The following is a 115,343-nucleotide window of genomic DNA, read 5'->3' as shown; positions in this document are numbered from 1 at the left end:
CTGGAAGGCGTACAGCAGTCTGTTGTGGTTGCCCGCGAGGATGTGCCCGGCCAAAAGCGTTTGGTGGCTTACCTGGTATCATCGGGCATAAAAAAGGATATCGCCTTTCTGCGCGATAGCATAGAACAACAACTGCCCGATTATATGATGCCCTCGGCATTTGTTTGGGTAGATGGCTTTGCCAAAACAACCAGCGGCAAGATAGACCGCAACGCCCTGCCTGCACCGGACACGCAACGCCCCGAGCTGTCTGTTTTGTATAAAGCCCCTGTTACCACTGCCGAAAAGCATATTGCCACCCTTTGGGCCCAACTATTACAGGTGGACAAAGTGGGCATCTACGATAATTTTTTTGAATTGGGGGGTAACTCCATCCTGGCGCTTAAAACTGTTGCGGCGTTAAAAAAGCAACATACTTATACGCTGCCCATAACCAAGCTTTACCAATATCCCACGGTAAACGGCATTGCGGCCTTTTTAGAAGGAAACAAGGTGGTTGCTAAACTTGCTGCTAAACCCAAAAAAGATAAAAGCAATAAAGATATAGCCGTGATAGGCATGGCGGCCAGGTTACCGGGAGCAAACAACATTTATGAACTGTGGGACGTACTGACCGAAGGGCGCGAAACCATATCATTCTTTACTGACGATGAGCTTGACCCGTATATTCCGTATGAAGTAAAAACTGCACCCAACTATGTAAAGGCACGTGGGATTGTGGAGAACTCCGAGGGGTTTGATGCCGCGTTTTTTGGTATCAGCCCCAAGGTTGCCGAACTGATGGACCCCCAGCACCGCGTGTTTTTAGAACTGGCTTTTGAAGCACTGGAAACCAGCGGTCACCTGCCTGCAAAATATGCCGGTTTGGTTGGGGTTTTCGCGGGTACTGGCAACAATACTTATTATATCAATAACGTAATCCCAAACACGCAAAAAATTGAAGGCGTGGGCAGTTTTCTTACGTCCACTATAAACGAGAAAGATTACATAGCCACGCGCACCGCTTACGAGCTTGACCTGAACGGCCCGGCGGTAAGTGTGCACGCGGCCTGTTCTACATCGCTGCTGGCCATAGCGCAGGCTGCCGACAGCATTCGCAACGGGCAATGCAATGTAGCGCTGGCAGGCGGCGCGTCTATCAGTTCACCGGTTAAAAGCGGGCATTTGTACCAGCAAGGCACCATGCTAAGCGCCGACGGGCATTGCCGATCGTTTGATGCGGATAGCGACGGCACTGTGTTTAGCGATGGCGCGGGTGTTGTGGTTTTGAAAAGTCTGGAAGAAGCCGAGCGCGATGGCGATACCATTTATGCCGTGCTTAAAGGCATAGGGCTCAACAACGATGGAGGCGACAAGGGCAGCTTTACCGCGCCAAGCGCTGCAGGCCAGGCAGGCGCTATTGCTATGGCTATTGCCGATGCGGGTGTAGACCCGGCAACCATCACCTACGTTGAAGCACACGGCACCGCTACCATGTTAGGCGACCCTATAGAGATCGAAGGACTTAACCTGGCCTTCGGCGCGCAGGATAAAAAACAATACTGCGCCATTGGCTCTATCAAAAGTAATATGGGGCATACGGTTGCTGCAGCAGGTGTAGCCGGCTTTATAAAAACCACATTGGCGCTGTTTCATAGGCAAATACCGGCATCATTACACTACACTAAACCCAACCCAAATATCGATTTTGCAGATAGTCCGTTCTTTGTTAATTCCAAGCTTACCAACTGGGAGAGCGAGGGTAAACGCAGGGCGGGCGTAAGTTCATTCGGTGTGGGGGGTACCAATGTACATACCGTGCTGGAGGAGTATATTGAACCGGTGCAGCCATTAAGTAAAAGCCGCCCGGTATCGTTGATCAGTTGGTCGGCTAAAACGGCCACCAGTGCCAGTAAATGGGCCGACAGGCTGTATTATTATCTACAGGATAACGAGGGAATACAAGTAGAGGATATCGCCTGCAGTTTGCATAGCACACGTGTCGATTTTAAAGAACGCAATTTCATTTTAGCGACCGACAGGGCCGACCTGCTTGATAAGCTCACTAAATTTAAACGTGACCCATCCAACTCTAAAACATTAACAGAAAATTCTGCCGGGATAGTTTTCATGTTCCCCGGACAGGGCGCGCAGTATCTGAACATGGGCCGCGGTCTTTATGAGCAGGAACCCGTTTTTGCCGATGCCGTAAATGAATGCGTGGCTATATTGAAAGGTACCGCCCATGAAAATATCCTTGAAGCAATTTATGCCGATGCATCCGCGGAAGCCAATGACAAGCTAAAAAATACGTTTTACACCCAGCCGGCGATATTTATCACCTCATACGCTCTGGCTAAGCTTTGGATGAGTTGGGGGATAATACCGTCGGTGTTTACCGGCCACAGCATAGGGGAATTCGTCGCCGCGCATTTTGCAGGTATCTTTAGCCTGCCTGATGCACTGAAGTTGATAACCGAACGCGCCAGGTTGGTGAGCGAAGTTGCCGAAGGCGATATGTTATCGGTACGCACCGATGCTGCCGAGTTGGAGAAAATATTACCCGGTAACCTGTCCATAGCCGTTATAAACAGCAATAAGCTATCGGTAGTGGCGGGCGAGAAAGATGCCGTTGCGGCTTTTGCCAAAGTACTCGAGGAAAAAGGCATTACCGGCAGGTTATTACAAACCAGCCATGCTTTTCACTCGGCTATGATGGATGATATTGTGGCCCCGTTTGAAGAAGTAGTAAGGTCAGTAAAAATAAATGCACCGGTCAAGCCAGTGGTATCAACAGCAACCGGCAAATGGCTAAGTCCAGCTGAAGCTATTAACCCCTCGTATTGGGCGCAGCACCTACGTAAGACCGTGCGCTTTGCGGATGCCATTGACACCCTGACTGAAGATAAGGGTCGCCTGTACCTGGAAGTTGGCCCCGGCCGCACGCTGGCTACTTTAACCGCGCAGCAAACCGCCGATAACCCGGTTGCAACAGTGCCGGGGATTGCTGGCAGCGACGGAGTTTCCGAATACGGGTCTTTGATCAGGGCATTAGGGCAGTTATGGCTAAACGGTGCGGAGCCAGATTGGAAGGCGTTTTACAAAGGGCCGCTTAACAAGTTAAGGTTGCCGGGTTACGCGTTCGATCATAAAAAGTATTGGGTTGATCCGGTATTGTTTACCCCGCCCGTAACGGTAAATTACCAGCCGGAAGAGATATTACCCGATACCCCTCAAGCCATTCCGAATGAAAATATTATACCAAACAATATAATGAGAAAAGATTTGCTGGCAGGTAAGCTGCAGGAAATTTTTGAAGATGCATCCGGTATCGAGATCGGTAACGCATCCGCAGATCTGAGCTTCCCCGAGATTGGTTTCGATTCGCTGCTATTAACGCAGATCGCTACTAATCTTAAAAAAACGTTCAATGTTTCTATTACCTTCAGGAAGTTGTTTGAGGAATACAATTCTATAAACCTGCTGGCCGACTTCCTGGATAAGAACCTGCCTGCCGGGCAATTTGAGCCGCAGCAGGCACAACGCCCGGCCCCAGCGTCAAACATGCCGTTTGTGCCAAATAGCAGCAGTAATGCAACATTAAACAATATATCGCAGCAGCTGCAATTCCTGGCAAACCAGATAGCACATTTGCAAGGTGGTGAAGTAAAAGTTACGCAGGTAGTGCTACCGCCGCCGCCCATAAATATGAGTAACGGCACGTTATTGCACCAAGAACCGGATATTACGCCGGAAGAAATGGCAGAGATAAAAAAGCCATTTGGCGCTACCGCCCGCATCGAGCGGAAAGTACAGGAACTGGATGATAAGCAAATGGCTTTCCTGGCTGAGCTAACCAAGAAATATAACGAAAAAACCAAGAGGAGCAAGGAACAAACCCAGCAGCATCGTGCCTACATGGCCGATCCGCGGGTGGTGAGCGGTTTCAGGCCGCTTACCAAAGAGGTGGTTTACCCCATCATCGTTAACCGCTCAAAAGGCAGCCGGCTTTGGGATGTTGACGGCAATGAATATATCGATGCGCTAAATGGTTTTGGTTCCAACATGCTGGGCTATCAGCCCGATGTTTTGAAGGAAGCCATACAGACCCAGCTGGAGCTGGGTTACGAGATTGGTCCGCAGCACGAACTGGCAGGCGAGGTTTGCAAATTGATGTGCGGGTTCACCGGCTTCGATCGCGCCGCTTTGTGTAATACGGGGTCCGAAGCGGTACTTGGCGCTATGCGTATAGCACGTACGGTGACCGGCAGATCGCTTATCGTGGCGTTTAGTGGCTCATATCACGGTATTATGGACGAGGTGATCGTGCGCGGCACCAAAAAATTAAAAACTGTTCCGGCTGCATCGGGCATATTGCCCGAGAATGTACAGAATATGCTGATACTGGACTACGGTACGGATGAATCGCTGAAAATTATAAAAGAGCGTGCCGCTGAAATTGCCGCGGTACTGGTAGAACCTGTACAAAGCCGCAGGCCTGAGTTTCAGCCGGTGGAATTTCTTAAAGAATTAAGGACCATCACCGCCGATTCCAAAATAGCGTTGTTATTTGATGAAGTGATCAGCGGATTCCGTTTTCACCCCGGCGGCGCGCAGGCGCTGTTTGGTGTAAAGGCCGATATAGGCACTTATGGCAAAGTAATTGGCGGCGGCATGCCGGTAGGCGCGATCTGCGGGATAAAAGAGTATATGGATGCGCTGGATGGCGGTTACTGGGAATTTGGCGACGACTCGGTGCCCGAAGCAGGGGTAACCTATTTTGCGGGTACGTTTGTAAGGCATCCGCTTGCCCTCGCGGCAGCAAAGGCATCTTTGCAACACATGAAAGACCGCGGCCCCGCCTTGCAGGAGAAGCTTACGGCCCTTGCAACAAGGTTGAAAGATGGTATGGACGCCTTCTGCAAAAAGCATAACATCCCATTAACAGTGGTGGGCTATGGTTCGTTATGGAGGTTGAAATTCATAGAGGATATCCCGTATAGTGAATTGCTGTTTGCCCTGATGCGTTTAAAGGGCATTCATATTTTAGATGGCTTCCCATGTTTTATGACCGATGCGCATACCGAAGAAGATGTTGATACCATGATAGCCAAATTTGGCGAAAGCGTTGAAGAAATGACCCAAGCCGGGTTTTTTGAAGTGCAAAACGCGGCATCGCCGGTGGTGCCTTTAGCAGCACCCGCTACTGCGGCGGTAACTAATGCCAACGAGCCGCCTGTACCGGGCGCAAGGCTCGGCCGCGACAGGAATGGTAATCCTGCCTGGTTTTTAAAGGATGATAATTTAGGCGGATATAAACAGATAAACCTGAAAGACGCGTAATTTGGACCAGACTTCTACATATCCATCACAGTTAAAAGCTGAAGAATTTGACCCTTTTGCAGGGCCGGAAATATTGCGGGTTGCACCCGCTACCGAGCCGCAGACAGAGATATGGACGTCGTGCCTTATTGGCGGCAACGATGCCAACTGTGCCTATAACGATTCTGCATCTATAGTACTAACCGGTACATTTGATAAGGATGCCATGATGCGGGCATTGCAGGCACTTTCAGACCGGCACGAGGCTTTACGCACCGTTTTTAGTGCCGATGGCGCAAACATGGTTGTGTATAACAACCCTGCGATAAATGTTGATTATCATGACCTGTCGCTGCAGGACGATGAGCAGAACAAGCTGTTCATCAAAAACTATAACAGGCAACTGGCTATTACCCCGCTTGATCTGATACACGGGCCGCTTTATAAAGCCGCCATTTTAAAATTAAGCCAACACGAACACCACGTGGTACTGCTGATGCACCACATCGTATGCGACGGATGGTCAGTTGGGATTATTATGCAGGACCTGAGTAAGCTATACTCTGCCTTCGCTCAGGGTTGCCCGCCAAACCTGCCTGCTGCGCCACAATTTAGCAAATACGCGGTAGAAGAGATAGCGGCATCGCGCAGCGCGCAACACCAGGCGACCGAAAAGTACTGGATAGACCAGTTTAAAGGCAGCGATCACCTGCTGGATATACCTGTTGACAATCCGAGGCCATCGCCGCGCAAGTACAAAAGCAACCGCGCCGATTTTAGTTTGGACACCGCGTTGGTTGACCGTCTGAAACTAATGGCCCGGAAAGCGGGCGTAAGCTTTGTAACAACGGTGCTGGCATCGTTCGAGGTGTTTTTGCACCGACTGACCGGGCAGGACGAGATCATTATTGGTTTGCCGGCCGCGGGGCAATCCGCTACGGGAAATTTTGGGCTGGTGGGGCATTGTGTTAACCTGTTGCCCTTGCGCAGCTTCCCAAAAGGCGATCAATCTTTTATAAATTATCTAAAAACGCGTAAAAACGAGGTGCTTGATGCGTACGACCATCAGCAGTACACCTTTGGCAGCCTCCTTAAAAAATTAAATATCCCCCGCGATCCGACACGCGTGCCGTTGGTGCCGGTTGTGTTCAATATTGATATTGGCATGGACGACGGGATAAGTTTCCATAACCTGAAGCACCGCTACATCAATAACCCGCGCGAGTACGAAACCTTCGAGATCTTCCTTAACATAACGGATCACAATGGGACGCTCACGCTGGAGTGGTCATACAATACGCAGCTTTTCGGGCCGGCTACCATCAGCCGGTTCATGGATGAGTTTGATCATTTATTGCGCGAGGTGGTCAACACGCCCGACACGCCTATAGGCAAGATCCCCGCGATAAACGCTGATAAGATACTACAGCAGTTAACCAAGTGGAATGACACAAAGGTTGATTATCCTAAGGAAAAACCGCTGCATCAAATCATCAGTGAAACAGCTTCTAAATATCCCGACAGCATTGCCCTGAAATTTAAAAACGAAGCCCTAACTTACACGCAGCTAAACCAAAAAGCTAACCAGCTTGCGGCCATGCTGATAGGAAACGATGTAAAACCGGGCGATAAAGTGGCTGTATCGCTGGACAGATCTGTGGAACTGGTTGTTTCATTGCTGGCCATTATAAAGGCAGGGGCAACCTACATCCCGCTCGACCCGGACTTCCCCGTAAACCGTATCAGTTATATGCTGGAAGATTCGGCCGCAGTGGTGTTGGTTACTTCTGAAGCATATAAAGGCCAGTATACATCCACCGCAAAAGAAATCATCCTTGACGATATCTGGCAGGGCCTTGAAAATTACACAACTGCCGACCCTGATGTAAGTGTAAATGGCAACGACCTGGTCTATATTTTGTATACATCCGGTTCAACAGGGCAGCCTAAAGGCGTACAAATAAAGCACCACAACGTGGTTAACTTTTTGTGCAGCATGCAGAAACAGCCGGGGCTTACGGCTGCGGATAAACTGCTGGCTGTTACCACTATCAGCTTTGATATTGCCGGGCTGGAGCTTTGGCTGCCGTTGATAACCGGCGCGCAGACAGTACTGGCCGGTGCGGCCGAAGTAAAGGACGGTAGTGCATTGCTGGATATCATCCGTAAAGAAAAAATAACCGTGATGCAGGCCACGCCATATACCTGGCGCATGATGCTGGAGGCAGGCTGGGACACAGAGAAAATAAAAGTAATATGCGGCGGCGAGGCATTGCCCATCGATCTGGCCGCACGCATTTTAGGCCGGGCCTCGTCGCTGTGGAATGTTTACGGCCCTACGGAAACCACCATTTGGTCTACCCTGAAGGAAATTAAGCATACAGACCGGGCGGTAAGTATAGGTAAACCTATTGATAACACATTGGTGTATATTTTAGATAAGTTTCAAAAGCCGCTTATGCCGGGTGCCGCCGGCGGGATTTATATTGGGGGCGAGGGTGTTGCACTGGGCTACCTGAACCAACCGCAACTGACTTCCGAAAAGTTTATTGCAGATCCGTTCTCTGCCGAGGGTAATGCCAAATTGTACCGTACCGGCGACCTGGGCACGTTTACTGCCGATGGCGACCTGATGTACCTGTCGCGTATTGATGCGCAGGTAAAGATAAGGGGTTACCGCATCGAGACCGGCGAGATAGAATTCAATTTATCAAAAGAAAATGCCATAAAACAGGCGGTGGTGATAGCTCGTGCGGATAATAACGGCATAGATAAACTGGTTGCCTACATTACTTTGAAGGATGGTGTGCAAAAAACAGGCGAGGCAGAGCTGATACAACAATGGCGCACCAACCTGCGGGCGTCTGTACCTGATTATATGGTGCCCGACAATTTTGCGATTATTGACGCTTTGCCGATGACACCCAACGGAAAGGTAGATAAAAAGGCCCTTGCCGCACAGGGTATAGCCGTGGCTGAAACCAACCATTATGTTGCGCCCCGTACCAATGTAGAAAAACTGGTTGCCGATATATGGAAGGAGTTTTTAGGCATTGAGCAGGTAGGCATATACGATAACTTTTTCGAGCTTGGCGGCCATTCGCTGATAGCGGTACAGGTGATGGCTAAAATAGAGAAGGAAACAGGCAAGCGTATGCCGCTGGCTATTTTGTTTGAAAACTCGACGGTTGAAAAATTATCCCTGATGCTGGAAATGGACGGAAGGTCCGTCACCTGGGACTCGTTGGTGCCCATCAAGCCTACCGGTAGTAAGGTGCCAATATATATTGTACACGGCGCCGGCTTAAACGTATTGCTGTTTAATGCCCTTGCCAAGCACATGGATGCCGATCAGCCGGTTTACGGCCTGCAGGCCAAAGGTTTGAACGGTGTTGACGAACCTTTGAACAGGATGGAAGACATAGCCGCGCATTATATCTCGGCTATACGGGCGCATAACCCTAACGGGCCGTACGCGCTGGCAGGGTATTCTTTCGGCGGGATCATTGCTTATGAGATGGCCCGGCAACTTGAAGCGCTTAACAAAGAAGTGCGTATGCTGGCGATGTTTGATACCTACGCCTACCGAACGCCGTATTACGACCCGTGGCTGGTGAAATATGTTAAACGCGGCCTTTACTTTGGCCGTAAGGCTTGGCATTCGATAACGTTTAAGGATGGGTTTACCAAAACCTTAAAAAAACGTGCAACCGCCATTGAGCGCGGTGCTACACGGCTTTTATGGAAGCTAAAGTTTGGCAAAAAACAAGAACAAACCGGGTTTTTTGGCTACGCAAATAAAATTGACGAAATGAACAACATTGCGCAGAAGCATTACAAGATACAACCTTATGATATCTCGATAGAGTTGTTCCGCGCGGAGGAAAGGTCGTTCTATTTGGATGATTACGAATATATGGGCTGGAAACCATATGCGTTAAAAGGCGTGAACATCCACAAGGTACCGGGCGAGCACAATACCATTTTTAAAGAGCCAAACGATAAGATATTTGCTAAGATATTGCAGGATTGCTTGAATAAGATCAATTAATAGCTACATCAATCTTAAAAATGGGCACTATCATTAACCGTTATTTACCAGATGTAAACTGGCAGCAAGGTAAGCCGGTGCTTACCGGCGGGGAAGTGCATATCTGGCGTATCAGCATCAGCAAAGCCCAAAAACGGATAGCTGAATTTAAGGCCCTGCTTAACACCGACGAAAGCTTGCGCGCAGGCAAGTATAAACAACAAAAAGATACACATAGGTTTATAATCAGCAGGGGTGTGCAACGGATATTATTAGGCAGCTATTTAAACAGGCCGCCTGCCGGACTGCAATTTGTATTGGGCGAAAACAAGAAGCCCCATTTGGTAAGCCGGGAAGGTAATATTATTCATTACAACCTCTCGCACTCGGGCGACTGGATCTTGATGGCTGTAGCTACATTGCCGGTAGGCGCCGACGTGGAGTATATTGATGACGCATTTCCCTATCACGACATCCTGTCCGACAATTTTAGCCCTGACGAAATTGCTTATATCGGTCAGGGCAATACTGCGCGTTTTTTTACCCTGTGGACACGTAAGGAAGCCATCCTTAAGGCAACCGGTCAGGGCCTTGGCGAACACCTGGCGGTTACGCCTTCATTAAACGGGGAATATCCGCTGCCCAAAGGCCTGAGCGGGGCTGATAAAAATTGGCAGCTAAATACCTTTCCTGTACACGACAACTACACGGGCAGTGTAGCGGTTGCGAATGCGGGACAATCCTATTCGTTTTTTGATATCGGCCCTGAACTGATCTGACTGGTAGTCACCGGCGATTGTAAGAGCTCGCCTGCGGGGCATTATTAAGTGGTTCAGCACGGTTTTATATTAACAATTCGCTGTTTTATTCTGTCAGCCAGAAATGCTATTCACTATATTAGCTAAATAATTTCCGTAAAACAGGCCACCACCTTTGAACGCATACACCCTTCATATCACCCTTTATGACCTGCTTTTCCTCGGGGTAATATTTGTGGGGCTTACTTTAAGCCTGCAGCTGGGTTTAGCCAAAAGGGCTAACCGGGCAGCGAACCGTTTTTTGAGTTTGGCCATCGCTGTCATGGTTTTAGATCTGATTTGGTTGCTGGGACAAGAAGCCGCTATTGAAGCGAGTTTTCCTTACTGGGGATGGATGCCACTGCAAGTATCGCTTGCCTTTGGTCCGCTTTTTTATTTTTATGTGCTTAAAATAACACTTCCCGGATACCATTTCCGGCTTAAGGATACGCTTCACTTTGGCCCCTTACTGCTGCAATTGGGCGTGCACACGGCAGCAATTACAGATAGTATTAAAACAGGGGTGGCTGTAGATCAAACTTCGACTTATGACCTGCTAAACCCCGTATTGCAAATGCTGGCGTTTGTTTCGGTTGCAATTTATCTTTACCTGGCGCTAAGGCAGATAGAACAATTTTACCGGCAAATAAAATTTAACGGGGGCGATCGCTACCGTTACGAGTTACGCTGGCTGCGCCGCCCCGTACGGGTTTTCGGCCTGTTATGGCTTTTATGGATACCCATTACAATCGCCGACCTTTTGTATTACGATTATCACTTAAGTAAACAAGCTTATTATCCTTTTTACCTGCTTTTAGCCGGAGTGGCCCTGTGGATAGCAGCGGTTGCTTTCTTAAGGCCGGAAATGGATCTCCTGAATGAAACACCATCATTTTTGAAGCCACCGCTGCATGCCGAACTGAAGCGAAAAGGTCCCTGGCTGAAAAAGGCAATGCAGGAAGGATGCTATTACCAGGACCCGGAATTAAACTTAAGCTCGCTGGCCGAAAAGCTTGGCGTAGGGCCGCATGAGTTATCACGCATCATCAATACCGTGCTTAGGAAAAGCTTTAACGATTTTATCAATGAGTACCGGGTTGCAAGCGTGGTGCAGAAAATGCAGGACCAAGCTTATGATCATATTACCTTACTCGGTATCGCATTTGAATCGGGCTTCAACTCCAAAACTACTTTTAACCGCACTTTTAAACAGATCACAGGCAAGAGCCCCGTTGAATACAAAAATGATCTTAAAAAAGAGCGCCCATTTTATAATATGGGGCGTCGCCCCCGTTTTGGAGCAATAGTTTCGTCAGCAGAAGCCATTCCTAAATGGTCTGATGACAAATTAAAGCGCAACTATATGTTTAAAAATTATTTCAAGATCGCCTGGCGCAGCCTGGTGCGCAACAAAAGTTATGCGGCTATCAATATTGCCGGTTTGGCTGTAGGCATAACCGTTTGTATCATCATATTTATCATTATACAATACCAAACAAGTTTTGATAACTTTCATACAAAAAAGGATCGTACCTATCGCGTATTGACCGAACACCATCCTGCAGACGCGGGCGGTGTTTCGTACGGAAAAAGCGTTCCCTTCCCAATGCCTGCAGGATTGAAGACGGCATTTCCGCAACTGGAACAGGTAGCACCAGTTTATGCAAGCCACAATGATATACTGCAAGTGCTTGATGCGAACGGAAACCCTGTAAAGAATTTTAAAGAGGCGGCCGGCGTATTTTATACAGCGCCATCTTTTTTTCAGATATTCAATTTTCCATTGCTTACAGGCTCGTATGCTTCGTTAAAAGATCCAAACAACGTGTTGCTTACAAAGGAGATCGCTGACACCTATTTTGGCGACTGGAAAACAGCGATGGGTAAAACCATTAAGCTCACGGGCTCTTACAGTATCGGTGCCGGTTTGTTTCAGTCGCCGCCGGTATCGCTAAAGGTGTCCGGCATTTTGGCCACCATCCCTGCAAATACCGATTTTCAGTTTAAACTGGTGATCGCGTACGGAACAGATTTTACCGGGGATTCGATGTATGGGTTTCAGCAAATGGACTGGAACCAAACATCCGCGGATTTTGGGTGCTACGTTTTACTGCCGCCGAATATTTCTGCCGACAATTTCGATCAGCAACTAAAGGCATATTCACTGAGGGCATTGCCGGCCGATAATAAGGATAGCCATGTTTTACAACCATTAAGCGCGGTGCACTACGATACGCAAACAGGTAATTATAGTAATAAAACCATCAGTAAAGATCTGCTGAACGTACTGTGGCTGATAGCAGCATTTATCCTGCTCATCGCTTGCGTAAACTTTATTAATCTTTCTACCGCACAGGCCGTTAACCGCGCAAAAGAGGTTGGGGTGAGAAAAGTTTTAGGCAGCAGTAAATCCCAGTTGCAGTTCCAGTTCATCATCGAAACGTTTTTGATAGTCGCGGGTGCAGTATTGTTTGCGACGGTAGTCACTATGCTTGCATTACCTTATGTAAGCAGGCTTTTAGAGCTTTCGCTGTCGTTCAATATACTTGGCAATCCAATGATTATTTTATTTCTGTTCGGGGTAGCGGTTGTTGTAACCGCCCTTGCCGGGTTTTATCCTTCTATAGTCCTATCGCGTTTCAACCCTGTTAAAGCGCTAAAAAGTAAGCTAACAGTTGCTACCCCGGCCGGAATATCCCTACGCAGAGGACTGGTGGTGTTTCAGTTTGTAGTTGCACAGGCGCTTATTATCGGCACGCTTATTATTGTTAAGCAAATGGACTATTTTATGCACCAGCCACTGGGCTTTGATAAGGATGCAATCGTAAATGTCCCTTTCCGTCCGGATAGTACGGGCAGCCGGCTCGCCGGTTATTTAACGCAACAGCTGTTGCAGGTAAACGGCGTAAAGGCAGTAAGCTTCAGCTCGAACACGCCGGTTGAAGATGATAACAACAGGTTTACTACCCTTAAATTTGACCATTCGATAAAAAAAGAGGACTTCGAGGCCATTGTGAAATTCGCCGATGAAAATTATGTACCTACTTATAAATTGCAACTGGTAGCCGGCAGAAACTTGCAGCATTCGGATATGACACGGGAATTTCTGGTGAACGAAACGTTTGTAAAAAGTTTGGGGTTAAAAAACCCCGAAAATATATTGAACAAAGAAGTAAGTATTTGGGGCGACGTGATAAAATGCCCGGTTGTTGGCGTGGTAAAGGATTTTAACGACCGGTCGTTACGCAATAACCTGGCACCGTTGCTTATAGCAACAAACATTACCATGTACCGGCAGGCAGCAATAAAGCTCTCAACAGCAAATATATCGTCCACCATGCAGTCGGTAAAGAAAGTATGGGAGCAAACCTTTCCTGATTATGTTTACGATTACCAGTTCCTGGACGATAAAATTGCGAGCTTTTACAAGCAGGAAAACCAGTTGGCAGCTTTGTACAAAATTTTTGCGGCTGTAGCGATATGCCTTAGCTGTTTGGGTTTGTATGGTTTAGCATCATTTATGGCGGTGCAGCGGGTAAAAGAAGTTGGCATCCGCAAGGTACTGGGCGCCTCTGCCGGCAGCATTGTTTATTTGTTTTCGAAAGAGTTTATTATACTCATTTCAATTGCTTTTACCGTGGCAGCGCCCATTGCCTGGTATTACATGCACCAGTGGCTGCAGGATTATGTTTATCGCATTCATATCAGCTGGTGGCTCTTTGCTGTTGGCGGACTCGGTGCAATAATCATAGCGCTTGTAACCATCAGTTTCCAGGCCATAAAGGCAGCAGTAGCAAACCCGGTGAAGAGCTTGAGAAGCGAGTAACCGTTTGCCTGCAGCCTGATCCGGAATATAGTTTACGAAAATCCGCTTACCTCCGCTCGTTATAAACGCCAAACTCCGCGATGGAAACCTGCCCTTCGGCTTTATCGATGGTTACACGTACTTTGGTGCCCCACACGCGGTTAAAACGGTGGACCTTCACACGTGAGGCTGTGCTGCCTTCAAATATGGGTTTCCAAACACCGTTTTGCAGATACTCCAAATGGTAGGCGGTAATGTTTGGTTTTTTCTCCGTCAAAGCAATGGTATTAAACTCCGTATCGTGACCAAAATCTATTTCATACCAGGGCTTTGCTACCGTTTTGCTGGATACCCAGGATGTGGTAAAATCATCATCGTTGGCAAAATCCATAATATCCATGTCATCGCTCCAACTGGCGTTTGATGGCTTATTTTTAGCCAAATTGCTTGATATTATGGGCGCGCCGGTTGCCGCAAGCCTTGGCGCCGGCACATCGTTCTTCCAAAGCTTGCCTATTTCTTTTAGGGCGGCCAAGGCGTTATCGTCAAATAAACCATCGCGGTTTGGGGCAACGTTAAGGATAAAATTGCAGCCCGCCTGGTTAAGGATGTTTAACTGTTCAACCATTTTGGCCGGGTCTTTTACAGGGGTGGTTGGGAAATTTGTTTTCCAGAACCAGCTGCTTTGTATAGGCAGGCAAGCTAACGACGGCATAACGTTATCTTTTGTTGACAAGCGCTGGCCCGCGCCCATTTCGTAGGTTTTAATGTCGCTGTAAAACAGGCCTTCGGCAGGGTATTTTGCACCGTTAAGATCCATCAGCACACAGTCAGGCTGAATGGATTTAATGAGGTGGTAAACGTCCTCAAAATTGATATCATCATAACTGATCCTCGACCATGGGGCATCCCAGCCGTCGATGATAATGGCTTCTATCTTGCCGTATTTTGTTAACAGCTCGGTTAACTGGGCCTTCACCATTTCAAAATGTTTCTGGGTGATCTGATGCGGGCGCAGCTTGTGGTGCGTATCCAGTATGCTGTAATAAAGCATCACTTTAAGGTCGTTCTTCCTGAACGCATCCACATATTCTTTTACCACATCCCGCTTCAGCGGGCTGTTCATTACGTTATAATCGGTGGTTTTTGTATCCCATATACAAAAACCGCTGTGATGCTTGGTGGTTAAGCAGCCGTAGGTCATGTTGGCGCTTTTGGCAGCTTTGGCCCATTGATCAGCGTTTAGTTTGGTTGGGTTAAATGCAGAGGCGGGGGCTTCCGGGTCGGGCCAGTCGGCATCCATGTAGGTAGGCATGTTAAAATGGATGAACATCCCAAACTTCAGGTCGACGAACTTTTGCTGCAGCTGATGATAATTGGCATCCGCGGTGTTTTGCGCCGAGGTTTTAAGTATGATGCCGGTAAGCAGGGCAATAACGGTAAATAGTTTCTTCATGGGATGACACAAATAGTAAACCCAAAGTAAACGATTATTGAGTAAGATTTGATAACTTTTGGAAAACGATCAGGATAAAAGCGTTCACGTTCGGCGCACGTGAACACCGTGAACATCAGTGAACGCTTGATTATCAGCTACTTTTAAAATTGCGTACTGACGTAGTGCTGTCACCATTACCTGTGATTTAATTTATTATGCAGAAGCCGGAAGTGATATCTGCCGAAAGTTAAACTGCCCTTTAAATGGCCGTATATGCTTCCGTAACTATTTTACTGGTGTTTGGATGGGTTCTGGTATCGGTGATATTTTTTGCTTCGAGGCCCATGCCTTTTGCAGTTCTTAAATATTGTTTAGAAAGGTCTGCGTTTGTAGTCTGATAAATTTTGCCAAGCGCAAAATTCAGGCATGCTTCTACACTCTTTGTGCCCTTAAAGTCGGCAAGGCGTTTTTGATAGATCATAGCCAGGTCGGCCAACCTGCCGTTGGCAGCATAAATGTCATAAACATCCAGATAGTAAGAAAGCTTCCCTCTGTCCTGCGAGGTAAGGAAGGCATTAACCGTTTCAGCAGCTTTGTTGTTATTTGTTTTAACGTAAAAATTCAACAACGACTTTAGGACGAAAAAGTCGCCATGCTTTAATGAGTCGGCGGTAATGTAATTTTTTAAGGCGTTCGCCTTGTCGTTCATAGCCTCATATGCTTGTGCAGCAACCAGCAAAGCGCCGCTGCGCTCCTTGTTCGCAACCGCCAGTTCAGCGGCTTTGCGGGAGGTGGCCAACGCGCTTGCCATATTCTTCTGTTTAAGATATGCCCGGCTAAGCTGCAAATGCGCCTTAGCAAACCCGGCGTTCAACGCTATTGATTTTTTTAGGTACTCAATGGCGTTATCTAATTGGCCAAGTTCCAAAGATGTATAACCCAGCACATAATCAGACACATAGCTTGGGCATTTTGGCTGAATATACTGGTCAACCGATTTGTTTAAAGCAGTTAATAAAGCCATAGAACCATATTGGCCTTCGTTGTTTAAAACGAAAGAGTAAAACCGGCATTGCTCTTCATACAAACGACAATCAGCAGGCCACTTGCCTATTGCTCCGAAAAGTAAACCTTCAACATTCAGGTCGAAAAGCTTTATAGACCCACCCGCATCCATCATTTCCCATGATTGATATCTGCTGACAGATAGGGAATGTTCGGTAACAAGCTTAGCTAAAGTTATCGCCAATTCAGGGCTAAGGTCGTTAGAACTGCTTAATGTTTCAAAGGCCGAAGCATATTTCTTTTGGGTTATCAGGGCTTTAGCGTCTTCAATTTTTTGAGCATCGGTTTGTGCAAATGTAAACGTAGTAAACAGGCATGTGATAAAGGTGATCAGGGCTGTTTTCATTATTAAATTCTACTATTAAATTAATCGGATAGGTTTGATTATTAGCCTTCCTAAGGTAGAATTACTTTTTAAATTTTACAATAGTGCCCTCGCTGCAGGGTTGATGCGGCTAAGGTGTAAACAACCCTATAGCAAGCTAAGGCCTTTCGTACGCGGCCGGCATAAAACATACACAGCCCAGATCAAGGTGCTAAATTTTCTCCCGCGCACCCAAAATTTCATCTATCATGCCAAATTCCAGGGCTTCGGCGGCTATCATCCAGTGGTCGCGATCAGACAGGCGGTGAACGGTTTCAAAATCCTGACCGGTATGTTTGGCCGTGATCTCGTAAAGCTCCCGTTTCATTTTAGCGATCTGTACGGCAGCTATCTCGATATCCGAAGCCATACCCTGTGCCCCGCCCGACGGCTGGTGCATCATTATCCTGGAGTGGGGCAGGGCTGCACGTTTGCCCGGCGTGCCGGCGCAAAGCAGTACCTGCGCCATAGAAGCGGCCATGCCGGTACAAATGGTTGCTACATCGGGCGAGATAAACTGCATTGTATCGTAAATACCCAGCCCGGCGTAAACCGAGCCACCCGGCGAATTGATATAGATCTGGATATCGCGCTTTGCATCGGTTGATTGCAGGAACAGCAGCTGCGCCTGTATGATATTGGCTACCTGATCGTCAACCGCGGTGCCTAAAAAGATAATGCGGTCCATCATCAGGCGCGAGAAAACATCCATTTGCGTAATGTTCATCTGCCGCTCTTCCATAATAGCGGGTGTCATGCTGGCTATCGGGCGGTTGTTTACTCCGGCTATAAACCTGTCTACATGTAAACTTTGGACATGGCGATGCCCTACCGCATATTTGCGGAATTCATTAGCGTTCATTCGTATTAAATTTAAAGGTTAGCGTTTAAAAAAGCGCAATATGCTTTGGCGAAAGCCGTGGTGCTCCGGCCGGGTAAAAAGCTGCTTGTGTACAGCTTCTATCTCGGCGCGCAGTTGTTCGCGGCCATATTGCTGCACAAGGGCAAGGGTTTTTTGGTGCCAGTACACATCGGCCCGGAGCTCCGGGTTGAGTATCATCTTCGCCTCGAACAATAAATTGTCCTGCGGTGCAGCCATGCCCAGCAAATGGTCGTCAATCGCTTTGATGTTATTCAATGAAGTCCGCATACGTTAATGATTGTTGTTTTACTGTTTCCCTTACTTTTTCCAGGCATTTGTACTTCTGCACAGTTACCGAGCGTTCGCCGGCGTAACCAAACTTTCCGGCTGCCTCTTTCATGGGTAACTTGTCATAATAAAAAGCGCTCAGCAGCTCCATACAGCGCTTACCGGCCGTTTGCAGGTATTGTAACACCTTGTTGGTCGATACCTGTTCTTTGGCTTCGTCGGCGAGGGTTAATACATCATCCTGTAATGGCACGGTGGTGTTACCTTCCCTGAAGTTTTTGAACCAAAGATGTTTGGCGATGCCAAGCAGGTACGCCTTGTCATCCGCGGCATTCAGGTTCCCGGCAACCGCTTTTTCATAATAAATTACCAGCGCGTCCTGAAAAACATCCCGCGCGTCATCCAAAGTGCCACCCAGCCTGGCCACATACTTAGCCACAGCGGGGAAGGCGCTTTTATAAAGCTCCATCAGTAATTGTTCCCTGCTTGCTGTTGTTACCATAATAAAGTGTTTTTAGTATAAGTGCACGGAAAGGATGATATATCACCGGAAAATTGCGATTATTTTTTACAATTAACAAAAATCGTCTTTGAGTTACGAACCATTTTAGGATATGCAAAGCAGCCATGCAAAGTCCGGAGATTGCTTCGTGCCTCGCAATGATGCGTGAAGGAAGGCAGTGAGTAAAATTTGCCGCTTGGTTAGCTTACTCACCCCGACATCGCTTCGCTTGTCGACCCTCTCTGCTGCGCAAAGAGGGTGGGGAAAGGAAGGGAAATAAAAGTTGCTCACCCTCTTTCCGCCCCTCGGTCAGCTTACTCACCCCGACATCGCTTCGCTTGTCGACCCTCTCTGCTGCGCAAAGAGGGTAAAAAATAAGAACCTCCTCTTTGCGCAGCAGAGAGGGGGCAGGGGGTGAGTCCAATAAACCATAAAGGCTTGCCGAAGCAAGCCTTTATTCTGTGAGTAGTAAAATTCTGTAAATCTGATCCTATTTTAAAAGATCCGCCTTTACCGTATCCAGGATCTTGAATGATTCGGCGGTGGTTGGCGCCTCGGCATACACACGTAGTACAGGCTCGGTGCCCGATGGGCGGATCATTACCCAGGTATCGTCCTCAAAAAAGAATTTAAAGCCGTCCAGGTCTTCAGTACGGGCCACCTTCAGGTTGCCAAAGCTGCTGATACCGCTTTTACAGTTACTGATGATCTGCTGTTTCTTTTCCTCGGTAACGTGCAGGTCGTAACGCTCAACAGCAAATTTGCCTACTACGTCGTAAATTTCCTGTACAAGGTCTTTTAAGCTGCGGCCGCTCTTTGCCATAAATTCCCATATCATCAGGCCTATCCAAACACCATCGCGTTCGGGGATGTGGCCGTTAACCGCTATACCACCCGATTCTTCGCCGCCAACCATAAATGGTTTGCCGCTGTTTACTATCAGGTCGCAAATGTATTTAAAGCCAATTTTGGTAACGGTGTTATTCAAACCGTAGGCATCGCAAAGTTTCTGAATTTTGCTGGTACACGAAAAGGTTGAGTAAACCTCGCCTTTTTCGCCTTTCACCTTATACATATAATGTATCAGCAACAGCAATATATGGTGCGAATCTACAAACGTGCCGTCGCCATCGTACAAACCAATGCGGTCGGCATCACCGTCGGTAACCAGGCCCGATGCAATTTCGCCTTCGGATAGTTTTATCAACTCCTCAAACTCCTGCAGGTTGCGCTGTATTGGCTCGGGTGCCTGCCCGTCAAAGCTTGGGTTGTAATCGGCATGCAGAAAGGTAATATCCGGAAACAGGCGGCGCATTACATTCTGCCCGGCGCCGTACATGGCGTCGTAAGCCCATTGCAGGCCACTATCGCGGATGGCAGGTATATCAAAGCTGTTTTCGGCATGTTCTACATACATATCCTCCAGATTAACATACTCTACCAGGCCATCAGTAACATAATCGGTAACCGATTTTAACTCCAGACTGATGGTGTCGGGTATCTGCGATTCTACCTTTTCTATATCATCGGGTGTGGCAGGGCCGCCGTAAAAAGCTTTTATTTTGTATCCGTTGTAAGCCGGCGGGTTGTGGCTGGCGGTTATAATGATACCGGCAGATGCTTGTTTGCGCACCGTACCCAGCGATATCATGGGCGTTGAAATGAACATGTTTTCGGCACGAAAAACTTTGATCCCCTGCGATGCAAGTACACATGTAGTAATATCGGCAAACATCGGGCCTCCAAAACGCGGGTCGCAGCCAACCACAGCGCTGGGCTTTTCAAAGTTTTGTTTTAGCCATAAAGCCGTAGCATAGGCTACGCGTTTTACATTCTCAACAGTAAAGTCGTCGGCAATGATCGCTCTCCAGCCATCTGTTCCAAATTTTATTTTGCTCATTTTAGATATAAGTATTTTAAAATCCTATTTTTAGCGCCTCAATATTCATACAAGAATATCAATGTTTTATGGTAAACGGAAACAAATAATGAAAGTTTTAAAATTTGGCGGAACATCGGTAGGCAGCGCCGCCCGCATGCATAAGCTGCTGGATATAATAAACCCCGGGGAGCGGCAAATAGTGGTACTTTCGGCTATGTCGGGCACTACCAATAATTTAGTTGAAATAGGCCAGGCATACCTTAATAACGATAAGGCAAAGGCAGCCAATTTAATTGCCATATTAAAGGAAAAGTACGAGGGCGTTATTAAGGAGCTTTTAACAAAGCCCGAAACCTACGAACAGGGTAAGGAGGTTATTGATTACCACTTTAGGCTGTTAAGCAGCTTTGCCAACGATTTGTTTACGCCGATAGAAGATAAAGTTATTTTAGCGCAGGGCGAATTACTGTCAACCACGCTGTATCACATTTACCTTAAAGAGATTGGCGTGCCATCGGTTTTGTTACCCGCGCTTGAGTTTATGAAGACCGACGAGGATAACGAGCCGGTTGTTGACCATATTACTACCGAGCTTATCCCGTTGCTTGATAAGCACCCTGATGTGAACTTGTTTATTACCCAGGGATTTATTTGCCGTAATGCCTTTGGCGAGATTGATAACCTGCGCCGCGGCGGCAGCGATTATACGGCATCGCTAATAGGTGCAGGCATCCGCAGCGAGGAAGTGCAGATATGGACCGATATTGATGGTATGCACAACAACGACCCGCGCATTGTAAGCAATACCAAACCCATTGCCCAGCTATCGTTTGACGAAGCTGCCGAACTTGCCTATTTTGGCGCGAAGATATTGCACCCGCAAAGCGTTTTCCCGGCTCAGAAGTATAAGATCCCTGTTCGCCTGTTAAATACTATGGACCCACAGGCGCCGGGTACGTTAATTACCAATACCAGCGAAAAGGACAGGATAAAATCTATTGCGGCTAAGGATAGCATTACCGCTATAAAGATACAAAGCAGCCGCATGCTGCTGGCGCATGGCTTTTTACGCCGCGTATTTGAGGTTTTCGAGCGTTACCGCACATCGATAGATATGATCACCACATCAGAGGTGGCGGTGTCATTAACCATTGACGATACCACCTACCTGGGAGAGATAACTGCCGAACTGGCCGCGTTTGGGTCGGTTGATATCGACGTAAACCATACCATTATATGTGTAGTGGGCGATTTTGGCGCCGAGAAGCATGGCTATGCGGCGCGTGTGCTGGAAGCCGTAAAGCATATCCCGGTAAGGATGATATCCTATGGCGGCAGTGACCATAATATGAGCTTACTGGTAAAAACAGAAGATAAGGTAGAGGTGCTGAGGAGCCTGCATAGCAGGTTGTTTTAATTTACGATTTTAGAATTACGATTTTACATTTCGCCAACGCGAATAATAAAACGTCATTGCGCGGTTGCCTCACCTAAATCCTCTCCAAAGGAGAGGACTTGAGGAAAAAAATAAGAACCCTCTCCTTTGGAGAGGTCAGGGTGAGGCTAAAATATCCGTAATGAGGTGTTAATAAAGATAATACCCACGCGTCATTGCGAGGTTGCCTCACCTAAATCCTCTCCAAAGGAGAGGACTTGAGGAAAAAAATAAGAACCCTCTCCTTTGGAGAGGGCAGGGTGAGGCTAAAATATTCGCATTGACGTGTTAATAAACATAACACCCACGCGTCATTGCGAGGTTGCCTCACCTAAATCCTCTCCAAAGGAGAGGACTTGAGGAAAAAAATAAGAACCCTCTCCTTTGGAGAGGGTAGGGTGAGACAAAAATATCGGTAATGAGGTGTTAATAAACATAACACCCACGCGTCATTGCGAGGGACGAAGCAATCTTCGATAGAAAAGCAGGCGATAAGCATGTCGGGATTGCCACGCTACGTTCGCAATGACGGAATAAAATAGACTTTTAAACATGTTCAATAACAATACTATACAGCGATTTAACGAACTGGAAACACCATTTTATTATTACAATCTGGATGTTTTGCGCAACACGCTCGACGCCTGCCGGGATGCATCGTCAAAATACGGGTTCCATGTGCATTACGCCATGAAGGCTAACTTTAACCCCAAAGTGGTGGATATGATCCAGTCGTTTGGGTTTGGGGCCGATTGCGTAAGCGGTAACGAAGTAAAGTCGGCAATTGCGCATGGCTTTGATAAAGGCAAGGTGGTTTTTGCCGGTGTGGGTAAATCTGATAAAGAAATTAATGCCGCGCTTGATGCCGATATTTTTTGTTTCAATGTGGAGTCTGTCCAGGAACTGGAGATCATTAATGAGTTGGCGAAAGCTAAGGGCAAGGTTGCCGGTGTAGCTATTCGTATCAACCCAAATGTTGATGCGCACACCCACCACTTTATTACAACAGGGCTTGACGAGAACAAATTCGGCATTAATACCTGGCAGCTTAACGACGTGGCCGAAATGCTGCGCAATTGTGCCAACCTGAAATTTTTAGGTATCCATTTTCATATCGGTTCGCAAATTACCGATATGGAGGTGTACCGCAGTCTTTGCCTCCGTATCAACGAAATGCAGGACTGGTTTGAAGACCACGGCTTTCCCGTTAAGGTGTTAAATACCGGCGGCGGCCTTGGGGTTGACTATTACAACCCCGATACCAATGGCATCGCCGATTTTGAAAGCTATTTTAAAGTGTTCAGCAAATTTCTGCATGTTAAACCCGGGCAGGAGGTGCATTTTGAGCTCGGCCGTGCCATGGTTGCGCAATCAGCTTCGCTAATATCAAGAGTGCTATATGTAAAGAACGGTCAGAAAAAGAACTTCCTGATACTGGATGCCGGCATGACCGAATTAATGCGCCCAATGCTTTACCAGGCTTACCATGCTATTGAGAATTTAAGTCGAAAGTTAAAAGTTGAAAGTCAAAAGTCAGAACAAAATAAATCCGAAATCGAAAATCCGAAATCCGAAATAAAATATGATGTTGTTGGCCCCATCTGCGAAAGCACCGACTGTTTCCGTAAGGATGTAGACCTGCCGCAATCGTACCGCGGCGACCTGATCGCTATCCGCACGGCAGGCGCTTACGGCGAGGTAATGGCATCAAACTATAACCTTCGCGACCAGGTACAATCGGTTTACTCTGAATAAAAATTTTTACGGCAAACCATTGATACGTTTCAATCGTATATTAATTATAGTAAGTTTTTTGGTTGATTGTAAGTTGGTTGGCTTATATAATCGAGTAGCTAAATAATTAATATCACGATAGTGGTTATACGTTGTATTAAGGTGTTTAGCAAAGTCCCGTTGGTTAACGCTGCCGGGGCTTTTTTATGCAAAACGAAACCCCGTCGGAAATAAATGCATCAGGGCAAACTGTGACGGATATATTATCGTAGTTGATTATATTCCTGAAACGAGTGAACAAAGGCTAACCGACTAAACAATTTGACCTTGATTGTTGTTAAATCAAATGTTTTTAGTTAGTTGGCTAACTATTATACTATTACAGTACTATTACAATCTACCTGCAAATGAACCATACCGAGCAACAACGCCTTACGGCCGTAGAAAAGTTTAAGCAACTTGACACCACCATAAGCAATGATCTGAATGATATAGTTTCCCTGGTTGCCGAAATTTGCGGTACACCTGTAGCGCTGGTAACCTTGATCGATAATGATATGCAATGGTTTAAGGCCTCGGTTGGTACGGATGTAGAATGTACACCCAGAAGTGTATCCTTTTGTGATACTACTATTATGAAACAGGGGCTGAATATATTTGAAGACCTGCGGGCCCACCCGCAGCATTGCAACAACCCCCTGGTTACCGGCGAACCTTACGTGCGCTTTTATGCCGGCGCGCCTTTAATAACCAAGGACGGCTGTGCCATAGGTAGTTTGTGTGTGATAGATATGCAGCCCCGCCAATTAAACGCGCAGCAGCAAAAGGCGCTGCAGGTTATGGCAAAACAGGTAGTGAATTTAATGGAGCTTAACTGGAGCCTGAGCAACCTTGCTCACCAACGCCAAAAAGAGTTGCAGCATGCGGCGGCCATAGCCGAATCGGAGTTGAAGCTGAAGGCGATATTCGATAGTTCAAATGATACGCACCTGCTGGTTGACCGCAATTACGATATACTGGCCTTTAATAAATCGGCCGCCACTTTTATTAAAACCGTGTACCGCCGCAAGGTAGCGCTTGGCGATTCTCTTCTTGATTATACTGAACCATCCAAACTAAACCAGTTTAAAAAATACTTTAACATAGCCTTGTCAGGACGGTCGATAAAGCGTGAGTGGATGCTGATGCCGGGCACAGAACACGCCTGCTGGAAGATCACCAATTTTATCCCGGTTAAAAACAGCGCCGGCGAGGTAATAGGTGTAGCGCTTAACTCTACAGATATTACACACCATAAAAAGCAGGAAGACTATATCAATATACAAAACGAGGCGCTTAACCGCATTGCCATTATTCAGTCGCACGAGCTGCGCCGCCCGGTAGCATCGCTGTTGGGTATAATGGACCTGATCAAAATGGAGAAAGTATATTTCAACTATTTTGATATGATGGAACTTACCATTAACGAACTGGACGAAAAGATACGCGGGATTGTTAAAGACTCTGAAAACACCCTGCACGGGCGCCACCTGGCGGTGGTAGCCTGATGGTGCCTTTATTGCAATAACATTACACCCTTTTGAGCGCTTTTGCACTAATGTGGATTATTATACCTACCTTGCGCGCTTTAATAAATAAAATAATGCAAAAAGAAGGAACAGTAAAATTTTTCAATGAAACAAAAGGTTTTGGTTTTATTACCCCTGATGGTGGTGGTGCCGACGTATTTGTTCATTCAACAGGTCTGATTGACGAAATTCGTGAAAACGATAAAGTTGAGTTCGAAGTAGAAAACGGAAGAAAAGGCTTAAACGCAGTAAACGTAAAAGTTGTTTAATTATATATTAATCCACTAAATGTTACAGAAAGCATCCGCCCAACAGGCGGATGTTTTTTTTTGCGACGGAAATTGTTGTTGCAGTAAGCCTGTGGAAACCACATGCACACCTTATTCGTTCCCGGTTAGCCAAAACATTACCGATGCCAGGGCGATAGTAATAAAGATCAGTGCGATCAAAGTGTCTAATACGTGCCGGAGTATTTTGTCGGCCCTCTTCTCCTTCCTGTTTATAAAGGGTAATAGTTGGTGTTTAACTACAAGCAGTATAGCGGCCAGTACAATGGCTACCAGGTAAAATGTTTTCCTGAAATGCACCGATCGGGTTGCATCTATAAGGGATTTGATATCCATGCGGCATTAACGGCTAACGTTGCTGTGTGTTCGGCTATAACGCTGCCTGTCTCAAAGATACGCGAAAAACTTATTGTAAATAATCTAAACAGTGCGGTATGGTATTTGTTAATTAATTACAAATCATCTACTAAAAAGTAAAACAACATGAAAGATCAAGCAAAAATTATAGCAGCACTTTTAGTGGGTGCTGCCGCGGGCGCCGCTTTAGGATTATTACTGGCCCCCGAAAAAGGTGAAGAGCTAAGAGGCGATATTGCTGATTACGTTAACGACCTTGTTGACAAAGCAAAAAACAAAGCGCAAACAACCGCCGATAGCGTAAAAGAGTACGCCAGCAATACAGTTGATTCTGTAAAATCGAAATTTTCGGGTGCTGTAAGTGATGCCGAAGATGCTTATGGCGATGCGAAATCGAAAGCAAGCAGCTACGCTGAAAACGGTGCTGATGCCGCAAAATCAAAAGTAAAAAGTACCGCAAACGATTGGAACAACTCTATCCAGAACGCGTAAGGGTATAAACATACATTCAAAAAAGCGCCCGGCATAGCCGGGCGCTTTTTTGTTATACACCATTTGTGTTATCCTGAGCGAAGCGAAGGATGTATTGGCGAACTGCGCATCGCCGCTTGTATGGCGGCGATAGATGATGAGCGATCGCTCAGCATGACAAAAGTTAACTACAGCAAAAACGCCCAACCGAAAGGTTGGGCGTTTTTTGTATAAGCAAATAAATAAACTTATTTTTTTGCGGCCGGCGCCCATGTATTGTTGCTCATGTCGGCATCCATATAAATACCGTTGTCGAGCGTGATAGATTTTAAACTTTTGCCCCGTACAGATTTGAAGGTAACCAGCGTTTGCTTCTGATTTTTCTCCCAAACGGCAGGGGTTTGGTGTATGGTTTTGGTGGTGCCGTCGGTATAGGTTAAAACCACATCAAACGGGATTGCAAAGCCGCCAATGTTGGCTACTGTAAAGGTATAACCATCTTTACCGGTAACTACGTTTTTAACGGCAAGGTCGTTGTAGTTGTTGGTGAAAAACCAGTTGTTGAAGAACCAGTTCAGGTTGCGACCCGATACATTGCTCATCGAGTTAAAATAATCCCATGGGATAGGGTGCTTGCCATGCCAGCGGTCCATATAGCCGTGCAGCGCTTTCTTGAACAGGTCATCGCCAAGCATATCTTTTAAGGCCAAATAGCTTAATGACGGCTTGCCGTAAGCGTTATTACCATAACCTGTTGTCAGTTCGCTGGTTTGGGTAATAACCGGGATATCCTGGTTGCTCGAGCGGTTATTTATCCAGCCGTTTATACGGAATTGCTTGTAAAACGCATCGGCTTTTGCCTTTCCTTTTTCGGCTGTACCTATCAAATACTCCAAAGTAGTGGCCCAGCCCTCATCCATAAAGGCGTAACGGGTCTCGTTAATGCCCATGTAAAACGGAAACCAGGTGTGCGCTATTTCGTGGTCCTGTACCAGCTGCGCAAAACCCGGGTCGCCCATTTGGCTATCGTTAACCATCATGGGGTATTCCATATCCGCAAAGCCCTGAAAAGCCGTCATCTTAGGGAAGGGGTAAGGTACGCCCGGCCAGTTATGGCTAAACCAGCCTAAGGCGTTGCGGCCAAATTGTACAGATTGTTTAAAATCGGTACCCTTAACAGAATAGGCGGCCTGCATGCTTGCACGCCTGCCGGTGCTTTGGTCAACAATAACGCTGCCCGCATCCCATATATAATGGTTGCTCAGGCCCACAGCAACGTCACTGATGTTGGTTGATGTCCAGGTCCAGGTGTTCATGGCGTTTTGCGCGGTAACCTTGTTGCCGGTAACTTCGTCAATGGTAGCCACGTGTATAGTGCTGTCGCTCGTCATTGATCTTTGCAGGCGGTCGGCATATTCTTTTTGCAGCACCTGTGTTGGGTTTTGCAGCGTTCCGGTAGCCCAAACAATAAAGTTTTTTGGTACGGTTACGTTTAGGGTATAATCGTTAAAGTCGTTATAAAATTCCTGGGCGTCGGTAAAGGTAAGGCGGTCCCACCCGTTGTAATCGTCGTAAACCGATACGCGGGGATAAAAATAAGCCAGGTAATAGCTGGTAGAATCTATCTGCCCTTCGCGGCCGCTTTGTTTTGATGCGTCAAAGTGCCAAACAATTTTCATCTGAACCGAGTCGTGCGGCATCAGCGGCTTTTTAAGGCCGACACCCTGGTTTGTTGCCGATGCCTGGTCGTTGTTCCAGTTCTTTTTTTGCCCGTCAATCAAAAAAGTATCTATCTGTATACCCGATGTTAAATAATCAGGCCCTGTATTGCCCATACGGGCGGCGCCTGGGCGGTGAATGTTTAAGATCAGCTTCATGTTAAGCTGCTTTAACGTATCAGGGCTGTTGTTAATATAAGTAATGGTTTCGGTGCCCTTTACTGTGCTAAGCGGGGGAGCGGCGGTGATAGAGATATTGTATCGGGCATGGTTTTGCCAGTAGTTTGGCCCGGGCTTACCATCGTGGCTGCGGGTACCTTTATCATACGCTTTTTGGATGTCGCGGGGTAAGTAAAGGCTTTGTGCCTGCAATTGTAGCAGCCCTATGCTGCAAGCGGCAGTTAACAGTAATTTTTTTAACATAGTGTATTGGGTTTGTAGTTTGATACGCAAACAAATGTAGGATATATTATAACAAACAATTAGATGTTCAGGTAAACGAATTGTTACACGCGGTGCTTGTTTACCGGGGTTTAATTATTTTTCTTTGTTGTAAGTTATTTTAGTAGGGGTATTAAATAACTATACAAAGCCGGGCCTTATGGTCCGGTTTTGTTTTTTATGCCGTTTATGCTATTTAGCCGGTAATATATTCTTTGGCTATCAGCGTAAATAGCTTGTCATTATCTGCCGATTCATCAAAATTCTCCGTCAGCAGCTGCTTCACCTCGTCATACTTCAACATCTTGGCAATCATAATAAGCATGCGGTATGATGTAATGTTGATGTGCTCCAGTACCTGTATATAAAGCATTATGTCAAGGTCATTAAGCAGCGGTATGTTTTGCGTTTCATCAAGGCAAAATTCATCTTTTACAATTGATTTTATCGGGTTGCAAACCTCCGGCGACGGCGTCTCGCCCAACAACTTGTATATCTCTTCCATCCGGCTTATCTGCCTTTTAACATCCTCGCTGAACTCGTCTATGGCAAGTTCCAGGCCTTTAAATGATGCCATGGCCGTAAGGTGCCCTGTACGCTGGTGTAAAAAACGTTTGCCATTGTAAATACGTGTTAAATGATGTAGAAATATCAGCTTTAAAAAAGCTGCGTCGGGGGCTGGGGAATTAATGGGTTCCATGCGCTTAATTAATTGTGATGGGCAACGTAAAAGTCCGTTTTCTTTTTTAAGAACGAAACAATTACCCGGTAAAGTTATATTTAATTATTGATGTATGGATTATTAATCAATTGCTACTTATTATTGCACCATGAGATATAAATTAGGCGATTTTGTACGCTTTGTTGACGAAAAGCTGGAAGGGTATGTAACCAATATTATTGACGAACAGATGATTGGTGTTACTGTTGAGGACGATTTTGAGATACCGGTACTTGCAAGTAAGGTAACGTATGTGCACGGCCATGGTGCCGCAAGCCACGATGAAGAGTACGTTCCCGAGGTAAAGCCAACCGGCGAGTTTAAAAGTAAAGGTATACATGTTGCCGTGGTTGCCGACGCAAAGGCAAACGCGCTTGTGCATTTATATATGGTAAACGAAACATCGTACCAGTTGCTGGCATCGCTTACCACGCAGCGGCAAAAGGATTATAAGGGCGAGTTTGCCGGTATTATTGAACCTAATGGTGTTGCTAAAGTTTATTCGGCCAAATTATCTGAACTGCAGCTGTGGCCAAAGTTTATATTCCAGGTGATATTTTTTACAAAGCAGAACCAGCCGGCGGTTGAGCCGCTTAATGTAAGCGAGCAATTTAAAGCCAAGGATTTTTCGGGCGCTAAAAAGTTGGTGCCTTTTATAAAACAGCAGGGCTGGATGATACAGCTTGACGAACCCGAACTGATCATTGATGCTGAAAAGCTAAAGGAAAGCTTTTTTAAACCTGCCGAAGAAAAGCAGCAAACCGTTGCCAAACCAGTTGCCGAACTTGACCTGCATATTGAGAAACTGCGCGACGATTACCAGTTTTTAAGCAGCAGCGAGATATTGAACATACAAACCGATCATTTTAAAAAGGCGCTTGATGCCGCAATTGTGCATCAAATGCCCGATATCACCTTCATCCATGGCACCGGCAACGGTATATTAAAGCACGAACTGCATAAGCTGTTAAGCAAGCACCCTAAAGTTCAAACCTTTATGGACGCCCGTAAAGAGAAGTTTGGGTATGGGGCTACTAAGGTGATCTTAAAATAGCCGGCTCACTTTGATTCGACAGGATAATTTTTGTCTATCCAGTTTGTTTTTAAATTTACCGGCAGGTTTAATAATTTAATATTGGTAAATCCCAGTTTGGTTAACTCGGCAAAGGCCGGCCTTATGTTAGGGCATTTTGCAAACGGGCAGCATCCGCAGTAAAAAACCACCATTTGGTTTTTTGGCGTGGCCGAAAGCTTTTCTTTCAATGTTGCTAAGTTTTTGTTATTGCTAACCGGCCCTATATGCGTGGCTCCTTTGATATCGTCAACAACCCCAATGTTCAATATAACAGGCTGATGGGCACCATTAGCCATCATTATATTTGCCAATGCAGCAGGTTCAATCAACTGGCTGTTAAGCCATGGGTTATCTGCGCCTGGCAGCGTCAATGGTTTGGCCGAGGTTTGGGCATACAGGCTGCAAACCGGTATGGTAAATAAACCCAAAAGTATTATCAGAAGGCGTTTTTTCATTAATTATCATCAAAATTTGGTGTAGCGCAATATACCAAGATTGCAGCAAAAACAGATAAGTACCGTTGAACCGGGCACACAACTTGCCGCGGGCAATCAATCAGTTTTATCTAAATGCCGTTTGATACGATTTGGTTTTTGTGTATTGCCGTTTGGTAAAGCGTAAAAAAATAGAAAATTTCATTTTATCGTATATTAATCGTAATATTGCGATTAATATATGGGCATTACCAAAACCGATATTTTTAACGAACAGCAAAATAAGCTGGCTATGCAGCTAAAGGCAATTGCGCATCCGGCGCGTATTGCCATATTGCAGCACCTTATTAAAGCCAATGCCTGTATCTGCGGCGACCTGGTGGGCGAGTTAGGTTTAGCCCAGGCAACCATATCGCAGCATTTAAAGGAACTGAAAAGTGCCGGCCTGATACAAGGAACTATAGAGGGGGTGAGCGTTTGCTATTGTATTGAGCCCATCGCCTGGAAAAATTTACAAAACGAGATTGATAGCATGTTTGCATCTTACAAAGGCGCGGACCATTGCTGTTAAAAAAATTTAATGATATTAATCGTAATATTGCGATTGATTTAACTGATAAACAATGGAAAATTTAAAATGGGCTGCTTTTAAACAACAGTTACAGGCAAACCCCAATCTGGCGCTGCAATTTCAATACGCTCAAGACCAGTGGGTAGATGCCTCTTATCACATCACCGAAATTAAACAGGCGCCAATAACCTCGGTTGATTGCGGCGGGGTAATGAATAAGTGGACAGAAGTTATCGTACAGTTATATGAGCCGCAAGCGCAGCAGGATAGGGCAATGCCGGTGAGCAAAGCGCTGTCTATCATCCAGGTTGTTGAAAAAGTGCTGCCTTTAGAGGCTGAGGGTATTGTAAAGATCGAGTTCGGAAACTCACAATACGATACCCGCCAGATGCTTCCCCGGAGCATAACGACCGATGGCGATAACCTGGTGGTTGACCTGCGGCCCGATACCGTACAATGTAAGGCAATAGAGCGGGGCGGGAACTGCGGTACTGATGATAAGGGCGAAGAATGCTGCACGCCTGCCGTTCAAATTAAACCTGTGGTACAATTAAAAAACCTTACCGATAACACAACAAGCTGCACACCGGGCGGCGGGTGCTGCTAAATCATATGAAAAATATATTGGTATTGTGCACCGGCAACAGTTGCCGCAGCCAGATAGCAGAAGGTTACCTGCGCCATTTTGCAGGTGAAAAGGCGAGTGTATATAGCGCCGGGATCGAAACACATGGTGTTAACCCGATGGCGGTAATGGTAATGGCCGACGATGGCATAGATATATCTGCACACACATCAAACCATGTTGACGAGTATTTAAACATCCCGTTTGACTATGTTATTACCGTGTGTGATAACGCTCAGGAAGCCTGCCCTTATTTCCCCGGGGAGGTTCATCGTTTTCATCATAACTTCCCTGATCCGGCAAAAGCGAATGGCAACCATGAAGAAGTGGTAAATGAATTTAAACGCGTACGCGATATGATCAAGATATTTGCCGCCAACTTTGTAAAAGAAAACATCCGCTAAACATGACCGCTAACAATTGCGCGCTGGCAGCTAACCGTAAAAAGCTGGGCTTTTTAGACCGCTACCTAACTTTATGGATATTCCTTGCAATGGGTGCCGGCATCGGTATAGGGTATTATGTGCCTTCGGCCCCTGCCTATATCAACTCGTACACGGCAGGTACTACCAATGTACCATTAGCTATTGGCTTGATATTAATGATGTATCCGCCCCTGGCCAAGGTGAAATATGAAAGCCTGGGGCGGGTGTTCAGTAATATTAAAGTACTTAGCCTCTCCCTCCTTTTAAATTGGATAATAGGGCCGGTGCTGATGTTTATTTTAGCCGTAGTGTTTCTGCACGATAAACCGGAATATATGACGGGGTTGATACTGATAGGGCTGGCCCGGTGCATAGCTATGGTTATTGTTTGGAACGAATTAGCCGATGGCAACCGCGAGTACGCCGCCGGCTTGGTAGCGCTCAACAGTGTGTTTCAGGTGTTATTATACAGCGTTTATGCCTATGTGTTTATTACGTTGCTGCTGCCAATGGTCGGTATGAAGAGCGAGGTAGTAAGTATTACAATGACTCAGATAGCAAAGTCGGTAGGGATATATCTGGGCATACCTTTCGCCGCGGGTATTATAAGCCGTTACGGGTTAGTAAGGTTTAAAGGCGAAGAATGGTTCAGAACGAAGTTTTTGCCTGCAGTATCACCCATAACACTCATTGCGCTGCTGTTTACCATAGTGATAATGTTCAGCTTAAAAGGACAGTTGATAATTCAGATCCCATTTGACGTGGTACGTATTGCCATCCCATTGGCTATATATTTTGCTATCATGTTTTTAGTAAGTTTTTTTGCCGGCAAATCTATAGGTGCCGATTATTCTAAAAATGCATCTATTGCCTTTACCGCAGCGGGCAACAACTTTGAGCTGGCTATAGCGGTGGCTATTGGCGTTTTCGGTATAAATTCCGGTGAAGCATTTGCCGGGGTTATTGGCCCGCTTGTTGAAGTACCCGCTTTAATATTATTAGTAAAGGTATCGTTGTGGCTGCGGGATAAGTATTATACAAGAACAATGTAAGCAGATAGGGGCTCCTATTATTGTTGATAAATTATTCATGCTCTTTTTTATTGGTTTAGGCTATTTGGCATAAAAAATGTTATTCAATAGTTAATAAATATAAACCATTAAATAATATACAGTATGAAAAAGTTAAGTTTAATAATGGCTGCGGCTGTTACTGCCTGCGCCATTAACTATGCCGCAGCTAAAGATCATAAAACATTTGCTACAGACAGGGCGGTATTATCTACCGGAAACTTAACCGTTAACCAGGACACGGTACCCAAAAAGCGGAAGGCGCCAAAAACAACAAACCCTGCTACACCGCAAAGCCCTATCGTACCGAGCCCTACCAACCCGCAGAGCCCGACAAGCCCGACAACGCCTACTATACCAAATAATCCAACAAACCCAACAAATCCAAGTTACCCAACCACACCAACAAATCCTACGGCGCCAACCAGCCCTACTAACCCAACGGTGCCTGCAAGCCCTACTGTACCGCCTGCTACACCAATGACACCCACCAGCCCTGCTGTGCCGCCCGCTACGCCAATGACGCCTACAAGCCCTACAGTGCCGCCTGCTACGCCAATGGGTACACCAACTACAACACCAACAACCCGGCCCGCCGGAACACCCGCTACAAGCCCGGGCACAACACCAACAACAAGCCCGTCGCCGGCCCCAGCAACCCGGCCTGCAGGTAAATAAAATAATAGCTTACATGTGTAAATGCGAGACCGGTGCAAAGCTTAAGCTTTCGCCGGTCTCTTTTTTGTATCAGTCAGTTTCTGTTTCCACAAACTCTTTAAGGCTAATGCCCAGTATGTGGTTCCAGCCTTTGGTAAAGCTTTCTATAGCAAAGTCCGGCCCGTTCTGCGGGAAAGTTTCCAAACCGGTGTGGGTAATGCGCACCAGTGTTTTATCACCCTCAGCAAAAAGTTCAAAGCTAACCTCCGAACTGCCGCTAAAGCCTTCGTATGCCCAGGTGTAACTTAATTTTCGTTCAGGCTCAACAGCGGTAACACGGCAATTGTGTACATATTTTTCGCCTTTGCTGCCCTGGCCTGTAAAGCTGAACTCAAACCCCACGCGGGGCTCAAAATTTTCCAGCTGAAAATACCATTTCTTCATTTTATCGTTATCGGTTAAAGCCTGCCATATGCGGCCTGCAGGGGCATTAAGCGTACGCTCAACTATCAGTGGTTTCGTTTCCATAATTATTTAAGTTTTGTTTTTTGTTCTATTTTTTCCTGCTCCAGAAAATCCTCTAAAGCATTCAGTTTGCTTGTCCAAAAGGCACGGTACTGGTCGGTCCATTTGGCTACCTGTTCAAGGTTTTTTAGCTCCGCGCGGCAATAGCGTTCGCGGCCCTGCTGTTTTATGGTGATAAGCCCGCATTGGGTAAGTATCTTGATATGCTTTGATACTGCAGGGCGGCTGATAGCAAAGCTATCGGCTATAGCGTTCAGGTTCATTTGCTGGCCGGCCAGCAGGTTTATGATCTGGCGCCGGGTAGGGTCGGCAATAGCCTGGAAAACATCTCGTCTCATTATAAAATATGTTACCGTTTGGTTACAAATATATATGTTACCATTCGGTTACGCAAAATAAAAAAAATAAATTTTATGTACTTTTACGAATTATTCGTACAATTACGAATTATTCGTAATTAACTTTAATTTAAAATCACATGAAATCTTTAATCGCAATTATTGGCGTTAATTTAATGCTGTTTGGAATGGCAAAAGCGCAAAGTTCCGGGAGCTACCCCGACTCGATAAAAAAAGCATTTTCGTTATATGAGTCAAAAAACTACCCGGCATCTGCCAGGGCATACAGCAATGCATTTAAGGTTAATAGCTGGAAGGGCTTTAGCGACGACCGCTACAATGCAGCTTGTTCATGGGCCATGGCAGGCAATGCCGATAGCGCGTTTTACCAGTTAAATCGTTTGGCAAATTTGCTATCGTATAGCGATTATGCCCACATAACGACTGATACCGACCTTAACAGCCTGCATAACGATAAGCGCTGGCCCGCATTACTTGCAGTGATCGGTAAAAACAAAGAGAAGGCCGAAGCGAATTAAGTAAACCGCTTGTTTCGCGAAGTGTAGAACCGCTTATGGAGCAATAACAGCACCGGATGCTGCCCTGGCGCTGTTATAATTATTGTTGCTTAAGTGGTATCTCGAAGCCAAATGTAGAACCTTTACCGGGCTCGCTTTCTACGTACAGCCTGCCACCGTGGCGGGTAATGATATCCTTGCTGATATACAGCCCTATTCCGAGTCCTGAAATATGCGAGGCAAGGTCGTCCACACGGTAAAAGCGCGAAAAAATGCGCTCCTGCTGTTCTTTGCTTATACCCATGCCAAAGTCCTGCACCGTTACAACGGCCTTATCGTGAGATGCGGATACCGAAATATTGATCATATCGGCCTGTGGCGAGTATTTGATGGCGTTTGAAATGAGGTTGATCATCACCTGTTCGATACGTTGTTTATCGGCATGGACTACCAGGTCATGAATATCAGAGCAGATAATGATACGGTGTGTTTTGGTTGAGTATTGCATCAGGTCGGCCACCTCATCAACCAGTTCGGGCAGGTTGAACGTACTCAACGAGAAAGGGAGCTTTCCGGCTTCAATCTTTGATACATCGAGCAGGTCTGATATAAGGTCCGAAAGTTTATTTATCTGTAATAAGGCTTTTTGTATAAACACTTTGTTCCTGTCGTTTTCGCCCAGACTGCGGTCGATGATTTGCAGGTAGCCGTTAAGGCTGGTCATGGGTGTTTTTAACTCGTGACTGGCCAACCCTATAAATTCGTCTTTTTTTGAGTTGAGCTTTTGGATCTCCTCATACATTTGAGCGTTATCAAGCGCTACGCTGGCTTGTGATGATACACCCGACACCAGCATCTCGTGTTCGCGGGTAAACCTGCCGGCTTCCGGATGGCCCAAAAACAGGCCGCCGATAACCTCGCCGCTTTTTGACACAACCGGTACCGCAAGATAACTTACTACAGGAAAATGACCCGTTGGCATACCATAATGCGGATGGTTGTGGCCGTAGCGGGGGTCTTTGGTAATGTCATCAACCCTAACAATGCCCAGGCCGTTAAAAGTATGCGCAAAAACATCGGTATTGCGCGGCATGCCAAGCTTTTCAAAGGCTTCCCTTGGCGCGCCCGATAGGGTATATAACATGTATGATTCGCCTTGCTCGTCAAGCTTGTTGTAAAAGAACGCGCCAAAAGCAGCACCGGTAAGGGTGGTAGTGGCATCGGTAACTTTTTGCAATATCTCCTGTACATCCAGATTCTCGGATATAGTTTTACCTATGGTGTTAAGCAGTTCCAGGTTTTCAGCGTATTGCTGTAGGGTGTTCTCGGCGAGTTGCTGTTTATAAACATTCCGCGCAATTTTTGAAGCGCCTATAACATTGCCTTTACGATCCTTGATGGGCGATATGGCCAGCGAAACCGGTATTTCTGTTCCGTCTTTATGCCGGCGGTAGGTTTTATAGTGTTCAACCCTTTCGCCCTTTCTTATCTTAGTTAATATTTCAGTTTCTTCCTGCAGCCGTTCCTGGGGTATCAATAAGGTAATATGGCGGCCTATGGCCTCTTCTTCGGTATATCCGAACAATTGCTGCGCGCCTCCGTTCCAGCTGGTAATAATGCCTTCAAGGGTTTTGCTTACTATCGCATCGTCAGATGTGGTGACTATCGCGGCCAGCATGGCTTGTTTTCGCTCGCTGTTTCTTTGTTCGGTAACATCTAAAAGGGTATTAACGGCGCCGGTAAGTACGCCGTCGTCGTTAAACAAAGGCACCGGGTGCGTCAACACGATAACTTGCTTACCATCGGGCTGCTCTATAATTATTTCCTGACCATCAATAGCAACACCCTCTTTTATGGCGCGCGCCATCGGGCAATTGTGTAAGGGCAGGGGCTGCCCGTCGGGTTTTAATATTTTCAAAGCTCCGGTCCACAACTCCTTGTTTTTTTCGGGAGCACGCCCCCACAGTTCTACCGCGGCATCGTTGAACCAGGTAATGCGCCCATCTTTATCGCAGGTGTAAACGGCCACAGGCAGGGCATTTAAAAGTGTATAAGATAGTGGTGTGTTCGCTATCGTGTTTATCATTTCTGAGCTGTGTATGGGCTTGGCATTGTCAACTAAACAGAATATTAAAATATTCTTATTTTGTGTAAATACAAATTTCTAAATCGTCAAATGTCAGGCAATACAGATATATGGCCTGTGACGGTGGGTGTATCGGCAAATAAAAATCAAAGTTGTATAGGCTATAAACTATTACAAAGCAAAAATGTTACGCCTATATAATAATAAAGTTTATGGCAGATATTGCACAGCGTTTCCCCCAAAACCCGTTACTGGCCCCAAAGGATCTTAAAGCCACATCCGAAGGCCTGCATATAGCATGTTTGCTAAACCCTGGCGTATTCAGGTTTGATGGCAAAATATGGCTGCTGGTTAGGGTGGCTGAGCGGCCGCAGCAAAACGAAGTGCACGTGTCTTTTCCGATATTGACCGTAACCGGCGAAACCCAGATCATGGAAATAGCGCTGAACGATGCCGACCTTATTGCTACGGATGCCCGGGTGGTGAGGTACAAAGGGGTTGATTATCTGACTACCTTATCGCACCTGCGCCTGCTTTGCAGCGATGATGGCGTGCATTTCAGCGAACCCGATGGTTATAACAGGTTGTTTGGCAGCGGCCCGCTGCAAACCTTCGGGATAGAAGATTGCCGGGTTAGCTTTTTAGAGGGCAGGTATTATTTAACCTTTACAGCGGTATCTGATAGCGGGGTAGGTGTTGGCCTGCGTACCACCACCGATTGGAAAAATTTTGAAACGCATGGTATGATCCTGCCGCCGCATAATAAGGATGTGGCCATTTTTGAAGAAAAAATAAACGGCTTGTATTATGCCCTGCACCGCCCCAGCAGCGTGGATATAGGGGGTAATTTTATCTGGATAGCCCAATCGCCGGATGGGGTGCACTGGGGCAATCATAAATGTATACTTAAAACCCGTGAAGGCATGTGGGACAGCGCACGCGTTGGGGGCGGGGCCTCGCCCATTAAAACCGAAAAGGGCTGGCTCGAGATTTATCACGGGGCTACCAAGGAGCATCGATACTGTTTGGGCGCGGTGTTGCTTGACCTTAACGATCCGTCGATAGTACTGGCGCGCACTATCGAGCCTATAATGGAACCTACCGCGCCGTATGAGATAACAGGTTTTTTTGGCCATGTGGTTTTCACCAACGGGCATGTGGTTGATGGCGATACCATTACCATTTACTACGGGGCAGCCGATGAATTTGTGTGTGGCGCAAAGTTTTCTATAAAGGATATCTTTGCCGCTTTGGGAGTGTAAATTATCAGCTGTTTCACTAAAACGTTTGCGCAATTTGGTTTAAAAGGTATCAAAAAACTTTAATACATTGGCCTTTATAATAACCGGTTATGAAGAGCTTTTTAGATGAGGATTTTTTGCTGCGATCAGATACGGCCCGGGAGTTGTATCACGACCATGCAAAACACCTGCCCATAATAGATTACCACTGCCATTTGCCGCCCGATCAAATTACGGGCAATATTAATTTCAATAACATAACCCACGCCTGGCTTAACGGCGACCACTACAAATGGCGCGCAATGCGTGCAAACGGTGTTAATGAGGCTTATATCACCGGTAACAAACCCGATAACGAAAAATTTGAGCAATGGGCCGCAACTGTACCTTACACCCTGCGCAACCCGCTGTACCATTGGACGCATCTTGAATTGCAGCGATATTTTGGCATCACATCGCGGTTAATGCCCGGTACCGCCGATTTTATCTACGAAGATTGCACCGAGAAATTGCAAAGCCCGGGATACTCGGTACAAAACCTCATCAAGAAAATGAATGTAGAGGTAATTTGCACTACCGACGACCCGCTGGACGACCTGAGCCATCATGAGCAGCTAAAAAGGGAAGGGGCAGAGGTAAAGGTGTATCCCGCTTTCAGGCCGGATAAGGCTATGTATATCGAGGATGTGGCCGCCCTAAACGCCTATGTCAACAAACTGGAAGCGGTATCAAACAGTACCATCAATACCTTCGACGATTACTTGTACGCGCTTAAGAACCGCCACCACTACTTCGCGGCGAATGGCTGCACCGTAGCAGACCATGGTTTAGAGCATGTATATGCCGAGGAATATACCGAAGAAGAATTACGCGGGATATTTGAAAAGGTGCGCGCCGAAAAACCGGTTACCAATACCGAAAAAATAAAGTTTAAATCGGCCATGCTGTACAATTTCGCCATTTGGAACCAGGAGAAGGATTGGGTGCAGCAATTTCATTTAGGAGCTTTACGCAATAACAACAGCCGCCTGCTTGGTCAGTTGGGGCCCGATACGGGTTTCGATTCCATCGGCGATTTTAGTCAGGCCAGGCCGCTATCAAAATTTTTGAACAGGCTGGATAAGGACGACCGCCTCGCAAAAACCATTATATATAACCTAAACCCCGCTGATAACGAAATGGTGGCCGCCATGACGGGTAATTTTAACGACGGATCGGTAGCCGGTAAAGTGCAGTATGGCTCGGCCTGGTGGTTCCTTGATCAAAAAGACGGCATGACCAAACAGCTGAACGCCCTGTCGAACATGGGGCTGCTAAGTCGTTTTGTAGGCATGCTTACCGATTCGCGCAGCTTTCTATCCTTCCCCCGGCATGAGTATTTCAGGCGCATACTTTGTAACCTGTTTGCTGAAGATATTGAGAACGGTGAATTGCCGAACGACATAGAATGGACAGGCAAGATCATTGGCGATATATGTTATTATAACGCCCAAAGCTACTTTAAATTTAAACCGTAAATGAGATAACAGCTGCAGTTGCACCTTGCTTATGCTGCGGACGAGCTATGAACGTACTTTTAAGATAGGTTAGCGGTGTAGAATGATTTTTACGAGGTGTACTCAAATCTCATTTTGCCGGTACTGACATCCTGCCATTCATCTCGATAAGAATCGGGCGATAACCTGCGCGACACTGTGAAATATGGATCGCGACGGTGCAACTCACATCAATGTATACGATCATGACTTTAATCCTAAGCCCTGACCGGCTATACAGCCCTATGAAAATCGGGATCAGGTAACATACTTAATACAATAGCACATTGTGGAATAAAACTTTTTCAAATTATTTAAAAAGTATTTTATCTTTAGAAGTGCATTCCTAAAACCACATACCGGTGGCCAGTGCCGGTTTTTAAACCTTTTATTAATCAGATCATGACCGCAAAAAGAGAATCCGGTACTACCGGTGTAACTGATGTTAATACATCGCCGTTTACCTACGAGCGCCTTTACTCGTTAGATGCCCTTAGGGGGTTTGATATGTTTTGGATACTTGGGGGCGAAGAGATATTTCATTCGCTCGCTAAGGCTACGGGGTCGCCATTCTGGGGCACCATAGCCAACCAGTTTACACATCCGGACTGGAACGGCTTTCATTTGTATGACCTGATATTCCCCTTGTTCCTGTTCCTGGCGGGCGTAGCCACGCCGTACTCTATTGGGCGCGAACTGGAAAAGGGCGCCACGCGCCCGCAGCTGGTGTTAAGGGTAATAAAACGCGCGGCGATATTGATATTGCTGGGCTTGCTGGTTAATAACGGCCTCAAAACCTTAAAATCATTTGACGAGATACGGTTTGCATCGGTATTGGGGCGTATTGGTATTGCCTACATGTTCGCTAATATTATATACCTGTACGCCAGTCGTAAATGGCAGATGGCCTGGTTTTGGATATTTATCATCGGTTACTGGCTGTTGCTTAAATTTACATCGGCCCCCGGTTTTCATCCCGGCGACCTGACCATGGAGGGCAATTTCGCCTCGTATATGGACAGGCTCATACTGCCCGGTAAGCTTTACCTAGGCATACACGATCCGGAGGGCCTGTTCTCTACCATCCCGGCTATAAGCACCGGGCTGTTAGGCATACTGGCGGGTATACTGCTAAAAACCGGGCATCAGCATAAAGGCCGTAAGGCATTTATTATAGCCGCTGCGGGCGCCATATTTTTGGTGCTTGCGCAAGTGTGGAACCTTGATTTCCCGATCAACAAAAACCTGTGGACAAGCTCCTTCGTGTTGCAGGCAGGAGGGATGAGTTTATTATTGTTAGCATTGTTTTACTATGTGATAGATGTGCTTGGCTACAAATCATGGGCTTTCTTTTTCAAGGTGATAGGCATGAACTCCATCCTCATATACATCTCCAGTAAATTTATTAACTGGCATTATGCCACCACCGGCTTTTTCGGATGGCTTGGCGAGTGGGTTGGCGACCCCTACAATATTGTAGTAATGGCTATTTGCTTTATTATGGTTAAATGGATGTTCCTTTATTTTATGTACCGCAAAAAAGCCTTCTTAAAGGTTTAACAAAATATGAAAAATATAAAAACACTCTGCTTTTTAGCATTAAGCCTGGTTTTATTACAACCTGCATCCGCGCAGCAAAACCCCAGGCTGCCCGCGTTGATGTTACGGCTTGATGATATTGGCATGAACCATTCTGTAAACATGGCCATGCAAAAAATGGCTGATACCGGGATGCCTTTTTCGGCGTCGGTGCAGTTTGCCTGCCCCTGGTACCAGGAAGCTGTAGAGATATTAAAGAAAAACCCGCAGATAGCGGTAGGCGTGCACCTAACGCTAACATCCGAGTGGAAAAACTACCGCTGGGGGCCGGTAACCGGCCGCGGGGCGGTGCCAAGTCTGGTTGATGCTAATGGATATTTTCCTCAGTCTACAGGCGCTTTTGCCAAAAGCGGATATCAGATAGCTGAAGTAGAGAGGGAACTAACTGCGCAGATAGAGAGGGCTTTGGCGTCGGGTTTAAAGATCACTTATATCGACCCGCATATGGGCGTTGCGTTGTCAACCCCCGCCTTACGTGCGCTTACCGAGAGACTGGCGCATAAATACAAGCTGGCCATATCTACCTTAAGCGAAGTGGTTTACTTTGGTGAAACCTATAAAGAGATGTGGGGCGAGCCGGTGGCTACAAAAAAATCGGCTTTTTTGTCGTACGTAACCACTAAACTAAATCCCGCACGGCCAAACCTGGTTGTGATACACGTTGCGTTAATGAACCCCGAAATGAACGCCCTTTTTGATATGAACAGCAGCATGATGAACACCAGGGAAGGCAAGCCGTTAACCAGCCTGCACCGCCAAACCGAGCTGAACATGCTGCTATCGCCCGAGTTTAAGGCTTTGGTAAATAAAAAGTTCAGGCTGATAAATTACAGCGACCTGGTGAAACAAAAAGGGCTGGCCGCCATGAAACTGGAAACCGTAAAAAACTGATATGGAACGCAGGTTATTCGTAAAGCTGTCGGCATTTACCGCAATGGCGCTTACCTTGCCCTTTGCCGAAAGCTGCAGCACAGGTTCAAAGGAGCAGGCAGTTGCGCAGCCCCTGGTGTTCTCGCATCTGGCGGATGCAAAGGCCATACGCGAGGCCGGAACGGATTATCGCAAAAACCACCAGACTGAAGACGACCGGCAAAAGCTATCGCAGCTGCTTTTGAGCGATAAGGATAAGGCATCGCTTAGTAAAGATGAGATCCGGGCGAAATTGGATAAGCAGGTAACCGAAGATTTTAAAGCCGGTAATATATTGGTGGTAAAAGGCTGGGTAATGTCTATAACCGAAGCCAGGCAATGCGCACTTTTTTCAATCATTAAACCTTGATCAGCCATGCATATCGATGCCAGAAATATTGATGACAACAGCCTGATAGAAGGCGATATATGTATTGTAGGCTCGGGTGCCGCGGGTATAAGCATGGCGCTGGAGTGGCTGAACACGCCCTATAAAGTTATTTTGCTTGAGGGCGGCGGCTTTGAGTACGAAGCGCAGATGCAGGACCTGTACAAAGGCAAAACCACCGGCCAGCGGTACTATCCCCTTGAATCGGCAAGGCTGCATTATTTTGGGGGTACAACGGGGCACTGGTCAGGCTTTTGCTCTACGTTCGACCCGATAGATTTTAAGGAACGCGACTGGGTACCGCATAGCGGCTGGCCCATAAAGCGCGAAGACCTTGACGAATATTACGCCCGCGCCCACAAAAACCTCGACCTTGGCCCGTACGAATACAGCGTCAAATACTGGCAGGATAAAGACCCGGAGCTAAAAGGCTTAACACTCGACGAAAAAGCGGTTTATAATAAAATGTGGCAGTTTAGTCCGCCAACACGCTTTGGTACCAAATACCGCGATACCATTGTAAAAGCGCCAAATATACACCTGTACACCTACGCCAATGTAACCGATATCACCGCCAACGAAAATGCATCGGCTATAAAACAGGTAACCGTGAAAAACCTGGCGGGTAAACAGCATACAGTTAAGGCAAAGCAATTTATCATGGCCTGCTGCTCTATCCAGAACGCGCGTTTGCTGCTGGCATCAAACAAACAGGCACCCAAAGGCCTGGGCAACCAAAATGATAATGTGGGCCGGTATTTTATGGAGCACCTGGAAATAAAATCGGCAGAGATATGGCTCACCAAACCCGATGCTTTAAAATTGTACCATTGGGAGTGGGGACTTACCAAAGCCCGCGCCGAACTGGCCATTAGCGAAGAAATGCAGCGCGAGCATCGCATATTAAATGGTACCGCATCGTTTACGCCATTGGATATCGCCCGCAAGCAGCCCGCCTTTATCGACATCTGGACGGCCGATACCGCTGAAACCAAAAAGAACATGCATAAGTTTGACAAAGCGGAAAAAGATGGCACAAAAAAGGGTGGCTACAGTTCGTTTCAGTTGTTTACCCGCGTAGAGCAGGCGCCAAACCCCAACAGCCGGGTTACTTTAGATACCGAAAAAGATGCCCTCGGGGTTCCGCGCGCTATGCTGCACTGGGAACTTACACCGCTTGAGAAGCATAGCCTGCGTGGGATATACCAAATTATTGGCCGGCAAGTAGGCATAAGTGCCGAAGGGCGCGTACGGCTGATGGATTACCTGCAGAACGAGGAAGACAACAGCTGGCCATCGTTCACCGGTGGCGGGTGGCATCATATGGGCACAACCCGAATGGCCGCCGACCCTAAAAAGGGCGTAGTGGATGCCAATTGCAAAGTACATGGTATCAGTAATTTATACATGGCGGGTGCATCGTGCTATGCTACGGCCGCCGCACCCAACCCTACGTTAACGCTGGTTGCGCTTACCATCAGGCTGGCAGATCATTTAAAACAAAAGGTGAAAGGCCACGCTTAATAAAAATTCATATGCAGTTTGACCCCGAGAACCCCGTTAATAAATTAATGTGCCTGGGGTATGATGCTGGAAGGTGAAGGAAAGGCGGAAGAGGCCCTGCAATTATTTGAGCAAGCCTGGGCGTTGGCCGCAAACACCACCGAAAAATTTACCGCCGCGCATTATGTTGCCCGCCGGCAGGAAACTATTGCCGGTAAGCTAACCTGGGATGAGACCGCCCTGAACTTAGCGCTTGAGATCGATACTGAAGAAATAAAGGCTGTTTACCCATCGCTTTACCTTAATGTGGCCAAATGCTACGAAGATTTAGAGGATTATCCCAAAGCGCATGATAATTACCTGATGGCGCTTAATTTCGCGCCGTTTTTACCTGCTGATGGTTACGGCGACATGATAAAGGCCGGTATCAATAACGGGATAAACCGGGTTAAGGGAAATGATCTAACTAAAGTATTCTTAAACTTCCCCTTCAGGGTGCTGGGGGGCTCCCGGCTTACTCACCATCACAATAACTATGGCTATAATGCCCCAAAGCAGCATTTGCCAGGTGCTTAGGTTCCATTCGCCAATCCTCCAGCATAGCAAACCAAAATATGTACCTGCCGAGCCGCCGATGAAATACGTGGTCATGTAAATGGTGTTGAGCCTGCTGTGCGCGTGCTCATCAAGGGCATATATGCGTGCAAAATTTGTTATTTGCGTGGCCTGCACGCCTATATCCAAAAAAAAGATAGCCACAACCAGCGCTGCAACGGAATATGGAAAAAGTTTAAGCAAAACAACACTGCCAATGATCATTGCTACAGAAATGAGCAGGGACCGGTGCGTGTTCCCCTTATCGGCCAGTTTCCCAAACCACGGGGCTACCAGCGCACCGCCAATGGCAATAAGGCCGAACAAACCAATTGTGCTGGCCGAAAAATGGAGGGGTGCATTACTCAAATGGAAGGTTAACGTGGTCCAAAACGAGCAAAAGATGCCAAATGTGAAAAAGCCAAGCAAAGCCGCCTGCCTTAATATCTTAAACTCGCCTACCAGGGATAATGCCGACCTGAGGAGCCCCAGATAATTGCCTTTAAACTTCGGCGGTACATTGGGTAAGTAAAGCTTAAGTAATACGGCTGTGATCAATACCATACCGGCCGATATGCCGTAAACAAAGCGCCAGCCCAGCCAGCCGGCTATTAAACCAGAAATTACCCTTGCTCCTAAAATTCCGACCAGTATGCCGCTAAAAACCTTGCCAACTGTTTTGCCGCGGTTAACATTGTCGAGCGTGGCAGCCATTGGCATTAATATTTGAGCAGATGTGGCAAAAAGGCCAACAAACAAACTCAATGCGTAAACCTGGTAAAGCCGCGTGGCAAAGCTAAAGCCGGTAAGGGTTAACATCAGTAAAGTGCTTAATAACAGGATAAGCCGTTTACGGTTTACCTTATCGCCCAGGGGGATCAAAAAGAACATACCCAAACCATAGCCCAGCTGTGCAAACATGGCCACTTTACCAATTTCGGAGCCGGACGCATGTACCGATACGCCTATATCTTTCAGGATTGGCTGGTTATAATAAATATTTGCTACCGTAACACCCGCGGCAACTGCCATTAAAGGGATAATAGCCGGATGTAACCTGTTAGTTTGTGTAGCCTCCATAGTTTTTACAGCCCGCAAACGTAAGCAAATGTGCTTTGGTATCAAACGTAAAAGCACCTTGTTGATACGGCAAGGTGCTTTTGTGAAAGTATGTTGACAAAGGCGCCGGTTAATCGCCCGATTTAAATATCATCCGGAACGACTGGTCGCGGCTGATGTAAGCAACCGCCCAATTGTAAAGCGTACGCAGTTTATTACGATAGTTAACTAATGATATCAGGTGAATGAACAGCCACATAAACAGCGCTATGATACCATTGAAGTGCACCTTGTGTTTAAACAGGTCTACCACCGCCTTGTTACGGCCAATAATAGCCATATCCCCTTTGTCGAAATATTTAAAGGCTTTTAAGGGTTTGCCCTTGGCTATGGCAATAAAGTTGGCTGCAAGGGTACGGCCCTGTTGTATAGCAACCTGTGCAATCTGCGGGTGGCCTTTTGGATAGGCCTCGTCGGTTGTTTGGATGGATGCATCGCCTATGGCGTAAACATCCCGCAGCCCTGTAACCTGGTTGTATTCATCGGTTATCATCCGTTTGCCCACACCCAGGCTGCTTGCGGGGATGCCATCAAACGTATTGGCTGTAATACCTGCCGCCCAAATAAGCGTGCCGGCTTCAATAACCTCGCCGTTTGATAAAGTAATTTTGCCGTCAAGGTAGTCGTTAACGTGCAAATTCAATTTTACCCGTACCCCAAGCCTGGTTAGCACCTTGTAGGCCTCCTGATGGGTTTTCTCGCTCATGGCGCCAAGCAGGGCAGGGCCGCCGTCTACTATGTAAATGCCTCCGGGCTGGTTAATAAGTTCGGGGTAGTCCTTCGCGAAAATATATTTGCGCATCTCGGCAAGCATACCCGATACTTCAACACCTGTTGGGCCGCCGCCGGCAACTACTATGGTAAGCAGGCGTTTGCGTTCGGCCGCGTCTTTAGTAATGGTTGCGCGTTCCAGCGTTTGCAATAAAGCGTTGCGCATACGCAAGCCATCGTCAATGGTTTTCATCGGGATGGCGTTCTGCGCAATGTTTTGGTTGCCAAAAAAGTTTGTTTTGGCGCCCGAGGCAAACACCAGGTAATCGTAGGTTAGTTCACCATCTTTTAAATATACGGTTTTGGTATCGGTGTCAACCTTTACGGGTTCGCCCATACGAAAACGAATGTTATCCCTGCGGAATAATTTGCGGAAAGGATAACTGATGCTTGAAGGTTCCAGGAAACTTGTTGATACCTGGTAAAGCAGTGGGGGGAAATAATTGTAGTTGTTTTTATCTACCAGGGTAACCTGGTAGCTTTTATTTTTTGCCACATCTTGTGCAAAGTTTACACCGGCAAAACCTCCCCCAATAACCACAATTTTTTTAGCAGGCACAGGCATATGGCCTGTGGCATCTGCGGGGTTAGAAAGATCGCTCATTTCTGGTATGTGTATGTTTGTCACCGTTATAAATGACAATGTAAATATACGTTAAGTGTACATAATACACTATTAAAATGATCTAATTTTACACAGGGTTGATAAGCCATCCAAACTATCCGACAGCTTAAATTCACTCCCTGCACCCTCCCGGTAAACGGGGGATTTCACCGGCCAATTCTTTGGTAATAGTACTCAATAAAAAAACCGCTTTAAATATTTTAAAGCGGTTTTTTTATTTATGTTGCAGATATATTACAAATACGATTGCAGCGTACCGCTGCGCGATGATTGTTTTATACGCTGAAGCGCCTTGTCTTTTATCTGGCGTACCCGTTCGCGGGTTAGCACAAACTTTTCGCCTATTTCTTCTAAGGTGTGGGTGTGGTTATTGCCCAGGCCGTAAAACAGTATCAGCACCTCGCGGTCGCGTTCGCCTAATTTTGACAGGGAACGCCCCAGTTCGGTAGCCAGCGAATCTTGGATCAGGCTGCTGTCAGTAGATGGATCGTCGTTTTGCATTACATCCAGCAACGTGCCTTCTTCGCCCTGCTGAAAAGGGGCGTCGATAGACACCTGCCTGCCTGAATTTCGTAACGAATCGGCAATTTTTTCAACCGTTGTTTCCAGGCACTCGGCCAGTTCTTCAGGGGTGGCTTCGCGTTCAAGTTCCTGCTCAAGCGAAGATTGCGTTTTGCGGATCTTGCTCAGCGTGCCTATCTGGTTCAGGGGCAAACGCACCGAGCGCGATTGGTCTGATATGGCAGATATTATGGATTGGCGTATCCACCAAACGGCGTATGATATGAATTTAAAACCTTTGGTCTCGTCAAACCGGCGGGCGGCTTTTATCAGGCCTAAATTACCTTCGTTGATTAAGTCGCCAAGGGTTATGCCCTGGTTTTGATATTGTTTGGCTACCGATACCACAAACCTTAAGTTGGCTTTGGTAAGGCGCTCTAATGCTGCCTGGTCGCCTTCGCGTATTTTTTGTGCCAGTATAACTTCTTCCTGGGCTGTTATAAGGTCTACTTTACCGATCTCTGTTAAGTATTTATCAAGCGATTGGGTCTCGCGGTTGGTGATGGATTGACTTATTTTAAGTTGTCTCATTTAATGGGGATAAAGCGGCCTGAAGCCGGCGATTAAACAATTTACTAAACTTTAAAAGAGCGGGGCCGGGTGTTTTTAATGACCCGTAGAAAAAATAAAAGCATTCCCATTTTCAGGGAATGCTTCACGATATTATTATAGTTATTAAGCTACTTTAACTCTTACCGCGTTAGGGCCTTTCTTGCCTTCTTCCACTTCATACTGTACGGTATCGTTCTCGCGGATGCGATCAACTAAACCTGATGAGTGAACAAACACTTCTTTGCCACCGTTACTTGGGGTGATGAATCCAAAACCCTTTTCTTCATTAAAAAATTTTACTGTTCCTTGTTGCATTATATTTATTTAAATAGTTACAAATGTACCTTTAATTATTGATTAACTGGCATAAATATGTAATTGATATACTTTTAGTTATGGTTAAACCTATATTTCCCTATAAAATGACAATATTGTGTTGGGCGTGAATTTTGGTTTTTGTCAGCCAAACATCACAATTGTATGCCGCAGGTAAGTTAGCGCTAAGTTTTACGACAAACCCGCAATACATACCATCATTTTTTACGTTAGTTATAAGTACGTTAAACACGTTATAAAATTTATGAAAAAGATAAGCATTCAAATTATTCTGTTATTAATTACCGGCTATACTGCTATGGCGGCTACGCCCAATACAAGTACCGATGGCAAGGCCAGGTTAGATACCGCTACTTTTGCCACAGGCTGTTTCTGGTGTACCGAAGCAAAGTTTCAGCAATTAAAAGGCGTTAAAAAGGTAATATCCGGCTTTAGCGGGGGTACGGTTGCCAACCCTACCTATAACCAGGTTTGTACAGGCACCACAGGGCACGCCGAGGCCTGTAACATTATTTACGATCCTGCGCAAATTACATACGATGAACTGCTGGCTGCCTTTTTTGTAGCACACGATCCTACACAACTAAACCGCCAGGGTAATGATGTGGGTACACAGTACCGCTCGGCCATATTTTATCATAATGCTGCACAAAAGCAAAAGGCCAACTATTACATTGGTAAATTGAATGCTGAGCATGCCTACAAAAATAAAATTGTTACTCAGGTAGCGCCGTACAAAGCTTTTTACAAAGCCGAAGACTACCATCAGAATTATTATAACCTGAATAAAGGCAGCAACCCGTATTGTAAATATGTGATACAGCCCGAACTTGAAAAGTTTAGGAAGGTATTTAAAAATAAACTGAAGAACTAAGATGAGAGCGTTTTACATTACCGCGATATTACTCCTGTGCTTTACCTGCACGTTTGCACAGCATTTAAAAACCGATAAGGGGCACCAAAATAACCCGTACTATTCTAATACCGATACCCGCCCGATAACGGTGTCAAATGCGGAATGGAAGAAGATATTGCCGCCGGCATTATATGCCACGGCCCGCGAGCAGGCTACCGAACGCCCGTTTACCGGCCAGTTCTGGAATAAAAGCGCCAGGGGAACCTATTACTGCGCTGTTTGTGGCAATAAGCTGTTCCGTTCGGATGCCAAATTTGCCAGCGACTGCGGCTGGCCAAGCTTTTACCAGCCTGTAAGGAAGAACAGCGTTATTTATAAAGAAGATAACTCTTTAGGAATGGAGCGAACCGAAGTGCTGTGCGCACGCTGCCAAAGCCACCTGGGGCATATATTTGACGATGGCCCGGCGCCAACGTACAAAAGGTTTTGTATGAACTCTGTTTCATTGGATTTTCAGCCGGATAAGCTGTAAAAAGCGGCGCCTCCTGTTAGGGGTTTAAAGCGTACCATTCACTTTACCGCATTGCTATTACGCCATCTTGCCGGCAAGTGCAAAGCCCGATTTACTGGCCTTTAGCCAATAAATCGGGCTTTATGTCGTTATTTAAAGGACGCTGCTTTAATCAGTAAGCCCTGCCCCGCGTGTTATACTGCGTTATGATAACAACCATTGTGGCTGCGGTTCGGCCTTTGATAGCTGCCTTTTAGGAGCTGCACAGCTATTTTAATACGCTTAGTTTATGTACGTGTGCAAAGCGTCAGCATCGCCGCATCAAACGGGCCTTTCCAACTGAAAATGAGCAAATAAAAGCGGATTTTGAGGGTTTCCGCGACTTAATTGTAATAAGGAAATTACAGTTGCTATGAACAATTTGTAAAATTTGAGAGTTATAATTGGGCACTTTCATCTAAAAAAATCATTTTATTGAGGAAAAATCTACGTATTAACCAAATTAATAAATTGTATTACAAACATGATTAACATGAAAAGATCCATTTTAGCGGTTGGCGTATTAGCCTTTTTAACTGTTACAGCTACACGTGTATCCGCACAAACTCAAGACACCACCCAAAAAACCACCACCACTACCACAACTACCACCACCACTACCGAAGGGGCAAGTGATGTAGTAGGGGCTTTAGCCAGCAACGCCGATTACACAACAGCGTTGAGCGCGGTTAAAGCTGCAGGGTTAGATTCTGTTTTGAAAACAGGTGGTCCGTATACGATTTTCGCGCCTAACAATATTACGCTAAGCAACCTGCCCGCCGGCAAACTGGATAGCCTGATGAAAGATCCGGCTAAACTGGCAACCATATTAAAAGGCCATGTGGTTAACGGTAAATACGGCAAAACCGAAATTATTAAAGCTTTAAACGCAGGTAAAGGCAAAGCTACATTGACCACTATTGACGGGCAAACGCTTACCCTGTCGGTAACTTCTGATAAAAAGCTACAGCTGGCAAATGCTGCCGGTAACACGGCCCAGGTGATCCTTTTTGACCTGATAGGAGCCAACGGTATTGTAAATGGTGTTAACGGCGTACTTATGCCAACGAAATAACACCATACGTTCAGATAACGAAAAAGCCCGGTTTACCGGGCTTTTTTATTTTATCGCCTTTCATGATGATTTTCAAAATTTAATGATGGCTTACGGAACTAACCTCAAAATTTCTAAACCTAATTTTAGTTTTTAAAAAAATTAAAAAGTTTTGTTGATTATTGAAATATTATTTTAAGTTTGACAAACTATTGATAATATGACCGTAATTAAGAAGCATCACTTATTAAGGAAGGATCTGATTAAGCACTTTTACTATAATAAAAGTCTTTCTTTGACCGAACTGAGCAAGCTTACACACAAAAGCCTGCCCTTAGTGACCAATACGGTTAGTAACCTGATAGACGAAGGGTACGTGCTGGAGCATGGCCTTGCACCCTCAACCGGCGGCCGGCGCGGTTTGGCTTTTTTGCTAAACGGCCAAAAGCAGCGTTACATAGTTGCTGTAGCGGTAGACCAAATGGTAACCCAGGTAGTTATCTACGATCTGCTAAACAATATTAAGATGGAGCCCGAGAAAAAAGAGCTCGTGCTTAGCGATACGCCTTCATTAATTGACACCTTCACCGAATTTTTAAAAGATTATATCTCCCGCTCGGGCATCTCTATCCACCAGATACTGGGCATGGGTATTGGCATGCCCGGGTTTGTAAACGCCGAACAAGGGGTTAACCATACATTTTTTAAAACCAAAGGCGGCGAGAACCTGGCGAAGCACCTGTCGGAACAGCTTGGTCTGCCGGTGTTTATAGATAACGACTCGAGCTTGATAGCGCTGGCCGAACTAAAGTTTGGCGCCGGAAAAAATCTAAAGGATGTGCTGGTAGTAAACGTAGGGTGGGGAACCGGCCTGGGCATGATCGTAAATGGCAGCCTTTTCAGGGGCCACAGCGGGTACGCGGGCGAGTTTAGCCATATCCCTTTGTCGCAAAGCAATAAGATCTGTTCTTGCGGTAAGCGGGGCTGCCTGGAGGTAGATACGTCGTTGTTGGTTTTGCTCGAGCGCGCAAAATCTGAAATGGATTCTGGCGCCAGTTCAAGCATGGAGCAGGTTTACAAAAAAACGGGCACCCTGTCAGGCGACCATTTCCTGAACGCAGCCAGATCAGGCGACCCGCTCGCGGTATCCATATTGTCTGACGCGGCATTTTTAATAGGTAAGGGGATGTCAACCCTTATCCACATCATGAACCCCAAGCTGATCGTTTTAAGCGGCAGGGGCGCTATAGCAGGCAAAATATTAATGGCCCCCATACAGCAGGCCATCAACGAGTTTTGTATCCCCTGGCTTGCAGAGCAAACCGAGATACAGGTTTCAACCCTGGCGTCAGACTCAGAGCTTCTGGGCGCGGCAACCCTGGTTATGGAAAATTGCAATTTTAATTAACACGCATATTAATCAACCCTATAATATAAAACAACCAACCTTAGTATTTACCATTAAAACCTAAAAAATGAAACAAATGTACTTGAGGTGTATCGCGCTGTTGCTGTTTAGCATAGTATCAATGGCGGCATATGCACAAAAAACAGTTACCGGTAGGGTAACTGAAAAATCCGGGGAGCCGCTACCGGGTGTTACAGTGGCCGAAAAAGGCACAGCCAACGGCATGTCGACAACAGTAGACGGAAAGTTCAGCATATCTGTTAAGCAGGGTGCGGTGTTAAGCTTTTCTTTTATAGGTTACAAAACAAAAGAAGTTACCGTTGGGGCCGAAAACACCATCAATGTGGTGTTAGAGAGCGGTGATAACGCCCTTAACGAGGTGGTTGTAACGGCCCTTGGCATTAAAAGGGAGAAAAAATCATTAGGTTACGCGGTCCAGGAGGTTAAAGGACAAACTTTATCTGACACCAAAGAACCTAACGTTGTAAACGCTTTATCGGGTAAGGTTGCCGGTTTGCAAATTACCCGGTCGGGTAACGGCCCGGGTGGTTCATCAAGGATCACTTTAAGGGGTAATAACTCGCTAACCGGATCAAACCAGCCTTTAATTGTTGTTGATGGTATACCATTGGATAACTTTATCGGCGCTGCCAACAACGATTATTACAACCCGTCGTTAGATATGGGTAACGGTCTGTCGGATATCAATGCCGAGGATATTGAAAGCATGAGCGTTTTGAAAGGCGCGGCAGCGGCAGCGTTATATGGTTCAAGGGCCGGTAACGGTGCTATCCTGATCACCACAAAAACCGGTAAAACACAAAATGGTTTAGGTATCACCCTGACATCTTCGGTTGGTATCGAAAGCATTTTTGCACGGGCTAAAACGCAGAACGTATTTGGCCAGGGTACAAATGGCATATACGATGCTACATCATCCAGCAGTTGGGGGCCAAAAGCAACGGGCCAAAACGTAACCAAATGGGATGGCACAGAAGCGCCTTTGGCTACTTACGATAATATCGGTTCATACTTTGGTAACGGTTTAACCTCAAACCAGGGCATATCTTTCCAGCAGCAGTATAAATCAACATCGGTTTATACCTCTTACAACCGCCTTGATGATAAAAGCATCATCCCCGGTGCTAAGCTTACCCGTAACAACCTGATGGCCAGAACGGTAAGCAAGTTTGGCGCTGAGGACAAATGGACGGTAGATACCAAGGTTCAGTATATTAACTCGGCTGCGTTTAACCGCCCGCAGGGTGGCTCGAACGTGAGCAACAACTTTTATGCTTTATCGTTACTGCCAACCTCTATTAATATCCGCGATTTTAGCGCGCGTACCAATGAGGCAGGTAAAATGCTTTGGTGGCGCCAGGAAAACGAACTTAACCCTTACTGGGCTTCAAAATACAATTTGAACGAAGACATCAGGAACAGGTTTTTACTGAACGGATCTGTTAGGTACCAATTTAACAGCTGGTTGAGCGCCGAGGCAAAAGGTGGGGCAGATACCTACACCACCAATACTACCAACATGACCTATTCGGGCGCTACGCCAACCTCTACCGGATCATACGGTACCGGTAAAAGCACCTTTACCGAAACCAACTACAGCACCTTGTTGACTGCTAAAAAGGATAATATTTTTGGCAAATTAGGTGGTGTTATAACCGCGGGTGGTAACTTAATGAACCGCAAATCATCGTACCTGAGCGCTAACGTAGGAACGCTGCAAGTGCCTGACCTGTTCTCGTTGAACAACGGTACTTCCAGCGCAAGCATCAATGAAGGCATCAACCGCCATAACATTTATTCGGTTTACGGCTCGGTTGGCTTAAACTACGACGGCTACCTGTTCTTAGACGGTACCTTCCGTAACGACTGGTCGTCGGCGTTGATCGCTGCTAACCGTTCTTATTTTTACCCATCGTTAAGCGGTGCATTTGTATTTACCGAACTGATGAGCAAAAGCGCTAACGGCCTGCCATCATGGTTAACTTATGGTAAGTTAAGAGGGTCGTTCGCGTCGGTTGGTAACGATATGGAGCCATACCAGTTATATAACACTTACACTATTGGTAAAGACCCGCTGGGTAACACCACAGCAAGCCGCGGCGATATACTTTTTGACCCATACGTGAAAAGCGAGCTGATCAAATCGTACGAGGCCGGTTTAGAAATGCGTTTCTTTAACAGCCGCCTTGGATTCGATTTCGCGGTATACAAATCAAACGCCACCAGGCAGTTGCTAAACTTACCAATGGATAACTTAAGCGGTTATTCGTTCAAAAAGATCAACGCGGGCGATATCGAAAATAAAGGTTTAGAGCTGATGGTTGATGGCAAAATATTGCAAAGCAACACCGGCTTTAACTGGAATGCCATGGTTAACTTTTCTATCAACAGGAACAGGATCAAATACCTTACCGCTGATGTTAACCAGTATGTGTTAGGCGGATTTGACGATGTATCGATAGTTGCCGAAACAGGCCAGCTTTTCGGTGAGATCTATGGATCACGTTTCCTGCGGGTAAAAGATGCAAGCAGCGAGTATAACGGAAAGTTAATTTTAGATGCTACCGGTTTGCCGCAGGTAGATCCTGAAAAAGCCCGCCTGGGTAACCAGCAGGCTACCAGCTTACTGGGTGTTACCAACTCGTTCTCGTACAAAAACTTCGACTTCTCGTTCCTGATCGATGCACGTTTTGGCGGGCAGGTGTTTTCGGGTACCATAGCTAATATGGAGCAATACGGAACATCAAATAAAACCGTTGTAAATGGGTCGAGGGATAATATGTTGGTTGACGGTGTAGTTTTAAATACAACAACCAACAAATACGAACCAAACAAAGTAGAAACCAGCGCGCAAAATTACTGGGGCGTAGTAGCCGGCCATGGTAACATAGGTATAACAGAGGCAAACCTTTACGATGCTTCTAACGTACGTGTAAGAAACGTACAGTTAGGTTATAACCTGCCAAAAAGCCTGCTAGCTGGCTCAGGTATCCAAAGGGCAAAAATAGGGGTGTCGGCAAATAACTTATGGTTAATATCAAGCCACATGAACGGTATGGACCCTGAATCTGTTTACGCAACCGGTACTAACGCAACCGGTTTTGAAAGCGGAAGCTCGCCTACCACACGTACATTTTTACTGAACTTAACTATAGGCTTCTAATTATAAAAAGACTAATTCATAAGAATATGAAAACGATATTTAAAAAATCATGCCTGCTGCTTACCGGTGTTTTGCTGGTGGCATCGTGCAAAAAATTCGACGAGATCAATAACGATCCGCTTAAAGCAAACGGAGACCAGGTACAAACGGAGTACTTTATCAATAACGCGATAGTTGGCGCGCAGCAGGACCCGGGATTATCTGAAAGGGTATTTATCCTTTACTGGGTTGTTGGCGGGCACACCCTGCAGGATGAGGATGGCGAAACCTTTTCTCGCGGCAGCTACGACGACGGCTGGACCTCGGAATACTACAGGCAGTCATCACAATGGCTGAATGCCGCCAACAGTGCTATTGAAGTAGGTACAGACCAAATTAAAAAAGGCACCTCAAAAGCATACACCAATAACCTTATACAGGTGGCCAGGATATGGAGGGCGTATTTAATGAGCGAGTTTTCGGATAGCTTCGGGCCTATGCCTATTGATGGTTTCCAGGGTAAAAACCCCGATTTTAAGGACGTAAAAACAGTTTACTATTACTTATTGGATGAGTTGAAAGATGCGTCTTCAAAATTAGACCTGAGCGTTGTAAACCCATCTGACCTTGCTAAAGAAGACCCGGCCTACGGATACAACTACGCCAAGTGGCGCAAATACGCAAACTCGATGCGTATGCGTTTGGCCATGAGGCTATCAGAGGTTGACCCTGAAAAAGCAAAAAGCGAGTTTGAGGCTGCAGCAGCAGGAAGCGATTTTATTACAGACGTTGCTACCGAAACCTTTAGCGTACAGGAAACCCCTAACAGCTACAACCCGCTTAGCAGCGTGTTCCGTAAAGAATCGTCGTGGATGGGGTTGCCGATATCTGCAACTTATAACAACCTGTCGGTGGGCCTGGGCAGCGTAAAATCTGCCGATCAGTTAGGTGCTGATTTTCAGTCGGCCATTAAACCAGCTGATTGGCTGGGCCAGAAATTCCCTGAGCAGTTTGCCACCAAAACAAACGATCCGGCTGCGGGATATTGGTTTAACGGTTTGCCTTATACCATAGATCCGCGCGCATATAAAATATTCAGCATCCCCGGCGATCTTACTAACCCCGTTTATCCGGGAATAGGGGATACGTTTAAAGCTTCCGAGCGCGACCTGAAAAAACCAGGCGGTGGTGTAGCGAAAACATTGACCTCAAAATATACCTGGAACGCTAAAGCAGATGGCAACTGGGGGGCAAAATCAGCCTTGAACCAGGCTATTACAACTAACGGGTTTAAGCCGTTGTTAAACCTTAATTACCGTAACGGAAACAACAGAAGGGTATTTTTTGGCCCGTGGGAAACCTATTTCCTTTTAGCCGAAGCTTCGGTACGCGGCTGGGCTACCCCGGTTAGCGGCAAAACTGCTTACGAAACAGGTATCGCCAAAAGCTTTGAATACTTTGGCACCACAGCATCTTTGAGCACTTACCTGGCATCTACCGAGTATAACCGCGTAGGTACATCTGTAAACTGGGACCACACAACCGAGCCCGGTGCAACACATACCATGAAGTATGAAGACGGTATTACCGGCACAGCAGGCACCGAGGAAGTGGCTTACCCTAAAAACGACCTGTATAAAGCGGGTACCGTAAGAAACGACCTGTTAACAAAGATCATTACCCAAAAATTTATAGCGCAAACCCCGTGGTTGCCTTTAGAAACATGGAACGATCACCGCAGGTTAGGTTTGCCATTTTATGAAACGCCCGCCGTTGAGGATGTAATGCCTGACCTACCCGCGTTGAATAATAGTAATTATAACACAAGCAACATAAAATTCTTTGCGCAGCGTATGAAGTATCCTTCAAACCTAAGCAACAGTAATGTTAACGGTTACAACCAGGCTGTAGCAGCTTTGGGCGGGCCCGATGCCGTGTTAACACCACTTTGGTGGGCAAAGCACTAACAAGTTTTGTTCTGATAAAAAAGAGAGGCGCCTTGGCGCCTCTCTTTTTTTGTAAGTATTTTTATGATTTTATGCTTTGCGGCGCATCAGCGCCTTATCCTGGTAGCGGGTGTAAAAATAAAGGCTTAAAGCAATCAGTATATAAATTACAATATTGAAGATGGTGTGATGGTCTGATATATACACGGTTGTATACCGCCAGTAAAGCGATAGCAATATAAACCGCGCCAGGTTAATCAACTGGATGCCTATCAAACCTGCTATAAGAAAGTAAAACTTGACCCTTAACTGCCCTGGGTAAGCAATTACAAACGCGGTGAAAAAACACATCACCCCAAAACCTAAACAATCATATCCCACATGTATAAGGTTATGGCCAATTACCAGCATTTGGTCGGCATTGGTTTTGGTTTGATAGCCAAGCAAATTCAAAATAGCCGAGCTGCTTTGTATCAGTACGTACCGCAGCCAGTCGATGAAATTCAGGTGCTCATCTAAAAACGGGGAATACAGTTTTCCGGTATGCGATGTAATGCCGAGGTATGCAAAGTAAAAGCCATAAAGTAAACCAAACGCAACCGGCAGCGTAACAGCAAACTTTAACGCGGGGTTTATTCCGGGCTTATTCGGCTTCATTTTTTCGTTGTTTTAAAAGTTCGTCTATTTTGATATCCACTACCAGCCTAAACCAAAAGCCTTGCATAAAATGGAAAATAATACCCGTACGGCCATCAAGGATGCCCAGCTTAAAAATAAGGCGATAGCCGAAGTATAGCGCCGGCCGTAAGTAGCGGGGTAGTTTCCACCAGCGTTGCTTAAGCCAGGCGGTACGTTCATTTGGCGGACCCCAAAAATGTGCCTTAACCGTTTGTTGCCTTAAACTAAGCAGGCGTTCCATTTCTTCAAAAGCCAGCAGGTCGCTGTATTTATTATGCTTCTCTATCCAAAAACTTATCTTGTTTTCCTTTAGGTTTTCTTCGAGTATATGGCCGTTCTTCCAGGTAATGGTGTTGCCCGGAACAACTAAACGGTGGTCCATATTCTCGTTAGTGTCCGAAAATCCGATGCCGTACCGTATCATTTTTAACAGGTAGAACGGGTAGTAACCGCCATGTTTTATCCACCGGCCCTTAAAAAAATTTTTCCGGTTAAAATATATCCCGTTAATATCCTTGTGTTCATCCTCGCTAAAGTTTTTTAATAACGTAAACAGTTCAGGTGTTACTATCTGGTCGGCATCCAGGCAAATCACCCATGGGGTTTTTACCTCGAAGGCCGTCAGGGCGAAATCCCACTGTTTGGGATGGTTTTCAAACGCGTGGTACAATACGGTTGCCCCCGCTGTTTCGGCGATACAAAGGGTTGCATCGGTGCTGCCCGAATCAAGTATAAACGTTTCGGCATTTAACCCCGCTATCGAGGCCAGCAGCCTGGGCAGGTGCATCTCTTCGTTATAGGTAAGTATGATGAATGAATACCGCGGATCCAATTTAAAATCGCTTTAGGTAAAATATAATTGAAAGTATAAGTTATTAGCCTGTTAAAAAAGTTTTATGATTGCGGCCTATGGGTTTTGATATTTTGGTACAGCCGGATGTATTGCAGCAGCAGCTCGTCCCCGGTAAAGTCAGTCCGAACGCGCTGCGGCGCCGTTTCCCGTATCCTGGCTAAATCGGCGCCGTAATTGGTGGCTATTATATTTATCATCGCGCTTACCGAGTCCGCGCTTGTTTTACATATCCAGCCCAGCTTATTGTTGGCAACATAATCTGCAAGGCCCACTTGCCCGCTTATCAGCACTGCTGTGCCAACACTCAGGCTCTCAATCACCACATTTCCAAAGTTCTCGTCGTGCGAGGGCAGAACCAGCAGGTCGTGCCCCTGCAGCAGGTTAAATTTGTTGTCGCCGTAGAAACCAGCCCATGTTATTTTGCCGGCTATCTCGGAGTTGGTTACCGATGCCTTTAACCGCGCTATATAAGCTTCTTCGCCAGTCCCCGCAATGGTGAGGCTAAAGGGCGCTTTAACATTGTTAAGTGCTTCAAGTAAAATATCGAGCCCCTTTTTTTCCTCGATGCGCGAAAAAAACAGCAGCTTCAAAACCTCGGGGCTATCGCGGTGATCCCCGGCAATAGCGGCATTCAGCTTTACATAATTGGGTATGGTGGTGATGGTTAAAGGCTTCGCGAGTTTAAGTATGGCCGTACTTTCGTTTGCCGAGGTAACGTGGAAATGGCATTTAGATAAGAGCCGTTTGCCTAACAGATCATGGATAAGCTTTTTTTTGCCGGAGTTTTTATTGGTGAAAGCATAATTGCTTAAGGTACCCCTGGGCGACAATACAACCTTTATGCTTTTTTTTATAGCGATAAGACACGAAAATATCGATACCAGGTTCCACCAGGCATGTATATGTATCACATCAAACTCGTTGGCACGTTTCCACAACGCTTTTAATAATGCCGGCGAAAAATGCGTATGGTCTTTGGTGAGGCGTGTAAAATAGGTTACGGGTACTCCGTCAACAACGGCTGGCTTGTTAGCTTCCACGGGCAATTCGGCAGGCCCGTTTGCAGTAGTAGCAAATACCTCGGCATTTACACCCGATTTAACCAGGGCCTCGCACAGCATAGCCACCGACATAGTGGGGCCCCCGTAAATATAGGCTGGTTTATACGCGGCAATAATGTGCAGTACTTTCAAAACCGTTTTAAAATATTGATGCGCAATAAAACTTTTTGAATGAGGAACATGGTTACATAGCTCCAGAATACCGAGTTTATTAAAAACTCAAAGCTTAACCCACGCCATAGTATTTGAAACAGCCCGCTGAATATTAATGCCGTACCTAAAATATACCCGCCAAAAAGCCGCTCGGCTTTTATAGAAATTAGCTGCGATATTGCCCCGTAGGCAAATAAAAACAAAAATATACCAGTTGCCCCGCCTGATAAATACGCATCGACAATAAAAGCGGGCTTGGCAGATACCGTGGAAAGGGGGTTAACCACGCCGGCAGCATATACCCGTTCCATCACAAGTTCTTCGGTAATTGGTTTGCCCGGCCAAAACACACGCGGAACGATCACAATAGCGGATTGCTTTAACAGTTTGGTGCCGTAAAAGTCGATATTTTTCGGAGTGGACTGTACAAAGGTGGTGAACATGTCAATTTCGCTTAAGCGGAATGCAAAGAACGACCAATTGGAGTTGTCGGTATTATTCAAGGCCGCATCAATTGCTATTTGCGACGACTCTTCGGCATTAGCCTCGCCCGACCAGGCATTTTCGCGAAAGTTATTTACATAGGCCGGCAAAAAAATGAAAGAAATAAATAACGCCGGGACAAACACCGCGATGACGATTTTTTTATAGTTGGGGTATAAAAAGATAGCCAGCACCAGGATGCTGATAATAATAGGTTCCTTGAAACCCGAAAGAAACGCCTGATAAAGGTTAAAGAGGTATAGCACCGAGCAAATGATGGTGTTCAGCGATTTTTTTAAGGGGATGGCAAAGGCCAATGCCAGTGTGCCTGCAATAAAACTTAACGAGCTGAACTGAAAATAAAATTGAGATAAGCCCGGTACCTTAGTAAAGATGATGGAAACCGGAAAACTTACCAAAGCGATTTTAAGCAGTAAGTTAGCCAGCGTGTTTTTTTCGATGTAATATCTGTTTTCATCGGGATATTTCATGAAACTTAGGACGCCTGTAACGAAAGCGGCATGGCCCAGGCTGTAGTACCGCTGGCATTGCGCGGTGAGCATTAGCCTGTCCTGATCGATGAGCAAATGGGTATTTGTTTTTTGGAAATCTGTATAACCCAGCACGTCCATAAAGTAAAATATGGAGGTACAGCACATAAACCCGGCAAATATAATTTGCTGAATAAACAGCGGGCGCATAAGCTGCTCGCCAAAGCGCCTGTCGTCCGGGATTGGCTTTACCCAGCCGGTTAAGGTGATGAAAAATATCAAAAACGAACCTGACCAGGCTATCAGGTATGATAACACCGGGTCCGACTGGAATAACAAAGCCAGTAACCAGGGTAAATACAACACCAGATACCTTTCAAGCCCTTTTTTATTCATCAGATAAACCGGGTATGCAAAATAAATTGCCGCTTACTATGGCGGCTGAATTGATCACCGGCTCGCAGCCTACAGGTGTTATTTGATACAATTTATAATTAAGCGACTGTAAAAAGTTGCAGCAATCATGAATGCTTTGCCCGGTGCCGGGCCAGTAGTTGCTGTCGTATTCAAAAATAATGCGGGGCCTGTGCTTTTTCAGGGTATTGATTAATCCACGCAAAACGTGATATTCAAAGCCTTCTACATCAATTTTTATTAAGCTAACATTTTGCAGGCCCATAACCTCGGGGATGTTATCGCCAACTTTTACGGTTACAGCTTGTTTGGTATTGCCAAAGGTGTTATTCAAACTAAAGGTGCCCTGGTTCCAGGCGCGGTCGTCTACGCTCAATTCGGTCTCGCTTGCGGCATCAGATAATGCATAAGGGAAAACCGTTACATTACCGGCTTTATTGAGGGCCAGGTTTCTCTTTAATTTTTGCTGCAGGTATTCCAGCGGTTCAAACGCATACACCGTGCCTTCAGCGCCCACACATTGCGACATGCGGATGCTTTGCAACCCAATGTTGGCGCCTATATCAATCGCGGTATCGCCGGGCTTTAACGATATCCGAATCAGTTTGCCTGTTTCGGCTTCGTAAGTGCCTGTGCTTAAAATGGTCCACTCAATATAATTATCGGCTGTGGTATAAATGGCTATGTCTTCGGTGTTCAACCAAATAATACCATCCTTTATGTTTTGTTTGAGATCGTTTGAAGGATTCAATAAATGCGACAGGCGTTCTTTACCGGGCAGGTTCCAGTTGCGTATAAAACTCAGTTTAATGCGGTCGCTTCTTTTCATTCGGTTAATTTATTTTCGATGGCTTCGGCAATCTTTTTAAAGTTCCAATCTGCTATAATTTTACCGGAATTTTCTCCAAATTTTTCAAGAATTTTCTTTGATCTTGTAAGTTCGGTTAAACAACTCAGCAAACTGTTTTCATCTCCGCTTTTAAATATATATCCGTTGTAGCCCGGCTTTACCAAATCAATGGCGCAGCCAACTTTATCAGCTACTAAAATTGCCTTTCCGCCGGCCATCGCCTCGTTCACCGCAAGTCCCCAGGTTTCGCCCGGCCCTTTTGATGGCAGGCAAAATAAGTTGCACGCCTGGTAAATAACGGGCATTTGCTGCTGGTTTTGAAAATCAATAAAGTGAACATGCTTATTTCCAAAGGCTTTATCTTCCAGGTATTGCTTCAGGTTTCCGCTGCCGGCAAATAACAAATGTACATTACCGGCAGGTAAGTTTAAAAAAGCGTTTAACAATAACCCCGGCGACTTCTTTTCCTCCAGCTTACCGGCAAAAAGCACCAGTATATCATCGGCATCAATCCCAAGGTCATGCCTTAACTTTAGGGCCTCGGCCGTTCGGTTACCGGCAAATCGTTCGTTATCAACGGCATGCGGCGCAAAAGTAAGCCTGCTTAATTCAAAGCCGTAAGCCTCAAAATATCGCCTGTTGTTAGTACCAACGTAGAAGGCATGGTCGGCATGTTTGTAAACCCATTTCAAAAAAAGCGACCTGATAACGGATTTTAAACCGCTACGCTCATCAAGCAGGGTAGAGTCACCCCTGAAATAAACCGGTAGTTTATTTTTGAAATGCCGCATAACCCCGAGGTGGCTGCTATAAGCCCATCCGAAAACTAATAGGGCATCGGGTTGCCATGCAGCTACCTGGCTGTTAAGCGCGGGGTTTATAATACCCTTAAAATGGTGCGAACCGGGATCGGTTGATGTATTGATGACCCACTCATAAGGGTAACCATCCAACAACGGGATATCCCACTCAATTACCCGGTTAAAACCGGGGTCGTGCTTTTGCATGGCTCCTTCTCCCCAGGTATAAAACACCTTGACGCTTATATTGCCACGCTGATGCAACAGCCTGAAAACCGGCGCATAGTATTGAATAGGGTGAGTGGTAATAATGGCTAAGCGTTTCATGTTAAGTGCTTGTTTATCACGCTGTCAAACACACGGCATTGGTTTAAGGTCATTTGCTCCGCCGAATATTTTTTGATGGCATTTGTATTGTAGTGCTGCAACAAAGGCTGATGACCGATCAGGTTTAAAAAGAAGCCGTCGATGTCTTCATCGCGGATGTTTTGGTAATCATAAACATTGCGCACCCCGTACTCCTGCAATACTGTAATGGCCGGGCTAAACGGGTTAAAAACGGCCAGCAGAGGCTTTTGAGTTAACAGGTACGGGTATATTTTTGATGCCGTGTAATGCGGATCGTCAGAGCCCGGGATAAACAAGCCATCGGCACTTTGCAGGGTAGCCAACGTGTAATAATAGCTTATCCTGTCGGTTATTTCTACTACCTGGCTTTGTACATCATACTGTTCTGCAAGGGGCATTATAGTTGCCTTGCCTTTACCTGCCGAAGCGTAACTTGTACCTATGAAATATAGCCTCAGCTTGCCGTAAAGCTCAGGATTTTTACTGACGCCTTGCCGCAAAACCTTAAAAACCGGCGCAATAGCCTCGTGCATATCTGCACCGCCCCGGCCTGCGTAAACTATATTGATGCAGCCATCCTGTAAAAGGTTGCTGAATTTATGTTGATGATCCCGGGCGATTCCCAGATCTTTATCGAACGCGCCAAATGTAATGGTTTCGGCAGGCAGGCTCCTGATTGTTGGGTAACGTCCTTTAACGGTGGATATATAGGCATCCGAAACACTTATCAATCCATCCGCGTATTTTATCGCCATCGGCTCAAGGTATTTGTTCAGGCGATACGAAAACCAGTATTTCGGCGGCCTTTGCGCCGCAGGCTTATCCCGGTAATAATCAGAATGCCACGGGTCCTGCATATCAATAACATAGGGGATGCCGAACCGCTTTTTCCAGTGCGGCCCTAAAATACAAACAGGGAACTGTGTGGTTGAGAAATAAATAAGGTCAAACCGCGATGTTTTAAGCAGCTGGTCAACTTTTTTGCGGTAAAACCAAAGCGAACGCAAAGCTATACTCCCTAAGCCTAATTTCGACGTCCATTTTTTTTTCAGCGCCTTTACTTTGTGGATCTTTATCTCCTGGGGGACACTTTGCAGCAACAGATCATCTTTTGCCATATCCACATATCGCTCATCAACCGTTACCACCTCAGCGTCCCAGCCAAACGCAGCAAAATAAGGCAGGCTCATGCGTACGCGCTGCATATCCGCGGCGTTTACCGGGGGGAAATAAGGCGAAATAATAAGCACCCGTTTCAAGCGGTAATGGTTTTTTTTATGATCGTTAAAAATTTTTTGCTTTCCGTTTCCCAGTTAAGGTTTTCATGGGCGGCCTGTATCGAAGCTTCTTTCGCCTCTTTAAGCGCTTGCCGGTTTTGTTGATAAAATAAAAGCGCATCGGCCAAAGACCGGGCGGCGGTATTTTGATACAGTTTACCAACAGCAGGATAGGTGCTCAATAACGCGGTTTGGGCAGTAGTGTTACTGGCAACCACTGCAAGCCCCGCCTGCATATAGGTAAATATTTTGTTAGTTAAACAAATATCGCGGTTGTATGGCGTGCTGGTTTCGGTTGCCAGCCCTATATCAAATTGCGATGCAAAAAAAGGCAGCTCATCCGGGTGTACGGGCGCATGAAAATGCAAATAGCCTGGATCGCGCAATTGCTGTTTAAACCGGTTATCGCAATAACCTAACAGATGCAGCTCGAAACCGCCATCAAGCATAGTTAACGATTCTATAACATTTTCTAAGCCACGGCCGGGGCCAACCGTTTGCGAAAACCAAAACAGTTTGATCGGGGTGGCATCATTTTTATCATTGCCGGCTGTTAAAGTCATTTTATTGAACACATTTAACAACGTTTGAGGGTTGGATAAAGGATAAAGCTGCCGGTAAGCAGCGGCGATCTGCGGGCTGCCCGCGGTTAAATAATTTACCTGGGGGATGTACTTATCTTCTACCCAGGTTTTTAAAATCACATCAGCATCGGTCTCGTCATCGGTAACTTCTTTACGGTGAAAATCTTCCGCATCAAAACCGCAGGGCTTTTGATGTTTTTTTGCTGCCTTTACTGTAGCGGGCAAAGCGCCCAGGTTATGCCCGATATATAGATCGGCGTGGTGCTTTTTGGCTTCGACCTGCAAAAAATAACTTGCGCGCGCAACGGCGGCATCGGCAAAGTACCTTAACCTGAATTTTTTTGCCAGCGCGGCAGCCACCCTGAATATAACGCGACTTATAAAATAAGTGACAGCATTTTGATCGGGATGCCCGGCGGCCCTTACGGCTTTCCATTTTTTGGAAGCAAGTAACTGCTCGTCGGTTTTGGTGGCCCAATGGTTCCAGTAAGCATAAATTACCAGCACATCATACCCGTGTTGGGCGAGTGTATCAGCTTCTTTAACCATCCGGGGGTTTAACGAGGGCTGTCCGGATGTTATGATAACTATCTTAGCGGCCAATATTATTTGCGGTTAATTCAAGATAAGCTCGGGCTATCCTACCGATATTAAACCTGTCCCGTGCGTGTTCCCGGCATGCCCTGCGATTTATCGTGCCGAGTTTACCAACAGCTTCGATCATTTGATTTTTGGTAGATACCACATTACCGGTAACCTCCTCATCTACAACCTCGGGCACGGCGCCGCGATCGAACCCGATAACGGGCGTACCGCAGGCCATTGCTTCTATCATTACGATACCAAATGGCTCGTCCCACTCAATGGGGAATAAAAGCGCCTTCGCTTTTCCCAGGTAATTGTTTTTTTGCCGGTCGTTTAGTTCGCCAAGGTATATTACCTGCTTATTATCTATCTGCGGTTCAATTATTTCTTTGTAATAGGCATAATTATCAGCGGTAGATGGGATGTTGCCACCTATCCATAGTTTTGACGACGTGGCCTTAGCAACCTCGATAGCGGTATGCAGGCCTTTAATTTTGTCCAGCCGCCCCAAAAACATAAGGGGGGCGTGTTCGTCAAATTCTTCGGTTAATTTGTATTCCGAAAAATTGACGGCGTTATAAACGGTAGCCCATTTACCGCTTACGTTACCTGTTGATACACAATAGTTGCTGCACCCGGTGAACACTAAATTTTTGACTGGGAGCGAAGTTATCAGTTTTATCCCCTTCACTGATACTTCGCGCTGATACGACATGATCTTATGTACCGGTTTGTTAATTACCGGCAAAAGATATATCAGCCTGCCGAAATTGTGGATAAGATCGAATTTTTGGTGGTTGCCCCACAAAAACTTCCATACAAATAAAATTTCTTGATAGCCGGCAACTTTAGATCGTTTTGCATTATCGGCCCCAAAAGTAATTGTAGTGCCGCTGCAATGCGAGCCTGTTCCGGCAAGCAGGGTAACCTGGTGCCCCTGTTTATGATACTCTTCGGCCAACAGGTAAACAATACGCTCGATGCCCCCATATAAAAGCGGGGGCACAGGTATCCCGGGATTCATGATCAGCAGTATCCTCATTTCAGTTCGGCGGTCACTGTGTTATAAATGTCCATATACTTCCGTGCACATTGCTCAAGCGTTAAATTTTCCAGAATATAATCCCGTGGTTTAAAGCTTGATAGGCTGCCGAGAAAAATGCCCAGCTTTTCCTCAATATCGGCTGCGGAGGTGAATTTTACACCGCACCGTTCGTCCCAATAAGGCACGGAACTTACGGGCGCAAATTTCACTTTATCAGGATAGTAATAGGGGTCAAGCCAGTAACCGCCCCGGTCCCAGGCTAATATCGGGGTGTTGGTGGCCAGTATTTGCTGGTAGGCAAGTCCTTGAGTTTCGCTCTCAGATATATATATAGCTGCTTTGCAATTGTTCAGGCTCTGGAGCAGCTGTTGCTGGGTATAACCGCCGTATCGGATAATGGTAAAGCTTAAATTATTTTTACGGAGCAGGGCTAAAGTTGGGTCAATAATGGCGGTATTATGCCGGCCATGGGTTTTATCGTAAATTAAAAAGTCGGTTCGTTTTTCGCCGGAAGATGGCTTCCATAATTCGGTGTCTATTCCTGCCGGCCAGGCCAATACCTTTTGTTGATAGTACGGCTCAAACATTTTCCGCATCCACTCACCCGGTACCAGCACGTATCTAACGTTTGGATATCGCTCAAACAGATCGGGGCACTCTATCGGGTGCGAGTAAATACCGGCGCCGAATATCACGGGGTTAAGCCACTTTTTTTCGAATAAAATATGCGGCTTCCCAATAATACAAGCAATCTCTTCGGGATGTTTTTTTATGTACGCATAATCGTTAAAACGGTAGGGGATACCCAGGCGTTTAAGCCCTTCCATCAGATTTATGGCAACCATAGCTACCCCGCCGGGACGTTGCTTACCGCGTATAAGCCTGCGAATGGCCCTGCGTGGGTAACGGTCAAACGGTACCCAGCGGTCCGGGTCTGGTTCTTCGTAAAAAATATTCAGGGGCTTTGTTTCCATCCGTATTTTATGATGCGCCTCACGCGCAAAAGCCTTTCAGTGATGTTGAACCCAAGTTTGCTGTACATCATTCCGAGAAGGCCGCGCTCGGGAATGTTAAATTCGGGATCAAGCTCATACAACCATTTTACCACACGGTTGGCTGCAGCTATATCGTATTTAGCTATCCAGTGTGCCAAAGGCCATAGCACTGTGCACGCTGCTTTCTTATACTCCGGTTTTAATTGGCCTCTGCTATCCAGTTCCGCTAATATTTTTTGATAGATACCTAAATGCTGCGCGTTTACCGCCTTCATGCGCGCGTGGTTATAATTACCCTGCATTTGTTGTTGATGTTGTACCCAATAGCCCGCGCATCCTTCCAAAACAGCCATTTCAGGCTTCAGTAAAGCAACTTCCAATAAAAACATCCGGTCTTCGCGATAGGCAAAATCGGGCCTGCGCGGCACTTTTTCGACCAGGCTGCGATGAAATAACATCCCTAAGAAATGGCTGCCGTAGCCGTTCCCTAATTGTATCTCTAAGAAATCTTCCCAATCAGTAATTTCGGGTGCCTGGGTAATCGCTTTTAACGATTCATCGTAGTAATCAACCCGCGAACAAATTAACCGGGCCTTTGTGGTTACCGCTTTATTAAACTGCCTATCAATCGTATCCGCGCAAAGAAAGTCATCGCTGTCTAAAAAGCGTATATACTCGCCTTTCGCAACGCGGAAACCATTATTTATTGCCTTGGTTTGGCCCTGGTTTTCCTGCCTTATGGCCACTATATCTGTTTGATCTTTTAACCATTCCCAGGTACCATCGGTGCTGCCGTCGTCTACTACAATGATTTCTGTTCGGCATTTTGTATGCCGGCAACTGTTAATAGCGCGCGGCAGGCACCATAGCCGGTTATACGCGGGTATAATTACGCTTACGTCCATTAAACTATCCTATCCGAGGGTTTAACCCCGCGGGTGCCAAACAGCGCCCGGTAAACCGGTCTGAATAAATCTTTAATACTATTTTTTAATTGAGCAGGATATTGGATGCCCACTAATGCAACCATCTCCGATACAACGTTTAGCCTATTTAACGACGCTTTTGCCAGACGGTAAGCTTCCCGTTTATAAGGATAATGCTGGGTATAATATCCCAGAAAATGCACAATTGCCGGCGAAACTTTTTCAAACGGATACCAGCTTTGGTGTAACGGGTTTGGCAGTGGGGGATTTATAAGCTCACGTCTTCCGCTAATCACATCTATCCGGTAGCCGCCGGGGCAAGCCTGCGGGTCGCTCATCATCGTTCCATCGTCGGTTAGGGGCATTTGTCCGTGCAGTTGCATGGCAAGGGCCATAATAACCTCGTCATTAGGGCGGTTACGTAATCTTACAAAGCCAATCTCGTCATACGCCTTCTCTAATTTGCGGGCCGTGGTGTAAACTGTAGTTGCTTTGTCGCCTTTTTCGATATAGTATAAACCGCCGTTGAATTTAGGTATATGGGGTACGTTAAACTGCCTGCAAATGTCCTCTACATCGCCAAACCACTCCCCATGTGATATGTATGAACCTGCTACAGATACCGCACGCCCTTTAAAGCGACTGAACAATGGCGTCAACTCCTCAAATATAAGGCAATCGCTGTCTATAAATAGGGTTTGGCCTTCGGGTGCTAACTTGTCCAGATGCAGCTTTGCCGAAAAGGCCGGCCCCAATTCGCCGGGAGTTACCTGTATCCGGTTGATCTTGTTTTTTACGTCTGCCGGAATTAAATCGGGCAGGTCTGTAACCAGGTGAAATTTTATGTCAGACACCGGGTGCCAGTGTAAAAACGAGCGCGCGAGATTTACAGCCATATCTACAAAAAGGGGCTTACCGGTGGCTATGGTTAAAACGTTTTTATTCACTTACAGGCTTGCATCTATCTTATATAACGCTTTTACCTGGTCCCGATAGGCTTGTTTTGCCGGATGGTCAAAACTGATCTCACCGACGTAAAAGCCCGAGCTGTTGTGCGGTATGATCACCGGTTCTTCCTGATTGAACCTTTTATATACATCGTGCACTAAAACATCAGGGAAGTGCTTGTGATATATTTTTTTCAAAAACTCCTGATCTATGGCATACCTGTTGCTTTTTGTAAAGCGTAGCATTTTGCTTTTGAAGTTTTGACCGATGTTTTTTGTTTCCAACGCCCACATACCGGCCATTATCAATTCCGTGTGAAAAGGATGGTCCCTGATGATGTGCATTTTTTTTCCGGACGCGATCCAGTCGCCGGTCATTTGCTTTTCCCGGTCCGATGCTACTGAATCTATATCCCTGATCAGCGCGCGTGATACATTCGGATCATCTAATACCAAAAAGCGCCAAAAGGTGTACCGGAAATCAAAACCACCGCTTTGCATCACAAACAGCTCGCAGTTGTACCGCTTTATTTTTTCGAGGATATCGGCAGGAATGTCATACGCCGCATAAACCCGCAGCACCCAATCTTCGAAGTGCTGCTTATAACTTGCTAAACACGCATCTACATTATTCAGGTAGTTGGCATTGCTGCCAAATAAACAGAAGGAGATAACGTTTTTCGGATGATCCTGATACCCGTAAACGCTATCTATTTTAAACAAAGTAAAGTTGGACACCAGGCTCGAAAAGAAGTTATTAACCCTTCGTGTGATTGCCTTAGCATATCGTTTAATGGTGAACATTGCTTAGCCGCCGTGCCTGATGTAACTTATAAGCTTGGCAAAGCGCCAGCCTAACACTTTGCTCAATAACATGCTGAATTTTCCTGAAACATATTTTGGGCCCGTGTAGCCAAACTTCTTTGCCCGTTTGATAGCTTTATTTGAGATGGCCATGTGCGCAGGATAACTGGCCACGCCCAATTCCCAATAATGCCTTGCAAAAATCCTGTCGAGCAGTTTGTTATCGAAGCGTGCTTTTAAATAGCTATACTTCAGCTCGATAGCTAAAAATGTATTTTCAAAAGCCTCCGCAGTTTTTTGCGCAGATAATGATGTGCCTTTGATATACTTACGATAGTAGTTTATACCGGCAGGGCTGTACTTTACGCCCTGCGAAGCTAAAATAACCCTGCAAAAAAATTCACCGTCATCGTCGGGGCATTTAAATTCGTTCCAGTAACCGGCTTTTTTGATAAGGGCGGCCGGCGTTAACCAGGCATTTGGCTGAATCATCCCGCCGTAGCCGGGCATTACTTCGGGGCCCGTATAAAGCTTCAATAAAAAGTCGACAGGGTCATCCCAATTGGCATTATACCACTCCCTTGTTGGAGGTGAACGGTAAGGGTCTGTACCGTCCATGAAATGAACGGTGTTGCAAACCGCTATAAATTCATCGCTATTGTTCATTAAAGCTACCTGCGCAGCAATCTTATCGCTGCTTAAAAGGTCGTCGGCATCCAGAAACTGTATGTATTTTCCGCCCGCCTGTTTAAGGCCAAAGTTCCGCGCCGCACTTGCCCCCTTGTTGGCTTGCTGATAAATTTTTATACGGGTATCCGTAAATGTTTTTGCAATACCCACACTGCTATCCGTAGAACCGTCATCTACAATAATTACCTCGATATTTTGCCATGATTGGTTTAATGCCGATTGAATGGTTTCGGCAATGTGCCTCTCGGCATTATATACGGGGATAATTATCGATACCAATGGTGCTGCGGCCTTATTTAACTGGTCTTTTAAGTTCACCTTACAGTCGCCGGTTTCGAAAGACTTTTATAAAGCATCTGTATGTAGCGGTTAAAATAGTATATGACCGAGCGGGCTGCCGGCGGCTTACCATGTAGCTTCTCTATGTTCATATCGTCTTCACGCCATTTGTCTTTCCACCTTGCATCGCCCGACTTTGAGTCGCTATAAAGCCGCACAGTACCAATAGGATAGCGTACATGCTTTTTGCTCTGCCCTTTTACCAGCCTTATCCATAACTCTCCATCAACATTGCAGTTCATAGCCTCCCAAATGGGTTTGTTTGCAGATGCCTTCCAAAACGCGGAATGGGAGGCAATAAGGCCGCCAAATCTTAAAAATGCATCCTTAACCACATAAGCCTTCCAGTAACGCTGAACCACGCTGTTTTTATTCACCTGCAGCGCATCGCCATAATAGAACGACCTGCCCGAACGTATGATAGCTGTCGCTAATACAAACAATCCTTTAAAGTTGTAAAAATCATCGCTGTTTAACCACCCGTAATAATCGCCGCCGGCAATGCTAAAACCCATGTTTATGGCTTGCCCCTGGCCGCCATCGGGATGGCTTTGCCAATAACTTATCCACGGCGAATAAGTTTCTAATATGGTTTTGGTATTATCGTTACTGCCGCCATCCATTACTATAAGTTCAAGGCTGGGATAGTTTTGCAGCAGCACAGAACGTATCGCTTCCTCGATATACATTCCTTGATTATACGATGGGATAACGATGGTGAGCTTTGGCCAGCGTACCTGCGTATTATATATTCCGCTATCTACCTCGGTTTGCCACGGCCAGCCGGTTTTGTCATATATCCGCGGTAATACAGCCAGCAATCCTTCGTGCGGGTTGGGTACCGTGGGCAAGGGCAGTTTTACACCTTTGGCCACCAACCTTTCGCGGTGGGCCGGTAGTACCGCTGCCAACTCTTTTTCTATTTTCAACTTGTAATGGCTATCCGGCATGTGCTATTTCTAATTTTGCAAACAGGTTTTTTAACTTGGTTACGTTTACCCTGATATCGGCCCTTTTACCTTTACCGTCTCCCTTTATGCGCTCGCCTTCAAGGTAGCCGTATCTTAGATCAAGATGCTCTGCAATTATCCAGTAGCAGGGGTTTACCCACTCGGCCGAGAAAAGGTCAATGATGGTTGTGCCCGGCTTGCAAAATACAATGTTTGTTAAACCGGCGCCATGCGCGCCTATCACCATATTTGCGCGGGCAAAAAGCGCCGCCTGTTGTGCCACTGAAAGTTTTTCGGGGTGTATAATCTCCACTTTAAACGGGGTCAAAAAGGCGAGGACTTCGTCCTCGTTCACTATCTTTCTGCCGTGCGGTCTTTGTATGTAAATGGTTACCGGTGCCCCGCCATTATTCATCTCTTTTGCATACAATTCTCTCAGGTATAAGCATGCCCGCAACGACGGCCGGTTATTGGCCGATGCCAGCGACGGCACCAGCAGCTTTTTTGCCCGCACATGAAAACCCCAGTGATCGTTTGACGCGATGACCTTTGTATCGTCAATACCCGCGCGGACCAAAGTTTCGTTTTGGTAAGGGTTTGGAAAGTAATTGATAATAAATTTATCGATGGCGCTTAGATTGACAGCTTTTTTTAAAATAGCTATCCTTGGCAAAATATCAAACATCCAATGGTAGTAAACAAAGCTGCCCGAGGCTGCTAATACTGCGCAATACTCATCAACCTTGCTCGGGGGCGTCAGTTTAAACTGGTTAAAAATGGAATGAATATGGTTATCGAACTCACGCGATACATCTTCAAATAAATAATGATCGTCGGTGATCACCGCGCCCTGGTTACCCCACACATACCATCCGATGCCTTGCATAACAAAAGTTTGCCGGGGCGGCTCATGCAGGTTTCTTTTGAAGGCTTTATGAAGCCCGCCAATGGTTACCGGCGGTTTGCGTGTATAACCTTCTACTGTATCCTGATATAAAACCCCGTGATCCCGTTTTAACCGGTCGAAACTTATCCTGCCTGCTGGTAAATACAAGGAACCGCTGTTGCTGTTAAGCAACTTTGAAATCCCTATCAGCAGTCTTTTAATAAATAGTTTCAGCGCCGTCACGTTATGGGAGGATAGCGAATAACACCTTTTTGAATTTTTGCATCAGCCTGCTGCCAACATACTTTTCTTTAAAATACATAAGCAGATCGCCAAACCTGTCGTACTGATGAATTACATGGTAGGGCTCGCCCCGGCCGTTTACTATGTCGCCGTTGGCAAGCTGTTTAAATGTGCTGCAAGCCCCAAGTGTTAAAACCAACGCCTGTGTATTGGGTATTACCATTGCTTTTGGATTGGCCTGTGTGTATATGTACGCGTTGTGTAAGCCCTGGTCAATCCCCCAATGCAGGTCGGCCCGGAACTTTAACCGGGTTTGTATATATTTTAAGTAACTTATGATGTGTATGCCACTGCCTGCAACAATACCGGCGCAACTTACATTCTCGTTGATCATTTTATTGGTAACTTCCGGCCCGTTGGCAAGCAAGCTCCAGTTGTAATTTAGCTTTGATGTACGGAATATCTCTGAGGCGTCTTCAAGAAAGAAGTATATCTTATCAGGAGCTATGCCGTCGAAAATGTTTTTTTGAAACACCACGTCCCGGATGTCAGTCAGCATTACATTTCCATATTTACCGGGGTTATCCTGCAGGTATTTTAAGTAAAAAAGGAAACGGTAGTTGTTAAGTGTTATTTCGGGCGAAATATCCTCAAAAACTGCAGTGTAACTGTCATTGAAAGGATAGGTGGTACTAAATTCAATTAATATTGCCCCTTGTTTTGCCAACAACCTTTTTGTGGCTTTTGAAGTACTTGCAGATACAAATATCACCAGGTCGCCATCGTACCGGGTTGCTTTTAACGACCTGATGAACGGCTCGACCACCGGGTAACTGTAGTGATGAAGAACGGTAAGGATAAGGTTTTTCATCGTAAAGTGTTAAAAAGCCCGGTTGTTTTATGGGCAATAAGTTGCCAGCTAAAGTTATCCACTGCTTTTTCACGCGCTTTTAAGGCCATGCGTTGTAATAGGGCAGGGTTACTGTACAAGGTGTTTATGGCGTCGCACATGTCGTCGGCGTTTTGGCTGCGGCATAGTATTGATACAGCGCTGTCGAGATACGTGTGTATGGCCGGCAGATCTGTAGCTATAACCGGTAACCCGCAGGCAAGTGCCTCCAGAACAGCGTTATTTGCCGTACAATCAAGCAGGGGGATAAGGCAGCAATCGGCCTGCTGGTACAAACTTAAAAGCTGATGTTCTGAGATCCCGGCATACCAGTCCACATTAGGCAGGGCCATCATTTCGGTAAGATGTTGCTCTGTTACGCTTGCCTTATCCAGGTACACAATATCAAACCGGATGTTTAATGATGATGCCGAAAGCTTTTTAACCACAGTAGCCAGGGTAACCGTATCGCGCAAGTAACGGCCGGCAAATATTACCCTGAATGGCCTGTCTTTATCAATCGTTTCTAATGGTTTGTAAAAGACCGTATCAACACCATGCGGAATGCAAACAGCCTTGCCGGTATTAACGCTGTTAAAGTGGTCCCGGTCATATTCAGATAGGGTAATAACCTTATCGGCACACGCATGCCTGTTATAGAGTACTTTGTTGGTTTCCCACCAGGATACAGGCTGGTGATCGGTGATTACAACAGGAGAACTGATCAATTTTTTGACCGACGCACCCAAGCCAAAGTAAGGCTCGCCATACGTATAATGAATAACATCATAGTTTTTGCTGACAGACTTTAGCAGCAGTTTAGACTCGGCTTCTATCGATTGAGCGTTGTAAAAACCCGACTTGCCGATGAGCTTTGCGGTAGCGGCCAGCAGCCGGCCCACACCGCGCGGATACATCTTTTTAAAATTGCAGTATACAGAATCGACAGTGGCCATAGGTGACATATGATGATAAAGGGCATCATAGCCGCTATATACACTCATGTGCTCAAATTTTTCGCGCAGGGCTAAAATTTTAACCATCTGTAGAGTATGCCACCTAAACGGGTGCGGCGCAAATGAAACAATGTTATCTCTTTGAACGAACCGCTTTTGGTTTCAAAGGTGTCGTTAAACTGTTTTGATATGCGCCTGATCTCGGCGAAGCTTAATTTGCCATTTATATAACCCAGGTTTTCAAAAAACCAGGGCCGGGCTAATTGTAAAAGCGCCATTTTTTGCGAGGGGTACCTTTTAACAATATATTTCACGAACAGCAGCAAAGCCAATGCTTTTGAGCAGGCAAATTCTTTTGCCGAACTGATGTTAACGCCGCTTGCCCGCCAAGATACTGTTTCGTGGCGGATGGTATAAATCGGTATTTCGCCGGTAAATGTTATCCACGAAGCATCGTCTGAGCAATAGGCTTTGGGGAAATTCACAAAACCGTTGTTCAATTTGAATACATCTTTCCTGAAGATATATTCAACCGCAGCGCTTAACGACCTGGATTGAAGCCTCCTTTGTAAAAAGTCGAAACCGCTTTCCAATTCGGGGTGAGGGTCTTTAACGCAAATGACCCGGCCATCAGCATCGATCATTTCTATATTAAAACGGTATATGTTATGGCGTTCATTAGTGGCCTTTAAAGCATCAAAAAACGCCTGAACACATCCGGGCGACATGATATCGTCATCCGAAAAGAGCCATATCCATTCTTCGGTTGCCAGTTCAACGCTGCGGTTCCAGTGTTTTACCAGGTCGTAACTGCCAGCATTGTCCTCAAAGCGAAGGTATTCAATATCCAGCCGCCCGGCGTACTTTTCGGCCACCGCTTTAATGTCTTCCTTGCTGCCATCGTCGCTGATATAAACTTTAAAATTTTTATTGCTTTGATTGGCTACAGACGCCAGCGCCGCGTCAAAAAATTTGATCTTATATGCAGGTATGACTATGGCTAGCCGGGTATTCATTTGTTGTCTGCTATAACATCGTTTATCAAAGTAAATATTTGCGGCGCAATAATATTCACATCGTATTTTTTCACCATTTCGGCCGCGTTTTTGCCCGCCTGCGCAGCTTTTTCAGGTTGCCGGTATGCTTCAATAATAGCATTTGCCATGGCATCAATATCACCGTAATCAAAGGTTTGCCCCGTATCGGGCGTAATAATTTCGGGTATTCCGCCGGTGCCTTTAAAACAAAAAATGGGTTTTTGTAATGCCGCCGCTTCCAGGCAAACCAGCGGGAAAGGGTCCTCGCGCGAGGTAAGCACAAACAGGTTAAACAGTTGGTAATAGTTTTGCGGGACTGCCTTACGGCCTGTAAAGATGATCTTGTTTTTTAGGCCAAACTTATCCGTTTCGTAGACAGCCTGCGCCCTCGATTCGTTTGACTGATGGCCAACCCAAACAAATTTTATATTGCCATCCGGCAGCTTTTTGTTTACCAACCGCACAAGCTGCAAAAAAATATCAGTGCCTTTGCGCCAGCCCGCAATGCCCGATGCGCCTACAACAAACTCATCGTTTAAAGAAAGTTCGGCTTTTGCCTGGGCAGGGGTAAGAGTAGGCCGCGATATCTCGTCGATAGCGATAAATTCGTTTAACACCGATACCTTTTGCGCCGGCACCGGAAGGTTATTAACCATATTATCGTAAACGCTTTTGCTGGCTGCTATATAATGATCTGTTACGGCTGTATTGACCTTATTGAAGGAATCCGGAAAATAAGCGTTTATAGAATACGAAAGCTCATGAATATGCGCAATCACCGGGCAATTGTATATGTTTTTCAACATAGGCGCCATGTGCATGGTATCGGCAGTGTTGAGATAAACAAGATCGAACTTTTGTTGCTTTAAGCTTTTTGGGAACGGGATGAACAAGCCGCGCTTACCGCTTAGTTTTAATAACATGGAAACAAAACGCCTGCCAACAGATGACGACAGCCGGCCCGGTTGCCATACGTTGGTAGGGCCCAGGTTTTCAAAGCCAGGCTGTAAAGGGCCGCCATCCTTAAGCAATACGTGGACGTTTACGTCGGTATTATTTTTAAGCCATTTTATAAGATGCAGCAGCACCATTGGCGCTCCCATTAGGGCGGCATCGTTAGAAACAAAAAGGATGTTTTTTTTCAAATGATCGGTTGTAAATTTTTCTGCCCAGGTATTTTAACACCTCTGGCTGATAAAAATACCTGTATAAAAAGCCCCGCTGAACCTTTTTTAGCCATTTCTTAGCATTACCTGCATCTGCCGATTTATTACGGCCATCAAAATAAAAGATTCCCGACACAAAATTTATCTTTAAAACTTTAGCCTTCAAAAACGCGCGCAGTAAAAACCAATAATCCATACTGTAATGGTTTTTTAACGGAAACAGGCCTGCCTTGAGCTGCAAACTTTTTTTATACGCGTACGAAACGGGGTTAAGCGGAAAAACGGGCGGCCAGTAATTTAACACCTGCTTAAGGGTTGTTGCCGGGCTGTTAACCGTTTTAACACCCGAGTGGTCAATTTCAAGGTCGCAGATAACCATATCTGCATCGGGATTGCCTGCAAAAGCTTCCGCGATGGTTTGTAAAGCATGGGGTTTTAATTCATCATCGGCATTCAGGTACATGATAATGTCGCCGCACGATAACTTAAAAGCTTCATTCATGGCATCAGATTGCCCTTTGTCCGGGGCGGATACCCATTTTAAATGAGGGTATTGTTTCAGTATTTCAATCGTACCATCCTGCGAAGCGCCGTCTACTATAATGTGTTCCCAGTTTTTGTAGTCTTGTGCCAGCACGCTGTTGATGGCACGGCCGATATATTTACCGCTGTTGTATGATGGCGTGAGTATCGAAAACTTCAAATTATGCAAAGCTGTTTATGCAGTCGGCTACGTAACTTATCTGCTGCGGCGTATGGCAGTAAGATATGGGCAGGCTTAAGGTTGTGGCGTGGATCTGTTCGGATAAGGGGAAATCCTGACCCTTAAAAAGATGCTGGTACGCCTGCTGCTTATGAGGCGGTATGGGGTAATGTATCTCCGTAAGTATCCCTTTATCCTTCAAATAAGCGCTGAGCCGGTCGCGCATATCGCAGCGAATGTTGTATATATGGAACACATCTTTGTTCGCGGTTTCAATAATTGGTTTTATAAACCTGTCCTTTAACTTATCGAAATAGATGCTTGCAAGCTCGTTCTTGTGCCTGTTAATATCGTTTAGTTTAGTTAGCTTTTTGCGTAAAAATGCCGCCTGTAATTCGTCCAGCCGCGAGTTATAGCCAATATGGTCGTTATAGTATTTTACTTTTGAGCCGTAATTCCTCAGGCTCCTTAGTTTTTCGGCCAGTTCATCATCACTGGTAGTTATGGCGCCGCCATCGCCCAGTGCGCCCAGATTTTTTGTGGGGTAAAAGCTAAACGCACCCGTAATCCCCCAGTTGCCGGCTTTTTTGCCAGCGTGTTCGGCGCCATGGGCCTGGGCGCAATCTTCAATTACGTGCAGCCCATAGTTTTGCGCAATACGGGTTATGGCGGTCATGTTACACATTTTGCCGTATAAGTGTACCGCCAGTATGGCCTTTGTTTTGCCGGTAATTGCGGCTTCTATTTTAAGCGGATCGATGTTATAGCTGCTAATATCCGGTTCAACTAAAACCGGTTTACAGCCTGCATTTATAACACCCAATATGCAGGCGATATAAGCATTTGACGGTACAATAACCTCGGCGCCGGCAGGGAGGTCTAAAACTTTAAGAGATAGGGTGATGGCATCAAGTCCCGAGGCAAGGCCAATGCAATGCTTTGTTCCGCAGTAGTCTGCAAATTCCTTTTCGAAACTGGATACCTGTTCGCCCAAAATATACCAGCCAGCTTTTAATACATCGTTATACGCATCCCGGTAATCATCTTCAAAAAAAGAATTTACCTTGCTTAAAGATTCGTACTCGACGATGTTATTCATAGGGTTGATAAATGTAGTCCTGCGGATCAAAAAACGTTGATGCAAATACCATTAATATGGCATCTGCCGAAAAATTATACATTTTATGCCAGTCTTCGGGATGTAGTATCAGGCATTTGGAAGGCGAATTCAGCACGAACTCTTCCTCTTTGACACTATCATTATTATAAATGGTGCAGGTGCCCTGCAGGCATACTGCCGCTTGCACAGTGGTATGGTGCCTGTGCCCGCCCCTTACAGATTCGTCTACCCCGTATATATAAAAAACACGTTTAATATCAAAAGGGATAACCCGTTCCAGAACAGTAAGGTTGCCCCTTGTATCGGTATAGGTTACCAGGTCAATTAGTTGGGCCATATAGTGATCTTAGCGCACGTTTTATTTTTGTAAATCTACGATGCGGGTTTACATGCACAATAACATAGTTGTTATAAAACCAATAACCTTGCGGGCTCTTTAGCTTTTGTGAAAAACTGCTGTTTAAATGATTGTTATACCTAAGCGTATTAATATCGGTATTTGCCTTGTCGGTAAATGACTTTAGCGCTTTAAGGTAGATATGGTAGATGCGTTTTAAGCCCCTGGTGTTTTTTTTTACCCCATAATGCTCTAACCCGTTAAAGGCGAAATTTTTATTGAATACCCTTAAATGGTGAAAGTGATAATAAATAAGCGGCTGATGATCAACCGTTATTTTACCGTCAACTATTTTAAAATCGTGATTGTCGATATTCCAAAGCGCCAGGCCCGCACCCGGGGTTTTAATTTCGGCAACCTTGTCAAATTCCGCCGGCCAGGTGTCCAGGTATTTCTGGTCTGCAAAGCGGTTGTTCGCTTCATCGTAAGTATCATAACACCAGTTAAAGCATTGTTGCCGCCAATGGTTTAGGCAGCTTAGACCGGCTTCGTCTTTTTTAAAGGATTGAAAGCTTACATTATATTTCCCGTGTATGGCCACGTGCTGCAGGTTTTTGCTGAAATTATGCGGTGTTATCAGTATCGAGGCATCTTTGTACTGCTCAAAAATAATGGCCGGGTCGTTAAAAAAATAGATATCGGCGTCTAACGTGGTTACCTGGCTAACGTTTGCCACTTTGTTAAGTATATACAGGGGCAAATAGGGGCTAAGGGTAAAGTAATATTCAATTATTGACCGGTTACTTTTGGCCTGCTGCAACTCGGGGAAGTAAGCTTCGATCGCGGCAAGCGGGATAACCGAAATACCATCGGTTTTATTTTCATTAAAGTAACCCGAAACGATTTCATCAAGCGCCAAAATGTGCAGGATAAATGGCCGCGACGAATGCCTTTTCAGTGAATCAAATAAGGCTGAGCCTCTTGATAAATAATTAATGTCGAAATAAGTAGCGAAATGAAGCAATTAGTTGCGGTGTTTCAATATATACCCTTTCCAGTACATCTTCAGCCCATCGTGGCTCGTTTGGGCGGGGTCGGCAAAGCTGTCAAAATCATCCCCGATACTGTATGTTGCCGAAAAAGCCTTTAGAAATTCCTGTTCGTTAAAAAACCAGCAGGGATAACTGGCCTCATAAATTTCAGGGGGAACGTTTTGTACTGTTATACGGCTTACAGCGGGTGATTGTATGAAGCTTGTCCTGTCAATTATAATATCGGGGATATTTAAAGCGATCAGCTTTTTTATCCATAGGTAGGGTTCTGGTAAATATTGCAGCACGCTGCTCAATAATAATGCATCCGGCTTTTGCTCTTGCATACATTCTTCAACAGAGGCATAGAACTTTAACTGTCCGCTTTCAAAATATTCTTTTCCGCATTCCACAAAATGGCCTTGCTCTACAATACACCATTGCAGGTTTTTAACATGTTTAAGATGCCCGGCATTTTGAAAGTAAGTGCTGCCTAAGCTGCCGCCGAAGTCCAGTACGCATAGCTTGCCATTTGCTGAGGCAAGGTTTTGTAAAGCTGCAATCAGCGGCTCACTGTACTGCACCTCATCAAAAACAACGCTGTCGCGCTCGTAAGCCGCTTCGCCATTTTTTACCTGCAGCAATGCATTTTTACACTTCTCTAAAATTAATTTATCGTCGTAACCATCACATAAAGCCGCCGCCTGCTGCCACGACGGGTAATTGCCATGCCACATGCCCGTATGCGGGCTGTTTTTGCGGCCGCGATATATTTTTAAGATAGCGGGTGGGGTTACACTTCTGATCAGGTCTTTTAATGATGGCATACTATTTCTTCGTGCCAATGTATAATACCCTGTTTGCTTCGATATGGCTGATGTCGACAATTGAAAAATGTTTTTCAAAAGCCGCTGTAAACCAATCCTGCGTATAAAAATCGGGTATGGGCGGCGCGGCATATCCATCCCATAAACCCAGGGGCATGAATTCTATGAACACATACTCGGATGAATATTCGGCTATCTTTTTAAAAATAACATTAACATCGTACTTATAGGTTAATATCAGGTGATGGGTAACGGCGAGCGCTAAAACCGCCTGTGAGTGGAACCTGGCGGATGGCCGCCCCGAGTTGTACAGCTCTATGGGTTTTATAAAATCAAGCAGCGCCGGCGAAAGCCGTTCAGCATGTTCGGATCCCTTAAAATAGTTGTACATTTTATTTACCGCGTTTTCGTCATAGTCGGTGCAGTTAACGTGCTTTACACCCGTGTTTTCCAGGATCAAAAACGACAGCAGGCCCCAGTTACCAGCCAGTTCTGTTATCGTATCTATTTTTAGTTCGTTTATCTTATCGATGACGAATTTGAACCTGTTGGTACAGGCAATGTCATTATCTGTTATATAGTCATCATGGTAATTGCCCCACTGCGTGGCAACTTTATTTCGCGTTAGTTCGGCCAGTTCTTTTTTATACAGGTCTAATTTTTCGGTCAGGGTTTTGGCTTTGGCTTCGCGCAGCCTTAGTTTGTTTTTTATCCTTTCTATCAGGGAACGGGCCTTTACCTCGTATTTAGACTTTGAAAGCTGCAGTAGTTTGTGGTACTCGGCCGGTGTAATGCTGCTCAGGTCTTCGCTGTAAATGCGCCGTGCCATTTTGTGGCTCACGTTATTCCAAAGCTCGAGCGGGTATTTAAAATAACCCCAAAACTCTTCAACAGGATGCCATTCGTTGGGGTTATCCATTGGCTTAAGGCTGCCCAGGTCAATAAACACCGGGTTGCAACCTTTAAACAACACATTGTAGGGATGCGCGTCAATCGTATGGTACCCATATTCCGCGGCTATAATATTTACGTCTAAAATGCAATTGCCTGCGGCCTTTATCATATCAAACGGCCACTCATACACAAAACTGGCGGGACTTATCTTTTCATGCTCGATAATGACATCAAAATACTGCGAGCTTAAAGGGGTTAATGTTGTTTTTGGGAAAAGCGACCTTTCTTCAAGCTCAGTAAGTAATCCTGTTTCTCTCAGTTTGTGCAGCTCGGCATGTGCCGTTTGTGAAAGGCCGCGGTAAACCCTGTCCTGCCAAAAAAACACCCGGCCGTAGGGGTCTAAGATCGAATAATCCGAGTATTTTATTTCGCTTTCGGGGATGAAGCTCATATGCTTTCAGTGATCTGCCAAAATTGTTTAGGAATAAACATGTACTGACCGGCCGGTAGCTTGCCGTTTCCTAAAAAATCATCCTCTACTATGGTAAAAGTATATGCATTCTGTACATAATCACTTATTGCACTGTTGATGAACACAGCTATATTGATGATATACGTACCTGCGGTTAAGGCCTGATAATTTGGTATATCTATCGTTACCTTCCCCTTTCCGGGTAACTTTGATGGAAAATCGGGAATGGTATCGCTGTCTAAAAACATAACGGCGGCGCCCAGCTCGTTATATATGCCGATGTATATTTTGCCATAATAGACGGGTAATAATGATGTATAGGTTAAGGTAATGCATAAACCCTCGGTATTACCAATATTGCAACCCGACAAGTTATCATTGATATCGATATCGGTAACCCTTATTTCGCCGCTGCCAGATCTGTCCGTCCGTTCGTTGATATGGCTTACGCTGCTGTTTACAATACTTTGATGGTATTGTCTTATCACAGCATTTGTATTCCCTTTTACCATCAATTCGCCATTGCTCAGAAAGATGCTTTTCTCGCAAAGCGAGCTGATGGTGGTCATGTTATGACTAACAAACAATACCGTACGGCCTTCACCTTTGCTTACCTCGTCCATTTTACCGAGGCATTTTTTCTGGAACTCGGCATCGCCTACGGCCAATACTTCATCAACTATCAGTATTTCACTTTCCAGGTGTGCGGCAACTGCAAATGCCAGGCGCACATACATGCCCGATGAGTAGCGCTTCACAGGAGTATCGATATATCGCTCGACGCCCGAAAAATCTACTATTTCGTCAAACTTGCGCTTGATCTCGGCCTTGCGCATACCCAATATGGCGCCATTAAGAAAAATGTTTTCTTTACCCGTAAGTTCGGGATGAAAACCGGTGCCTACTTCAAGCAAACTGGCAATACGGCCTTTTATTTTTATTGAGCCCGTGGTGGGTGAGGTTACCCGGCTTAATAATTTTAGCAACGTGCTTTTCCCCGCACCGTTGCGCCCAATAATGCCTACCGCCTCGCCCTGCTCTATGTCAAAGTTTATATCCTTAAGGCTCCAAACCACATCGCTGTTACTTTTTACCGTACGGTCGTTTGCTTCACCAATTTTCAGGAACGGATCTTCCTTACCGCGAAACCTGGCCCAAAAACGTTCAAAGTCGCGCGTTATGGTGCCGGTGCCAAAGTCACCCAACTGGTAGGCTTTCGACAGGTTCTCTACTTTGATCACTTTAGCCATTACACCGTGTCGACAAACGTTTTTTCAACCTTATTAAAAGTCACTATTCCCACAATAAGCAAAATAAAAGTAACTGCTGTACAATAACCCAGTAACTCGAAGCTAAAGCTGCCTTTGCCAAAAAAACCATATCTGAAAGTTTCTATGATGCCTGTAATAGGGTTTAACCGGATGATCCAGCTGTACTGGTGGAATTTTGCCTCGGCCTGCGAAAGCGGATAGATAACCGTTGTGGCATACATGAGCAGCGGAACGCCAAAACCCACTACGAATGCAAAGTCGCGGTATTTGGTGGTAACTGCAGATATAAGCATACCCAAACCCAGGCCTTGCGCCGCTATCAGCGCAATAAGTACCGGCAGCAGCAGCGCATAAGCATTTAAACCTACAGGTGTGCCTTTGAGGTAATAAAATAACAGCAATGCAAAAAACAGGGTTATTTGTACCCCAAACCGGATAAGGTTTGAGGCGATGATACTCAAAGGCATAATCAGGCGCGGAAAGTAAACCTTGCTCATGATGCCGCCATGGTCCCTGAACACGGTTGATGTTTTAACAAGGCAGTCTGAGAAGTAATTCCATAATATGGTACCCGCCAGGTAAAATAACGGTTTGGGGACGCCGTCAGTAGGTATCCCGGCCAGGTTGCCAAAAACAAATGAATAAAAAATGATGGTAATAACGGGCTGCACAAAAAACCACAGGGGGCCAAGTATGGTTTGCTTGTAAAACGATACAAAATCGCGCCGTACAAATAGCAGCAGCAGATCGCGATACTGCCATACATCCCGCAGCTTTAAATCAAACAAACTGCTGGTGGGGGTAATTTCCAGGTCCCACTGTTCTTCCGGTTCAGTCATTAATTAACATTTTTTGCAGCGCGCTGATATAAGTTTGTTCGGTAAAATAGTGTAAGCATACGCTTTTTAAGTGCTTTCGCCTGGCTAACGTTAAAGGTTGCGCTAAATGTTCGGCAATGTTTTTTTCAAGTTCGGCATCGTTATCGGGGTTTATTGCAGTACCCAGTTCGCCATTGCGTATGGCATCAATGCTTCCGTCGGCATTGCCGCAAATAACCGGAAGGCCGCAGGCCAGGGCCTCTATAAATACAATTCCGAAGCCTTCTTTTTTACTTGGCAGTACAAATAAGTCGGCCATTAAAAAATGAGCGGCCAGTTCATCTTCTTTTATAAATCCGGGTAATATTACGTTTTCTGCTATATCTAAACGGTTAATAAGTTGTTTAACACGCACGCCCTCTTCGTTGTCGTATTTTCCGGCCAGTACATACCTGATTTCAGGAAACGTATTTTTAAGCCCTGCAATAGCCCTGATAACCCGGTCGTGCCCTTTGTAGTGCTCTGTTGATGCAAGCCTTGTTAACGTAAAAACTACCGGCCCTTTATTTACAAGGCCATACCTTTTAAGCAGTATTTCGGGTTTGTCAAAATTAAGGCGCAGCTCCATAAACGGATCCAGTACATTGTTTATCACAACACATTTGGCGGCGCTTTTTTTATGCCAATACTGCATCTGACTTTTGGTGAAAGCACTTACGCAGATAATATTGTCGCACTTGTTAAGCAGCAGGGCTTTGTGAAACGGTAATGGCCTCCAAACTTCAATGCCATGTGCTATAATCCACATTTTTGTTTTGGGACGGACGGCTTTTATAAGCAAACCAATAACCGCCAGGTTAATGTGGCTTAATATAATGGTGTCGTTTTTTTTTGCGTTGAACAGGGCCGCGAATATAAATTGCAAACGCCTGTTGCTAAACCCGCTAAAATTTTGTTTCGGCAGATACTGCGGCATCAGGTCGGCATCTGCATCATATAACGACGATAGCTTAAACTGCCAGCCGTTACTTAAGCAAATATTATAAAGCGAATGCGCCAGGGTGCGGGTCATTTTTTGAATGCCCCCCGTGGTACTGAAAGTTTGCAATGAAAATAGCGTAATGTTTTTAAACATGCCCTTGTACCTGGTATAGCGCATAAGCCCTTGACCAATGCATTTGGCCCTTGCCAAACTTATGTATCACAGATTTTGCTGCTTCGCCTTTGTATATGCTAATATCATTAATTTGCGCGGTATCTTTCATCCATTGCTGCAGGGGGAAAGTGAACCCCATTTTTGGCCTGTTCCATATCATTTTCGGTATAAGCCCCCCCAAGCTATCTATTAATATTTTTTTTGCGGGATGTTTTTGAAACCGTACAGATGGTTTTATTTGCGATACATGCTGCTGAAGATCTTCATCTAAATAAGGTACCCTTACCTCCAGGCCGTGGCACATGCTCATTACATCAGTGTCGTGCAGTAACTGGTTTTGCATGTACAGGTTGGTCTCAAACCAGGCGGCTTGCAGTTTGTCGTAAGTTTCAAATTCAGGCAGTTTCAGGGTGTCAAATAATATACTGTTAACACCGGCCTCGTGCATGCCGGTTAGTTTGGCAATATCCAAAGGCGCAAACAACCCGCGTAAAAATAAGTAATCGGCTACCGGATCATTAATGGCCAGGTAAGCCAGTTTCCGGTAGTTGTCTTTATTGAGTTTCGCCGCTGCGCGGAAAACTGACGCCGGCAACATTTTCAGGTAGCGCAGGTACGCCATTCTGTTGAAGGAAGGGTACCCCCCAAATAGCTCATCGGCGCCTATGCCCGACAAAACTGTTTTCAAGCCATCCTCATGAGCGTATTTGCTGATGAACCAACTGTTAATGCCGTCGGTTGTAGGCATATCCATAGCGTTAAGTATGCAAGGTAAATTCGCTCCAAAATCGGCTTGTTTTACAAGGTGTGTGAAGTTATCGCCGCTTATCTTATCTAAAACCGCATTTTGATACTTTCGCTCATCGTACTCGGCCTCGTTAAAGTATATCGATACGGTTTTTAGCTGCCCGCGCTCGTGGTTGGCTAACAGCGTCAGCAAACTCGAATCGATACCCCCGCTTAAAAAAACACCTATGGGTGCATCGGCTATCAGTTGCCTTTTTACGGCTTTTTTTAGATGCCGGCTTATACCTTCACGCGCCGTTCGCGCATCGGTTATATAGTTTTCAGGTGTGGTTTGCCGGTAGCTTGTAAGCGTATGCACGCCCCGTTTATCGCAGCATAAAAAATGCCCCGGGGGCAGGCTCAACACATTTTTTAATGTGGTGTAAGGTTCTGGTATATGGCCAAATGCCAACAGCCAAACCGGCCATCGGTTATCAGGTGCCGTTGCTATACCGGCTGCTTTTAATGCCCTTATTTCTGATGCGAAAGCTATCCGGCCATCTTCGGCATAATAATATAATGGCTTAATGCCGGTTGTATCCCGCACCAAATAAACATCGCCGCCCGCAACATCATACAGCGCGAAAGCGAACATCCCCCTTAACTTACTAAACGAACCTGTTCCCCAGTAAAGGTAGGCCTGGATAATTACTTCGGTATCGGTGCCGGTGGTAAATACAGCCCCCAGCTTTTGCAGGTCAGCCTTTAACTCCCGGTAATTGTATATTTCGCCGTTAAAGGTTATCCAGGCTTTGCGGCTGTTATCGGCCATTGGCTGATGGCCGGCCCCGCTAAGGTCAATGATGGCTAACCGCCTGTTACCAAAGGTTACCCTTGCATCGTCGCTGCAATATATGCCCGCGTCATCCGGCCCGCCGTGCTGTAAGGCATCGCACATTGTGCCCACTGTAGCTTTTGCCTGTTCGGCTTGTAATCGGTTTGTAACTAGTCCGGCAATCCTGCACATTCTATCCCAATCTATATAGCTTCGCCCGGTAAGTTACAGTATTAATTTGTAACTTATTAATTATCAGCATTTTATAAAATGCCGTTTATTGGGGTTGTTTAGCTTATTCGTATAAAGCTAAAGCCTGTTAATTAATGATGCTGCAACGTTTACGATTATTGAGCACCCCAGGTTCTCTAACCGTAATAATAACTGTTTTTGAGAGCGATACGCTATCATTTCGCCGGTAATGCCCTTTAAAGGGCCCGCCTTTATTTTAATCTTTTCTCCGGGAAGCAAATTTTCTTCGGTTATTTCAAGTTCAAGGGCGCTGGCCATCAGTAATCTAAGCTCGTCTATCTGCCTGTCGGGCATGGAGGTTACCCTGCCCGAAAAATATATGAAACGGGCTATCCCCTTGGTCATCAATACCTCGGCCTGGGCGCTATCGGCTATCCGCACAAATAAATATGATTTTATCAGTGGTTCTTCTACCCATTTTTTTCTGTCGCTCCACTGCTTTAAACGACGGTGCAGGGGCAGGTAGGCTTCAACACCTTTACTTACTAAAGCGCTGTAGGCTTTTTTTTCGGCGCGTGGGTGGGTATAAACAGGGTACCATTTAAGGCTGCTATTAGTTAACGGTAAAGCCATATCGTAAACAACACTTAATTATTTAAACCAACGGCTAAAATTCCACCACTTCTTTTTATCATTTTCGACATAATAGCCGGAGCTTTCATATCCGCTATAATCAGAGTAATAATAGTACTTACCATAGTTATCGCCAGTGAACCTGGTTGTGTAATATCTTGAATGTAAAAGGTCCTCAGCAAATGCGTTCAGCACTATTACGGTATTATCTAAATGGTATTCCTGCGCGATGCGTTGCGGAATTGTGGCCGCGTAATATTTAGATTTGCCTGACCGTATAACAAAAATGTTGATATCGCTGACACGTATAAGCGGGATAGCATCCGACACCAAACCTATAGGGGCGGTGTCTATCATGATCACATCGTATTTGTTTTTCAGATCGGTTATCAGTTCGCTCATCCGCTGGCTATGCAAAAGCTCCGACGGATTTGGCGGCACAGGTCCTGATATGATAATATCCAGGTTTTTTTGGCCGGTTTGCAGTATGATATCGCTTAACTGCGACTGGCGGGAAAGATAGGTGCTTAACCCGGTATCGTTTGGTACATTAAATGTTTTATGAAGCTTGGAGCGCCGCAGGTCAGCGCCAACAAGTACCACTTTTTTATCGATGAGGGACAGCGTGCTCGACAGGTTTACCGCTACGAATGATTTTCCTTCGCCGGCTACCTCAGAAGTTATGCATATTACCTTGCTCTCTTTTTCTGATGCCAGAAAATTCAGGTTGGTTCGTACTGACCTGACGGATTCGGCAAACATGGTTTTAGGTTTGCTTAATGCCAGTATCTGCGCATTGTCTTCGTCTATCTTCTCCGGAAATTTCCTGATCACACCCAAAATAGGAACCGATGTAAGGCTCTCTACGGTTTCTTTATCATAGATATAAGGGTTTAACAGCCTGATGAGTATTATTAAACCCAGCCCGGTAATTATACCCAAAATTATAGCCGAGCGGTGGATGCCGCGTTCGTCAGGCGACACGGGCGAAAAGTTTGTTTGGGCTTGTTCTATAATGGTTGCGCCCGGTAAAATACCCGCGCGGCTTATTTGTGCCGAAAGTTTCCGCTCAGATAAAAAAGATAAAACTTTTTCGTTAACCTCATAAGGGCGGTTCAGGGCTATCAGGTCGCGTTCGGCAACCGGGAATACCGATATCTGCTTATTTACCGTTGCCAGCTGCGAATTTAAATAGTCTAAATTTGTTTTTACGCTTTTATAGGTAGCATTGATGCTGTTTAACGCGTTGTTTTTTATTTGCAGGATAGACCGGTTGATATCCTGTATGGGCTGCGAGTTGTAGTTATACGTTTTTAATAACTCGTAGCGCTGGTTAAGCAAGTTGTCCAGTTTATCTATTAAACCGTTTAATGCCGGGTCTACGCCGTTGCCTGCGTTAAAATTCAGGTTAACGTTATTCTTTTCTTTGTCAATTTGTTCCTTTAGCTGGTCAATAGCTATCAGTTGTAATTTTAACACCGCTTGTTGCGATTCTATCTCCTTGGCTTTACCTAAGGCGGCCTCGGCTGATGAGCTGACTTCCATCAGCTTGTTTTTTTGCTTAAACTCTAAAATAGACTTTTCGGAACCCTTCACTTTATCAGACAGGTATTGAAGCTGGTCGTCAATAAAGTTTATCATTTGTGTAGCCGATTGTGTTTTGCGGTCGCGGTCGTATATCAAATACTCCTTCATTATCGCGTTCAGCACATCAGCGGCAAATTGCGGGTTGGCATCTGTTTGCTGTAACAGCAACACGTTAGAATATTTGGCAAGTTCGCTGGTACGCAACCCGCCCCGTACCCGGCCAATAAAATCTTCGGGGATGTTAAATTTAAACAGGTACACCGTGTTTTTACCAATGCCTGCAGCAGGTGGCCGTATGATAAAAGTAGTGGGCCCGACAGTTATAGGGCTGTTATACGAATAGTTTTTCGAGATCTCCTTTTCGCCTGCCTGGTACGATAAGTTAAAGCTGGTTTTATCGATAGCCCTGAAATTGACGAGCCCCCGGTAAAAGTTTAGGCTATCAAACTGCAGGGTTTGTATCTCAAGCGGCTTTTGCGGATAAATTTCGCTTGTACGAACACGGCCCTGTATATAAAAGCTTATAGGGTAGTTAAGGTCTTTAATAGCCGCTAAAATAACCGTAGGGCTTTGTATAACAGATGTTTCGCTTTGTATTTTTGACGGCCCCCTGTCTGAGCTGCCTATCACGTTCACCAGATCGGATATTTCTGATTTCTTTTCCTCGAGCTTCATGGTGCCCGATGTGGCATACGTTTTTGGCGTGTACCACAAATAAACATACGAACCAAGAATAAACAGAATAAGGGAACCTGCTATCCAGTACCAACGGCTTAGCAGTATCTTGCCTATCTTAAAATAGTCAATTTCCTGGTTTGGCAGTTTTTTTATGATCTTATTGCTTTCTTCCATTAATAATATCGCGGCTTACTAATATACATTTATTGTGCCTTATTGCAATACAGGCCTGCCGCGTTAGCTATTGGTTTAAATTAGGCGCCAAATCATCAACCCGTAAATTTCCTGTTGCTTCGGCAATTCAAAATTACATATTTAGGCTTAAACAAAGGTGCAGCCAAATGGCCCTTAGCGTCAATAAGTTATGGTGCAACCCGCGCCGCCAAAACGATAATGTTGGTTTTCTGCACCACACCGAACATCCCGCTCAAAAATTGCCGGCCATTTACTAACGCCAAACTGATATGCCCGGGCTGGCTGCTTTTTTATTTATAGGCGATGCAATATTTCCCTGAAAAGGGGTGATAGTTGTACAGCGTTTGGGGTGATGCGATAACCAAATGACAAAGCATGGAATTTTATAAATATACCAAAGTACTTTGAAATTAAAAGTAAATTGATAGTTTTGCATCTTACAAAACCTTGATGGTTCTATACCAACCTGGTTACTGAACGGCATATCAAATTACGATTGATGGATACACGATCTGCTTTTTTTTACAATAAGTTTTCGGTTTTATACCCCTTGGTTGATATGGTACTAAAACCGCAAAAGCGGGTTTTATTTAACCTTATCAATACGTTGCCCGAAGGCGATCTGCTTGAGATAGGGGTGGGCAACGGTTCGCATTTTGAGCTTTACACAAAACACCGGGTAACAGGTGTCGACACATCAGCGGCGATGCTGAAGGCGGCCTTAAAAAATAGTCGCCCCAATATTAAGGTAATGGAAATGGACGGCGAAGTGCTGCTTTTTGCCGACAGAACCTTCGATTATGCGGTGCTTTCGCATGTGATAGCTGTTACAGCTAATGCCGACCGGTTGCTGGAAGAAGTATGGAGGGTGTTAAAGCCGGGCGGACAAGTGTTTATTCTTAATCATTTTACGCCGGATAACTGGCTGCGGCATGCAGATCATTTGTTTAAAAAGTTATCCCATAAGCTTCATTTTAAATCGGTTTTTTTTATTGATGAGGTAATCGCCATCAAAAAATTTAAGCTTTTAAAAGAAATTGGTTTTGGCCCGGGGCCTTATTTTAAACTATTAGTATACCAGAAAAAGTGAGAAAAAAATATCTTTTTATTTGCCTGGCGCTGCTGATCAGCTTGTTTATTTATTTGTTTTACAGAGCAGACAAAACAGCCGTAAACGAGATAGTTATCCGGCTTATCTCGTTTGAAACATACATCAATTTAAAAGCATATATAACCGCGGCGTTGCCGCTGAATGATACGGTGGTTTATTCGTTACCCGAGGGGCTGTGGGTATTTTGCATTACGCTTACTTCCAAACCTTATTATATAACGTTAATTAACCGCCGTGTAAACCTGGTGTTTATGCCGCTTTTAATTTGTATTGTGCTGGAGGTTTTTCAGCTTTTTCATATCACCAACGGCAGGTTCGACTTCATGGATATCGGGGTTTCCGTTATTTTTTGGATATTAGGGAATTACGTATTGAAAGACGGTGATGAAAAACAGGATATCATGACCCGGCCCAACTTAAAAATGGTAATTTGTTTGGCCAGTTACGGCATTGTTTATCTGGCGCATGTTTTTAAATAAAAGAGAACACCTATAGCACATGAACAGGATAAGGCGACATATAAAAAGCTACAGTTACTCGGTAAACGGGATATGGCTGGCATTCAGGTACGAACATAACATGCTTTTTCACCTTATTGGTGCCATAGCTGTTATAATAACAAATACTTTGCTGAACATTACTAAAACCGACTGGCTGATTACCCTGATACTCATCGGCGTAGTGTGGATGGCAGAGCTTTTTAACACCGCTATTGAAAAGCTGGCCGACCGTGTTACCAAAGAACACGACCCCTTAATTGGCCAGGTAAAAGACATCGCATCGGGCGCGGTACTAATAGTTTGCTGCTTTGCTGCGGTGTGCGCGGCGATTATTTATCTGCCTTATTTGGTGGGGTGATGCCCTAATTTTTGAGCCCTAGCTAACCACTAAACCCGTCAAACATAGCATTTGAAGGGTTTAGTGTTTTTAAACGTTTTCGGGGGGTGATGAATTATATACTTAACGGTTAACTTTATTGTCATGAAAAATCTTATCCTATAATGTTCTTGATAGTTTCTTTAAAGTCGACTTCACAGACAAAAAAATTAAGATGGTACTAGGCCTCATGTATTGCGCCTAAATAAAATAGTAACAGTTTGTCTCCTAATTGTAAGCAAATAGAAATCTCTAATAAAAATAACGCATTTTTAGGGGCTTTTATGTTATATTTGTAAAACACTTTCAAAAAATAAAACGAAATCATGATTGTTAGCTTTTCGATACAAAACTTTAGGAGTATCAAAGACAAAGTTACATTATCTTTTGAACCCGATAAATCGGATAATCTTGCCGAATACTATCTTATAGATAGTGGCGCAGGTGAAAAGCTTTTAAAACTTGGATTGATCTACGGTGCTAACGGATCCGGCAAAACTACCGTTTTAAAGGCATTGGATTTTTTGCGTTCATTGGTACTCCTTCCGGTGACTCAGAAGCAGGAAAAATTGAATTTTAAGCCTTTTTTGTTTGATGTCGAAACAGTCCTTCAAGAATCAGTATTTGAACTGACTTTTATTTATAATGGTGTTAAATATTATTACGAGATTGGCTTCACTACAGATGCGGTGCTCCATGAGAAAATGAATTTCTATTCACCTAATAAATCGTTAGTTTTTGAACGAACTACAGATACAGACAAGCAATTAGCATTTATAAAATTTGGTGATAAGATAAACATAAAGAAAGCGCAAGAGGATGCGCTAACAGCAAATACTTTATGGAACGCCACGGTATTTTCTGGGTTCTTAAAATCGAACGTCGACTCAAAAGAATTAAGAGATGCAACTGACTGGTTCGGTAAGGTTCTTAGAAATTTAATCGAACCAAGTACCAATTTGACGTCATCAATCAGTAAGCAATTGGAATCGAAGTCAATTAGCAGCAAACGTATTATTCAATTTCTTGATAAGGCGGATTTCAGAATATCCAATATTCACGTTGAAAAAGAAACGGTACCCACAACGGAAGAATTTCGCGAATTGATGCAGTTAATCGTAAAACAAGTAAAAGCTAGCGCGCCCACTATAAAAATGGATGATTTTACGACCAGGGATGAAATTCATATCGCTTTTGAACATGAGGTTTACCATGATGGCAAGAAAATGTTTTTTAGTCTTCCTTATAAAGATGAGTCCGAGGGAACACAACGTTATTTTCAATTTAGTGGTCTACTAGACCAGATGCTTTCACATCCCTGTGTGAGGCCCATTGATGAACTAGAAGCCTCATTGCATCCGGACCTTTTAAAACACTTTTTGTTGTTATTTTTAGTTAATGTCAAGAACTCACAATTGATTGCCACTACACATTACAGGGAACTATTGTTAGAAAAAGATATTTTGCGTGAAGATATCATTTGGTTCACTGAAAAAAAACCGGATGGCAGCATGGAACTGTTCTCATTAAACGAATTCGACTCCAGCGTTGTTCGCGACACCACATCTATCTTTAATGCTTATAGATCAGGTAAACTAGGTGCAGTGCCAAATCTGAATAATTATTATTTAGAATCAGAAGATGGCCAGGAATAGCGGACACAGAAGAGGAACTGGCCGTACGACCTTTTCTATTGTGGTTGATGGCGAAACCGAACTTTGGTATTTTCAAATGTTACGCAAAAATGAATCTCTGCCGACTATTTCTGTGCAACCAGAACTGCCCCGTAAAAAAAAGCTTGCGGAGCAATTTGACCTTGTTTACGCTAATGCCAACTCTTACGATCACTCTATATGGATAGTAGACCTTGATGTGGTGCTAATGGAAAACGCAACCGATGAACTACATGGATATATGGATAAGGTCCGGGGGAATGAGAAAATCCATATACTCATTAATACTCCTTGTCTTGAGTTTTGGTTCCTTCAGCATTTTAGTCGCACCGGGCGCTTTTACGCACAATGCCAACACGTGGGAAATGCGCTTAAAAGACACGCAGTAATCAATGCTTATGAAAAGTCGGAACGTTATTTCGTGAGAACTAACCCAGACATTTATAGGCGCCTGCGCCCCTATTTACAAACTGGAATTGCGAATAGCGAAGCGCTCGGTCAATATGATCGCCAAAATCCGCAAATTGCTAAATCTGAACTTTACCAAGTTTTTCAATTACTCGGTGTGACGGTGTAAAATCAAGCAATTACGATTTTTGATGATCTTACGTTCTTAGAAGATACGTTTGAAACCGCTTGGTCGCATCCTTTGTTTGACGATAAGTCGTTGGTTTTGGGACAAAACAGGCTGCTCTTTGGAGCAGGATAATGAGTATTTTAATGATTTCTCATCGGGTGGAGTCGGATGGATTTGAACCCTTCATCCAACATGGTTCATATCCTTTACCTGTTATCGTTAATAATACTTTCTATCTGGTTCAGTTGGGCCGGGGTTAAGTGTTTTAAGTTTTCCTGGCTTAATATGGTGTTGTTTATTTGCAGGTAGTTATTTTGCTCGTTTATCACAGTGCCGCTGCGTTGCTTATTTGCCGCGCCTACCATTTCCAGGTAAAGCCTGGCGGCTTTCATATCGCCGTTCAGGGCGCTGTTAAAAACACTGGTTAACACGTTGGGGGCCATAAATTTAAACTGCTGCATCTCCGCGGTAAAATCGGGCTGGCGCTGGTACTCTTTTAAATGTTTGGCAACGGTTTGCCGGCTCAGTCCGGTTTTCTCGGCTATCGCTTTTTTACCGGGCATGGTACCATACTGGCGCATCAGCGTAATTACAGCGTTGTTAATGATGGTATGGTTATAGTCCCAGATGTCGCTCTTTGTTTCGGGCGTGATAACGGGGCTTATCTTCTCTAAAAAATTATCGCGTTCGGCATCCTTCAGTTTTGCTAAAATATCTGTGCAGGCTTGTGAAAGGTATTGGCGCTCCGGCGCGCTTAAACATTCAAAATCATGGTTAGTGATGGTGTCTTGCTTTAACAGGTCGTCAATTTTTTGTGCGGCACCGGTAAAGTTTGCCGCAACGGGCGTTTTGGATTTAGGGGTAGTTTCCATAAGGGGTATGGGAGGGATTTAGGAGTACTTACAAATATACTAATATTTTTAGTAATATGCAAGGGCTGATCATGGTTAACACGGTTTTTATTTAAATGTCTTATAATCAATTAATTAAGTAAAAATATATCTTAATTATGTTAACCATGTTAACCATGATCTGGGTTGCGGGGAGCAGTTGGAGCCCCCATTACCGGAACCCGACCGTAGAAGGGTAAAACAAAAAACCCTGTCCGCTATTGGCGGGCAGGGTTTAATTTAGTGGAGCCGGAGGGATTCGAACCCTCGTCCAAACATGGTATAAGTAAAGCTTTCTACATGTTTAGCTGTTATTTAATTGTCGGGGTTATGGAAGGTTAACCGCTTACCTGTACCGTAACCCTTAGGTGCTTTGTTTCGCTTGCTTACCACACCTTAAGCAGGCTATTCTCATTTTTCGATGCCCCGTTTGCCGATCCAATGAGAAGGAAAACCGGCGGGACAAAAGCTATGCTAATTCTAAATTAGGCAGCTAAGGCGTAGTTATTTTCGCCATTTGTAAGTTTGAGCGTTCAGATTTAAGCGCTAATTCACACAACGCGCTACATGCTTACTTCATTATCTCCATCCTGTCAATTCCGGTCGACCCCATTTGTTTGTCCCGATAGCTATCGGGATGGCTGTTAGCTGTTGCCAGTTTGCAGATGAATCAAGTACAAATATACTTAAAATATGTTTACGATGGACGATCTACAGTTGTCAAAATGTCAAATCTTATTGCCAACTGCCCGCTGCCAACTGCTAATTGCCCATTGTTCTTCCCGGATAAGCTTTTAAACCTTCTTCCAAACAAACCATGGCTTTATTAAGATCGGCGTTATTAAGTACATAAGCCATCCTTACCTCGTTGGTACCGGCACCTTTGGTGCTGTAAAAACCCGTTGCCGGGGCCATCATTACGGTTGCATTTTGGTAACTGAAGCTTTCCAGCATCCACTGGCAAAACTTATCAGCATTATCGATAGGGAATTTTGCTACCACGTAAAACGCACCGCCCGGGTTAGGGCAGTAAACACCTTCAATTTTATTAAGGGCGCTTACCAATGTATCGCGGCGTTGGGTGTATTCCTTATTTACAGCGGCAAAGTATTCATCCGGAGTATCAACAGCGGCCTCGCCCGCAATTTGTTCAACCATACCCGCCGACAGCCTTGCCTGGGCAAATTTTAATCCGGCTGCCAGCACCGCTTTGTTTTTGGTGATCAGGCACCCTAAACGTGCGCCGCAGGCGCTGTAACGCTTGCTCACGGTATCCATCACAATTACATTGTCGTCTAAACCGCTCAGGTGCATAGGCGATATAAACCGGCGTCCATCATAACAAAACTCGCGGTATGCCTCGTCGCTAAATAGGTAAAGGTCATATTTTAAGGCAAGTTCTTTTAAAGCGTCAAGTTCCTGCTGCGAGTATAAATAGCCGGTAGGGTTATTGGGATTGCAGATGATGATCGCTTTTGTTTTATCGGTTATCAGTTTTTCAAACTCGCTGATAGCGGGCAGTGCAAACCCATTATCAATATACGATAGTATGGGTTTTACCACTATATCGCTCTGGTTGGCAAAGCCATTGTAATTGGCGTAAAACGGCTCGGGAATAATCACTTCGTCGCCGGGATCAAGGCAGGCCATCATCCCAATAGTAATGGCCTCAGAGCCGCCTGTGGTAACAATTATATTTTCGGGCGTTATGTTATAGCCCAGCTTGTTATAATATTCAGTAAGCTTTTTACGATAGCTTAAGGTACCCTCAGATGGGGTATAAGCCCATACTTTAAAGTCGATGTTTTTGATAGCGTTAAGCATACCTTCCGGGGTTTCAATATCCGGCTGACCGATGTTAAGGTGGTATACTTTTTTACCCTCAAGTTTAGCTTTATCGGCGAATGGCGTTAGTTTACGTATTGGGGATGCGGGCATGCGCTGCCCTTTTTGCGAAATTTTTGGCATACGCAAAATTAGTAAAAAGATAGAATACCCTATTTGTAAAATCTATGCATACATAACAAAACTTAAGGGCATAAAAAAAGGCATCAATTGTAGATGCCTTATATTTTATCCTCATCTTTTTTTGAGAGGCCCTTACCTGCTGCTTACCGCCGGCTTGGCAACAACCTCGCCTACAATACTTAAGTATTTGGTAGGCGTTTTAGCGTTTGATGTTACTACAATAGTTTTGTTGAAGCCCGAAAGCGCTGCCGCATTATAGGTAATAGTAATAGTGCCTTTAGCGCCCGACATAACAGGCGTTTTTGTATAGTCGGCAATAGTACAGCCACAGGTTGGTTTAACTTCGGTTAAGATCAATGGCGCTTTGCCAACGTTGGTAAATTCAAATACGGTTGTAACGGGCGTGCCCTGTGGTATTTTACCAAAATCGTGCTTTTCCTCGTTAAATTTAAACTCGGGTTGCGATGCGGTTTGGGCAGAGGCGTTAAAGGCAAAGCCTAAAACAACTGCGCATATTAATAATAGTTTTTTCATGATTATCTGTTTGATAATTACAAATATAAAAGGTTTAACCTTAATACAAAACTATTGTAAAAACTATATGTTTTACATAAACCAATATAAATAACAGAATAGAATTTCCTAATTTTACCGCCTAAACAAAATTTTATATGCCCGAAACTGGAATACACACAGGCAATAGTACTAACGCTGCCGAACTCAGTTTTGACGATTTTAGAAAAATTGTTATTGATGATTACCGCATTGGTTTTGAGAGCCGCCAGGCCAGTATTATTGGCCGGCGCGAGGTTTTAACCGGCAAGGCTAAGTTTGGTATTTTTGGCGACGGTAAAGAAGTTGCCCAATTGGCTATGGCCAAGGTTTTCCGCAAGGGCGACTGGCGCGCAGGCTATTACCGCGACCAGACATTTATGTTCGCCACCGGCATGAGCAATCTTAAGGAGTTTTTTGCCCAGTTATACGCCAATCCTGATATCGAAAAGGACCCTGCATCGGCAGGCCGCCAGATGAACTGTCATTATGCAACCCGCTATGTAAACGCTGATGGCAGCTGGACCAACCAGGCCGAAACCATGAATTGCGCCGCCGACATTTCAACCACCGGTGGCCACATGCCACGCTTATTAGGTTTAGCATACGCTTCAAAATTATACCGCCAGAATAAAGAGTTGGAATACCTTAAACAGTTTTCTGTAAATGGTAACGAGGTGGCATTTGGCACTATAGGTAACGGCTCTACATCCGAAGGCTTGTTTTTTGAAGCTTTTAACGCGGCAGGCGTATTGCAGGTGCCAATGGCTATTTCTGTTTGGGATGATGCCTACGCTATATCTGTGCCGGCAAGGTTGCAAACTACAAAAGAAGATATATCTGAGATATTAAAAGGTTTCCAGCGGGATAACAACACCAACGGGTACGAGATATTTAAAGTGCGCGGATGGGATTATGTTGCCCTTTGCGAAACTTACGAACGCGCTGTTAAAGTGTGCCGGGAAGAGCACGTGCCTGTTTTAATACATGTTGTGGAGATGACTCAGCCGCAGGGGCATTCTACATCCGGCAGCCACGAACGTTATAAATCAAAGGACAGGCTTAACTGGGAGGAAGAGCACGACTGTCTTTTGCAAATGCGTAAATGGATGATCCAATCGGCTATTATTAGTGCCGAAGAAATTGATGAACTGGAAGCAGAAGCCAAAAAGCATGTACGTAACTGCCAGCGCGAAGCTTGGGGCGAGCTGGAAAGCGAGATAAAGGCAGAAATGGCCGAGGCCGTTGAACTGATAGACCGTATTGCCCAACAATCCCCTCAGCGCGACGAATTACTCAATTTAATGTCATCGCTGCAAACCTGTATCGATCCCGGGCGCCGGGACACCATTGCCTGCGTGCGTAAAGTGCTGCGGTTAACGGTTAAAGAAAACAGCGATGCAAGACAAAACCTGGTAAACTGGCTTAATGCCGAAAACGTGAAGAATGTCGAGCGTTTCAATTCAAAGTTGTTTACAGATACGCCAAGATCGCCTTTATACGTGCCTGTTGTTGCGCCGCAGTATGCTGACGATGCAAAAGCCATTGACGGCCGCGAGGTATTAAATGCTTGTTTCGACGCAAATTTTGAACGGGATAAAGCTATTGTTGCCTTTGGCGAAGATGTTGGTTCTATAGGCGACGTTAACCAGGGTTTTGCCGGGCTGCAAACTAAATATACCGATTTGCGCATTACAGATACCGGTATCCGCGAAGCAACAATTATAGGGCAGGGCATGGGCCTGGCCATGCGTGGTTTCAGGCCTATCGCCGAGATACAATATCTTGATTACCTGCTTTATTCTATCACCGTATTGAGCGACGATCTGGCAAGCTTAAGCTACCGCACCCGCGGCGGGCAGCGCGCACCGCTGATAGTGCGCACACGCGGCCATCGTTTAGAGGGTATCTGGCACTCCGGCTCGCCGCTTGGGTTAATTTTAAACGCTATGCGCGGCATGCACATCTGCGTACCCCGCGATATGACGCAGGCCGCAGGGATGTATAATACCTTGCTGCGTGGCGACGAGCCTGCCTTGGTTATCGAGTGCCTTAACGGTTATCGTTTAAAAGAAAAGCTGCCTGCCAACGTAGGCGAGTTTACCGTTCCCCTGGGTAAGGCCGAGGTGATTAAACAAGGCACTGATGTTACGGTTATCACTTATGGTTCCACCCTGCGTATTGTGATGGAAGCGGCCGAGGAACTGGAGAAAATGGGTATCAATATCGAAGTGATAGATCCTCAAACCTTATATCCTTTTGATACCGATAATGCTTGCGGCAAATCTCTCCAAAAAACCAATAAGCTGTTGGTGATTGATGAGGATCTGCCGGGCGGTGGGTCGGCATACATCCTGCAAAAGGTTATTGAGGCGCAAAACGGGTATTACCTGTTGGATGCACAACCAAAAACCCTATGCGGCGCCGAGCACAGGCCACCGTACGGTTCAGACGGCGACTACTTCAGCAAACCATCCCACGATGATGTTATTGAAGCCGTTTACAAAATCATGAACGAAGCTAATCCGGGTAAATATCCCGCGATATTTTAAACGATTAGCAGCAAATAACACAAAGGCCCGATAATTTAAAGGGTCTTTGTATTATAATATATAAGGCCTCGTTTTCTTTATCTTCGTAGAATGAAAAAGCTATTTCTGAGTATCTGGATCATAACTTTGTCAGCGTGCGCCTGTGCGCAAAATAAGAACCAAATGGTAAGGCTTGCAAAAATTATAGTTGACCCGGCACAGTTAGTGCAGTACAATGCTGCCCTCAAACTGCAAATGGAAACTGCTGTAAAGCTTGAGCCTGGGGTGCTAACCTACTACGCTGTAGCTGATAAAAGCGATGCTTCGCATATAACCATCCTGGAAATTTACGCCGATGAGGCAGCATACAAAAAACATATCGAAACGCCGCACTTTAAAAAGTATAAAGCCACAGTTCAAAACATGGTTAAGTCGCTGCAATTGGTGGATGTTGATCTTATTGGTAAGGCAGTGAAAGGTAATTAGGCAGGCTGTACCTGCTTTTTTTCCGCAAACCTGTTAATAACCATCGCGGCAGCGGTATCGCCGGTGGCGTTTAAAAGCGTTGCCACAGGGTCTATTAATGTGCCGATGATAATGGCAGGTGGCAGGGCCTCGGGTGGGAAACCGTAAGCAGATATAAACAGCAACTCGCCGATGTAGCCGCCATTGGGGATCCCGCCTTCAACAATACTTACTAAAACCGTCATGCCAAGCGCAAGTATAATTACTTCGGCGCTGTCAAACCCCCGGCCAAACATGGCAAAAACCGCCGACATTTTAAGGATGGAAGATATGCTTGAACCATCCTTATGTAACGTGCCCAACAGCGGTATAGTTATGCCTGCAACTGCATCGGTTATACCCATTTTTTTGGCGGCATATAAATTGGAAGGTATGGTGGCAATGCTGCTGCAGGTCCCTACCGCCGTAGCCGATGGGATGATGTTGTTTTCCCAGTACCGCTTAATGCCTTTTACACCACCTGCTATAAAAGCATACAGGCTGTAAAACACCGCGTAATAAAACAAGCTTACGCCATAACCTATGCCCAGCACATGGGCATAGGTGCCAAACAACGACGGGCCGAAAACAGCCACCTGGTAAGCAAAATAAGCGCCCAACCCGAGCGGGCTGGCTTTCATGATAATGCCGAAAACGTGTTGAAACACCTCGTTCCCTGCATTTAAAACCTGAACAAAGGCCTTACCTTTTTCGCCGGCGCTACGCGCGCCAAAACCAACCAGTATGGCAAAAATTATCATGGCCAGCATGTTCTTGCGCGACAGGAGGTTGAAAAATTCGCTGGTGGTAAATAATTGGGTTACCTGGTCGCCAGATAGGTTTTTGCTGGTTTCTACGGGCGCGGCACCGGCCGCCGCAAATGAAGTTTGCCCTATGGGGAACAGCCAAAGTGCAACAATAGTAAGCAGGGCTGCCATAATAAGCGTACCTAAGAACACCGCCGACATTACACCCATTATTCGCCCTATTTTTTGCGAACCTTCTAAATTGGCAATGGCCGACGAAATGGCGAAAAATACAAGTGGTATTACGGCAACAAACAGCAGGTTCAGAAATATATCGCCTATAGGTTTCAACACTTCGGCCCTGGTGCCCAGTACACTGCCTGCAACGCTGCCTGCAATAATACCGGCTATAAGCCAAATCATCCCGCTATAATTTTTTATCCAGTTACCCATTGTTCCTGTTGTTTTGATAAGTTAATCGCTTCGAAAGGTAAATAATATCCCTCTTAAAATGTTTACTCATGTAACTTATTTCTCTATTTTTGCTGACGCCTGCTTCAGGTTTATATGTAAAAATTATGGATACTACTTTTTCTGCAATAGCAAATAACATTAAAGCCCGCCGTACTATTAAACCGTCAACCATGAACGGTAATAAGATCCCTAACGGGCATATCGCTTCTATACTGGAACTGGCCGACTGGGCACCTACGCACGGCAACACCGAGCCATGGCGCTTTATTGTTTTTGAAGAACCTGCGGTTTACTGCGCCCAACACGCCGAATTGTATAAAGCAGCTAATCCGGGCGAAAGCTTTAACCCAACCGCTTATGCAAATTTTCAAAATCAGGCCAACAATGCGTCGCACGTTATTATTGCCTATCAAAAACGTGGCGATCTGCCCAAGATCCCGCAATTCGAGGAGATAATTGCTACATCATGCGCGGTACAAAACTTGTTATTGGGTGCTACAGCCTTAAACATCGGTGCTTTCTGGAGTACCGGCGGAATGGTATTGAAACCTGCTTACGCCGAGCACTTTGGGTTAGGTGCAGAAGACAGCGTTTTGGGCGTATTGTTTCTAGGTTATACCGATAACCATCCCGAAGGCAAGCGCAAAACCCCGATCGAAGAAAAGATCACCTGGAACAAATAAGGTATTTAAATATTTGCTTTATAAAAAGGTTGCTACTATATAGCAGCCTTTTTTGTTTAGCTTGTTTTGGCTTTGCTATACAAATTCCGAAAAGCTGTTACAAAACGGGTGCTACTTAGTCTAATGGATAATACTATAACTTATGGTGCACTATTTTATAAGGGTTTGGTTCCTAACGGCATTAATTTGCAGTACTCAAATTTTACAAGCTCAGCAACTTTCTCCGGATACGTTGCTACAGCATAAACAATTTTTCCTCCTGAAGGATGTTATCGATAAACCAGGCAATGCCTTACCTGATTTAGAGCGAACGTACTTTACCGCTTTTACCGACAACTTTTTTAACAAACCGGTACAATCAAATAGGGACATTGCGCTTTTACAAACAAAATATGCCCGCAAACTTTCTGTAAAAAAGCAAATAGAGCTGTTGAAATTGCAGCAGGACAATGATGTTAAACTTTTTGATTATGCCGCTGCCTACAAACATACCCGGCAGTTATTAGATCTTTACGGTACACAATTAACAAAATACGATAAAGAAGATGCCGAAAATTCCATGATTATATGGAAGAACCTGGTGGCTGTGCAAAAGCAGCAAGTGCTCATCCGGCACGATACCCGTGTTGCCACTACCCGTGATATAGCAGGACTGATGACCCTGCCCGTTACCTTTGGCAGCTACAAGGACGCTTACCTATTTGATACCGGGGCAAACATTTCGGTAATCACCGAAAGCAATGCCGAAAAAGCCGCTATACAAATTGTAGGAGATACCTTTCAGGTAGATGCCATTACGGGGATAAAAATTAAAGCGCGCACCGGCATATGCCCCGAATTTAAAATAGGCGACCTGACGGTACGTAACGCGGTGTTCCTGGTATTCCCCGACAGCGCCTTAAGCTTTGCCGGTGGCAAATATACTATTCAGGGCATTATAGGCTTCCCGGTTATCGCCGGGATGAAAGAGGTGCGTATTAACAAAGCGGGCTATATGGATATCCCGGCCAACAGCACCGCCATGCCTGTACACAACTTTGGCCTGGATGGCCTTACACCCGTAGTGAACGTTGAATATAATGGTACCATGCTGCCGTTTACTTTTGATACCGGCGCTCAGGTTACCCATCTGAACAAAAGCTTCTACCACCTATATCAGCAGGATATACAGAGCCGGGGCATAGCCGCCGATTTTAAGGTGGGTGGTGCCGGGGGCGCAAATGCTTTAAAAGGATACAAAATGCCGGCAATATCGCTCAGGTTATATGATAAAGCTATAGATCTTGTCAATATCAATGTTAAAACGGTGGCTGCATTGCCAAAAGACAATTATTATTTTGGCAACCTTGGTCAGGACGCGTTTCGTAAATTTGATGAATTACTGATCAACTTTGAGCATATGTATGTAATGCTTATAAATACTAACAAGTAAATTTTTAAGATTTGACATTCGACTTTTAACTTTGTCGATAGTAACTTTCATTTAAAGATATCATTAGACTGGTGTGACAATATCTTTACGATTTTGACGTATATTTGTAATAACAATTTCAACTAATAATAAATCATTAGGGAAATTATACCAATTAATTTAACAGATTAAAACCCAATTTTATGAGAAAACACTTGTGGTGGATCATTGGCGCTTTATTGTTATTTTCTATTACGGTTATCAGTTGGACACCGTCAAGCGCGATCAAGACAAATAAATTTAGTGAGGCTAAAACATTAGGTGCTAAAGAACTTTTTGCACAATACGTTGCTGATATATACAACACAGCCAACTTGCAGCAAACAGGCATGAATATGGCTGTGCTGCAAAAAGCAGTTACAGGTTATCTTAACCTTAAGCTTGCTAACAAGCTGCATGATAACAGCAATATCATTACTGTAATTGACTTTACAAGATCAAGCCGCGAAAAGCGTATGTGGATCATTGATATCCTGAATAAATCGTTGATATTAAACACATGGGTTGCACATGGTCAGGGCAGCGGCGATGACATGGCCAGCCGTTTTTCTAACAGTAACGAGTCGCATCAAAGCAGCCTGGGCTTTTACCTGGCAAGCGAAGTTTATTTTGGTAAGCACGGCCGTTCGTTAAAGCTTGATGGCCTTGATGCAGGTATAAACAGCGCGGCGCGTACACGCGGTATTGTTGTACATGCTGCCGATTACGTATCGCAGGGCACTATTAACCAGTTAGGGCGTTTAGGCCGCAGCTTTGGTTGTCCTGCCGTATCAACAGCGGTATCTGATAAGGTTATTAACACCATTAAAGGGGGCAGCGTTTTATATATCAACGGTAACGATACTAAATATACATCTAAGCTATTAGACGAAACCGCGGCGGCCAATTTTTTTGCGCCGGATAATAGCTCAGCTATAGCTAAACTATAAACAAAACTAAATACAACGAAGCCCGCCCGCAGAAATGCGCGCGGGCTTCGTGTTTTATATCCGGGCAACCCGCCAAGTACCGTTATTATAGCGCGGCTATCTGCTCTGGTTTAGCTAAAAACTTTTGAAGATGCCCGTACAACACGATATCCAGTCCGTACACATCCGGGCGGTACTGCAATGTGCCTGTTTCATCAACCCAGCAGGTAACATAAGTTATATACACCGGCATTTTCTTCGGTAGCGCGATAGTGGTAGGGTCCGGCTTGTCTTCGCTCATGTCTTTAACAATTTTCTGATAAGTAGGGCCATCTCCAAACACTGCTTTTGCCAACGCTTGCGGGTCGCCAAGCCTAACACAGCCATGGCTCAACGCACGCACGTTTTGGCTGAAGGCAGTTTTCGCGGGTGTATCGTGCAGGTAAACGCTGCTATTATTTTTAAACAGGAACTTAATTTTGCCCAAGGAGTTGTCATCACCCGGGCGTTGTTTAAATTCATATTTATCTTTGGGGGCGTTTGCCCAGTCAATAGTTTCCGGGTTTTCTATCTTTTTGCCGCCTTCAAACACATCTATACCTTTATTATCAAGGTAGTAAGGGTCTTTTGCGGCTTCTACCATTATCTCTTTGCTGGCTATGCTTTGGGGGATGTTCCATACCGGGTTAACCTGCACGCTGTGTATCATGCTATTCAACTGCGGTGTTTCGCGACTGAACGGACGGTCTATTTTATCACTTTCATCATACTCAACCAAGCTGTTGGTGTTATCCACGTTGCGGCCCTCGCCAACAACAACCTTCATATTTAGGATAGAATGACCGTTTTCCATCACGTCTAAACGGTAATCCGGAATATTTACAATAACGTATTTGGATTGTGTGGGTTTGTTCTTCCACCTTAGGCGTTCCATATTTACTACCAGGTATCGGTTGGTTTCTTCCTGCGTCATTCCCTTTGCCGCACCACCGGCTATCAGCGCTTTTTGCATCATTAAATACTGCGGATCCTTAGGCTGTATGCTATCCAGGTACGCTTTAAGGTTATTTGCATGAAGCGTTTTAAGCATCGATGCACTGTCCGGGCGTTTGGTTTCAGTAAAGTACCGGGCATATATCTTACGCGGGCTAACCATACCATATTCCAAAGCATTTGAGTAATTGATAAGTGAATTTGCTGTCAGTATCTCTAACTCGGCGATATCATGGTACGCTTCATCCAAATTTTTGATAGCCTTTTTATCTTTGAATTTTGCTACCAGCTCTTTTATCTGGTTAGCCTTAAACATACTGGGGTCAAGGCCGTGCTGGCCTGCTTTTTCAAAATAGGTTGCAGTAATATCTACGTCGCCGTTAAATATGTGGTCCATTACAAAAACCGGGTCGTAGCCGTTTTCCTCGTAAAAGGCTGTTATCAGGTTAGGGTTGGCAACTTTAGACCTTTCGTCAGCAAGCATTTTTTTAAAAACCTGGGCAAGTCCCTCCGGTGTGGCATCTTTAAAAACTTTGTTATGGGTTTTTTTATAAAGCTCCTTACCGAGGTCCGACCGGCTTTTTTTACAGCTTTGCAGGGTCAAAGTTGATAGAACAAACAGTGCGAGTACCAGCGGCGCCGCCGATTTTTTGATAGTATTTATAAGGATCATCTTAAATTTATTTACAGTTATATGCACTGTTACGCAATTGCCATACCATAAAGCTGTGTAAACATTTATTTGCCGTAATAGGCCATGATGTTAAGCCGCGTGTTTGTTTATATTTGATGTATGGCAAATGATGATCTCCCCGAAGTTTGGCTGCGCGGGCCATTGCCCGGAATACCCGCTTTACTACAGCCTGTTGCACATGCGCTGCTACAGGCGCGAGATGAATTACGCCTGATAATGAGCAATTTCCCAGAGGAATTATTATGGGAAAAAGTTGCAGGCATGGCGTCGCCGGGTTTTCATTTGCAGCATTTAGCCGGCGTGCTTGACAGGCTATTTACTTACGCACGGGCCGACAATTTAACCCGGCAACAACTCGATTACTTATCCGCGGAAGGCCAACCGACCACTTTTACATACACTATTGCACAATTAGTTGAAAATTTTAACTATCAAGTTAATCAGGCTATCGATCAATTGAGCGGTGCAGATGAAGCCAGTCTGTGTGATTTTAGGGGAGTAGGGCGCGCTCAATTGCCTTCAACAGTAATAGGGCTTTATACGCATAGCGCCGAGCACACCATGCGGCATTTAGGGCAATTGCTTGTAACGGTTGCCGTGTTGAAAGCGCTTTAAAAATATCATTAGCTGGGCTATAGTACTAATGAATTGGCGTTTTATTTCAACACTATCTCCGCAACATCCGCATAGTCTTTGGCGCGGTGGGTCACACCTTCGTTTGTGTGCTTGTCCTCCGGGTCGAACAGGAAGGTATCAATCCCCAGTTCAATCGCGGCTTTTATTTCTGAATTGGGGTCGTCGCCAATAACCAGTATCTCCTGCTCGGCGTAGCCATACTCTTCCATTATTTTTCGGAAAACATCTTTTTTAGTTTGGTTGGATAACTCCGGATCTACCACGTAAATATTTTTAAAATCAGCGGCAATATTTAGCCGGTGTACCTTGCTCATTTGCAATTTGGTAAAACCGGTAGTCACCAAAAACTTATCAATTGGTATTGTCCTCAGATCATTATAGTGCTCAAACGGATACATCGGCTCTTCGAATGTACAATTGCGCAATATTTCCATCCCTTGCTCTTTCAATGCAGCGCTGAAGCCAAATTCATCTGCTACGTGTTGATAGGGACGGCGCGTAAGCTCGTCTTTAGCTTTGTCGGCAGCGGCTTTATTGTCCCTGCCCAGATCTTCATCTATCAGTTTAAATAGTTTGTCGAAAAGCTGATGAGCTATCGAACGTACAGGATATATGGTGTTATCAAGGTCTAAAAATAAAGCGCGTTTCATTCTGTGAGTATTATGGTTGTCGCGGGCAGGCCGATGTCGTCGATTTTAACAGCTTAAAAAGTTTTTTGTTATATTATATAAAGCAAATAACTGTGCTTTTTTGGGTTGCAAATCAAATCAGTATCAGCATATCTACAGCTTCGAGTTCCTGTTTCGCAGCCAGTGGTCGGCCAGCACCAAAGCAGCCATAGCCTCTACAATAGGTACAGCACGCGGCACCACACAAGGGTCGTGGCGGCCTTTGCCCGATATTTCGGCGGCATTACCCTGCCCGTCGATGGTTTGCTGGCTTTGCATGATGGTTGCAACCGGTTTAAAGGCAACCTTAAATTCGATAGGCATACCATTGCTTATACCGCCCTGTATGCCACCCGAAAAGTTAGTACGGGTACCTATGCTGCCATCGGTGTTTTTTATAAAAATATCGTTATGCTCTGACCCGCGCATTTCGCTGCCGCTAAAACCTGAGCCAAACTCGAAACCGTGTACCGCATTGATACTGAGCATAGCTTTGCCCAAATCGGCGTGCAGTTTGTCAAATACCGGGTCGCCGAGGCCAACAGGGGCGCCGATGATGTGGCAGCTAACCTTGCCGCCAACCGTATCGCCCTGCTTGCGGATACCATCGATATATTCTATCATTTCGGCAGCGGTGGCAGGGTCGGCACAACGCACGATGTTTGCCTCCCTGACTTCTAAAAATTCGGCTGCGGTATCTATAAAAATATTCGGTGCGTTAATGGTACCTACGCTGCTTACGTGTGCCAGTACCTCTATCCCCTGTGTCTTTAATAAAAGTTTGGCTAAGGCCCCCGCAGCCACCCGTGCCGCTGTTTCGCGTGCCGATGACCGGCCGCCGCCACGATGATCACGGATGCCATATTTAGTGGCATAGGTATAATCGGCATGGCTGGGGCGGAACACATCCATATTATGGCCGTAATCTTTTGAGCGCTGATCCTCATTCGGGATGATCATGGCGATAGGGGTACCAGTGGTTTTACCTTCAAACATACCGGATAGTATCTTTACAGTATCGCTCTCTTTACGTTGTGTTGTAATTTTGGATTGGCCCGGTTTACGTTTATCCAGTTCGGCCTGTATATAATCCAAATCAACATCAAGCCCGGCAGGGCAACCATCGATTATTACGCCGATGGCTTCACCATGCGATTCGCCGAAAGTTGTTATCCTGAATACTTGACCAAATGAATTGCCTGCCATGTTATTTTTGATGTGAGATATTAGATTTAAGATATGAGATTATTTCTCCACCTGTCGTCATTGCGAGGTGCGAAAGCCTCACCCTGCCCTCTCCAAAGGAGAGTGTTATTTTTTTATTTCTCAAGTCCTCTCCAAAGGAGAGGACTTAGGTGTGGCTTATTCAACCCAAACCCCACCTTTTCCAGATCCGCCCAAAACGCCGGGTACGATTTTTCGACCACGTCGGCGTCTTCCACTTCCAGTTCGGGTATCAGCGTAGCCAGCGGCGCAAAGGCCATTGCCATGCGGTGATCGTCGTAGGTGTTTACAAACATACGTTGCGGAATTTGTTTTTCGCTGCAATCCAGTTTGTAAACTTGCCCTTTTTCGATCAGTTTTACGCCGATTTTAGCCAGTTCGGTTTGCAGCGCTAATATACGGTCGGTTTCTTTAATTTTTAAAGTTTCGAGCCCTGTAAATGTAGCATCGTGACCAAGCGCCGCGCACACTACTATAATGGTTTGCGCCAGGTCAGGGCATTCCTTCAAATCAAATATCTTACGGAAAATAGGCTTCGGCTCTTTTGTTAAATACACGCCGCCATCTTTAAATACCGAAGTGATACCAAAGTTGGCCATCAGCTCGGTAATAACGCTATCGCCCTGCAGACTGTAAGATGTTAACCCAGGTAAAAACAGTTCGGCCTCGTCGCTTAAAGCGGCTATGGCGTACCAATAGGAAGCCGCGCTCCAATCGGGTTCAACTAAAAGCGCTGTTTCTGCAAACGGCTGATTTTCTATAGTGATTGTATTATCTTGCCAGGTGTGCTGAATACCCGCCTGCCTAAGCATAGCCAGGGTCATTTCCACATACGGGCGCGAGGTTAACTCTCCATCGATCTCAAGCGTTAATCCTTTGGGCAGGCTCGAAGCAATAAGCAACAGCGCGGTAATATACTGGCTGCTGATATCGCCTTTAATAGTAATACGGTCTGCCTGCTGCTGAAATCCACCGTAAATTTTGATGGGCGGATAACCTTCATTATTTACATAATCTATGCTGGCGCCTAATTTACGCATGGCATCTACCAATATCCCGATAGGGCGCTGCTGCATCCGGTCTGAGCCGGTAAGAATTACTTCGTTGCCTTGCAAGGGCAGATATGCCGTTAAAAAACGCATAGCCGTACCTGCGGGACCTATATTGATTTCGGATTTCGGATTTTCGATTTCGGATTTATCCCTTACGCCTGCCGTTACTAATTGCTTACTTCCAACTTCCAAGCCGCTTAGTATCCCGGCAAGTGTAACCGCGTCCGCGGCATCCGACATGTTTTCGACCTTTACCTTGCCACCACTTAACGCCTGGATAATGAGGGCGCGGTTACATTCACTTTTTGACCCTGTGAGGTGTATAGTGCCGTTCGACGAGTTACTTTTTTTTGTGAGAATGATATTATGTTTTGCCATGATTACACCGGTTAGTTTTCAGTTACATTAATGAATAGCTGCTATGAACTAATCACTAATCAACCAATCACTAATCACTATTTACGCGTGTGTCAATTTTTCTGCCGGGGCCGATTCCTGTCCCTGGTTCATGATCTCGGTTTGCTTACGGATAGATTCGCTGTGCATCAGTTCCAGCAATTTTTCGGTAAATTCGGTACTCAATTTTAATGCTTTGGCATAACCGGTACGTTTCTGTAATATTTCGTCCCAACGGTTTACCTGCAAAATAGTAATGTTGTTGTCCTTTTTGTAGTTACCTATCTTCTCTACAATTTTCATACGCTCGGCCATTTTCTGGATAACCAGGTCGTCAATTTTATCAATCTGGTTACGCAGTTCGGCAAGCTTGTCGTTTAATTCAGCGCCTTTAACTTCGGGTTTACGTAAAGCCAGGTGATCAATGATCTCAGATAGCGCGGCAGGGGTAACCTGTTGTGCGGCATCTGTCCAGGCAACGGTAGGGTCAATGTGCGACTCGATCATCAGGCCCTGCATATCAAGGTCTAAAGCTTTTTGCGAAACGTAACCTATCAGGTCGCGGTTGCCGGTAATGTGGCTTGGGTCGTTGATGATAGGGAGGTTTGGCACCAGTGTTTTTAAAGCGATGGCTAGGTCCCACATCGGTTCGTTACGGAAAGCCGATTTTTCGTACGACGAGAACCCGCGGTGAATAGCCGCCAGTTTAGTGATGCCGGCGTTGTTAATACGCTCTAACGCGCCTACCCATAACGAAAGATCGGGGTTAACAGGGTTTTTAACCATAACCGGTACATCAACACCGCGTAAAGCGTCGGCAATCTCCTGTACGGTAAAAGGATTAACAGTACTGCGCGCACCAACCCAAAGGATATCTACACCGGCGTTTAAGGCTTCTTCAACGTGTTTAGCGGTAGCTACCTCTACAGCGGTTGGCAGGCCGGTCTCTTCTTTAGCGCGTTTTAACCACTCTAAACCAATGCTGCCAATACCTTCAAACTCCCCGGGGCGGGTACGGGGCTTCCAGATACCTGCACGCAGGGCGCTGATCTTACCGGTTTTTGCTAATAAATGAGCGGTTGCAACCAACTGGTCTTCAGTTTCGGCGCTGCACGGGCCTGCAATTACAAGGGGCTCTTTGCCCGACTTATTGATCCACGAATTAAGGGGCTGTATGTTTAAGTTATGTTTCATGTTCGTTTTTTTTGTAGTCCGGAAGTCGGGTAGTCCGAAAGTCCGGAAGTGATCTTTTGTTGTTATTATCTAATTGTTATAATTTGATTTCTCTTTCTTTTCGGACTCTCCGACTGCGGACTTCCGACTTTTTTATTCTTTCGGACTTTCCGACTGCGGACTTCCAACTTTTTTTACACTGATGTATTTTTTTGTTTTTTCGGCTTTCAAGGGTTTTGGGGTGGTATCGTCCTCAAACCGCTGATACTCGCCCAGTATGTTAAAATTGTGCGTATATTTCAATATCTGCCTAATAGCGGCATCGTATTGTTTAGCTTCTTCCCACTCTATATCCACATAAAAATTATAGTCGTTTGGCTTGCCTAAAACAGGCATGCTCTGAATTTTGCTCATGTTCACGTTTTCCTGAGCAAAGATATTAAGCACTTTTGCCAGCGAGCCAACCTCGTTACTTACCTGGAAACATAGCGAAGCCTTGTTTCCCCCGGTTTTCTTTTTAGCATTTTCATGCGTGGTAAGTATCAAAAAGCGCGTAAAATTCTTTTTATTCGATTCTATCCGGCGCTCCAGAACATCTAAACCATATAATTGAGCCGCAAGCGTGTTGGCTATGGCTACGGTGTCGGTCAAATTTTCCTCGCGGATGCGTTTTGCACAAGCGGCTGTATCGCTGCTTTCAACTATTTTAAGGTGCGGGTATTCGTCAAAAAAATCGATGCACTGGCGAATAGCGATAGGGTGGGAGGTTACGTATTTGATTTGCTCGAACCTTACACCCGGCAAAGCCATCAGGTGCAGTTGTATGGGGATGTAAACCTCGCCAACCACCGGGAAGCTGTAACTCATCATCAGCGAATAGTTTGGCAATATGCTGCCGGCAATGCTGTTTTCAATAGCCATTACCACATAATCAGCTTCTTTTTTCTGCAAAGCTTCAAACGTTTGCTTAAAAGAGTTGCATTCAATGGTTTCAATGTCCTGGCCAAAGTATTTGAAAGCCGCTTCTTCGTGGAACGAAGCACGGGTACCTTGTATAGCAACTCTTGGTTTTTCTGTTTTCATTATGCGTATAAAGCAAAAAATCCCGGCTTTCTGGGCCGGGACTTTTCAGTGTTTTTGTATGTTTTGTTAGTACATATCAGTCCCGGCTCTTACTGGTAAAGTAAAAGTAGTAACCATAAAAATATGCACGTTGTGTTGTCATGTGTTTGTTATGGCGTAAATGTACAAGTAAAAATTGTTTTGTCAATAGATAATTTTATTTTTTGTAAAATAATTAGCCCTAACAGAATTTTATTTGCCAAAATGCTGCTCAAACTTATGTTGCAGGCTTTGCCGGTACCGGAACAAGCTTGGGTTGGGTAATGCCTTGTTTTTGATACACGTCCTTATTCATTTCAAAATGCATCTCCGACATTTGATTCTGATACTCCTCAATCGCACCTAACCCCACCTGGTAGCGGCGCTGGTTTACATTGGCGCTATCGGCAAGCGGGC

At 45.4% G+C, this 115,343-nt stretch carries 100 protein-coding genes and 1 other RNA gene (2 of these 101 only partly in view); 40 read left to right on the top strand and 61 right to left on the bottom strand.

Annotated elements, in window-relative coordinates; all coding sequences use genetic code 11:
* From HDC91_RS07100 to HDC91_RS07085, 4 genes are all read left to right on the top strand, one after another.
* Window positions 1-5,322 carry the 3' portion of a polyketide synthase gene (locus HDC91_RS07100; protein WP_183549858.1) on the top strand. The gene continues 1,311 nt to the left of window position 1, outside the view, so the window shows 5,322 of its 6,633 coding nt (coding positions 1,312-6,633); its start codon lies beyond the left edge, outside the window; the stop codon is at window positions 5,320-5,322.
* 1 nt (window position 5,323) lies between these two features.
* A complete protein-coding gene (locus tag HDC91_RS07095; RefSeq protein WP_183549855.1) occupies window positions 5,324-9,352 on the top strand; it encodes an amino acid adenylation domain-containing protein in 4,029 nt (1,342 codons plus the stop codon).
* A 20-nt stretch (window positions 9,353-9,372) separates the two neighbouring features.
* Entirely contained in the window at window positions 9,373-10,110 is a 738-nt protein-coding gene (locus HDC91_RS07090) for a 4'-phosphopantetheinyl transferase superfamily protein (protein ID WP_183549852.1), read from the top strand.
* Between the two features lie 154 nt (window positions 10,111-10,264).
* On the top strand, window positions 10,265-13,954 hold the full coding sequence (locus HDC91_RS07085) for an ABC transporter permease (protein WP_183549849.1): 3,690 nt from the start codon (window positions 10,265-10,267) through the stop codon (window positions 13,952-13,954).
* A gap of 46 nt (window positions 13,955-14,000) precedes the next feature.
* Here the strand turns inward: HDC91_RS07085 and HDC91_RS07080 are convergent, their stop codons facing one another.
* From HDC91_RS07080 to HDC91_RS07055, 6 genes are all read right to left on the bottom strand, one after another.
* The gene (locus HDC91_RS07080) at window positions 14,001-15,389 is read right to left on the bottom strand and encodes an alpha-L-fucosidase (protein ID WP_183549847.1); all 1,389 of its coding nucleotides are present in this window, start codon (window positions 15,387-15,389) and stop codon (window positions 14,001-14,003) included.
* A 241-nt stretch (window positions 15,390-15,630) separates the two neighbouring features.
* Window positions 15,631-16,782 carry a lipopolysaccharide assembly protein LapB gene (locus tag HDC91_RS07075; RefSeq protein ID WP_183549844.1) on the bottom strand — a complete coding sequence of 384 codons (1,152 nt, stop codon included), beginning with the start codon at window positions 16,780-16,782 and terminating at the stop codon, window positions 15,631-15,633.
* A 190-nt stretch (window positions 16,783-16,972) separates the two neighbouring features.
* Complete coding sequence (locus HDC91_RS07070; RefSeq protein WP_183549841.1) at window positions 16,973-17,662, bottom strand: ClpP family protease; 690 nt, start codon at window positions 17,660-17,662, stop codon at window positions 16,973-16,975.
* A gap of 18 nt (window positions 17,663-17,680) precedes the next feature.
* On the bottom strand, window positions 17,681-17,950 hold the full coding sequence (locus HDC91_RS07065; RefSeq protein WP_183549830.1) for a hypothetical protein: 270 nt from the start codon (window positions 17,948-17,950) through the stop codon (window positions 17,681-17,683).
* Window positions 17,931-18,452: an RNA polymerase sigma factor gene (locus tag HDC91_RS07060; protein WP_183549828.1), complete on the bottom strand. Its 522-nt coding sequence runs from the start codon at window positions 18,450-18,452 to the stop codon at window positions 17,931-17,933. Before HDC91_RS07060 ends, HDC91_RS07065 begins: the two co-directional genes overlap by 20 nt.
* 490 nt (window positions 18,453-18,942) lie before the next feature.
* The gene (locus HDC91_RS07055; RefSeq protein WP_183549826.1) at window positions 18,943-20,352 is read right to left on the bottom strand and encodes a phosphoglucomutase/phosphomannomutase family protein; all 1,410 of its coding nucleotides are present in this window, start codon (window positions 20,350-20,352) and stop codon (window positions 18,943-18,945) included.
* 88 nt (window positions 20,353-20,440) lie between these two features.
* Between HDC91_RS07055 and HDC91_RS07050 the strand changes: the two genes are divergently transcribed.
* The 4 genes from HDC91_RS07050 (at window position 20,441) to HDC91_RS07035 (ending at window position 25,340) form a co-directional block, all read left to right on the top strand.
* A complete protein-coding gene (locus HDC91_RS07050) occupies window positions 20,441-21,751 on the top strand; it encodes an aspartate kinase (RefSeq protein WP_183549824.1) in 1,311 nt (436 codons plus the stop codon).
* A gap of 570 nt (window positions 21,752-22,321) precedes the next feature.
* Entirely contained in the window at window positions 22,322-23,524 is a 1,203-nt protein-coding gene (gene lysA / locus HDC91_RS07045; RefSeq protein WP_183549821.1) for a diaminopimelate decarboxylase, read from the top strand.
* Window positions 23,525-23,910: 386 nt separating this feature from the next.
* Window positions 23,911-25,050: a GAF domain-containing protein gene (locus HDC91_RS07040; RefSeq protein WP_183549819.1), complete on the top strand. Its 1,140-nt coding sequence runs from the start codon at window positions 23,911-23,913 to the stop codon at window positions 25,048-25,050.
* Between the two features lie 95 nt (window positions 25,051-25,145).
* Window positions 25,146-25,340 carry a cold-shock protein gene (locus tag HDC91_RS07035; RefSeq protein ID WP_067057762.1) on the top strand — a complete coding sequence of 65 codons (195 nt, stop codon included), beginning with the start codon at window positions 25,146-25,148 and terminating at the stop codon, window positions 25,338-25,340.
* A 111-nt stretch (window positions 25,341-25,451) separates the two neighbouring features.
* On the opposite strand, the gene HDC91_RS07030 is transcribed toward HDC91_RS07035, so the two are convergent.
* Window positions 25,452-25,694 (bottom strand): hypothetical protein, encoded by a 243-nt coding sequence (locus HDC91_RS07030; protein WP_183549817.1) that lies wholly within the window; start codon window positions 25,692-25,694, stop codon window positions 25,452-25,454.
* A gap of 147 nt (window positions 25,695-25,841) precedes the next feature.
* On the opposite strand from HDC91_RS07030, the gene HDC91_RS07025 reads away from it, so the two are divergent.
* Window positions 25,842-26,207 carry a YtxH domain-containing protein gene (locus HDC91_RS07025; RefSeq protein WP_162431553.1) on the top strand — a complete coding sequence of 122 codons (366 nt, stop codon included), beginning with the start codon at window positions 25,842-25,844 and terminating at the stop codon, window positions 26,205-26,207.
* A gap of 227 nt (window positions 26,208-26,434) precedes the next feature.
* On the opposite strand, the gene HDC91_RS07020 is transcribed toward HDC91_RS07025, so the two are convergent.
* The gene (locus tag HDC91_RS07020) at window positions 26,435-28,327 is read right to left on the bottom strand and encodes a M1 family metallopeptidase (protein WP_183549805.1); all 1,893 of its coding nucleotides are present in this window, start codon (window positions 28,325-28,327) and stop codon (window positions 26,435-26,437) included.
* A 214-nt stretch (window positions 28,328-28,541) separates the two neighbouring features.
* On the bottom strand, window positions 28,542-29,045 hold the full coding sequence (locus HDC91_RS07015) for a DUF892 family protein (protein ID WP_183549802.1): 504 nt from the start codon (window positions 29,043-29,045) through the stop codon (window positions 28,542-28,544).
* A gap of 130 nt (window positions 29,046-29,175) precedes the next feature.
* Here HDC91_RS07015 and HDC91_RS07010 point away from each other — a divergent pair, with 130 nt between their 5' ends.
* Window positions 29,176-30,120, top strand: a complete 945-nt coding sequence (locus HDC91_RS07010) for a DUF2027 domain-containing protein (RefSeq protein WP_183549800.1) — start codon at window positions 29,176-29,178, stop codon at window positions 30,118-30,120.
* Between the two features lie 5 nt (window positions 30,121-30,125).
* On the opposite strand, the gene HDC91_RS07005 is transcribed toward HDC91_RS07010, so the two are convergent.
* A complete protein-coding gene (locus HDC91_RS07005) occupies window positions 30,126-30,596 on the bottom strand; it encodes a rhodanese-like domain-containing protein (RefSeq protein ID WP_183549797.1) in 471 nt (156 codons plus the stop codon).
* Window positions 30,597-30,816: 220 nt separating this feature from the next.
* Between HDC91_RS07005 and HDC91_RS07000 the strand changes: the two genes are divergently transcribed.
* From HDC91_RS07000 to HDC91_RS06980, 5 genes are all read left to right on the top strand, one after another.
* The gene (locus HDC91_RS07000) at window positions 30,817-31,146 is read left to right on the top strand and encodes a helix-turn-helix transcriptional regulator (protein ID WP_183549794.1); all 330 of its coding nucleotides are present in this window, start codon (window positions 30,817-30,819) and stop codon (window positions 31,144-31,146) included.
* Window positions 31,147-31,198: 52 nt separating this feature from the next.
* Window positions 31,199-31,753, top strand: a complete 555-nt coding sequence (locus tag HDC91_RS06995) for a DUF6428 family protein (RefSeq protein ID WP_183549792.1) — start codon at window positions 31,199-31,201, stop codon at window positions 31,751-31,753.
* Window positions 31,754-31,758: 5 nt separating this feature from the next.
* On the top strand, window positions 31,759-32,175 hold the full coding sequence (locus HDC91_RS06990; RefSeq protein WP_183549789.1) for an arsenate reductase ArsC: 417 nt from the start codon (window positions 31,759-31,761) through the stop codon (window positions 32,173-32,175).
* A 2-nt stretch (window positions 32,176-32,177) separates the two neighbouring features.
* Entirely contained in the window at window positions 32,178-33,248 is a 1,071-nt protein-coding gene (gene arsB, locus HDC91_RS06985) for an ACR3 family arsenite efflux transporter (RefSeq protein WP_183549787.1), read from the top strand.
* 123 nt (window positions 33,249-33,371) lie between these two features.
* Complete coding sequence (locus HDC91_RS06980) at window positions 33,372-33,944, top strand: hypothetical protein (protein WP_183549785.1); 573 nt, start codon at window positions 33,372-33,374, stop codon at window positions 33,942-33,944.
* Window positions 33,945-34,013: 69 nt separating this feature from the next.
* Here HDC91_RS06980 and HDC91_RS06975 read toward each other — a convergent pair whose 3' ends face one another.
* On the bottom strand, window positions 34,014-34,451 hold the full coding sequence (locus tag HDC91_RS06975) for an SRPBCC domain-containing protein (RefSeq protein WP_162431564.1): 438 nt from the start codon (window positions 34,449-34,451) through the stop codon (window positions 34,014-34,016).
* Between the two features lie 2 nt (window positions 34,452-34,453).
* Entirely contained in the window at window positions 34,454-34,786 is a 333-nt protein-coding gene (locus tag HDC91_RS06970) for a helix-turn-helix transcriptional regulator (protein WP_183549782.1), read from the bottom strand.
* Window positions 34,787-34,926: 140 nt separating this feature from the next.
* Between HDC91_RS06970 and HDC91_RS06965 the strand changes: the two genes are divergently transcribed.
* Window positions 34,927-35,325: a hypothetical protein gene (locus HDC91_RS06965; RefSeq protein ID WP_183549779.1), complete on the top strand. Its 399-nt coding sequence runs from the start codon at window positions 34,927-34,929 to the stop codon at window positions 35,323-35,325.
* A gap of 79 nt (window positions 35,326-35,404) precedes the next feature.
* On the opposite strand, the gene HDC91_RS06960 is transcribed toward HDC91_RS06965, so the two are convergent.
* Window positions 35,405-37,390 carry a PAS domain S-box protein gene (locus HDC91_RS06960; RefSeq protein WP_183549777.1) on the bottom strand — a complete coding sequence of 662 codons (1,986 nt, stop codon included), beginning with the start codon at window positions 37,388-37,390 and terminating at the stop codon, window positions 35,405-35,407.
* Between the two features lie 212 nt (window positions 37,391-37,602).
* Between HDC91_RS06960 and HDC91_RS06955 the strand changes: the two genes are divergently transcribed.
* The 7 genes from HDC91_RS06955 to HDC91_RS06925 all read left to right on the top strand — a co-directional run bounded on the left by HDC91_RS06955 (window position 37,603) and on the right by HDC91_RS06925 (window position 45,141).
* Complete coding sequence (locus HDC91_RS06955; RefSeq protein WP_183549774.1) at window positions 37,603-38,652, top strand: glycoside hydrolase family 130 protein; 1,050 nt, start codon at window positions 37,603-37,605, stop codon at window positions 38,650-38,652.
* Between the two features lie 89 nt (window positions 38,653-38,741).
* Entirely contained in the window at window positions 38,742-40,148 is a 1,407-nt protein-coding gene (gene uxaC, locus HDC91_RS06950; protein WP_183549771.1) for a glucuronate isomerase, read from the top strand.
* Between the two features lie 420 nt (window positions 40,149-40,568).
* The gene (locus tag HDC91_RS06945; RefSeq protein WP_183549767.1) at window positions 40,569-41,726 is read left to right on the top strand and encodes an acyltransferase family protein; all 1,158 of its coding nucleotides are present in this window, start codon (window positions 40,569-40,571) and stop codon (window positions 41,724-41,726) included.
* 6 nt (window positions 41,727-41,732) lie between these two features.
* Complete coding sequence (locus HDC91_RS06940; protein WP_183549764.1) at window positions 41,733-42,656, top strand: ChbG/HpnK family deacetylase; 924 nt, start codon at window positions 41,733-41,735, stop codon at window positions 42,654-42,656.
* Window position 42,657: 1 nt separating this feature from the next.
* Window positions 42,658-43,044: a hypothetical protein gene (locus HDC91_RS06935; RefSeq protein WP_183549761.1), complete on the top strand. Its 387-nt coding sequence runs from the start codon at window positions 42,658-42,660 to the stop codon at window positions 43,042-43,044.
* 6 nt (window positions 43,045-43,050) lie between these two features.
* Window positions 43,051-44,586 (top strand): FAD-dependent oxidoreductase, encoded by a 1,536-nt coding sequence (locus tag HDC91_RS06930; protein WP_183549758.1) that lies wholly within the window; start codon window positions 43,051-43,053, stop codon window positions 44,584-44,586.
* A 60-nt stretch (window positions 44,587-44,646) separates the two neighbouring features.
* Window positions 44,647-45,141 carry an rRNA adenine methyltransferase gene (locus HDC91_RS06925; protein ID WP_183549756.1) on the top strand — a complete coding sequence of 165 codons (495 nt, stop codon included), beginning with the start codon at window positions 44,647-44,649 and terminating at the stop codon, window positions 45,139-45,141.
* Here HDC91_RS06925 and HDC91_RS06920 read toward each other — a convergent pair.
* The 4 genes from HDC91_RS06920 to HDC91_RS06905 all read right to left on the bottom strand — a co-directional run bounded on the left by HDC91_RS06920 (window position 45,043) and on the right by HDC91_RS06905 (window position 49,102).
* On the bottom strand, window positions 45,043-46,239 hold the full coding sequence (locus HDC91_RS06920) for an MFS transporter (protein ID WP_183549753.1): 1,197 nt from the start codon (window positions 46,237-46,239) through the stop codon (window positions 45,043-45,045). The two genes, HDC91_RS06925 and HDC91_RS06920, sit on opposite strands and share 99 nt — an antisense overlap.
* Before the next feature lie 109 nt (window positions 46,240-46,348).
* A complete protein-coding gene (locus HDC91_RS06915; protein WP_255476669.1) occupies window positions 46,349-47,653 on the bottom strand; it encodes an NAD(P)/FAD-dependent oxidoreductase in 1,305 nt (434 codons plus the stop codon).
* A 255-nt stretch (window positions 47,654-47,908) separates the two neighbouring features.
* Window positions 47,909-48,766, bottom strand: a complete 858-nt coding sequence (locus HDC91_RS06910; RefSeq protein WP_183549750.1) for an RNA polymerase sigma factor RpoD/SigA — start codon at window positions 48,764-48,766, stop codon at window positions 47,909-47,911.
* Window positions 48,767-48,910: 144 nt separating this feature from the next.
* Window positions 48,911-49,102 carry a cold-shock protein gene (locus HDC91_RS06905; protein ID WP_162431576.1) on the bottom strand — a complete coding sequence of 64 codons (192 nt, stop codon included), beginning with the start codon at window positions 49,100-49,102 and terminating at the stop codon, window positions 48,911-48,913.
* Window positions 49,103-49,367: 265 nt separating this feature from the next.
* On the opposite strand from HDC91_RS06905, the gene msrA reads away from it, so the two are divergent.
* The 6 genes from msrA (at window position 49,368) to HDC91_RS06875 (ending at window position 58,121) form a co-directional block, all read left to right on the top strand.
* Window positions 49,368-49,997, top strand: coding sequence for a peptide-methionine (S)-S-oxide reductase MsrA (gene msrA, locus HDC91_RS06900; RefSeq protein WP_183549747.1), 630 nt, complete (start codon window positions 49,368-49,370; stop codon window positions 49,995-49,997).
* A 1-nt stretch (window position 49,998) separates the two neighbouring features.
* Window positions 49,999-50,511: a peptide-methionine (R)-S-oxide reductase MsrB gene (gene msrB, locus HDC91_RS06895; RefSeq protein ID WP_183549744.1), complete on the top strand. Its 513-nt coding sequence runs from the start codon at window positions 49,999-50,001 to the stop codon at window positions 50,509-50,511.
* A gap of 511 nt (window positions 50,512-51,022) precedes the next feature.
* Window positions 51,023-51,604 carry a fasciclin domain-containing protein gene (locus tag HDC91_RS06890; RefSeq protein ID WP_183549741.1) on the top strand — a complete coding sequence of 194 codons (582 nt, stop codon included), beginning with the start codon at window positions 51,023-51,025 and terminating at the stop codon, window positions 51,602-51,604.
* Window positions 51,605-51,803: 199 nt separating this feature from the next.
* The gene (locus HDC91_RS06885) at window positions 51,804-52,991 is read left to right on the top strand and encodes an ROK family protein (protein ID WP_183549738.1); all 1,188 of its coding nucleotides are present in this window, start codon (window positions 51,804-51,806) and stop codon (window positions 52,989-52,991) included.
* Between the two features lie 67 nt (window positions 52,992-53,058).
* A complete protein-coding gene (locus HDC91_RS06880) occupies window positions 53,059-56,175 on the top strand; it encodes a SusC/RagA family TonB-linked outer membrane protein (protein ID WP_183549735.1) in 3,117 nt (1,038 codons plus the stop codon).
* A gap of 26 nt (window positions 56,176-56,201) precedes the next feature.
* A complete protein-coding gene (locus tag HDC91_RS06875; protein ID WP_183549732.1) occupies window positions 56,202-58,121 on the top strand; it encodes a SusD/RagB family nutrient-binding outer membrane lipoprotein in 1,920 nt (639 codons plus the stop codon).
* A 69-nt stretch (window positions 58,122-58,190) separates the two neighbouring features.
* Here the strand turns inward: HDC91_RS06875 and xrtY are convergent, their stop codons facing one another.
* From xrtY to HDC91_RS06715, 32 genes are all read right to left on the bottom strand, one after another.
* On the bottom strand, window positions 58,191-58,757 hold the full coding sequence (gene xrtY / locus HDC91_RS06870; protein ID WP_183549729.1) for an exosortase Y: 567 nt from the start codon (window positions 58,755-58,757) through the stop codon (window positions 58,191-58,193).
* Complete coding sequence (locus tag HDC91_RS06865) at window positions 58,744-59,610, bottom strand: glycosyltransferase family 2 protein (RefSeq protein ID WP_183549726.1); 867 nt, start codon at window positions 59,608-59,610, stop codon at window positions 58,744-58,746. Before HDC91_RS06865 ends, xrtY begins: the two co-directional genes overlap by 14 nt.
* A gap of 62 nt (window positions 59,611-59,672) precedes the next feature.
* Window positions 59,673-60,824: an XrtY-associated glycosyltransferase XYAG1 gene (locus HDC91_RS06860; protein ID WP_183549723.1), complete on the bottom strand. Its 1,152-nt coding sequence runs from the start codon at window positions 60,822-60,824 to the stop codon at window positions 59,673-59,675.
* A complete protein-coding gene (locus HDC91_RS06855) occupies window positions 60,821-62,215 on the bottom strand; it encodes an exosortase Y-associated Wzy-like protein (RefSeq protein WP_255476668.1) in 1,395 nt (464 codons plus the stop codon). The genes HDC91_RS06860 and HDC91_RS06855 overlap by 4 nt, the downstream gene beginning before the upstream one ends.
* Window positions 62,208-63,062, bottom strand: a complete 855-nt coding sequence (locus HDC91_RS06850) for an FkbM family methyltransferase (protein WP_183549720.1) — start codon at window positions 63,060-63,062, stop codon at window positions 62,208-62,210. Before HDC91_RS06850 ends, HDC91_RS06855 begins: the two co-directional genes overlap by 8 nt.
* Window positions 63,059-64,210, bottom strand: coding sequence for a glycosyltransferase family 4 protein (locus HDC91_RS06845; RefSeq protein ID WP_183549717.1), 1,152 nt, complete (start codon window positions 64,208-64,210; stop codon window positions 63,059-63,061). The genes HDC91_RS06850 and HDC91_RS06845 overlap by 4 nt, the downstream gene beginning before the upstream one ends.
* Window positions 64,207-65,481 carry a hypothetical protein gene (locus HDC91_RS06840; RefSeq protein ID WP_370576810.1) on the bottom strand — a complete coding sequence of 425 codons (1,275 nt, stop codon included), beginning with the start codon at window positions 65,479-65,481 and terminating at the stop codon, window positions 64,207-64,209. The genes HDC91_RS06845 and HDC91_RS06840 overlap by 4 nt, the downstream gene beginning before the upstream one ends.
* 5 nt (window positions 65,482-65,486) lie before the next feature.
* On the bottom strand, window positions 65,487-66,695 hold the full coding sequence (locus HDC91_RS06835) for a hypothetical protein (RefSeq protein WP_183549711.1): 1,209 nt from the start codon (window positions 66,693-66,695) through the stop codon (window positions 65,487-65,489).
* Entirely contained in the window at window positions 66,685-67,719 is a 1,035-nt protein-coding gene (locus tag HDC91_RS06830) for a glycosyltransferase family 4 protein (RefSeq protein WP_183549708.1), read from the bottom strand. Before HDC91_RS06830 ends, HDC91_RS06835 begins: the two co-directional genes overlap by 11 nt.
* Window positions 67,716-68,696 carry a glycosyltransferase gene (locus HDC91_RS06825; RefSeq protein ID WP_183549705.1) on the bottom strand — a complete coding sequence of 327 codons (981 nt, stop codon included), beginning with the start codon at window positions 68,694-68,696 and terminating at the stop codon, window positions 67,716-67,718. The genes HDC91_RS06830 and HDC91_RS06825 overlap by 4 nt, the downstream gene beginning before the upstream one ends.
* Window positions 68,678-69,622 (bottom strand): glycosyltransferase family 2 protein, encoded by a 945-nt coding sequence (locus HDC91_RS06820; protein WP_183549702.1) that lies wholly within the window; start codon window positions 69,620-69,622, stop codon window positions 68,678-68,680. Before HDC91_RS06820 ends, HDC91_RS06825 begins: the two co-directional genes overlap by 19 nt.
* Window positions 69,622-70,590, bottom strand: coding sequence for a hypothetical protein (locus HDC91_RS06815; protein ID WP_183549699.1), 969 nt, complete (start codon window positions 70,588-70,590; stop codon window positions 69,622-69,624). The genes HDC91_RS06820 and HDC91_RS06815 overlap by 1 nt, the downstream gene beginning before the upstream one ends.
* Window positions 70,591-71,394 (bottom strand): hypothetical protein, encoded by an 804-nt coding sequence (locus HDC91_RS06810; protein ID WP_183549697.1) that lies wholly within the window; start codon window positions 71,392-71,394, stop codon window positions 70,591-70,593.
* A gap of 3 nt (window positions 71,395-71,397) precedes the next feature.
* On the bottom strand, window positions 71,398-72,402 hold the full coding sequence (locus HDC91_RS06805; RefSeq protein ID WP_183549694.1) for a glycosyltransferase family A protein: 1,005 nt from the start codon (window positions 72,400-72,402) through the stop codon (window positions 71,398-71,400).
* Window positions 72,399-73,373 (bottom strand): glycosyltransferase, encoded by a 975-nt coding sequence (locus HDC91_RS06800; protein ID WP_183549691.1) that lies wholly within the window; start codon window positions 73,371-73,373, stop codon window positions 72,399-72,401. The genes HDC91_RS06805 and HDC91_RS06800 overlap by 4 nt, the downstream gene beginning before the upstream one ends.
* Window positions 73,363-74,502, bottom strand: a complete 1,140-nt coding sequence (locus HDC91_RS06795; protein ID WP_221262121.1) for a glycosyltransferase family 61 protein — start codon at window positions 74,500-74,502, stop codon at window positions 73,363-73,365. The genes HDC91_RS06800 and HDC91_RS06795 overlap by 11 nt, the downstream gene beginning before the upstream one ends.
* Window position 74,503: 1 nt before the next feature.
* Window positions 74,504-75,373, bottom strand: a complete 870-nt coding sequence (locus HDC91_RS06790; protein ID WP_183549685.1) for a hypothetical protein — start codon at window positions 75,371-75,373, stop codon at window positions 74,504-74,506.
* Window positions 75,370-76,434, bottom strand: a complete 1,065-nt coding sequence (locus HDC91_RS06785; protein ID WP_183549682.1) for a glycosyltransferase family 4 protein — start codon at window positions 76,432-76,434, stop codon at window positions 75,370-75,372. The genes HDC91_RS06790 and HDC91_RS06785 overlap by 4 nt, the downstream gene beginning before the upstream one ends.
* Window positions 76,419-77,363: a glycosyltransferase family 2 protein gene (locus HDC91_RS06780; RefSeq protein WP_183549679.1), complete on the bottom strand. Its 945-nt coding sequence runs from the start codon at window positions 77,361-77,363 to the stop codon at window positions 76,419-76,421. The genes HDC91_RS06785 and HDC91_RS06780 overlap by 16 nt, the downstream gene beginning before the upstream one ends.
* Window positions 77,360-78,529, bottom strand: a complete 1,170-nt coding sequence (locus HDC91_RS06775; RefSeq protein ID WP_183549676.1) for a glycosyltransferase family 4 protein — start codon at window positions 78,527-78,529, stop codon at window positions 77,360-77,362. The genes HDC91_RS06780 and HDC91_RS06775 overlap by 4 nt, the downstream gene beginning before the upstream one ends.
* Window positions 78,501-79,253: a glycosyltransferase family 2 protein gene (locus HDC91_RS06770; protein ID WP_183549673.1), complete on the bottom strand. Its 753-nt coding sequence runs from the start codon at window positions 79,251-79,253 to the stop codon at window positions 78,501-78,503. The genes HDC91_RS06775 and HDC91_RS06770 overlap by 29 nt, the downstream gene beginning before the upstream one ends.
* A 1-nt stretch (window position 79,254) precedes the next feature.
* A complete protein-coding gene (locus HDC91_RS06765; protein WP_221262120.1) occupies window positions 79,255-80,352 on the bottom strand; it encodes a DegT/DnrJ/EryC1/StrS aminotransferase family protein in 1,098 nt (365 codons plus the stop codon).
* Entirely contained in the window at window positions 80,345-80,710 is a 366-nt protein-coding gene (locus HDC91_RS06760) for an FdtA/QdtA family cupin domain-containing protein (protein WP_183549670.1), read from the bottom strand. The genes HDC91_RS06765 and HDC91_RS06760 overlap by 8 nt, the downstream gene beginning before the upstream one ends.
* Complete coding sequence (locus HDC91_RS06755) at window positions 80,694-81,629, bottom strand: glycosyl transferase (protein ID WP_183549667.1); 936 nt, start codon at window positions 81,627-81,629, stop codon at window positions 80,694-80,696. The genes HDC91_RS06760 and HDC91_RS06755 overlap by 17 nt, the downstream gene beginning before the upstream one ends.
* 105 nt (window positions 81,630-81,734) lie before the next feature.
* A complete protein-coding gene (locus HDC91_RS06750) occupies window positions 81,735-82,568 on the bottom strand; it encodes a TIGR04325 family methyltransferase (protein WP_183549664.1) in 834 nt (277 codons plus the stop codon).
* 1 nt (window position 82,569) lies between these two features.
* Window positions 82,570-83,913 carry a hypothetical protein gene (locus tag HDC91_RS06745; protein WP_183549662.1) on the bottom strand — a complete coding sequence of 448 codons (1,344 nt, stop codon included), beginning with the start codon at window positions 83,911-83,913 and terminating at the stop codon, window positions 82,570-82,572.
* Window positions 83,910-85,184 (bottom strand): ABC transporter ATP-binding protein, encoded by a 1,275-nt coding sequence (locus HDC91_RS19970; RefSeq protein WP_183549659.1) that lies wholly within the window; start codon window positions 85,182-85,184, stop codon window positions 83,910-83,912. Before HDC91_RS19970 ends, HDC91_RS06745 begins: the two co-directional genes overlap by 4 nt.
* Entirely contained in the window at window positions 85,184-86,044 is an 861-nt protein-coding gene (locus HDC91_RS06735; protein ID WP_183549656.1) for an ABC transporter permease, read from the bottom strand. Before HDC91_RS06735 ends, HDC91_RS19970 begins: the two co-directional genes overlap by 1 nt.
* Complete coding sequence (locus HDC91_RS06730) at window positions 86,037-87,158, bottom strand: glycosyltransferase family 4 protein (RefSeq protein ID WP_183549653.1); 1,122 nt, start codon at window positions 87,156-87,158, stop codon at window positions 86,037-86,039. Before HDC91_RS06730 ends, HDC91_RS06735 begins: the two co-directional genes overlap by 8 nt.
* Window positions 87,151-88,932 carry an asparagine synthase (glutamine-hydrolyzing) gene (asnB, locus tag HDC91_RS06725; RefSeq protein WP_183549650.1) on the bottom strand — a complete coding sequence of 594 codons (1,782 nt, stop codon included), beginning with the start codon at window positions 88,930-88,932 and terminating at the stop codon, window positions 87,151-87,153. Before asnB ends, HDC91_RS06730 begins: the two co-directional genes overlap by 8 nt.
* A gap of 117 nt (window positions 88,933-89,049) precedes the next feature.
* Window positions 89,050-89,565: a UpxY family transcription antiterminator gene (locus tag HDC91_RS06720; protein WP_162431611.1), complete on the bottom strand. Its 516-nt coding sequence runs from the start codon at window positions 89,563-89,565 to the stop codon at window positions 89,050-89,052.
* Window positions 89,566-89,583: 18 nt separating this feature from the next.
* Window positions 89,584-92,004, bottom strand: coding sequence for a tyrosine-protein kinase family protein (locus HDC91_RS06715; RefSeq protein ID WP_183549647.1), 2,421 nt, complete (start codon window positions 92,002-92,004; stop codon window positions 89,584-89,586).
* 520 nt (window positions 92,005-92,524) lie between these two features.
* Here HDC91_RS06715 and HDC91_RS06710 point away from each other — a divergent pair.
* The 5 genes from HDC91_RS06710 (at window position 92,525) to HDC91_RS06690 (ending at window position 96,262) form a co-directional block, all read left to right on the top strand.
* Window positions 92,525-93,115 carry a class I SAM-dependent methyltransferase gene (locus HDC91_RS06710; RefSeq protein ID WP_255476667.1) on the top strand — a complete coding sequence of 197 codons (591 nt, stop codon included), beginning with the start codon at window positions 92,525-92,527 and terminating at the stop codon, window positions 93,113-93,115.
* Window positions 93,112-93,615 carry a hypothetical protein gene (locus tag HDC91_RS06705; RefSeq protein ID WP_370576792.1) on the top strand — a complete coding sequence of 168 codons (504 nt, stop codon included), beginning with the start codon at window positions 93,112-93,114 and terminating at the stop codon, window positions 93,613-93,615. The genes HDC91_RS06710 and HDC91_RS06705 overlap by 4 nt, the downstream gene beginning before the upstream one ends.
* A 19-nt stretch (window positions 93,616-93,634) precedes the next feature.
* The gene (locus HDC91_RS06700; protein WP_183549641.1) at window positions 93,635-93,994 is read left to right on the top strand and encodes a diacylglycerol kinase; all 360 of its coding nucleotides are present in this window, start codon (window positions 93,635-93,637) and stop codon (window positions 93,992-93,994) included.
* A 344-nt stretch (window positions 93,995-94,338) separates the two neighbouring features.
* On the top strand, window positions 94,339-95,667 hold the full coding sequence (locus tag HDC91_RS06695; protein WP_183549638.1) for an ATP/GTP-binding protein: 1,329 nt from the start codon (window positions 94,339-94,341) through the stop codon (window positions 95,665-95,667).
* Entirely contained in the window at window positions 95,654-96,262 is a 609-nt protein-coding gene (locus tag HDC91_RS06690) for an RloB family protein (protein WP_183549635.1), read from the top strand. The genes HDC91_RS06695 and HDC91_RS06690 overlap by 14 nt, the downstream gene beginning before the upstream one ends.
* Window positions 96,263-96,468: 206 nt before the next feature.
* Here HDC91_RS06690 and HDC91_RS06685 read toward each other — a convergent pair whose 3' ends face one another.
* The 4 genes from HDC91_RS06685 to HDC91_RS06670 all read right to left on the bottom strand — a co-directional run bounded on the left by HDC91_RS06685 (window position 96,469) and on the right by HDC91_RS06670 (window position 99,654).
* Window positions 96,469-97,134: a hypothetical protein gene (locus tag HDC91_RS06685; protein WP_183549632.1), complete on the bottom strand. Its 666-nt coding sequence runs from the start codon at window positions 97,132-97,134 to the stop codon at window positions 96,469-96,471.
* A 259-nt stretch (window positions 97,135-97,393) separates the two neighbouring features.
* Window positions 97,394-97,763: a transfer-messenger RNA gene (gene ssrA / locus HDC91_RS06680) on the bottom strand.
* Window positions 97,764-97,914: 151 nt separating this feature from the next.
* On the bottom strand, window positions 97,915-99,120 hold the full coding sequence (locus tag HDC91_RS06675; RefSeq protein WP_183549629.1) for a pyridoxal phosphate-dependent aminotransferase: 1,206 nt from the start codon (window positions 99,118-99,120) through the stop codon (window positions 97,915-97,917).
* Between the two features lie 132 nt (window positions 99,121-99,252).
* Window positions 99,253-99,654 (bottom strand): DUF1573 domain-containing protein, encoded by a 402-nt coding sequence (locus HDC91_RS06670; RefSeq protein ID WP_162431619.1) that lies wholly within the window; start codon window positions 99,652-99,654, stop codon window positions 99,253-99,255.
* A gap of 137 nt (window positions 99,655-99,791) precedes the next feature.
* On the opposite strand from HDC91_RS06670, the gene HDC91_RS06665 reads away from it, so the two are divergent.
* Window positions 99,792-102,224 (top strand): thiamine pyrophosphate-dependent enzyme, encoded by a 2,433-nt coding sequence (locus tag HDC91_RS06665; protein ID WP_183549626.1) that lies wholly within the window; start codon window positions 99,792-99,794, stop codon window positions 102,222-102,224.
* 90 nt (window positions 102,225-102,314) lie between these two features.
* A complete protein-coding gene (locus tag HDC91_RS06660) occupies window positions 102,315-102,689 on the top strand; it encodes a putative quinol monooxygenase (protein WP_183549623.1) in 375 nt (124 codons plus the stop codon).
* Here HDC91_RS06660 and HDC91_RS06655 read toward each other — a convergent pair.
* Window positions 102,686-103,906: a dicarboxylate/amino acid:cation symporter gene (locus HDC91_RS06655; RefSeq protein ID WP_183549620.1), complete on the bottom strand. Its 1,221-nt coding sequence runs from the start codon at window positions 103,904-103,906 to the stop codon at window positions 102,686-102,688. The genes HDC91_RS06660 and HDC91_RS06655 overlap by 4 nt on opposite strands.
* Before the next feature lie 125 nt (window positions 103,907-104,031).
* On the opposite strand from HDC91_RS06655, the gene HDC91_RS06650 reads away from it, so the two are divergent.
* The 3 genes from HDC91_RS06650 to HDC91_RS06640 all read left to right on the top strand — a co-directional run bounded on the left by HDC91_RS06650 (window position 104,032) and on the right by HDC91_RS06640 (window position 107,010).
* Entirely contained in the window at window positions 104,032-104,610 is a 579-nt protein-coding gene (locus tag HDC91_RS06650; protein WP_162431623.1) for a nitroreductase, read from the top strand.
* A gap of 142 nt (window positions 104,611-104,752) precedes the next feature.
* Entirely contained in the window at window positions 104,753-106,042 is a 1,290-nt protein-coding gene (locus HDC91_RS06645; RefSeq protein WP_183549617.1) for a retropepsin-like aspartic protease, read from the top strand.
* Between the two features lie 182 nt (window positions 106,043-106,224).
* Window positions 106,225-107,010 (top strand): murein L,D-transpeptidase catalytic domain family protein, encoded by a 786-nt coding sequence (locus HDC91_RS06640; RefSeq protein ID WP_183549614.1) that lies wholly within the window; start codon window positions 106,225-106,227, stop codon window positions 107,008-107,010.
* Window positions 107,011-107,095: 85 nt separating this feature from the next.
* On the opposite strand, the gene HDC91_RS06635 is transcribed toward HDC91_RS06640, so the two are convergent.
* A complete protein-coding gene (locus tag HDC91_RS06635) occupies window positions 107,096-108,655 on the bottom strand; it encodes a L,D-transpeptidase family protein (protein WP_183549611.1) in 1,560 nt (519 codons plus the stop codon).
* A gap of 120 nt (window positions 108,656-108,775) precedes the next feature.
* On the opposite strand from HDC91_RS06635, the gene HDC91_RS06630 reads away from it, so the two are divergent.
* A complete protein-coding gene (locus HDC91_RS06630; protein ID WP_183549607.1) occupies window positions 108,776-109,291 on the top strand; it encodes a DinB family protein in 516 nt (171 codons plus the stop codon).
* A 41-nt stretch (window positions 109,292-109,332) separates the two neighbouring features.
* Here the strand turns inward: HDC91_RS06630 and HDC91_RS06625 are convergent, their stop codons facing one another.
* The 6 genes from HDC91_RS06625 to HDC91_RS06600 all read right to left on the bottom strand — a co-directional run.
* Window positions 109,333-109,962 (bottom strand): HAD family hydrolase, encoded by a 630-nt coding sequence (locus HDC91_RS06625; protein ID WP_183549604.1) that lies wholly within the window; start codon window positions 109,960-109,962, stop codon window positions 109,333-109,335.
* 132 nt (window positions 109,963-110,094) lie between these two features.
* On the bottom strand, window positions 110,095-111,186 hold the full coding sequence (aroC, locus tag HDC91_RS06620) for a chorismate synthase (RefSeq protein WP_183549601.1): 1,092 nt from the start codon (window positions 111,184-111,186) through the stop codon (window positions 110,095-110,097).
* Between the two features lie 113 nt (window positions 111,187-111,299).
* Entirely contained in the window at window positions 111,300-112,634 is a 1,335-nt protein-coding gene (gene aroA, locus HDC91_RS06615; RefSeq protein ID WP_183549585.1) for a 3-phosphoshikimate 1-carboxyvinyltransferase, read from the bottom strand.
* A gap of 81 nt (window positions 112,635-112,715) precedes the next feature.
* On the bottom strand, window positions 112,716-113,846 hold the full coding sequence (locus tag HDC91_RS06610) for a chorismate mutase (RefSeq protein ID WP_183549582.1): 1,131 nt from the start codon (window positions 113,844-113,846) through the stop codon (window positions 112,716-112,718).
* 132 nt (window positions 113,847-113,978) lie between these two features.
* Window positions 113,979-114,908 carry a prephenate dehydratase gene (locus tag HDC91_RS06605; protein ID WP_183549579.1) on the bottom strand — a complete coding sequence of 310 codons (930 nt, stop codon included), beginning with the start codon at window positions 114,906-114,908 and terminating at the stop codon, window positions 113,979-113,981.
* A 256-nt stretch (window positions 114,909-115,164) separates the two neighbouring features.
* Window positions 115,165-115,343, bottom strand: partial view of a DUF6624 domain-containing protein gene (locus HDC91_RS06600; protein WP_183549576.1) — the 3' portion only. Its footprint extends 487 nt past the window's final position; the window shows 179 of its 666 coding nt (coding positions 488-666); its start codon lies beyond the right edge, outside the window; it ends in the stop codon at window positions 115,165-115,167.

Source organism: Mucilaginibacter sp. AK015 (genome assembly GCF_014200785.1).
Lineage (GTDB): Bacteria > Bacteroidota > Bacteroidia > Sphingobacteriales > Sphingobacteriaceae > Mucilaginibacter.
This window is presented reverse-complemented; position numbering and strand designations above follow the sequence as displayed.

Coding starts and splice junctions, on each gene's coding strand:
- HDC91_RS06925 (WP_183549756.1), top strand. CDS start 44,647: ATGATGCTGGAAGGTGAAGGAAAGGCGGAAGAGGCCCTGCAATTATTT.
- HDC91_RS06745 (WP_183549662.1), bottom strand. CDS start 83,913: ATGAGCTTCATCCCCGAAAGCGAAATAAAATACTCGGATTATTCGATC.
- HDC91_RS06905 (WP_162431576.1), bottom strand. CDS start 49,102: ATGCAACAAGGAACAGTAAAATTTTTTAATGAAGAAAAGGGTTTTGGA.
- HDC91_RS06850 (WP_183549720.1), bottom strand. CDS start 63,062: ATGAAAAGAAGCGACCGCATTAAACTGAGTTTTATACGCAACTGGAAC.
- HDC91_RS06630 (WP_183549607.1), top strand. CDS start 108,776: ATGGCAAATGATGATCTCCCCGAAGTTTGGCTGCGCGGGCCATTGCCC.
- HDC91_RS06995 (WP_183549792.1), top strand. CDS start 31,199: ATGGAAAATTTAAAATGGGCTGCTTTTAAACAACAGTTACAGGCAAAC.
- HDC91_RS06875 (WP_183549732.1), top strand. CDS start 56,202: ATGAAAACGATATTTAAAAAATCATGCCTGCTGCTTACCGGTGTTTTG.
- HDC91_RS07025 (WP_162431553.1), top strand. CDS start 25,842: ATGAAAGATCAAGCAAAAATTATAGCAGCACTTTTAGTGGGTGCTGCC.
- HDC91_RS07065 (WP_183549830.1), bottom strand. CDS start 17,950: ATGCGGACTTCATTGAATAACATCAAAGCGATTGACGACCATTTGCTG.
- HDC91_RS06960 (WP_183549777.1), bottom strand. CDS start 37,390: ATGATAAACACGATAGCGAACACACCACTATCTTATACACTTTTAAAT.
- HDC91_RS06845 (WP_183549717.1), bottom strand. CDS start 64,210: ATGAAACGCTTAGCCATTATTACCACTCACCCTATTCAATACTATGCG.
- HDC91_RS06605 (WP_183549579.1), bottom strand. CDS start 114,908: ATGAAAACAGAAAAACCAAGAGTTGCTATACAAGGTACCCGTGCTTCG.
- HDC91_RS06930 (WP_183549758.1), top strand. CDS start 43,051: ATGCATATCGATGCCAGAAATATTGATGACAACAGCCTGATAGAAGGC.
- HDC91_RS06645 (WP_183549617.1), top strand. CDS start 104,753: ATGGTGCACTATTTTATAAGGGTTTGGTTCCTAACGGCATTAATTTGC.
- msrB (WP_183549744.1), top strand. CDS start 49,999: ATGAGAGCGTTTTACATTACCGCGATATTACTCCTGTGCTTTACCTGC.
- arsB (WP_183549787.1), top strand. CDS start 32,178: ATGACCGCTAACAATTGCGCGCTGGCAGCTAACCGTAAAAAGCTGGGC.
- HDC91_RS19970 (WP_183549659.1), bottom strand. CDS start 85,184: ATGGCTAAAGTGATCAAAGTAGAGAACCTGTCGAAAGCCTACCAGTTG.
- HDC91_RS06970 (WP_183549782.1), bottom strand. CDS start 34,786: ATGAGACGAGATGTTTTCCAGGCTATTGCCGACCCTACCCGGCGCCAG.
- HDC91_RS07005 (WP_183549797.1), bottom strand. CDS start 30,596: ATGAAAAAACGCCTTCTGATAATACTTTTGGGTTTATTTACCATACCG.
- HDC91_RS06660 (WP_183549623.1), top strand. CDS start 102,315: ATGAAAAAGCTATTTCTGAGTATCTGGATCATAACTTTGTCAGCGTGC.
- HDC91_RS06810 (WP_183549697.1), bottom strand. CDS start 71,394: ATGTTCACCATTAAACGATATGCTAAGGCAATCACACGAAGGGTTAAT.
- HDC91_RS07015 (WP_183549802.1), bottom strand. CDS start 29,045: ATGGAACCCATTAATTCCCCAGCCCCCGACGCAGCTTTTTTAAAGCTG.
- HDC91_RS06920 (WP_183549753.1), bottom strand. CDS start 46,239: ATGGAGGCTACACAAACTAACAGGTTACATCCGGCTATTATCCCTTTA.
- HDC91_RS07080 (WP_183549847.1), bottom strand. CDS start 15,389: ATGAAGAAACTATTTACCGTTATTGCCCTGCTTACCGGCATCATACTT.
- HDC91_RS06830 (WP_183549708.1), bottom strand. CDS start 67,719: ATGAGGATACTGCTGATCATGAATCCCGGGATACCTGTGCCCCCGCTT.
- HDC91_RS06890 (WP_183549741.1), top strand. CDS start 51,023: ATGAAAAGATCCATTTTAGCGGTTGGCGTATTAGCCTTTTTAACTGTT.
- HDC91_RS06690 (WP_183549635.1), top strand. CDS start 95,654: ATGGCCAGGAATAGCGGACACAGAAGAGGAACTGGCCGTACGACCTTT.
- HDC91_RS06790 (WP_183549685.1), bottom strand. CDS start 75,373: ATGAAAAACCTTATCCTTACCGTTCTTCATCACTACAGTTACCCGGTG.
- HDC91_RS06685 (WP_183549632.1), bottom strand. CDS start 97,134: ATGGAAACTACCCCTAAATCCAAAACGCCCGTTGCGGCAAACTTTACC.
- HDC91_RS06625 (WP_183549604.1), bottom strand. CDS start 109,962: ATGAAACGCGCTTTATTTTTAGACCTTGATAACACCATATATCCTGTA.
- HDC91_RS07020 (WP_183549805.1), bottom strand. CDS start 28,327: ATGTTAAAAAAATTACTGTTAACTGCCGCTTGCAGCATAGGGCTGCTA.
- lysA (WP_183549821.1), top strand. CDS start 22,322: ATGTTCAATAACAATACTATACAGCGATTTAACGAACTGGAAACACCA.
- HDC91_RS06730 (WP_183549653.1), bottom strand. CDS start 87,158: ATGTTTAAAAACATTACGCTATTTTCATTGCAAACTTTCAGTACCACG.
- HDC91_RS07090 (WP_183549852.1), top strand. CDS start 9,373: ATGGGCACTATCATTAACCGTTATTTACCAGATGTAAACTGGCAGCAA.
- HDC91_RS06700 (WP_183549641.1), top strand. CDS start 93,635: ATGAACAGGATAAGGCGACATATAAAAAGCTACAGTTACTCGGTAAAC.
- HDC91_RS07075 (WP_183549844.1), bottom strand. CDS start 16,782: ATGAAAACAGCCCTGATCACCTTTATCACATGCCTGTTTACTACGTTT.
- HDC91_RS06825 (WP_183549705.1), bottom strand. CDS start 68,696: ATGGAAACAAAGCCCCTGAATATTTTTTACGAAGAACCAGACCCGGAC.
- HDC91_RS06880 (WP_183549735.1), top strand. CDS start 53,059: ATGAAACAAATGTACTTGAGGTGTATCGCGCTGTTGCTGTTTAGCATA.
- HDC91_RS06650 (WP_162431623.1), top strand. CDS start 104,032: ATGGATACTACTTTTTCTGCAATAGCAAATAACATTAAAGCCCGCCGT.
- HDC91_RS06980 (WP_183549785.1), top strand. CDS start 33,372: ATGAAAAAGTTAAGTTTAATAATGGCTGCGGCTGTTACTGCCTGCGCC.
- HDC91_RS06750 (WP_183549664.1), bottom strand. CDS start 82,568: ATGCCATCATTAAAAGACCTGATCAGAAGTGTAACCCCACCCGCTATC.
- HDC91_RS06760 (WP_183549670.1), bottom strand. CDS start 80,710: ATGGCCCAACTAATTGACCTGGTAACCTATACCGATACAAGGGGCAAC.
- msrA (WP_183549747.1), top strand. CDS start 49,368: ATGAAAAAGATAAGCATTCAAATTATTCTGTTATTAATTACCGGCTAT.
- HDC91_RS06665 (WP_183549626.1), top strand. CDS start 99,792: ATGCCCGAAACTGGAATACACACAGGCAATAGTACTAACGCTGCCGAA.
- HDC91_RS06670 (WP_162431619.1), bottom strand. CDS start 99,654: ATGAAAAAACTATTATTAATATGCGCAGTTGTTTTAGGCTTTGCCTTT.
- HDC91_RS06780 (WP_183549679.1), bottom strand. CDS start 77,363: ATGAATACCCGGCTAGCCATAGTCATACCTGCATATAAGATCAAATTT.
- HDC91_RS06910 (WP_183549750.1), bottom strand. CDS start 48,766: ATGAGACAACTTAAAATAAGTCAATCCATCACCAACCGCGAGACCCAA.
- HDC91_RS07060 (WP_183549828.1), bottom strand. CDS start 18,452: ATGGTAACAACAGCAAGCAGGGAACAATTACTGATGGAGCTTTATAAA.
- HDC91_RS06800 (WP_183549691.1), bottom strand. CDS start 73,373: ATGCCGGATAGCCATTACAAGTTGAAAATAGAAAAAGAGTTGGCAGCG.
- HDC91_RS06735 (WP_183549656.1), bottom strand. CDS start 86,044: ATGACTGAACCGGAAGAACAGTGGGACCTGGAAATTACCCCCACCAGC.
- asnB (WP_183549650.1), bottom strand. CDS start 88,932: ATGTGCAGGATTGCCGGACTAGTTACAAACCGATTACAAGCCGAACAG.
- HDC91_RS06885 (WP_183549738.1), top strand. CDS start 51,804: ATGACCGTAATTAAGAAGCATCACTTATTAAGGAAGGATCTGATTAAG.
- HDC91_RS07035 (WP_067057762.1), top strand. CDS start 25,146: ATGCAAAAAGAAGGAACAGTAAAATTTTTCAATGAAACAAAAGGTTTT.
- HDC91_RS06695 (WP_183549638.1), top strand. CDS start 94,339: ATGATTGTTAGCTTTTCGATACAAAACTTTAGGAGTATCAAAGACAAA.
- HDC91_RS07000 (WP_183549794.1), top strand. CDS start 30,817: ATGGGCATTACCAAAACCGATATTTTTAACGAACAGCAAAATAAGCTG.
- HDC91_RS06675 (WP_183549629.1), bottom strand. CDS start 99,120: ATGCCAAAAATTTCGCAAAAAGGGCAGCGCATGCCCGCATCCCCAATA.
- xrtY (WP_183549729.1), bottom strand. CDS start 58,757: ATGAAGCCGAATAAGCCCGGAATAAACCCCGCGTTAAAGTTTGCTGTT.
- uxaC (WP_183549771.1), top strand. CDS start 38,742: ATGAAGAGCTTTTTAGATGAGGATTTTTTGCTGCGATCAGATACGGCC.
- HDC91_RS06915 (WP_255476669.1), bottom strand. CDS start 47,653: ATGAGCGATCTTTCTAACCCCGCAGATGCCACAGGCCATATGCCTGTG.
- HDC91_RS06965 (WP_183549779.1), top strand. CDS start 34,927: ATGAAATCTTTAATCGCAATTATTGGCGTTAATTTAATGCTGTTTGGA.
- HDC91_RS06765 (WP_221262120.1), bottom strand. CDS start 80,352: ATGAATAACATCGTCGAGTACGAATCTTTAAGCAAGGTAAATTCTTTT.
- HDC91_RS06710 (WP_255476667.1), top strand. CDS start 92,525: ATGGATACACGATCTGCTTTTTTTTACAATAAGTTTTCGGTTTTATAC.
- HDC91_RS07040 (WP_183549819.1), top strand. CDS start 23,911: ATGAACCATACCGAGCAACAACGCCTTACGGCCGTAGAAAAGTTTAAG.
- HDC91_RS06640 (WP_183549614.1), top strand. CDS start 106,225: ATGAGAAAACACTTGTGGTGGATCATTGGCGCTTTATTGTTATTTTCT.
- HDC91_RS06655 (WP_183549620.1), bottom strand. CDS start 103,906: ATGGGTAACTGGATAAAAAATTATAGCGGGATGATTTGGCTTATAGCC.
- HDC91_RS06855 (WP_255476668.1), bottom strand. CDS start 62,215: ATGAATAAAAAAGGGCTTGAAAGGTATCTGGTGTTGTATTTACCCTGG.
- HDC91_RS07050 (WP_183549824.1), top strand. CDS start 20,441: ATGAAAGTTTTAAAATTTGGCGGAACATCGGTAGGCAGCGCCGCCCGC.
- HDC91_RS06945 (WP_183549767.1), top strand. CDS start 40,569: ATGACCGCAAAAAGAGAATCCGGTACTACCGGTGTAACTGATGTTAAT.
- HDC91_RS06975 (WP_162431564.1), bottom strand. CDS start 34,451: ATGGAAACGAAACCACTGATAGTTGAGCGTACGCTTAATGCCCCTGCA.
- HDC91_RS06990 (WP_183549789.1), top strand. CDS start 31,759: ATGAAAAATATATTGGTATTGTGCACCGGCAACAGTTGCCGCAGCCAG.
- HDC91_RS06635 (WP_183549611.1), bottom strand. CDS start 108,655: ATGATCCTTATAAATACTATCAAAAAATCGGCGGCGCCGCTGGTACTC.
- HDC91_RS06935 (WP_183549761.1), top strand. CDS start 42,658: ATGGAACGCAGGTTATTCGTAAAGCTGTCGGCATTTACCGCAATGGCG.
- HDC91_RS06720 (WP_162431611.1), bottom strand. CDS start 89,565: ATGGCTTTACCGTTAACTAATAGCAGCCTTAAATGGTACCCTGTTTAT.
- HDC91_RS07030 (WP_183549817.1), bottom strand. CDS start 25,694: ATGGATATCAAATCCCTTATAGATGCAACCCGATCGGTGCATTTCAGG.
- HDC91_RS06955 (WP_183549774.1), top strand. CDS start 37,603: ATGGCAGATATTGCACAGCGTTTCCCCCAAAACCCGTTACTGGCCCCA.
- HDC91_RS06785 (WP_183549682.1), bottom strand. CDS start 76,434: ATGGTTAAAATTTTAGCCCTGCGCGAAAAATTTGAGCACATGAGTGTA.
- HDC91_RS06940 (WP_183549764.1), top strand. CDS start 41,733: ATGAAAAATATAAAAACACTCTGCTTTTTAGCATTAAGCCTGGTTTTA.
- HDC91_RS06715 (WP_183549647.1), bottom strand. CDS start 92,004: ATGGAAGAAAGCAATAAGATCATAAAAAAACTGCCAAACCAGGAAATT.
- HDC91_RS06820 (WP_183549702.1), bottom strand. CDS start 69,622: ATGGACGTAAGCGTAATTATACCCGCGTATAACCGGCTATGGTGCCTG.
- aroA (WP_183549585.1), bottom strand. CDS start 112,634: ATGGCAAAACATAATATCATTCTCACAAAAAAAAGTAACTCGTCGAAC.
- HDC91_RS07055 (WP_183549826.1), bottom strand. CDS start 20,352: ATGAGCAAAATAAAATTTGGAACAGATGGCTGGAGAGCGATCATTGCC.
- aroC (WP_183549601.1), bottom strand. CDS start 111,186: ATGGCAGGCAATTCATTTGGTCAAGTATTCAGGATAACAACTTTCGGC.
- HDC91_RS07010 (WP_183549800.1), top strand. CDS start 29,176: ATGAGATATAAATTAGGCGATTTTGTACGCTTTGTTGACGAAAAGCTG.
- HDC91_RS06610 (WP_183549582.1), bottom strand. CDS start 113,846: ATGAAACATAACTTAAACATACAGCCCCTTAATTCGTGGATCAATAAG.
- HDC91_RS07070 (WP_183549841.1), bottom strand. CDS start 17,662: ATGAACGCTAATGAATTCCGCAAATATGCGGTAGGGCATCGCCATGTC.